Source organism: Corynebacterium sp. ACRPH, from assembly GCF_022347285.1.
GTDB lineage: Bacteria > Actinomycetota > Actinomycetes > Mycobacteriales > Mycobacteriaceae > Corynebacterium.
Map to the genome: position 1 here is coordinate 1 of NZ_JAKRND010000001.1, position 114,447 is coordinate 114,447.

Sequence of the window (114,447 nt, forward strand, 5' to 3'; positions counted from 1 at the left end):
GAGGTTCCCTATAGATTATGGGGTTGATAGGCCGGATCTGGAAGTCATGTGAGTGATGGAGGTGACCGGTACTAATTAGCCGATGTTCAACACAAAAAGCCACTTTTGTTGTGTGGTTGTTGCTGAGACGATTTCGGATTGTCGCAATAGTGTGTGCTCGCGTCTGTTATGCAGTGTCTGGAACGGCACGACACACCAGCTGAATCGGTGTTGGTTTGGTTGGGTGTGTGTTTTGTTCTGATTATTGGTTTGTCGGTGGTTGTTAGCGGTGGGGTCACGCCCGGTCCCTTTCCGAACCCGGAAGCTAAGCCTACCTGCGCTGATGGTACTGCACCTGGGAGGGTGTGGGAGAGTAAGTCACCGCCGGCACTAAAACTAAAGAAGAAGTGGGGTGTGGGTCGTTGTAACCTTTCAAAGGTTGCAGCAACCCACACCTCATTTTTTTTATGTCTTAACTCACTGCGGCGGAAAAGTAGGCGTCAATAGCAAAGAACAACAACATTGCGCCTCCGCAGCAAGCGAAACTAAGATTGATAAGGTTCACGGGACGGGCCTTACAACCCGAAAAGACGAAGACGACGGAAGGTAAACCCCCAAGAATGGCTGAAAACTCAAGCAACATTTGCGGACGCGGTGGCCGGCCCCAGGGGGAGGGCAAATTCCGCAACAAGGGCGGCTTCAAGCCCAACCGCGGCGGCCGCCCCAACCGCAACTCCAACAAAAAGCGCGGCTCCAACTGGGAAACCCAGCGCGGCCCACACAGCGGCCCGCAGCGAGCCGGCTACCGCGAGGAGCGCCTCAACAAGCGTCTCAACGAACCGGAAGTTTCCCAGGACCTCGACCCGAAGGAGCTCGACCCTTCCGTACGCCAGGAACTCCGCAGCCTCTCAAAGGACAACGCGGACATGGTGGCAAAACACCTGATCATGGCCGCCACGCTGCTGGACAACGAACCGGAGAAGGCGCTCGCCCACGCCCGCGCCGCCAAGGATCGCGCCGGTCGAGTCTCCGTCGCCCGTGAAACCTGCGGCATCGTCGCCTACCACGCAGGCGAATGGAAGGAAGCTATCTCCGAGCTGCGCGCTGCTCGCCGAATGGCCGGTGGCCCCGGTTTGCTGCCTGTTCTCGCCGACGCGGAACGCGGCCTCGGGCGACCCGAAAAGGCCCTGGAAGTAGCCAACGACCCGCAGGCTGACAAGCTGGATGCCGAGTCCAAGGCAGAGCTGGCCATCGTCGTCGCCGGCGCTCACCAAGATCTTGGCCAGTCCGACGAAGCCCTGCTGGCTCTGGAAGCTCAGCTGGACAACGCTGAAGCCCCAGACGTAACCCGCATGCGCCTGTACTACGCCTACGCTGACGCACTGGCCACGGCCAAGCGCACGGACGAGGCCATCGACTGGTTCACCCGTGCAGGCGAAATGGATACCGAAGAAGTCCTGGACGTCCTGGACCGCCTGGCCGAACTCGGCGTAGACCCTAACGGTGCAGATCAGAACAAGGATAAGTAGCCCATGGCCCACCCGCTGCTGGATAACTACGACGCACTACTAGCCGACCTCGACGGCACCGTGTTCTCTGGCCACACCCCAATTCCGGGCGCGGCAGAAGGCCTGGCGGGCCGCAAGGTCATGTACGTCACCAACAATGCCTCGCGCGCCCCGCAGCAGGTCGCCGAGCACCTGAATTCCATGGGCTTCCCCGCGAAGGCGGAAGACGTGGTTACCTCGGCCATGGCCGCCTGCGACCTGGGCAAGCGCTACATCGCCGAAGCCGGTATCGAGCAGCCGATCGCATACGTAATCGGCCACGACTCCTTCAAGCAGCTGGTGGCCGACGCTGGCTTTCAGGTCACAGAGACCGCCGACGACCAACCGCACGTGGTCTTCCACGGCCATAGCCCGGACAACAATTGGGCACGCCTCTCCGAAGGCGCCCTGGCCATCCAGCGCGGAGCCCGCTACTTCGCCTCTAACCTGGATACGACCCTGCCCTCCGAGCGCGGCTTCCTGGTCGGCAATGGCTCGATGGTCGCGGCCGTGACCTCCGCCACGGGAGTTACCCCCGAATCAGCTGGTAAGCCGGGCCCCGCCATGTTCGAGGTCGCCGCCCGCCGCATCGGCTCTACAAAGCCCCTGGCCGTCGGCGATCGCCTGGATACCGACATCGCCGGTGGCAACGCCGCGGGGATGGACACGCTCTGCACCGTGACTGGGGTGTCTACCCACACCGATATTATTGACGCCCCTTCGTCCCACCGACCAACGTTTATTGCAGGTAATCTACGCGACCACCTAACCGGATGGTCCGCGAGCGTGGACGAGGGAACTAACCGCATCCGCGTAGCTGCCGGCGAGCTGGGGGACGTGGAAGTCATGGCAGCTGAAGCGCTGGCCGTGGCCGCGCCGCTGGCGTGGCAGCTGATTGATGACCCGGAGATCCCGCAGATCACTAGGGCCGAGAACATCGACTTTGTAGGCGCAGACGCACAGGCCGTGGAGGCCTTGGGAGGTTGGAAGTAAGTGGGCGAGGGGCAACCGAAACCTTCGATGCTGTCGGGGGACAGTAGGCGTCAACAAGAAGAGCTGGCACAAGCCGTCGACGAGCTACTCGCGCGTGATGTTCACGGCGCCGAAGAAGCCGCCGTGTTGGAGGAAGCACACCGGGTAGTCAACGAGGCGCTAGGGGGCGAACGCTGATGGCTAGACGAGGTCCGAAGCTGCAGCGGCTGGATGCGGAGCTGGTGGCCCGGAAGATCGCCCGCAGCCGCGAGCATGCCCAGGAGATGATCAAGGCCGGGCGCGTGACCGTCAATGGCATGCTGGCGAAAAAGCCGGCCAGTGGCGTGGATGGAAACGTATCCATCAAGGTCGCAGAATCCGAGGACGACCGCTGGGCCAGCCGCGGCGCACACAAGCTCTTGGGAGCACTGGAGGCTTTCGAGCCCCAGGGCCTCAGCGTTGAGGGCAAGACCGTCCTGGATGCCGGAGCATCCACCGGCGGTTTTACGGATGTGTGCCTGGATCGTGGGGCGGCGAAGGTGAAGGCCGTGGACGTGGGCTATGGCCAGCTGATCTGGCGGCTACAGAACGATGACCGGGTGGACGTGATGGACCGAACGAACGTGCGCACCCTCACCCCCGAAGACCTCGGCGGCCAGGTGGACCTGATGGTCGGGGACCTGAGTTTTATTTCGATTCGCCTGGTACTGCCCGCGCTGGCCGCGTGCGTGAAGGATGGCGGGGATCTGCTGCCGATGGTGAAGCCGCAGTTTGAGGTCGGCAAGGATCGTCTGGGGCACGGCGGAGTAGTGCGCAGCCCCGAGTTGCGTGCGGAAGTGACCCGCGAAGTGGCTGTCGAGGCGATGAAGTATGGTTTGAGTACGAAGGCCGTTGTCGCCTCCCCGCTGCCGGGGCCGAGCGGCAATGTTGAGTATTTTCTCTGGTTGGTCAAGGACAGTGCTCCGGTTTCACCTAGCATGGTTGAAAAGGCTGACCACACCGGCCTGGACGAGATGATTGCAACCGCCATTAAGGAGGGCCCGCAGTGACCACACCGGGGACTGACCACACCGCGGATCAGGACGCAGAATCTGGTGACAAGGGCACCAAGGCTGCTTCGGAGGCAAACACCGAGCGTGAGGTTCTTCTGGTTGCACACACCGGTGTGCACGAGAACCTGGGCCTGGCGGCGGAGGCGGCGTCGCGCCTACAGAAGGGCGGCATCAACGTTCGCGTGATGGCTACCGCCGACCCGGCTCCAGTGGCCCGTCATGAAGTTCTGGGGCGCTTCAAGCGTTTCGGCCACACCAAGGAGGCCGCCACGGGCGTGGAGATGGTGATTGTTCTGGGCGGCGACGGTACCTTCCTACGCGCAGCCGACATCGCGCACTCGGCGGATGTTCCGGTGTTGGGCATCAACATGGGCCACATCGGCTTCCTTGCAGAGTGGGAGCAGGAATCTCTGCAGGAAGCGGTGGACCGCGTGATCAACCGCGATTACCGCATTGAAGACCGCATGACGCTATCGATCACCGCCCGCGACATGGACGGGCGCGTGCTGGGCACCGGCTGGGCGCTGAACGAATGCTCTGTGGAGAACCTGAACCGCCAAGGCGTGCTGGATACGATCCTGGAGGTCGACGAGCGCCCTGTTTCTTCGTTCGGTTGTGACGGTGTTTTGGTATCGACGCCCACAGGCTCCACCGCCTACGCCTTCAGCGCAGGTGGCCCGGTTCTGTGGCCGGAGTTGGATGCGATTCTGGTGGTAACCAGCAACGCGCACACGCTGTTCAGCCGCCCGCTGGTGGTCTCCCCGAACTCGATGGTGGCGGTGGAGACGAACCCGTCGACCTCGCCCGCGACGGTGGTGATGGATGGTTTCCGCCAGATTCATATGCCCCCGGGAGCGCGCGTGGAGATCCGCCGCGGCCCGCAGCCGGTGCGCTGGGTGCGCCTGGATTCCGCGCCGTTTACCGACCGACTGGTACACAAGTTCCGCCTGCCCGTGACGGGCTGGAGGGGTCCGCGCCACTAGTAATGCTGCACGAACTACACATTCGCAACCTCGGTGTGATCGAGGAAGCGACGGCGGAGTTTTCCACGGGCTTGAGTGTTGTCACCGGCGAGACCGGTGCGGGTAAGACGATGGTGGTTAGCTCCTTGCGTTTGCTTTCCGGGCATCGGGCTGATGCATCCCGCGTGCGCAATGGTGCGGACAAGGCCAGCGTGGAGGGGATTTTCTCCGCGGATTCCGCCGCCGTGGATGAGCTGGTTGAGCAGGTCGGCGGGTACGTCGACGACGGGGAAGTTATTGCTTCCCGCACGGTGAACGCCACCGGCCGTTCGCGTGCGCACCTGGCGGGCAAGACGGTGGCTGCGGGCGTGCTGGGGGAGTTCGCCGGGCACGTTATTACGATCCACGGACAGAACGACCAGCTGCGGCTTCTGGATCCGGTGCGTCAGCTCGGCGCTTTGGATGATTACGCGGGGCTGGGGGAGAAGGTAGCCACCTACCAGGCTCGCCGCGCTGAGTGGCTGCGCTTGGATAAGGACCTGCGCCGCCGCATGGAGGCGCGCCGCGACCTTGCCCTGGAGAGTGAAACCCTGCAGCGCGCGGTGGAGGCCATTGACGAGATAGACCCGCAGCCGGGCGAGGATGTGGAGGTCAAGGCGCAGATCAAGCGCCTGCAGGCCGCCGATGACATTCGTGCGGGCTTGCAACGGGCGCAGGCTGCGCTGGACGGCATGGATAGCCTGTCCGGGGATGATTTCGGCGATTCCGAAGGCGCCAGTGCTCTGGTCGGCCAGGCGACCAACGAGCTGACCAACCTGACGGATACCGAGGGGGAGGGCGGCAACCTTTCCGACTTGGCCGATCGGCTGGGCGAGGTGAGCGTGCTGCTGGCCGACATTTCCTCCGAGATCGGGCAGGCGCTGCTGGACGTTCCCGACCCCGACGAGCTGGATGGCCTGCTGCAGCGCCAGACCCAGCTCCGGGAGCTGCGGAAGTATGCCGTGGATGTGGATGGGGCGCTGGCGTGGCGCGATCAGGCGCGCGAGCGTCTGGAATCCATGGACGTTTCCGATGAGGCGTTGCAGAAGCTGCAGGACGATGTCGCGGCTGCGCGGGATGCGGCGCGCGCGGTGGCTGAGGAGTTGTCTTCGGCGCGCGTGAGGGCGTCCAAAAAATTTTCGAAGGCCGTCACCGAAGAGATCCGGGGCCTGCACATGTCGGCCGAGATCCGCGTCGACGTGCGGCAGCCCGGTGAGGAGCCGGGCGAGAAAGCGGGCGGCCTGGGGCCGCACGGCATCGACGAGGTGGAGTTCCAGCTGGTGCAGGGCGGCAATGTGAATCCGCTCGCGGGTTCGGCTTCCGGCGGTGAGCTGTCGCGCGTGATGCTGGCGCTGGAGGTCGTGCTGGCCGCAGGGACCAAGGGCGGCCGGACGATGGTTTTCGACGAGGTCGACGCGGGTGTTGGCGGCAAGGCTGCCGTGGAGATCGGGCGCCGTCTGGCGAAGTTGGCGGTTGATAATCAGGTCATCGTCGTGACCCACTTGCCCCAGGTTGCCGCGTTTGGTGACGCCCACGTCTACGTGGCTAAGGCGACCTCCGCGGACTCGGTGACTTCCTCGGTGCGCACGCTCAGCGAGGATGAGCGGGTGGAGGAGCTGTCGCGCATGCTGGCGGGCTTGGAGTCCGAGACGGGGCGGGCTCACGCCGAAGAGCTGATGGCGATGGCTACGGAAGCGAAAGCGGAGCTGTAGAAAATTTTTCTGCCAGCGGGCGCCGGGGTGTGATCGGCGCTACAGTGGTGCTGTGTTAAGAGTGGGGAGCGCGCACCCGCTGCGATCTGCGTGCAGTGTGAGGGGGACTAAAGCGGTGAAGCGTGTAGCGGCAAGTGTGTTTTTAATTTTTTTTGGATTCGTGTTGACTGCGTGCGGTAGCGAGGGGGAGGAACCTGCCGTGACCGGCGCGTTTGCTGAAACGGAGGGGCGATCGAATAGCGAAGGGCCTGTGGATAACTCGGGTTCAGGAGGGTCTGAGGGCGACGGCCGTGTGCTAAAACCTGAGGGGCACAAGGGGATGTGGTTCGAGACCGAGCCGACGGATCCGTGGGAACACTACGTGTGGGCATCACAGAAGTTCGTGGGGGATCCCATCGAACTTCCGAAGCTAGAGGGGAAGGGCCCCGACGATCCGCTGGCTGGTCTGCCGGATGTGTGCGACGAGAAGGTTATTGAGCGAATGAAGGAGGTGGGGTTTGATCATGAACATACCAATAGCGAGGGGTTGGTAAGGACCTGTTACTTCTTTGAAACTGAAGGTCTGAGGGGACCTTTCTCTGAAGAAATGTTCAATGTTTCTATTGATCCCACTCGAAATCTCGAGGAAAACAAGAAAAGCGTTGATTATCAGCTCGAGCGCAATGATGTTTCGCTTCTAGGGATTGATCCTGGTGAAAACGAAGATGATTGTGGAGTCGCTAAAGAAGAAGGATCTTCCGTAATCTACGCGAGATTTATCTCTGGTAATGATGCTGGAGATGTTCGCCTGGTGTGTAATTTGTCCGAGAAATTCTTTCAAATTCTTGATAATTTAGTAACATATTAATGAAATATATGGGGTGGGGAAATGCTTAAGTTTGATATACCTTCTTTGCGTGGAGTGAGGAAATCATTGATGGAAGCTAAAGCGGCGCTAGATGACTTTAATGTTCAGAGTAGAGCGGGGGTTACTTACACCGGCGTCCCTTCGCTGAAAGCCGCCTACACTCAGCACGGGACTTTCTGGAGTGGCCAGTCAGGATCCGCCAAAAATGTAGTAGATATTCTTACCTCTAATGTGAGTTGGCTGTTGGAAGTATTCTCCAACCAACTGGAAGGCTTCGACCTGCAGGAGTATTTCAGCAAGCAATCCTTCGACCAGGTGAATTCCCAGGTTTTGGTCGCCGATAACAGGATGCGGCAATTTTTTATCCCAACCCGCGATTCCCGGTCGATCGACAACCTGATGTACAACACGCCAGTGACTGTCGCGGAGGCCACCATGCCGCTCGCATCGCTCATCTCGGCGTTTCAGGGGGACGATTCCGCACCTCTTGCAGTCGCGGACTCTTGGGAGAACGCGGCCAAGGCGCTCAAAGACTCCATGGATAACCTCAAGAGCGCGTCCACTGGCCTGGCAAGCTCCTCCGAAGGTTATTCCTTCGATACAGCCCGCGAGGCTATCGACGATGTCCACAAGACCGGTCTCGTCGTTGCCTCCAACACCACCGCGATGGCCGGCTCCGTTCGCCAGTTCCCACTGGTCCGCAGCACCAACCTGCAAGCACTCGAAACAATCCAAGCCACAACCTCGCTGATCGCCGACCCCGCGGAGCGCCTACTCGCCGAGCAAGCTGCCGTCGCCAACTTCGTTTCCTCGCAGCTGCAGCCATCACTCGAGATGGTCCGCCCGCCCGTCTCCAACCTTGGGGTTCCGATCGTTGGGCACTCCGGCGGAGGAACTCTGGACGCCACTACCGTCTCCACCGCCTCCGCGCAACCGACGGTCACGCACATCAACGGCCACACAAATGCTGTTGCTCCCGCAAGCGCCACAGCTCACGGCGAGCAAGCTGCCACCGCCGCCACAAATGCCCCGAAACCCACCGCAGCTCCTGCAGCCGCCCACACGTCTCCCACACCAGGTGGCCTGCACACTCCGGCTAACACACCTGCCCCCGTCCAACCGGCGGCGGCCACGGCAGCACCCCAAGCGCCCGGATTTGCGCCCGGAGGCATCACGTCACCGGCACAGGCATCGACGATCACGCCGCACCAAGCAGCCGCAGCCGCTGCCGCTCCAACCGTTCCCGGCCAGGGCGGTACTTCCGTGCCCGGTACGGAGAACCTCATCAACGCACAGAATCGCTTCGGCGCCGGAGGTGGCGCAGCCAGGCGCCCCGGCGCGGTCAATGAACTGGGAGGCAGGGGGAGCGGCCCACAGCTTCGCAGCATCAGTGGAGGCGCCGGTTCCGGAAGCGGCGCAAGCTCCGCCGCCGGCACTCCGAAGGCGGACTTGCGCAACGTCTCCACCACGGCACCTCGCCCGAACCTCCCGGGCAGCCTGAAAGCAATGCACTCCGCCCCGCTTAACGCCCTGCACGGCGAGAACGCGCACGCGAACACTCCCAACTCCGGCAAGGGTGCAACCTCCGCAGTTCACGGCACCACTGGCGCTAAGGGCAGCGCTGGGGTCAAGAGCGGCGGGAACGTGGCGTCCACAGCAATGGGTAGAGGAACAAGCATTGGCCGGGCAGGCAAGGGCGCAAAGAGTGGTCTGCGCGGGTCGGCGGTGACATTCGGCAAGCAGGACCGCTCGTACTTCCGGCGTATTTTCCTCAGCGGAGAGGATCCGCTGATCTCCGGGAAGAAGGCACGCGACCGGAAGGGGCGGGATAAAGACCGAGCCACTGCGCAACAGACTGTGAAGAAGGTGATTCGCTAGAGGAAAACGGCCTTTCACCGGCGCGCCTAACGCAACACTGGTCACATGAACACCACAATGGTGGCTATGATTTTCTCCCGCAGCGACCAGCCCGGAATCAACGGCGCCACCCGTGACCTCACCGGACCCAAGGGATTTGCTAAGGCCAAGATCTCCGAGGGCGACATTGCCATCGTCGACGAACCCGACATCAGCCGTGCAAACTGTCAAAAGCTTATCGACGCGCGCGTAGCCGCCGTGGTGAACGCACAACAGTTCACTACCGGCCAGGTGCCGAACTTCGGCCCGCAGATGATGCTCGACGCAGACATCCTGCTGATCGAAAACGCCGGCGAAGAGCTGCTCTCAAAGGTCAAGAACGGCAAGAAGGGTCGCGTTGACGAGGGCAAGGTCTACTACGGCGACCGCTCCATCGGCGGCGGCGAAATCCTGGACATGGATACCGCCGCCACCCGCTTCGAGGACGCCCGCGAGGCGCTCGGCGACCACATGGAAGCCCTGTCCGGCAACATGTCCGAGTTCGTCCGCTCCGAGGCTCCGCTGCTGGTCGATGGCCTCGGCATCCCGGATGTCGACGTGGACATGGACGACCGCAAGGTGCTGGTGGCTAGCCCCGATACGCACATCGAGCAGAAGCTGAAGGACCTGCGCTACTTCATGCGTGAGTACTCGCCGATCATCGTCGCCGTGGAGAACGCAGCCGACAGCCTGATGCAGGAGGGCTACCGCCCGAACGTAATCATCGGCGACCCGGAGAAGATCTCCAACGAGGCGCTGCGCTGCGGCGCCACCGTCGTGCTGCCCGCAGACCCGGACGGCCACGCGGTCGGCCTGGAGCGCATCCAGGACCTAGGAGTGGGCGCAATGACCTTCCCTGCCGCCACCCAGGATCCGACGGATCTGGCGCTGATGCTGGTCAACTACCACGGCGCATCCATGGTGGTAAGCCTCGGCGAGGTGGAGGACCTGGACCGTGTGTTCCAGCGCGCCCAGTCGCCGGAAACACCGTCTGCCCTGATGTCCCGCCTGCGTGTCGGCCCCCGCCTGGTCGATTCCACCGCCGTGGCGGAGCTCTACCGCGTCTCCCGCTCCGGCGGCGGCTGGATCTGGGCGCTGCTGGGCATCCTGGTCGCCCTGGCCGTCATCGTTGTGATCATCGGCTTCTCCGGCGATGGATCCTTCGTGGACAACCTCGTGGACACCTGGAACAACTTCGCGCTGAGCGTGCAGGATCTGTTCAAGAATTAACGCAGTCATAGCAGGGAGACAAGAGGCATAAGCATGAGCAAGAACTCGAAGGGCTCCGTCGGCAGAGTGATCGCCGGCCTGGGCTTCGGCGTGGCCGTCGGCACTGCACTGGGCTTTTTCGCCCTTGCCCCGAACGTGCCGGGCGGTCCTGTGGCAAAGGATTCCTCCGCCGAGCAGGAGCTAAAGAGCGAGCAAGCCGCGCGCGAGAAGGCCGAGGGGCAGTCCACCGCCAGCGACAAGGTCTTGGGGTCGGTCGCGGGCCCGGCGGTGCGCAATCTGTTGCGTGGTTCGTCGGTAAACCTTTTTGTGCTTCCGGACGCCGACCAGGCCAACGTCGATAGCCTCCAGCGCCTGGTCAAAATGGCCGGTGGGGAAGTCCACGGTGTGGTCGAGGTGACGGAGAAGGCGCTGGACGCCAACAACGGAGACACCCTGAAATCCATCGCTGCGAACTCCCTGCCGGCCGGCGCGAAGCTCTCGGAGGACAAGCTGGACCCCGGTATGCACACCGGCCAACTGCTGGGTGCGGCCCTCGGCGCAGGCGACAAGGAAGCCAGCGAATCGGACCGGGGTGTGGCCCTGGGTGCACTGGCCAACGAGGACTTCATTGCCTACCAGGGCGAGGCGCCGAAGACCGCCGACCTGGCCCTGGTCGTAGGCGGGGATACCGCCGACGACAAGGACCGCGGCAACTACGGCACCAAGTTCGTCGCCGACTTCGCCGCTGGTCTGGATTCCCGCATGAAGGGCGCCGTTCTGGCCGCCCAGGCAGGCAGCGCGGAGGACGACGGCGCGGTGGGCCAGGTTCGTGCCGACCGGGCAGCCAAGGAGGCCGTATCCACGGTGGATAACGTGGACACCGTCGCAGGCCGCATCGCCACGATCCGCGCGCTGGGCAAGCAGAAGGACGGCAAGGCGGGGCACTACGGCGCTGCCGCGAACGCCTCGGATGCTACGCCGGAATAGGCTTGTGTTAGGCTGAAACCCCGTAGATAGCGAAGTTTAAGCGTCGTTGATTCGGGAGTTACCTTGGCCACTAATCGTGCAAAGAACAGCACTAAATTCATCTTCGTCACCGGCGGTGTGGCGTCCTCGCTGGGCAAGGGGCTCACGGCAGCAAGCCTAGGGCAGCTGCTGTCCTCCCGTGGCCTGCGCGTAACGATGCAGAAGCTGGATCCGTACCTCAACGTTGATCCGGGCACCATGAACCCCTTCGAGCACGGCGAAGTGTTCGTCACCGAGGACGGCGCGGAGACCGACCTGGACCTCGGCCACTACGAGCGTTTCCTGGATCGCAACCTCTCCGCTGCCGGCAATGTAACCACCGGCAAGGTGTACTCCAACGTCATCGCCAAGGAGCGCCGCGGCGAGTTCCTGGGCAAGACCGTCCAGGTAATCCCGCACATCACCGACGAGATCAAGGCCGCAGTGCTGGCCATGGGGCAGCCGGATAAGAACGGCCAGGCGCCGGACGTCGTCATCAGCGAGATCGGCGGCACCGTCGGCGACATCGAATCCCAGCCTTTCCTGGAGGCCATCCGCCAGGTCCGCCACGAGGCAGGCCGCGAGAATATTGCCTTCATCCATGTTTCCCTGGTGCCTTACCTGGCGCCGTCGGGCGAGTTGAAGACGAAGCCGACCCAGCACTCCGTCGCGGAGCTGCGCAGCATCGGTATCGTCCCGGACGCGATCGTCCTGCGCGCCGACCGCGAGGTTCCGCAGGCCATGAAGTCCAAGATCGCCCTGATGTGCGACGTGGACGAGGACGGCGTGGTTTCCTGCCCGGATGCCCCCTCCATCTACGACATCCCGAAGGTGCTGCACTCCCAGCACCTGGATAACTACATCATCCGCCGCCTGAACCTGCCGTTCCGCGACGTGGACTGGACGACCTGGGGCAACCTGCTGGAGAGCGTCCACAACCCGCAGGGTGAGGTCACTATCGGCATCGTCGGCAAGTACATCGACCTGCCGGATGCGTACCTCTCCGTCGCGGAAGCCATCCGCGCCGGCGGTTTCGGCGCGAACGTCCGCGCTAACGTGAAGTGGATCGCCTCCGACGAGTGTGAGACCGAAAAGGGTGCGGCCGAGGCTCTGAAGGACGTCGACGGTGTGGTCATCCCTGGTGGCTTCGGCAATCGCGGCATCGAGGGCAAGATCGGCGCCATCACCTACGCCCGCAAGAACAAGCTGCCGCTGCTGGGCATCTGCCTGGGCCTGCAGTGCATCGTGATCGAGGCCGCGCGCACCGCGGGGCTCACCGATGCTTCTTCTACCGAGTTTGACGCCAACGCCTCCACCCCTGTGATCTCCACCATGGAGGAGCAGAAGGCAGCTGTGTCGGGCGAGGCGGATCTGGGCGGAACCATGCGTCTGGGTGCCTACCCGGCGCGCCTGGCTGAAGGCTCTCTGGTCGCCGAGATGTACGGCGCCACCGACGTCTCGGAGCGCCACCGTCACCGCTACGAGGTGAACAACGCATACCGCGAGCAGATCACCGAGGGCTCCGGCCTCCAGTTCTCCGGCACCTCCCCGGACGGCACCCTGGTCGAGTTCGTGGAGTACCCGAAGGACGTGCACCCGTACTTCGTGGCCACCCAGGCACACCCGGAGTACAAGTCCCGCCCGACCCGCTCCCACCCGCTGTTCCAGGGTCTGGTGGACGCTGCGCTGAAGCACCAGGCTGAGCGCTCCTAAACCGGCGCTCTTAATCCAGCGCTCCTACACTAGGGAGTCATGAGCAACGACAGCACCCCGTACCGCGTTGTAGATAGCGAACTGCTGCTGGACGCGCCGATCATCGGCGTGCGGCGCGATACGATCACCACCGCCACCGGCGAAGCGAAGCGCGAGATCGTGGAGCACTTCTCCGCCGTCGCAGTCGCCGCCGTGCGCGATAACCACGTGATGATGATCCGCCAGTACCGCCACGGCGTGGGCCGCCACCTGTGGGAGATCCCCGCCGGCCTGCTGGACCTGGTGGGGGAGGATCCCCTGGAAGCCGCCCGCCGTGAGCTGGCCGAGGAAGCCGGCCTGCGGGCCCACACCTGGCACTTGCTGGGGGATGTCGTGACCTCCCCGGGCTTCAGCGAGGAAATGTGCCGCATCTACCTGGCCGAGGACTTGGACGATGACCTCTCCGGCTTCGACCTGCCGGAGGCCGAGTTCGAAGAGGCGGAGATCGAAACCCGCTGGGTGCCGATCTCCGAAGCCATTGAGTGGGTGCAGACGGGCAAGGTCGAAAACTCCATCGCCACCATCGCCCTGCTGCACCTGGCCGCAGGTACCCGCCGGGACGTTTCAGAGCCGTTCAACTACCACTCCGGCCTCGCCGATCGCCGCTCCGCCGGCGCGGAAGCCAAGCCCGGCACGGACATGAAGTTCATCCGTTGAGCGCAGAAGCCAACCGCAAACTCGTCACGGCCTACATCCGGCACCTAAAGACCGAGCGCGATGTCTCCGTCCACACCCTGTCGAACTACCAGCGCGACCTCGACCGCTACCTGGAGTGGCTAGGGTCCAAGGCACTACAGGACGTCACTGCCGCGGACATTGAGGACCACTTGGTTTATCTCCGCAAGGATCTGAACCTCGTGGCATCCTCCGCTGCCCGCGGGCTGGCGGCGATCCGCGGCTTGCACTCCTTCGCCCACGCCGACGGCCGCCTGCCTTTCGACGTTGCGGCGGACGTACCCACGCCCTCGCTGGGCGGTTCCATCCCGAAGGCCCTAAGCCTGGCACAGGTCGAGGCTTTGCTGAACGCGGTGCCGGCGGGCGACGGGGCGTCACTAATAAACATCCGCGACCGTGCGCTGCTCGAGATGCTCTACTCGACCGGCGCGCGCATCACCGAGCTACTAGACCTCGACGTCGACGACCTCGACCGGGAGCAGCGCGTGCTGCTGGTGCGTGGCAAGGGCGGCAAGGAGCGCATCGTGCCCCTCGGGCGCCCCGCGCTAGAGGCGGTGGAGCGCTACCTGGTGCGCGCGCGGCCGAGCCTGAACAAGAAAGGCAGCCCGGCGCTGTTTCTCAATAACCGCGGGGCGCGCCTGGGCCGCCAATCGGGTTTCAAGATCGTTTCGCAGGCCGCGGAGGCGGCGGGGTTGGAGCACGTCTCGCCGCACAGCCTCCGCCACAGCTTCGCCACGCACCTATTGGAGGGCGGCGCAGATATTCGCGTGGTACAGGAACTTCTCGGCCACGCTAGCGTGGCCACCACGCAGATTTACACCAAGGTCAGCCCTGAGCACTTGAGGGAAATTTGGGCCTCATCTCACCCCCGTACCTAGTGCGCCTGATAATCTCTAGGGTGTAATTAAAGGCTATTTATCACAATCAAGGGAAAGGGCTTGACGGGATCGCCGATGTCACGTTCACAGTCACACGCGGATGCGTTGTTTGATAAGCCCGATCAGCGCATCGGCCTGACCGGACGACCGATCAAGGAGCTGCCGGACCCCGAGCCGTTGGACCGCCACGGCCCGGCCTCCATCATCGCGATGTGCAACCAGAAGGGCGGGGTGGGCAAGACCACCTCGACGATCAACATCGGTGCTTCGCTGGCCGCGTTCGGCCGAAAGGTACTGCTGGTGGATCTGGATCCACAGGGCGCCCTGTCTGCAGGCCTGGGCATTAGCCACGACGAGTTGGACGTTACGGTCTACAACCTGTTGGTCGATTCTTCTGCTTCTATTCTGGACGCCATCCACTCCAGCCCCGTCGACGGTCTGGACGTCGTTCCGGCGAATATCGACCTGTCGGCTGCGGAGATCCAGTTGGTCAACGAGGTCGGCCGCGAGCAAGCCCTGGCCCGCGCGCTGCGGCCTGTGATGCGCGACTACGACTTCATCATCGTCGACTGCCAGCCTTCGTTGGGCCTGCTGACGGTCAACGCGCTGAGCTGTGCGGATTCGGTGATCATTCCGGTGGAGTCCGAGTACTTCTCGCTGCGCGGCCTGGCGCTGCTGATGGACACGGTGGATAAGGTTCGCGACCGCCTGAACTTCAAGCTCGAGGTGCTGGGCATCCTGGTGACGATGTTCGACCGCCGCACCCTGCACGCTCGCGAGGTGATGGAGCGGCTGGTGGAGGCGTTCGGAGACAAGGTCTTCGACTCCGTCATCACCCGCACCGTGCGCTTCCCGGAGACCTCGGTGGCCGGCGAGCCGATCAACACCTGGGCGCCGAGCTCATCCGGCGCGGTGCAGTACTCGAACCTGGCGAAGGAAGTCATTGAGCGCGTCGCTCAGCAAATCTAGCCAGCCCGTGCAGGAGCCAGCGCAGCCAGAGCAGGCCGAGCAGCCGGAGATCACTGGCTTCCGGGTGGCGCTGGCTAACTTCGACGGCCCCTTCGACCTGCTGCTGCAGCTAATTCACTCGCACAAGCTGGACATCACCGAGGTCGCCCTGGCGCAGGTCACCGACGAGTTCATCGCCTACACCAAGAACTTAAGCTCCAGCGCCGAGGACCTGGATGAGGTCACGGAGTTCCTGGTGGTCGCCTCCACCCTGCTGGACCTCAAAGCAGCCCGCCTGGTGCCGCGCGGCGAGGTGGATAGCGAGGAGGACCTCGCGCTGCTGGAAACCCGCGACCTGCTGTTCGCCCGCCTGCTGCAGTACCGCGCCTACAAGCAGGTGGCCGACCTTTTCGCCGACTGGCAGCGCGACGCCGCCCGTGCCTACCCGGCGATCCTGTCCCTGGAGGAACACCACGCGAACCTGCTGCCTGAGGTGAAGATCGGTAAGACCGCCGACGAGTTCGCCGAGCTGGCCGCCGCCGTGTTCCGCCCCAAGCCCGACCACGTGGACACCGGCCACATCCACCAGGTTGCGGTCTCCGTGCCCGAGCAGGCCGGCCGGATCCTCAATACCCTCAAGGTCGCCGGCGAGAACACCTGGGTGACCTTCGGGGCGCTCATCGCCGACGCGGAGCTGAACATGATCGTCGTCGGGCGCTTCCTGGCACTGTTGGAGCTGTACAAGGCTCGCGCCATCGGCATTGAACAGCCCGAGCCGCTGCAGGACATGTCGGTGGCGTGGACCGGGCTGGATGTCGACCCGGCGGTGGTGGCGGCCAGCAACTGGGAGTAGGCGTCACAAAGAAAGAACAGAAAGGCACACACCATGAGCGATCTAAACCCCAACACCGCGCCGCTGCCACAGGTGTCGGTGCTGCGCAGCCGCGTGGAATCGCTGCTGCTGGTAAGTGACGAGGCAGTGACGCCCACAGAGCTCGCCCGCGTGCTTTCCAACGAGGAGAACGCGGTGCCAGAAGCCGAGGTGGCGCGCACCCTCCACGAAATCGCGGCGGAGTACGAAGCCCGGGGAAACGGCTTTGAGCTGCGTGAACACGAGGGGGCCTTCCGGCTGTACACGCGACGCGCGAACTCGGACGTGGTGGAGGCGAAGCTGCTGGACGGGACCCAACAGCGCCTGAGCCGCGCGGCCCTGGAAACCCTCGCGGTGGTGGCCTACCGGCAGCCCGTCACCCGCAGCCAGGTGGCGGCGGTGCGCGGCGTGAACTGCGACGGCGTGATGCGCACCCTTTCCCTGCGTGGACTGATCGCTGAGACGGGGGAGCAGGGTGGAGCTCATCTGTACTCCACGACGGAGCTTTTCCTGGAACAGATTGGCATTGAATCGCTGGAGGAATTGCCGGATCTGGCGCCGTTGCTGCCGGAAGTAGACAGCATCGACAGCCTGGACAGTATCGACAATTAAGCAGGTTAAGGGGTACAATTCGGGCTGATAATTCAAGATTTTAGTTCGAAGGGCTAGAAACACCGTGGACACACCCGCTCGCCGAGACGGCACACCGGAGACCGCTCCGAAAGACATCTACCTATCCCAGGCCAAGCCCGCCAAGCGCCAGCACGTGACGGCGCAGGAGGCAGAGGCCGCACTCAACAAACCAGATTCGGAGAAAGCCCAGGTGCGCCTGCAGAAGGTGCTGGCCTCTGCGGGCGTGGCAAGCCGCCGCATGAGCGAGAAGCTCATCGCCGCCGGTCGCGTGGAAGTAAACGGCGAAGTCGTGGTGAAGATGGGCACCCGCATCGACCCGAGCGTGGACATCGTCCGCGTGGACGGCGAGCGCGTGCAGGTCAACGAAGAGATGGTCTACTTCGCACTGAACAAGCCCCGCGGTGTGCACTCCACGATGAGCGACGACCTGGGCCGCCCGTGCGTGGGCGACCTGGTCGGTACGCGCCTGAAGGAAGGCCAGGGGCTGTTCCACGTCGGCCGCCTGGATGCCCAGACCGAGGGACTGCTGCTGCTCACCAACGACGGCGAGCTGGCCAACCGCCTGATGCACCCCAAGTACGAGGTGAAGAAGACCTACATGGCCACCGTGCTGGGCGAGGCGAGCCGCAAGCTGATCCGCGAGCTGAAGGACGGCGTGGAGCTGGACGATGGCATTGCCCGCGCCGACAGCGTGCAGATCGTGGACGTGTGGCAGGGCAAGTCGCTGATCAAGGTGGAGCTGCACGAGGGGCGCAAGCACATCGTGCGCCGCATGCTGAAGGAGGCCGGCTTCCCGGTCCAGGCGCTGGTACGCACCAAGATCCACACCGTGCAGCTGGGCGAGCAGAAGCCGGGCACGATCCGCGCGCTGAACCAGGCGGAATTGCAGAGCATGTACAAGAAGGTCGGGCTGTAACCAGCCAGCAGCTAGAACAGCCGACATAAACACACAATTATTTAGGGGAACGACCTTTCTATGACGAATGCACCTTTCTACGAGCCCGGCTCCGCGCTGGATCAGCTCGCCAGCGCAAAGAACATTGAGGACGGCGGCCTGATCGTCGCCGTCGACGGCCCGAGCGGCACCGGCAAGTCCACCGTCTGCCGCCGCCTGGCCACCGCCGCGGACGCGAAGTACCTGGATACCGGCGCAATGTACCGCGTCGCCACGCTGCATGTTCTGCGCCAGGGCATCGACCCTTCCGAGGAGTCCGCACGCGAGGCGATCATTTCCGCCACCGCCGACCTGCCACTGGAGATCAACGAGGATCCTACCTCCACCGAGGTGCTGCTGGACGGCACCGACGTTTCCGGCGAGATCCGTGGCCCCGAGGTCACCGCGCATGTCTCCGCCGTCGCCGCCATCCCGGAGGTGCGCGAGAACCTGGTGGCGTTGCAGCGCTCTTTGGCTTTCGCTGCCGGTCGCTGCGTGGTCGAGGGCCGCGACATCGGAACTGTGGTTCTTGAGGACGCCCCAGTCAAGATTTTCATGACGGCCTCCGCCGAGGTGCGAGCTCAGCGCCGATACGATCAGGACCTGGAAGCTGGCCGGGAGGCAGACTACGAGGCTGTACTCGCGGATGTGCAGCGCCGTGACGAGGCCGATTCTTCCCGCAAGACCTCTCCGCTCCGCCCGGCAGAGGATGCCGTAATTGTGGACACCGGCGAGATGGACATCGATGAAGTGCTAGAGAAGCTGGCGCAGCTGACCTTGGCCAGCGCCAAGCCGGACAGCCTGGATTCCCCGGCGGAGCTGATCTTCCGCACCGCCGATGGCGAGGTGCTGGGGGAGTCCGACTTCTCCGTCGCCGAGTTTTCCGAGTACGACGATGACGAATTCGACGAGGGCAACGAGTCCGGCCCCGACGAATTCTTCATCACCGGTCCGGACGACTTCACCCTCGAGGGCGGCGGCAACATGCCGGAATCCGACGAGGACTGGGATGCCCTGGAGGAGGCCTTCGGCGTGCTCGGCGACGAGGAGGCCGAGCAGGAGGCCCTGTGCACCGTCGCCATTGTCGGCCGCCCGAACGTGGGCAAGTCCACCCTGGTGAACCGCTTCATCGGCCGCCGCGAGGCTGTGGTGGAGGACTTCCCGGGTGTCACCCGCGACCGCATTTCCTACCTGGGCGAGTGGTCCGGCCGCCGCTTCTGGGTGCAGGATACGGGCGGCTGGGATCCGGACGCGAAGGGCATCCACGCCGCCATCGCCCGCCAGGCGGAGACGGCCATGGAGACCGCCGACGTGATCGTCTTCGTAGTCGACTCGAAGGTCGGCATTACCTCCACCGACGAGGTCATCGCCCGCAAGCTGCAGCGCAGTAAGGTGCCCGTGATCGTGGTGGCCAACAAGTGCGATGCCGACGCGCAGCTGGGCGATGTCGCCGAGTTCTGGGCGCTGGGCCTGGATAACCCATACCCGGTGTCCGCGCAGCACGGCAAGGGCGCGGCGGACGTCATGGACGAGGTTCTGCGCGTATTCCCGGAGCACCCGCGCGAGCTCTCCGTCGTTTCCGGCCCGCGTCGCGTGGCTTTGGTCGGCCGCCCGAACGTGGGCAAGTCCTCCTTGCTGAACAAGATCACGGGCGAGGAGCGCTCCGTGGTTAATAACGTTGCCGGCACTACCGTGGACCCGGTTGACTCCATCGTGGAGCTGGAGGAAAAGACCTGGAAGTTCGTCGATACCGCCGGCATCCGCAAGAAGACGAAGCACGCGCGCGGCCACGAGTTCTACGCCTCGCTGCGCACCCGCTCCGCCATCGACGCGGCGGAGGTCGTTGTTTTTCTTGTTGACGCCAGCGAGCCCATCGCCGAGCAGGATCAGCGCGTGCTTCGCATGATCCTCGACTCGGGGCGTGCCCTGGTGGTGGCCTACAACAAGTGGGACCTGGTGGACGAGGACCGCCGCGAGCTGCTGGAGCGGGAGATCGAGCTGCAGCTTTCCCACGTCCCGTGGGCTCGCCGCGTGAACATCTCCGCCAAGACCGGCCGCGCGCTGCAGAAGCTGGAGCCCGCGATGATCGAGGCCCTGGAGAGCTGGGATCAGCGAATCTCCACCGGCCAGCTGAACACCTGGCTGCGTGCGGTGATCGCGGAGACCCCGCCGCCGATGCGCGGCGGCCGCCTGCCGCGCGTGCTGTTTGCCACTCAGGCCTCCACCAAGCCGCCGGTGATTGTGCTGTTCACCACGGGCTTCCTTGAGCACGGCTACCGCCGCTTCCTGGAGCGCAAGCTGCGCGAGGCCTTCGGCTTCGAGGGCTCGCCGGTGCGCATCGCGGTGCGTGTGCGCGAGAAGAAGCGCAAGAAGTAACCGTCGTCTAGAACAGCCCGGAGATCACACCTTGCGCATCCACGTCGATGCGTTCGGCTGCGGGCTTCTTCGGCAGGCCCGGCAGCGTCATCACGTCCCCGGTGAGCGCCACCACGAACCCGGCGCCGATGCGCGGCACAAGCTCGCGGACGTGCAGGGTGTGGCCGCTCGGCGCGCCCAGGGCCTTGGGGTCATCGCTGAAGGAGTACTGCGTCTTCGATACGCACACCGGCAGCTTGTCCCAGCCGTTGTCCTTCAGAAACGCCAGGTCCTTCACGGCCTGCGGGCCGAACTGCACGTCCGCCGCGCCGTATATCTCCGTAGCAAGCGTGTTCAGAGTGGCTTCCACGCCATCGACCGGCTGATAGATCTGGTGGCTGGAGCTAGGGGCGTCATCATCAGAAACACCATCGACGACCTCCAACACGGCAGAGGCCAGATCGGCCGCGCCGGCACCGCCCTCGGCCCACACGTTGCACTCCACCACGCGCACACCGAATTGCTCGCCCCAGTCGGCGACCAGAGTGCGTTCCGCGGCGGTATCAGAGCTAAACAGGTTCAGAGCCACCACGGGCTCCACGCCGAACTTGCGGATGTTGCTGACGTGGCGCTCCAGGTTGGCCAGGCCGGTCTTCAGCACGGAATCGCCGTTGTGCTTCAGCGAGCGGATAGTGGCAACCACGACCGTCGCGGCGACGTCGAGGTCGCCAGCGCGGGACTTGATGTCGAAGAACTTCTCCGCACCCAGGTCGCTGCCGAAGCCGGCCTCGGTCAGCACAACCTCCGACAGGTCCAACGCCGTGGTGGTGGCGATCAGCGAGTTGCAGCCGTGCGCGATGTTGGCGAAAGGCCCGCCGTGCACCAGTGCGGGGGTGCCGCCCAGGGTCTGCACCAGGTTCGGATTGATCGCATCGCGCAGCAGGGCAGTGATAGCGCCCGCGCACTTCAGGTCGCCCGCGGTGACAGGCTGGCGGTCATAAGTCTGGCCGACCACGATGCGCCCGATGCGCTTCTTCAGGTCCTCCAGGTCGGTGGCCAGGCACAGGATCGCCATGATCTCGCTGGCCGCCGTGATGTCGAACCCGCCCTCGCGCGGGGTGCCCTGGCCCGGCCCGCCGAGGCCGGTGACCACGTGGCGCAGCGAACGGTCGTTGACGTCCAGGCAGCGCCGCCACGTCACGCGCCGCGGGTCGATGCCCAGCGCGTTGCCGTGCTGCACGTGGTTGTCCACTATCGCCGCCAGGGTGTTCGTAGCGGCGGTGATGGCGTGCATGTCGCCGGTGAAGTGCAGGTTAATGTCCTCCATCGGCACGATCTGCGCATAGCCGCCGCCGGCCGCGCCGCCCTTGATGCCCATGACCGGCCCCTGGGAGGGCTCGCGGATCGCCACCATCGTCTGGCGCCCGGCCGCGCGCACGGCATCAGCCAGGCCGATCAGCACGGTGGACTTGCCCTCGCCCGCGGGGGTCGGGCTCATTGCGGTCACGAGCACGAGCTTGCCCTTCTTAGTGACGCCCTCACGTTCCGCCCGCAGAGCGGGAACGTCGATCTTGGCCTTTGTGCGGCCGTAGGGGATCAAAGCGGCCTCCGGGATGCCGGCGCGTTCCGCGATCGTGGTGATGGGCTCCAGGGTGTGGGCCTGAGCGATTTCGACGTCGCTGGGTTGGGGATTGCTGGTTGCAGAAGAGTTAGTCATATTCCCAGAATAAACGCCTACCCCTAATCGCCCCCGTAATAGCGGGTGTAGGGCTGGGGGCAACTAGACTTCAGGGGGTAAGAGGGTAACCCCCCGAATATTCGCAAAACAATTACTTCCAGTGAGGTAGTGAGGTATAGATGACCGACAACGCACACACCAAGAGCGCTCTGCACAGCGATTGGAACGAGCGGCTGGCCCTGGCGCAGGAGATGCTGCCGCTGATCAGCCGCCTGCACCGCGATAAGAACGTGGTGACTTCCATCTTCGGCCGGTTGCTTGTCAACGTCACCGATATTGACATCATCAAGTCCCACCGCTACGCCCGCCGTGTGGTGGAAAAGGAGCTGCCGCTGGAGCAGACCCTGCCGGTCCTACGCGAGCTGGTGGAGATGAACCTGGGCACTGCCTCCATCGATATTGGATCGCTGGCCAGCCGCTACAACAAGGACTCCGAGGGACTGACCCTGCGCGAGTACCTGGAGCGTGAGCTGGCGGAGGTCATCGGCGGCCCGGAGCAGGTCGAGCCTCGCGACATCGTCCTCTACGGCTTCGGCCGCATCGGTCGCCTGTTGGCCCGCATCCTGGTTGCCCGCGAGGCGACCTATGGCGGTGCGCGCCTGCGTGCCGTCGTCGTCCGATCCAAGGGCGAAGGCGACCTGATCAAGCGCGCCTCTCTGCTACGCCGCGACTCCGTCCACGGAGCCTTCGACGGCACTATCACCACGGACGAGGAAAACAACACGATCTGGGCGAACGGCACCCCGATCCGCATCATCTACGCCAACAACCCGGCGGAGATCGACTACACCGAATACGGCATCAACGATGCAATCGTGGTGGACAACACTGGCGTGTGGCGCGACCGTGATGGCCTGTCTCAGCACCTGGAGGCCAAGGGTGTCTCCAAGGTTCTGCTGACTGCCCCGGGCAAGGGTGACATTAAGAACATCGTCTACGGCATCAACCACGGTGACATCACTGAGGATGATCGCATTCTGTCTGCGGCGTCCTGTACTACCAACGGCATCACCCCGGTGCTGAAGGTCATCAACGACCGCTACGGCGTGGAGCACGGCCACGTGGAGACCGTGCACTCCTTCACCAACGACCAGAACCTGATCGATAACTTCCACAAGGGCGATCGTCGTGGTCGCGCCGCGGGCCTGAATATGGTGCTCACCGCAACGGGCGCGGCGAAGGCCGTTGCCAAGGCTCTGCCTGAGTTCGCAGGCAAGCTGACGGGTAACGCTATTCGCGTGCCCACCCCGGACGTCTCCATGGCAGTGCTGAACCTGACCCTGAACCAGGATGTTGAGGCCGACGAGGTAAACAACTTCCTGCGCCGCGTCTCCCTGCACTCGACCCTGCGCCAGCAGATCGACTTCATTAAGTCCCCGGAGGTCGTCTCCACCGACTTCGTCGGCACCACCCACGCGGGCATCGTCGACGGCCTGGCAACCATTGCGAACGGCAACCACCTGGTGCTGTACGTCTGGTACGACAACGAGTTCGGCTACTCCAACCAGGTGATCCGCATTGTCGAGGAGATCGCCGGCGTGCGCCCGCGCGTGCTGCCGCAGCGTGCCGCAGCGCTGGACCTGTAATAGGGGTTAGCGCTAGGGCTGGTGCTGGGTTATATCAGCATCAGCAGTAGCATCTGGCAGCCGATGATCTTGCCGATCATCGCTGCCGGATAGACGGTGGCGTAGCCGCGCATGGGCAGCTCCGTATCCGCCTGATCGTTGAGATAACTAATCACCGCGGGGTTGGTAGAGACGCCAGCGGCCATGCCCATTGCCTCGTCCCACTTCAGGCGCAGCAGCCACATCCCGCCCAGGCCACAGACGATGGCCGAGGTCACGGTAATGATGAAGCCTAGGGCGATATAGCTCAGAGATGTGATGTCCGTCAGTGCGTCGCGGAAGCCCGTGCCCGCAATGGTGCCTACACCCGCCAGGAAGATGGCCAAGCCCAGACTGCTGAGGGCCTTGTTGGCGTGGTAGGGGATTTGCCAGCCGATGGGGCCTGTGCGGGCGAGCGCTCCGAAGATGAGGCCCATGACGATGGGGCCGCCACCGAAGCCCAGGTTGAGCGTGGTGCCACCGGGCAGGGGGATGGGGATTGCACCGATGAGCAGACCGATAGCCAGGCCCAGGGTGAAGGGCAGCAGGTTCACGTCCGCCAGGGAGCGTTCGGAATCGCCCAGGAACTGAGAGACCTCGTCGATGCGGTGCTTGGGGGTGACCACTCGCACGCGGTCGGAGTAGTTCAGAACGTCGTCCGGGCCGGGCACTAGGTCTTCGTCGCCGCGACGGATGCGGGCGATGATGAAGCCGTGGCTGATCGGGTCGATGTCCTTGATGCTGCGCCCGGCGATGCTGGGGTTAGAAACAGTGATGCGGCGGTAGCCGATGTAGGAGCTATCCACGTCGATGTCGATCTGCTCGCCGAGGGCGGCCGTGGCCTTGTCCAGCGAGTCCGGTGTGCCGGTGATCACCACGATCATGCCGGGGTAGACTTCCGCATCCGGGTAGGCCAGCTTGTGATCCTTTTCCTGGACGTCCTCGGTAGCGTGGTGGGGGCGGACCAAGCGGGTGACGATAATTTTTGAATCCGCGATGGTGCGCAGGTCGCGTACGCAGCCTTCGATGCCCTCGCGCAGGCGCACGCCGCGGTGCTCCAGGGGCGCGTGCAGCACGCCCTCGTCGATGGCGTCCTGGCGGTGGTTCACCTTCAAGAGCTTGGTTCCAATGGCGGCTACGGCGATGGCGCCGAGCACGCCGCCGGGGTAGGCCAGGGAGTAGCCGACGACGGGATCGGCGGCCAGCTCCGGGTGGGTGCCTTCCAGCATGTCCACCACGGCCGCCATACCAGGGGTGGACGTCAACGCAGCGGCGAAGGTACCGGTGGCCGTGGCGGCCTCCACGCCGAAGAGCGGCACCAGCAGCCATGTCATGCCCATCAGGCCAACGAGTAGCACCATGACAAAGAGGATCATGCGCCAGCCGCGCTCTCGGAAGTCGGCGAAGAAGGCGTGCCCGGCTGTCAGGCCGATAGCGTAGACGAAGATTGCCAGGCCGAATTGGAAGATGATTGCGGGCAGCTGGATGTCGGGATTCGCCGTGGAGAATCCAATGGCGACGAAGAGAATCGCCGCGGTGCCCAGCGACATGCCGCCGAGGCGGATCTTGCCGATGGCAAAACCGAGGGCGAGGATAATGACTAGGGCGATCAGCGGATTTTCAGCAAGGAATGCCAGCATGATCTTGATCCTATAAAGAAATCCCCGCCCACACGAGGTGAGCGGGGATCCAAGAGAAACCTCAGATTAGGACTTTCTGAGTAGCCGGACCTTACTTGCCGGAGATCAGGCCAGCCAGGCCAGCGAGTGCGCCGCCGATCAGGCTGACGAGACCCTGGAAGAAGTTTGCAATCAGTTCAATCATGGGAGTGATCCTTTCAGTGTGTAGTGGCGGGCGCTAGGGATTTTGTGAGTTTGTTAGCGCCTTCACACTGACAATCGTTTGTCATCGCTAAGCGTTACGTCCTGAATACAATTTTCTTGAAGAAAGGGTGAAAAACATTCTTTTTCGCAGGTGGGAGCGCGAAAAAATTTTTCCCTACGCTGGGTTACATGGCACGAAACACTCTCTCGGAACTCTTCTCTCGCACAAAGAGCCTCGACGGCGCGGGCTACGGGTCCTACAAGAAGCTGACGGGAGCCTACAGCGAACCAGGCCTGTCGGTTTCCATCGACCGCGTGCAGGCCGATCCTTATGCGAGCCCTTCTAAAGTGCGGCTCATCCTTCCCATGAAGGCCGCGGGCATCCCACAACACCTCGTTGACGATGCCACTGGCAGGGTAGCGGTAGCCGACTTCCTGGCTCGGCGTATCCAGGCCGATCCCCACCGCCCGCGTAACGTACATATCGGTGACATCGGTCAGCAGGTCCTCGAGCGCACTCACGTGCTTGTCACCCCGGATCGCGTGGAGGCTCGGCTGCTCGTCGGTCTGCCTGCCAAAGGCCGCCGCATCCTCGGCCGCCAGGCCGCGCATTTGCTGGCCGATGATTTGCCGAACCTCTCCGACGACTGCCTGCGCCACGATCGCTTCGCCCCCGCCGATGTTCAGGCTCTCGAGGATCACGTAGCACTCCTGCGCGACCAGGAGGCTCTGCGCGCCCAGCTGAAACCTCGCAATCTCGTCGCTTTCGTCGGCAACGGCGCGATCCTTCCGCGCGCTGCGGGAGATAGCGACCGTCCACTTGGCGCCAACCAGGCCACGGCCTTCGAATCCCCGGAGTCCCTAGCCCAAACCTTTGAACTCCCCAGCGGGCGCATCGTCACGGGCATGGGCATCCCGGAGGGCCTCACCGTCATCGTCGGCGGCGGTTACCACGGCAAGTCCACGCTGCTGCGCGCCCTGGAGCGTGGCATTTACCCGCACGTTGCCGGCGATGGTCGCGAATGGGTGATCTCCCGCGTCGACGTCGCCAGCGTGCGCGCCGAGGATGGCCGCCCCATCACCGGCGACGACATCTCGCCGTTCATCACCAACCTGCCCACGGGCGCCGACACGCGCCACTTCACCACCACGAACGCCTCGGGTTCCACGTCCCAGGCCGCCAATGTCGTCGAAGCGCATGCCGCCAGCACTTCCGCGCTGCTCATCGACGAGGACACATCGGCCACCAACTTCATGATCCGCGACCGCCTCATGCAGCGCCTCGTACCAAACGACAAGGAGCCCATCACCCCGTTTGTGCAGCGTGTTCGTTCTTTATATGACGCCACCTCGGTCTCCACCGTCCTTATCGCTGGTGGCTCGGGCGCCTATCTGCGGCTGGCCGATACGGTCATTGCCATGGATTCCTACCGCCCCAGCGAGGTGACCGCACGTGCTCACCACATTGCACGGGAGGGGCAGGCCACGGAAGACATGAAAGAAGCGGAAGTCGCGGGGGAGTTCCGCCACATCACTGCCGGACGTGTATTGGCGCGCGGGACTCTATCTTCCCGCAAGCCGCCGAAGCCGCGCGGAGTATCCACCATCAGCGTGGACCGCTCCGACATTGACCTGAGCGCCGTCGGCCAGCTGGTTGCGCCGTCCCAGACGGCGGCGATTGCGGCGGCGCTGGCGTGGTTGTCCAAGAATGCCGACGGCCAGACCCCGCTGGTGGATCTGGTTGCTCGTCTGGAGCAGCAGATCACCGAGAAGGGTCTGGCCGTGCTGACGCCGGGGCGCGATCACCCCGGCCACTTGAGCCGCCCGCGCGGGGCGGAAATCCTGGCTGCGGCGAATCGCTACCGGGAGCTCAAACTCGCCTAGAGAACCTGGCGCTTGTTCTCCTTGAGAACCTCCATGCCGCGGGTCGGGTAGTCGGTGATCAGACCGTCGACCTTCGCGTCAACCATTGCCTGCATGTCGGGCTTCTCGTTGACGGTCCACGGCAGAACCTGCAGGCCTGCCTCGTGGGCGGAGGCCACGCTTTCCGGAGTGACCAGCTTGTAGTGCGGAGACAGGATCTCCGCGCCCAGCTGGGTCGCGGCCTTGCTTACATCGCCGCCAACCTTGTCGTAGTTAACGTCACCGATCCACTGGGAGCCGGACTTCCACGTGGTGGCGTCATAAAGAAGGGCCAGAGAAATGTCTGGCTGGGCCTTGCGTACCAGCGGCAACGAGCGCCAGTCGAAGGACTGGATGGTGGTGCGGGATGTGGCCTTGTTGGCGCGCACGACCGGCAGGATCGCGTCGACGAATTCCTGCGGCTCGGCGGACTTTTCGCGATCCTCTGCCTCGATCTTGGTTTCGATGTTGAAGCGCATCTGCGGGTCGGCAGCGGCGATGTCGAACACATCTTGCAGCTGCAGCAGCTTGTTTTCTTCCTCGGCCTTCGCATCCGGGAAGTCCTTCAGCACCTTGTTGCAGTTCAGAGTCTGCAGCTGCTTCCAGTTCAGCTCATGGATGAGCTTGCCTACGTAGGGGAACTCCGGGTCATTCTCGGTGGCGGGCTTGGTGTCGGTGCACTTGTCGGCCTGGATCTCTGGGTCGTGCCAAACAACGGGAGTGCCATCCTCGGCCAGGACGATATCCAGTTCCAGGGTAGATACCCCCATCTTCACGGACTCTTCGAATGCCTTGCGAGATTCCTCGGTGTACTCGCCACGTCCACCACGGTGGGACTGCAAGTCGAAGCCCTGCTCTTCTTCGGGCTGCGGCGTGGTAGACGAGCCAATGGTGAGGTTAAAGGAGGATCCAGCGATGGAGGAGCCAACGGAGGAGTTGGTGGCGGCAACAGCGGTGCCGGCGGAACCGAGGGAAACGATGGCGGCCACTGCTGCGGCAGCGGTCTTGCGCCAGGTGAGGGGTGTCTTCATACTTTCCTTACTGCGAGTTGTGAGTGCTGCGGTGGAGTCGTGAAGTAACTCACACAAACCTAACAGTCGCTCAGCTACTCGGCAGCGCGAGTTTGGTTGGCATCCCAGATTGCTGCTTCGGCGATGAGGAGGTCTGCAAGTCGCTCGTGGTGGAAGCGCGAGTACATGGTTGAGCCGCGGCGCATGAGGCGGACATTGAGCTCATAGGCGGCTGCCAAAAAATTTTTGTACTGAGGAAACTCGATTTGCTTGTCTATGAGTAATGCGAGGTTCTGGAGCGGGAATGCGAACCGAGTGACTTCCTCGACCTGGTACTGGCCATTTTCTACGAACCACCGTGAGAAAGCCTTAGCCTCGGGATAAAAAAGCTTTTCCGGTTCTTCGTCCAGACTCGTATTGATCACGACTTCTACGAAGTAGTCATCGCCTTCAACATCCAGTGTTCTGCTTGCGATGATGTACAAGACCTCGAGATTTCCGCAGGATAGCGTCAGGAGCCGTTGCTGTGTTTTAGTCCGACTGGTGGAGGGCATGCAACTGACAGTCCACAGTTGGCGCGCCGAGGCGGCCGGGTCGGGAATAGTCTCTGAGATATACCAGCCCAGCACGTACCGGATGAGGTCAATCTGAGGGTGGGAGAGAAGCTGCAAAAATTTTTTATCGGTGGCCTCTTCTAAGGACGCGGCCGCACCCTTCGCACGCTCCTTGTCCCAAGGTAACTTAATGGTCTTGCCTTCCACGGAGACGAACATCGCGTCACCCTCACCCCGTGGTCGCCCCGTCAGCATGACGTTTCGTAGCGAGGTATCCCGTTCCGATTCCGAGATCAGCGCTCTTTCAGCCTCATTCAGGTCCTTCTCTGACATCGGAAAGAACTCGACTGCGACAATATCGTCGTAGGTTCGGTGATGCTTGTTGAAGCGGGTGACCATGTCTTTCGTCTGGCCGCAATAAGCATCACCATTACTGAAACGGATGCGGTACACGCCGCATCTTGATTGCCCGCCAGCGAAGCACGACGCGAGGGAATCCATATCGCTTACGTCCAGCAGACGTCCCTGGGGAAGCTCCATATATGAGACTTTACTGGCTAGATCCACCCATTCGTTTTCGCCAGGTGCGCCGCCTCGTAGCGATTTCCCGCACCTGTCTTCGCCATGATGCTGGAGATGTGGTTACGCACAGTTCCCGGCGAGAGGTGCAGCGCCTTGGCGATGGAAGGGGAGCTCTTGCCCTCGAAGAGCTGCTGGCACACCTCGGTTTCCCTCTCGCTAAGGGGATTATCGGGCGTCAATAGGCTTTCCTGGGCGAGCGTCGGGTCGATAACGCGCAGACCGACATGGACTCGTCGGATAGCATCGGCGAGCTCCTCGGGAGGCGTGTCCTTAACGATGAACCCGTCCACGCCAACCTCCATGGCACGTTTCACGTACCCGGCCTTGCCGAATGTCGTCACGATCAGGCAGCGGCATCGATTACCGGCGAGCTCCTTTGCGGCATCGATGCCGTTCAGCCCCGGCATCTCGATGTCCAGCAGAGCCACGTCGATGGGCTGCTGCTGCGCGAGGGCCACGGCCTCGGTCCCGGTCGCGCATTCGGCAACGACCTCGATGTCCGGCTCCGCGTTCAGTAGCGCGATCAGTGCCCCGCGAACCAGTGATTGATCCTCGGCAAGTAGTACACGAATCGTCATCGGGCGGCCTCCTCTGCCACTGCGCTATCGTCGATCAGCTCGTCGTCGTCTTCCATGGCAATCAGCACGGTACTCAGGCCCTGTTCGCGGCGCACAATCAGCTTCCCACCGGCTTCCTCGACTCTTTGGCGCAGGCCGGCCAGACCGCCTGTACCCTGCGTGGCCTCGCCGTTAAATCCGCAGCCGTCATCGGTGACCTGCAGCTTGTCGGCTGTGACGCTCACCCAGCACGCACTCGCCCCGGAGTGCCGCACGACGTTCGTCGTTAGCTCGCGCAGACCCCAGGAAAACACTGTGTCGTGTGCGCCCGGTGCCTTCAGGAGTTCGGGTAGATGCGCGGTGACGCCCTTAGTTTCCAAAGCCCGGCGCGCCGCCTGCAGCTCACCGGCGAAGGTGGGTGTGCGCATTCGGGTGACCGTCGAACGCACCTCCGCCAAGGCTAGGCGGGAGAGGTCGCTGATTTCCTTGAGTTCCTGCTTAGCCTGCTCGGGGTTGTTGTCCATTGCCCGCCTGGCGACCTCGGACTTCAGGTTGATCACCGTCAGCGAGTGGCCCAGCAGATCGTGCACATCGGTGGCAATGTCCTCCCGTTGCTGCGCCAGGTCCAGGTCGTGTCGCAGCTTGTGGCGGGATTCATCGTATTGGCTGAAGATCCCAAGTGCGACGAGCATCAGCGGCATGCCGAAAAGGGTGAATGCAGCCCAGGTAAGGTCGTCCGGCGACCAGTTCCACACAGCGACAGTCCCGAGCACACCCGTTGCCACCACGATCGGCAGCGCCTTTCGTAGCGTCACCGTGAATCCCAACATCGCGGCCAGGTAGGGAGCAAAGGACACTGCGCCAGACTTCATCGCGGGCACGCTGGCCAACGCAATGGCTAGCAGTATGCCCCAGCGCAGCAGTGCCCGCGCAAGTGTTCCCCAGTCACGGGGGAAGTACTTCAGCGAGCCGAAGGCGTAGAAGTAGAACGCGCCGAAAGCCAGCAGGCATACTGTCATCCAGGCTTTCGCCGTAGTAGAGAATCCTTCCCCCATGTAAACCTGCAGAGCGACGGGCACCAGGAATACCAGCCATATTGAAGCGAAGATGGCGGAGTTCAGCCGGAACCCGTCGAAAGGGCGCATTAGCTGCGTTCCTTGTCGCGCTTGCCCATCAGCAGGCAGAAGCCTACGAAGATCGCCGTCCATACCGCGATGCTAACCCAGGCGTACCACATCGGGTCGTACATAAATCCATCATCAAGCAGTTGCGCACCTTCGGCCAGCGGCCAGCGAACCAGCGTCATCGCGCCGTACATCGGAGTGAAACGGCCCACCTGCAGAAGCGATCCGCTGAGTGGCATAAAAACGTTTCCGGCGAAGGCCAGGATCACGATGGAGGCAGTGGCGATGGCCACTGTGTTCTCCTTCGGAATAGTCAGCGTCCACGCCAAGCCGTAGAAGCCAAAGGGGATAGAACACAGCACACAGGCAATGAAGCTCAACGCCCACTGGTCGGCCTGCATGTGGGCCCGGGTCAGTCCGCCGACCATAAACACGGCCACGATCGGCAGCACCGCACGCACGGCGATGCTCAGCCCATTGGCGAAGGCTAGCTGCCACGGGCGCAGGGGAGTAAGGGCCAGCTGCCTGCCCCAACCACTGCGGTTATCTGTCACGGAAGTACCCGCTGCGCCGACCGCGCCTACCACGCCGGCGTAGAAGGCCATGCCCAGCATGACGAATGCGGAGACGTTACCGCCGTTCATTTCCTGATCGCCATATTCCTGCATTGCGCCGAAAACCAGGTAGAAGAAGATTGGCAGACCGACGCTGAAGAACAAGGTGGTCATGTCCCGGCGCAGGCGTAGCAGCTCGTAGCCGGCGAATTTTAGGGTGGTGCTCATTGCTCTAGGCCTCCTGGTTTTCGTTCGTCAGCGCAAGGAATGTGTCCTCCAGGCTGTGGCTGGTGATGTCGAGATCTCGGGCGTCAGTTTCCGTCAACAGGTACCGGGCAAGCGCGTCAGAGTCGTTGGTTGTTATACGAAGGCGACGGCCGTTTACTTCACTCTTTATGACGCCCCTAAGGCTCGATAGCTCGGGGAATCCACCCGGGAACTCGGCGCTAACCACGCGGTTGGCGCTCATGTTTCGCAGCTCGTCGGTGGTGCCGTCGGCAACAATTTCGCCTTCGTGCATAAGCACGATGCGTTGGGCGAAGTTGTCCGCTTCCTCTAGGTAGTGGGTCGCGAAGATGATCGTGCGGCCCAGCTGCGCCTGATGCTTCATGGAGTCCCAGAAGCGGTGGCGTGCGCCGGCGTCCATACCAGCGGTGGGCTCATCGAGGATGAGGATGTCCGGGTTGCCGAGGATTGCTAGGGCGAAGCGAAGACGCTGCTGCTCGCCGCCGGAGCACTTGCCTACGCGCCGCTTGTAGATGGGTTCCAGGTTGGCCTGCTCGATAACCTCTTCGAGCGGTAGGTGCTCGGGGAATGCGGCGGCGATCATCTCCACCGTGTCCTTCACGGTCAGTTCGTGGAGCAGGCCACCGGTCTGCATTAGTGCGCTGATGTTTTGGTCGTACACTGCCTGCTTGGGGGAGCGGCCCATGACTCTCACCGTCCCGGCGGTCGGGGAAGTGAGCCCCAAGATAAGGTCCACGAGGGTGGTCTTGCCCGCACCGTTGGTGCCGAGCAGTGCAATAATCTCGCCTGGGCGAACGCTGAGGCTAACGTTCTTCAGCGCATGCACCGGTTGGTTGGAACGTGGCTTGAAGGTCTTGCTGATTCCTCTTACTTCTATGGCGTGTGCCAGTTGTGTCGCACTCATGGTCTTAACGTTATTTCGGGGCTGAAAAGTGCACGCATAGGTTTCGTCACGGAATGCACCATGACGTTTGTCATGGGCTGTCTTGGGCGCTGTAGAAAATCTTTTTCTTCGTTGCTTGGTCGTGGTAACCAAAAAGCAACGATTTGCGTTTTAAAGTAAACGAGATGAGTGTTATAGCTTCCACCAGTTCGCGCGGCACCTCCAAGAGGCTGCCGGGCGCTTTCGGCGCGTTCGTGGCTTTCGCCCTGCTCGCCGCGTATGCGGTCTACCGGCTCACTCTGCCGGAAACTCGCGCTTCCTGGTTCACAAATCTCTTTAAGTGGCCGACGGACTTTAAGGTCTATTACAACGCGGCGGTGGCTCTGAACAGCGGGCAGGAGCTGTACTCCCAGCCTTTCGTAGGGGGCCTTCCTTTTACGTATCCGCCCTTTTCCGGCGCGATCTTCAGGGTGCTGCCCTTGGCCCCGTTCGAGGTTGCGGCGAGTATCTGGTTGGCGCTCACCGCGTTGGTGCTTTTCGCGGTGATTGTCGGTGTTTTCCGCGAGCGTGGTTATGCCTGGTCCCCGGGGCTAATCCTCGTTTCCCTGGCGGCGCTAGTCGCTTCCATCCACCTGGCCCCGGTTTTCGGCACCTTCTTCTGGGGCCAGATCAACATCTTCCTCATGGGCTTGGTTGCCCTGGATTTCCTGCGCAGGCGCACCGGCAACAAGGGCGGCGGCGTATTCAGTGGTGTGGCCGCCGGCATTAAGCTCACCCCGGTCTTCTTCTACCTGCCGTTGTTGCTGGGCAGGCGCTGGCGCGCGATGGTCTACATGACCCTCACGATCCTCGCGACCGTCGTCATTGGCTTCCTGTTCGTCCCGGACGCCAAGTCTTTCTGGCAGACCAAGATCTTCGAAACCCAGCGCATCGGCGGCGAGGACAATCCCGGCGCGCAGTCCCTCGGCGCAGTCTTGCACCGCCTCGGTTACGACAACACGGTGCTGTGGCTCGTCGGCGTTGTCGCCATCGTGGTGCTGTACAGCATCGTGGTCCTGGGCTGCTACCGTCGCGGTAACTACTCGATGATTATGGCCCTCGGCGGCGTTGTCGCCTGCATCATCTCGCCGTTTAGCTGGTATCACCACTGGGTGTTCTTGGTACCGCTCTTTGTCGTTTTTCTGGACGCCGGGTTCCGGCTGGTACAGGCGGTCTCAGACAAGGTGAAGGGAGTGCTGGGCTGGGTTGTTGAGCAGCTCCTGAGCTTCGCAGTGGTGGCGGTATTGACGGTGGTGTTCCTGCCTTTCGTCAGCAACGCCACGTCCCGCAGGTTCGGCTTCTTCGGCCAGGGCGTGGCTCACGATAACCCGCTGTGGCAGGGCGCCTTCACCTTCCTGGGCGTGGCCTTCGTCGTGGTGGCTGCGGCGTACTATGCGGTGCGGTATTTCACGGACCGCCGTGCTACTGGGACCGAGCGCGACGCTGCTGATTCTCTGTAAAGGTGCGTTCGGCGAGGGATTCGCCGGCACCGTCCTGCAGGTGGACAACAACGTTGATCCCAAGTTCTTCGAGTTCCTCGACATCCTCGCGGTACATGGCCACTGAACTGATGGTGCATTCCTCCGGATTGATGTTGGAGGCAAAAATCTCCTTTACTGCGTCTACGTTGGCGTGCTGGGCGGGCATGGCAAGCATGATCATGTCGATCTGGTGGCTGTCCTTCACGCGCTCCCAGAAGTCGATATCTGTGGCGTCGCCCTCCACAACGTTGTAACCGCGCTCCTGCAGGTGGCGCACTCGGGCGGGGTCGTGCTCCACGCCCAAGACCTTCGTGCCGTAGACCTCGGTGAGTTCGTTGTAGCAAGACACCCCCAGGCGGCCCACGCCGAGAACCAGGGCGTGGGCATCGCCGAGTTTGATGGGGCGATCCTCTGGGTGGATCTTGTGCGGCGGGCGCGTCGGGAGGCGCTTTGCCAGGCGTGTTGCCCGCGAGACACTCTGCGGGTTCAGAATTGCGGAAATGACGAAGCTGAGGGATACCGCGAGTACTAGGGAAAGCAGCCAGCGCTGGTTGAGCCAACCGTCACTTACTCCGAGAGCAGCGATAATGAGCGCGAACTCCGAGTAGTTCGCCAACAATAGTGAAGCGAGAACGGAGGTGCGATTGCGCAGTCCGAGTCCCCACAGGATCGCCCAGTAGGCGATGCCTTGGACGGGAAGCAGAATGAGCAACAGGGCAGCGTCGGCGAGGTTTTGCAGGTTTGGTAGACCCAGGAAGCCGATGTTGACGAAGAAGCCGACTAGCAGTAGTTCCTTGAGGGTGAACAGGGAGTGGCTGAGTTGTTCTGCGCCGGGGGAGCGGGAGAGAACAATGCCCATGATGAGGGCTCCGAGGCTGCCGGAGAGCCCCACCCATTCGAAGAGCGCGTAACCCGGCAGCAGGGCCATAACGATGCCGAACAGGGCACCGAGTTCACCGTGGCCGAGCTTGTACCAGCGGCGGGTGGTCAATGCCAGCAGCGGGACGATGGCGACCAGCAACAGAGAAGCCAGGCGTGGCGGTTCGCCCCGAAGGATGCTCATGAACGCGACGGCCAGAATGTCCTGCATGATCAGTACGCCGATGCAGATATTGCCGTAGAGGGCTTGCTCGTCGCCGCGGTCCTGCAGAATCTTGATGACGACGATGGTGCTGGAGAAGCTCAAGACCAGCGCGATGTTTACAGCCACGGAGAAATCGGTGGGGCCGAAGGCGCCAAGCGCGCCGAGGGCGGTGATGAAGCCCGCGCCAATCAGCGTCATCACAAGAACATGGGCACTAGCGGTGAGCCAGACTGCCTTATCCATCAACGCTCGAAGATCCAGGCGCAGGCCGATGGCGAAGAGCATGAGGGTCACACCGATATCGGCGAAAAGGTCCAGGGAATCAACGTGTTCCACACCGGCTGCGTGGAGTGCGAAGCCGGCGGCGAGGAAGCCAATGAGGGGTGGGAGCCGCACGGCCCAAGCGAGGAGGCCGCATACGAAGACCACACCGAGGTAAATCAGCAAGAGTTCCATGGATGTAGTCTGCCTCACAGGGGCTGGTAACTCGCCAATGGAGGCGATTTCTACCCCCGAGTGGGGCAGATAGTATTGAAGGCACACGACCTGCGGCGGTTTTCAGGACAGGAGGTGCGCTGTGAAGCCGATTAGCTATACCGAGTATGAATCACTGCGGGAAACTGCCTACCTTTTGCGCTCTCCCGAGAACGCTCGCCGCCTCCTCGGTTCCATCGAGAACCTGGAGCGGGGGCGCGGCGCCCACCACGCCCTCATTGAGGACTAATGATTCTCGTTTGAGATGAGTCTGCCTTGGGGGGACTATTTGTGGTGGCAGACGGCGGATCGCCGCTACCACTACGGGAGCTGACTTAGAACGGGTAGTCGGTGGCGTCGGGAGTCAAGAAAAGAACGCCGACGACCGTGCCCTCTCGGCTGACAGCGACCCGCGACATTAGTTCGCCGACTTCATGGTTGAGCGTCGAGACGACGACCGATGTGCCTGTGCTTTTTGTGGAGAGTGCTTCTGACGCCGGGGCCGCGTTGCGGTCTCCCTTTATAGGAACGATCGTCTGGTCGGTGATCTCCTGGAGCTCGCCGAAGTCGGTCAGGATTGAAGTCCACACGTCCACGATGACGGACCAGGGGAGGTCGTCACGGACGTGCGGATCGAGCATTTCAATGGTTTCTGCTTCTTCGCCCCTGGCAACGTGGCGAATGAGTGCGTCGGAAATCTCTGGGAGCTTGTCGGTTGATACTGGGGACATGGTTTCTCCTGTAAAGGGGTTTCGTACCGCACCGAATCGTTTGAAGGCTGCCTGGCGGGAAACGTTGAGCGCTTGCCCAATGTCCGCCCATGAATGTCCCGCGTTCCTTGCTTGCGAGACGGCATCCTCCAATTCGTGTTCGGCGAGGCTGACTGCTTGCAGTGTGTGTCGGATATTCGTCAATGGATCCATGACCGTAAGTCAACCATAGGTTGACGGTGGCGTCAACTAGTGGTTGACACTGGGGTGGGAGGTCGCTCTTAAACCTTGAAAGATTGAAGTTGTTCGGTATTTCGTTCGATGATGACAGCACGATGTCTATCGGGGGTGATGCACTAGAAGGCGAGACAGCGCGTGCGTGTCTCGAGAACGATTTTGGACAGTGCGTTTACCGTAGGGGCACTGAAACTTTTGGCTCAAGGAGGCATTCCCGGATGAGTACAGCGGAACTCAATCAGTCCGCCGTTTGGAACACAGCGGACAAGTTTCTGCGCTCCATCGTCGAGCCTGAAGATTACGGAGACTATATTCTGCCGATGACGGTGCTGCGTCGTCTCGAGTGCATTCTCGCTCCGACCAAAGACGAAGTGCTCGACCTGGTATGGAGTCTTCAGGAGGAGGGCTTCAGCGACGAGATGATCGATTGGGAGGTACAGGCCCGTTTTGGTCTTTCCTTCTACAACTCTTCTCGCCTGGACCTGACGCGGATCGCCCAGCTCGATGACCACGTATATGAGGCGCTAATGGATTACGTTGGCGCGTTCTCGGCCTCCGTCCGCGACGTGTGGGATGCTTTCGATTTCGCGGTGAAGATGAAGACCCTCGACAGTGCCTCGCGCCTGTGGCCGGTGGTCAAACACTTCGCCACCATCGACATGAGCATGGAGGCGCTGCCCGACGCCCAGATGGGTGACCTCTTCGAGCACGTCATGTACAAGGCATTCGACACCAAGGGCAAAGCCGCGGGTGCGTTCTACACTCCGCGTGACGCGATCCGGCTCATGGTGGATATTCTTTTCGCTTCCGACGACGTCGGGCTGACCGCAGACGGCGCTTCGCGTACCGTGTACGACCCAACTGCGGGCACGGGCGGCATGCTGCTCGTGGCTGCGCGTGCCCTCAAGGAGCTCAATCCGGATATCGAGGTGGTTTTGGCTGGCCAAGAGCTCATGTCCACTGGTTATGCTATCGGTAAGGCTGACCTGCTTATCCAGGGCGGCGAGCCGGACGCCATCCGTCACGGTGATACCTTGCTCAACGACCTCTACGAGGGCGAGCAGTTCGAGTACATCCTCTCCAACCCTCCGTTCGGCATGGACTGGGAGGTGCAGCAGCAGTCGGTGAAGCAGCAGGCTAAGGTGCCTGGCTCCCGGTTCAGCCACGGCCTGCCGGGCAAGGACGATGGCCAGATGCTTTTCCTGGCCCATGTCGCTTCGAAGCTCATGCCCGCAGGCCCCAATGGTGCGGGCGGTCGTGGGGCGGTGGTGTCCAATGGCTCGCCGCTGTTTACCGGTGCGCCCGAATCGGGGCCGGATAAGATCCGCGGCTGGCTGCTGGAAAGCGACCTGGTGGACGCGATCATCCAGCTGCCGACGAATATGTTCTACGGCACGGGGATCTCTACCTATGTGTGGATCTTGGACACGAACAAGGAGGAGCACCGCAAGGGCTTCGTCCAGCTGATCGATGCCTCCGAGTGCTGGTCGGTGCCGGATAAGGGGTTGGGGGAGAAGCGCCGGGAGATGAAGGAACCCGACCGCAAGCGCGTGCTCGAAGAGTACGCCGCCTTCGAGGACACCGAGATCTCGAAGGTGCTCACCCCAGCGGACCTGGGCTTCCGCGACGTGAAGGTCACCAAGCAGAAGCGCCTGTGTGTGGCAGTCACCCCGGAGGCTGTGGCGCAGGTGCTGGGGCATAAAACTGCCGTGCCCGAGCATGCTGACGTGCTTGCCGACGTGGCGGACGTGGAGTTCAATGACCTGCCGGAGGCGCTGAAGGCTGCGGCCAAGAAGCGTGGCGTGAAGATGCTCGCCGGGATGATTGACGAGGTGCTTGAGGCAGTCGGAGTACCGGACGAGAATGCTGACCCAAGTTTCGATCGCAAGGGTAACCCGATCCTTGATCCAGCCTTCTCCATGACGGAGCGGATCCCGCTTACGGAGGACGTTGGCGAGCACATGGCCCGCGAGGTCCTCCCATTCGCGCCGGACGTCACCTGGGACGAAGAAGCCTCCAAGGTGGGCTACGAGATCCCGTTCAAGCGGGTGTTCTACCGACCAACGCCAGTCCGGTCGCTGGAGGAAATCGACGCTGACGTGGCCGCGGTGATGGGCCGCCTGGCGGAGAAGTTTGCGGAGGTGCGAGAGTAATGTCTTTCACCACCTGGCTACGTAAAGTAAACCCAACCTGGGATGTGGTGCCTGCCAGCGTTCTCTTTGCGGAGCGTAGTGAAAAATCAAAATCTGACGACGTTCATTTAACGCCGTCGCAGAAACTCGGGGTTCTACCCCAAGATGAATATGTAGAGCGGACTGGTGCCCAGGTGGTACGGAACCGCCTCGGCGCCGGAAACATGAAGCACGTAGAGTCTGGGGACTTTATTAGCCACCTTCGTAGCTTCCAGGGTGGGCTCGAATTTTCTGCTCTTTCAGGAAAAGTAAGCAACGCTTATACCGTCCTTTCTCCTCGGAAACCGATCGTAGATCGGTACTATCGTTATCTTTTTAAGTCGTCGCTTTTTGTTGAAGGGCTTGGTAACCTCACAGACCAATTGCGGGATGGACAGACGATCAATTTCGCGCGCTTGGCTCAATTCGGGTTACCGCTACCTGACCTGGAAACCCAGCGCGCCATCGCGGATTACCTCGACCGCGAGACCACTGAAATTGACGCCATGACCGCCGACCTGGACGAGCTGGAGAAGCTCCTGACCGAGCGGCGTAAGGCCGCAGTGACCGCAGCCTTCAACAAATTCTCTACCACCGCACCCCTCTGGAAATTCGCCAAGGTTTCGCCTTCCACACCGGGAATTTACGATCTGGACAAGGGAGAAGACGTGACGTTTATTCCGCTGGAGGACGTCTGGACAAATCAGAAACCAGAGGTTTTCAAGGTCACTCCTTGGAAGGACAAACTTGCTTCATACACGCACTTCGAAAGCGGAGACGTCCTGCTCCCAAAGGTCACCCCGACAGTCACCCACGGCCGCGCGATGGTGGCAAACGTTACTACCAAGCTGGGTGTGGCAACCTCTGAGGTATACACCCTGCGACCTAATGAAAGGACGAACCCCGATTGGTTAGCGTTCTTCCTGACGTCGCAATCTTTCCTAGATGAGGCGGGCGTTTCCGTTTTAGGAACAGGGGGCTTAAAGCGAATAAGTACCCAGTTTGTCCAGTCCTTCCCTGTACCCGACATGAGTCGTTCGGAACAAGACGAGCTGGTCAGGGACATCGACTGCGAGACCGCCGAGATCGATGCCATGCTTGCCGACATCATGGAACTGCGCGACCTACTCGCCGAGCGCCGCGCCGCCGTCATCGCTGCGGCCGTGACCGGACAAATCGATATCCCCATCGCCGAGGAGCCCACCCATGCCTAGCTCAGACATCACCCGCGAAAAAGCGCACGAGAGCGCCATCTGCAACGCCCTCGCCGAGCGCGGTTGGGCCTACGAGGAAGGGAAGAACGACCAGGGTTGGGATCGGCGCCTCGCGCTCTACCCAGCCGATGTGCTGCAGTGGCTCTCCACCCAATACCCGGATGAATATGCCAAGGCCGTGCCTGCGGACGCCCCGGAGGCCACCCGCGAGGTCTCGCAGCGCAAACTCCTCGAGCGCGTCGCCGAGCAGCTGGAGTCCAAGACCCGGAAGGATCCACAATCCGGGCGCACCCTCGGCGGGCTGCTGGGCACCCTGCGGGAAGGCTTCAAATACGCCCAGGTCGGCGCCCGCTCCGCCACCTTCGGCCCCATGGTAGCCTTCCCGCCGGCGAACCCATTGCTGGAGAAAGTCGCCGAGCGCGCTGAAGAGAACATCCTGCGTGTCATCCGCCAGGTGCACTTTGACCCGAAAACCAACGAGACGATCGACCTCGTGCTCACCGTCAACGGCATCCCCATCGTGACGATGGAACTGAAGACGGACAGCACCCAGTCCGTGGCCCACGCTCGCAAGCAGTACCGCGAGGACCGCGTGCCAAGCCCAGCTCGTCGTCTGCTGCAGCCGGGTCGCGCGCTCGTCCACTTCGCCGTCTCCAATGCAGAGGTCTACATGACCACGGCACTTAAAGGTTCGGATACCTTCTTCCTTCCCTTTAACCGGGGCGTCGACGGCGGTGCCGGAAACCCACCCATCCCCGGCAAGTCCGAAACCTCCTACCTGTGGGAAGAAGTGCTGGAACGCGACATGTTCCTCCGCATCCTGCGCGACTTCGCAGTGTGGGAACCAGACGCCAAGCCAAAGCGCGGCACCCCGGGTGGCAAACTCATCTTCCCTCGCTACCACCAGCTCCGCGCGGTAGAGCGCGTCACACGGGACGTCACCCGGCGCGGTGCCGGCGGGCGCTACCTCATCGAACACTCCGCGGGTTCCGGCAAGACTAAGACCATTGCGTGGCTGGCCCACCGCCTCATTCGGCATGTCGACAGGGATGGACAGAAAACCTTCGACTCCGTCATCGTCGTTACCGACCGCACTGCCCTGGACACTAACGTCCGCCAGGACATGCAGATGATGGACGCCTCCATGGGATTGGTGGTTTCCGTTGGCGAGAATGCTGGGGCGAAGTCCCCGCAGCTGCGCCAGGCGATCGAGGAGGGCGACCACATCATCACCTGCACCCTCCAGACCTTCCCACACGTGCTCAAGCTGCTCGAGGACGAACAAGACCTCGCGGGCCGGCGCTGGTGCGTGATCGCCGACGAGGCGCACTCCTCCCAGACCGGCTCCAGCGCCTCCGCGCTACGCGAGCTACTCACGGATGTCGAACTCGACGAGGGGGAGGAGTACACCGCCGACGACCTGCTGGAACTACGGCAGGAAGCCATCGCCGACGCCGAAAACATGACCTTCGTGGCACTCACCGCGACGCCCAAGGGTAAGACTCTGCGCCTGTTCGGAACCGAAACCCCGGACGGTCACTTCGTCGCCTTCGACACCTACCCAATGGGCCAGGCTATCCAAGAGGGCTTCATTCTCGACGTGCTCGGCAATTACTCGACCTACCAAATGTGGGCCGAAGTCCGCGACGAACTGGGAAGAACCGAGGAAGTAGACGAGAATGCAGCAGTCACCGACATGGTGCGCTTCGTCCGCCTGCACCCAACCTCCATCGCGCAGAAAGTGGAGGTCGTCATCGAACACTTCCGCCGCAACGTCGCCCACCACCTGGGCGGCCAGGCCCGCGCGATGGTCGTCACCTCCTCCCGAAAGGCCGCAGTCCGCTGGTCGGAGGAGATGAACCGTTACATCCAGTCCAATGGCTACGACTTTTGCTCCCTGGTCGCCTTCTCAGACGCGGTGCGCGTTGACGAAAACTCCGAGCCGGTCACGGAAGTCCATCTCAACGGCGTCTCCGACGTCGAGCGTGCCTTCAAGGACGACGAGCAGGACTATCGCGTCATCATCGTCGCGAACAAGTTCCAGACCGGCTTCAACGAGCCCCGGCTCTGCGCGATGTACGTCGATAAGCAGCTATCCGGTGTCACCACCGTTCAGACACTCTCGCGGCTTAACCGCATCCACGAGAACAAGCCCACCCCGATGGTGGTGGATTTCGTCAACGACCCGGAGATGATCGTCAAGGACTTCCAGCGTTACTACGCCGGGGCCTCCATCAACACGGACATTGACCCAAACGCGCTGCACACCCTCGGCGAAGAGCTCGACACCTCCGGGTTCTACACTCCCGAGGAGATGGAGCAGGTCGCGCAGATCTACATGGACGGCACCGACTCGGAAGCGCTCCGCGGTGCGGCCGCACCGATCATCCGGCGCTGGCAGGTGCGACGCGATTCCGGCAAAGATGGGCGCGCCGATGCCCGCAACTTCAAGTCCAACGCCGAAAAATACCGTCACGCCTACGAGTTTCTCTCCCAGATCGTCGCCTACGCCGACGCGGAGGTCTCTAAGCGCGCGATGCTCGCCGCCGTGCTGGAGCGCAACCTCCACCTCTCGGAGTACGACGACGAGGATGAAGACTTCATCACCGGACTCTCACTGGCCGGTGTTGCGATCACCCAAAACGAGATCGAGGTCGATCGGTCATTGACCGACGGGGGAGGAGAAGCCCTAAAGGTGCCAACTTTCGACGTCACCGTCGGCGAGGAAGCCACCCCGCTACGCGCTGCATTCGACGAGGCAGTCGAAAAGGTCAACGACATCTTCTCGATGGCGGGTGTGGACGTAACCTCCGGCGCAACCGCGCATATGATCGTCGCCGCGTGGGGAACGCTCTCCGCTCAGCCCGAGGCGTTGAAGCTAGGACGAACCAATAACAAGGAGCAGCTGAAGCGCTCCAAGAGATTCCAAGGTGAGGCGACGAAGGCAATCTTCTCGGGAATCGCCGAGCGTCAGCAACGCGACGCGCTACTCTCCAGCGACCGAGACGTGTTGCACGGCGTGATTGGAGCACTCGCGGAGCTGATGGCTGCCGCTAAGGAGATGGGAAAGCTGGACGAATAGCCCTTAGTACTGAAATTTGTCGGACTGACAGGATTTGAACCTGCGACCCCTACACCCCCAGTGTAGTGCGCTACCAAGCTGCGCCACAGTCCGCCGAAGCCCTGTTAAAAGGACAACGGCGATAGGTTACCCCACTCCCATCGCCGTTAGGAAATCCCCTGCTTAGACCGGCTGCACAATCTCGTCGGAAACGATGATGCCGTCCGAATCGCAGTAGATGTACTCGCCGGGGATAAAGTCCACGCCGCCGAAGCTCACCGTCACGTCGCGCTCGCCCTCGCCGGTCTTCGTGGACTTGCGCGGGTTGGTGCCCAGCGCCTTGCAGCCGAACTCCATCTGGCCAATCACCTTGGAATCGCGGATCGGCCCGTTAACCACCACGCCAGCCCAGCCGTGATCCTTGCCCAGCCCCGCAATAATGTCGCCCACCAGCGCGGTGTGCATCGACGCATCACCGTCGATCACCAGCACGCCACCGGGGTTGTCCTCCTGCAGCACCTTTTTCAGCAGCGCATTGTCCTGGAAGCACTTCACCGTGGTGATCTTCCCGCAGAACTCCACCACGCCGCCCAGGTCGCGGAACTGCGTGTCACAGCTGCGCACGTCGCTACCAATGATGTCCACCAGGTCGGCGGTCGGAATAAAAGTCAGTTTCTCTTCAGCCATGCCACCTACTTTAGGCGCAAGCCCTCCCACGCCGCGATCAATTCGCCTACGCGCTGCCCGGATCCCCTCTGCAGAAGCAGGTGATCCATCCCCTCCAGGCTTACCCAGTCCGCGCGAGGCAGGGCTGCCCGCATCGCATGTGCCTCCGCCACGGGAACCACCAGGTCATCGGGGGAGTGCAGCACCAGAGACGTGGCGTCAATAGAAGAAACAGCGGCCACAGTATTGGCCGAATCGGCCGCGGCGAGCTCATCCAACAGCGCCTGGCCCAAAGAAAGCTCCCGCTGGCGCTCGAACATCTGCATAATCTCCGGCGCTCGCTTCGCGGTTTCCTGCAGCTCAAAGGGCGTGCCGACAGTCACAATGCTCTCCACCGAAGCGACCTCCGCCGCCGCCCGCTGCACCGCCGTGCCTCCCAGCGAATGGCCCACCAGCAGCTCCGCCCCGCCGAACCACTCGGCAGCCGCGCGCACGTCGGAAACATTCGTCGCCAGCGTGGTCTCCTCGAACTCGCCACCCGAGTCGCCCAGTCCAGCGAAGTCGAATCGCAAGCTCGCATAGCCCGCCCGCGCCAGCGCCTTGGAAATGCGCGTCACCCCAATCGCCCCGCGCGTACACGTAAAGCAGTGCGCGACGACCGCCCGCCGGGGCGCATCCTCCAACTTCACATCCCGCGGCATATCCACCGTTCCCGCCAGCTGCCAGCCACTTTCTGTGGGAATGGTCACGTGAACGGAGCGTATCGTGCGGGTCATGGATCGCCTCTCGCCTCAAGTCGATTAACGTGGTCTACATATTCTTACACCTCAAACTCGAAGGGCACATTCATGGCATTTGACTGGTTCTGGAAGGCGATGGGATCTTCCCCGAAGAAGAATCAGAAGAAAAGCCGGGCCGTGGTCGCTCAGGCCGACTCGTCGCGCTACTCGGGGCTAAGCGATGCGGAGCTTCGTGACGCCGCCTCGGACGTGGTGACCGAACAATCCACTAGCGAGGATGGCCACCACTTCGGTGGGCAGGTAGACGACGCTCCCGCGCTGCTGGCAATCCTGCGCGAAGCGGCAAGCCGCACCCTGAACATGGAGCCCTTCGACGTGCAGATGCAGGGCACCTACCGGCTGCTGCACGGCGACGTGGTGGAAATGGCCACCGGTGAGGGTAAGACCCTAGCCGGCGCGATGGCCGCCGTGGGCTTTGCTTTGCAGGGCAAGCGCGTCCACGTCATCACGGTCAACAGCTACTTGGCTGGGCGCGATAACGACTGGATGGGCCCGATGTTCGACTTCTTTGGGCTAACCCACGGCGCGATCCACGAGGACCTCACCGCGGACCAGCGCCGCGACATCTACTCCCGCGACGTCATCTTCGGAGCCATCAACGAGCTCGGCTTCGACGTCCTGCGCGACCAGCTGATCACCCGCCGCGCCGACCAGGTGCGCACCCCGGCGGACGTGGCCGTGATCGACGAGGCCGACTCGGTGATGGTCGACGAGGCCCTCGTGCCACTGGTGCTCGCCGGTTCCGAGCCCGGCCCCGCGCCCGCCGGCCGCATTACCGACCTGGTCAAGCGCATGGAGGAAGATAAGCACTTCCACGTCTCCGAGGACCACCGCAACGTCTTCCTCACCGACGAGGGCGCAGCGTTCGTAGAAAAGCAGCTGGGCGTGGAGTCTCTATACGAGGACGAAGGCGAGCTTCTGGTGCAGGTTAACGTCGCCCTGCACGCCGAGCACCTGCTGATCCGCGACGTCCACTACATCGTGCGCGACGGCAAGGTTGCTCTTATTGACGGCTCCCGCGGCCGCGTGGCCGAGCTGCAGCGTTGGCCCGACGGCCTGCAAGCGGCAGTGGAAGCCAAGGAGGGGCTGGACGTCACCGACGGCGGCCGCATCCTCGACCAGATCACCATCCAGGCGCTGGTCGGCATGTACCCGGAGGTCTGCGGCATGACGGGTACGGCCCTGGCGGCCGGGGATCAGCTGCGACAGTTCTACAACCTGCAGGTTTCCGTCATTGAACCGAACGTGCCGAACATCCGCTTCGACGAGGCCGACCGGGTGTACGTCTCCGCCGCCGAGCGCAACGACGCGGTGGTTAAGCACATCGTGGAGGTGCAGAAGACCGGCCAGCCGCAGCTGGTGGGCACCCAGGACGTCGCGGAATCCGAGGAACTGGCAGAAGCTCTGCTCTCCGCGGGTGTGGAATGCTCCGTACTGAACGCGAAGAACCACGAGGCCGAGGCGGCCGTCGTCGCCGAGGCCGGCCGCCCGGGCCGCGTGACCGTCTCCACGCAGATGGCCGGCCGCGGTACGGACATCAAGCTAGGCGGCACCGACGAGGCCGAACACGACGAGGTCGTGGAGACCGGCGGCCTGCACGTCGTGGGCGTGGGCCGCTTCCGCTCCCAGCGATTGGATAACCAGCTGCGCGGCCGCGCGGGCCGTCAGGGCGATCCAGGTAGCTCCCTGTTCTTCGTCTCCCTGGAAGACGACGTGGTCGCCGTGGGCGGCGCAGGGGAGGAGCTGCAAGCCCAGCCCAAGGACGACGGCCTGCTGCCACAGAAGAAGGTCCAGCAGTTCGTGGACCACTGCCAGCGCGTGACCGAGGGCCAGATGCTGGACATCCACGCCACCACCTGGAAGTACAACAAGATGATCAAGGACCAGCGCGACATCGTCAACGATCGCCGCGACACCCTGCTGGATACCGCCGCGGCCTGGGACGACCTGAGCTACCACAACGTCGACCGCGCCGCGGAGCTGAAGAAGCAGGGGATTAGCGAGGAAGTGCTGGAGCAGGCCGCCCGCGAAATCATGCTGTTCCACCTGGATAACGAGTGGTCGGAGCACCTGGCTTACCTGGATGACGTGCGCGAGTCCATCCACCTGCGCGCCATCGCCCGCGAATCGCCGATCGACGAGTTCCACCGCATGTCCATCGCCGCCTTCGGCGAGCTGGCCGAGCGTGCCGTCAACAAGGCCCGCGAGACGTTTGACGAGGTAGAGATCACTTCCGAGGGCGCCCAGCTGGGCGAGATGGGCCTGCACAAGCCCAGCGCTACGTGGACTTACATGGTGAACGACAACCCGCTATCCTCCTCCGGGGGATCTGTGATGGGGTCTATCGTTCAGATGTTCCGCTAGCTGCTTTAGGGTATTGTTAGACGTATTGTTATAGCCGAACCGATTAGTTCGAATGAGAGGACTTGAAAGCCATGAGCGATAACACCGGAGTGCCTGAGGCATCTGTCGAGACCACGTCAGTCTTTCGCGCAGACCTTCTAAAGGAGATGGAGTCTGGTTCGCAGCACGATGCCTCTCCCGCCGGTGTGGAGGGCCTTCCTGAAGGCTCTGCGCTGCTGGTTGTGAAGCGCGGCCCGAACGCTGGCTCCCGCTTCCTGCTGGACCAAGACACGACCGCCGCTGGCCGCCACCCGGACAGCGACATCTTCCTGGATGACGTCACCGTTTCCCGCCGCCACGCTGAGTTCCGCCGCAATGGCGACCAGTACGAGGTTGTGGACGTCGGATCCCTGAACGGCACCTACGTGAACCGCGAGCCGAAGAACTCCTCCGTTCTGTCCAATGGCGACGAGATCCAGATCGGCAAGTTCCGCCTGGTGTTCCTGAACGGTTCGAAGGAAGCCTAAGGAAAAGTGAGCGCACAGAGAAGCCACGCTAGCGCTCCTGCACCTGCCTCCTCACCAGCCGGAAGGGTTCTTCCCACTTCGTCCATTGGCGATGTGCTGAAGCAGCTGAAGCCGGACTTCCCGGACGTCACCGTCTCGAAGATCCGCTTCCTGGAATCCGAAGGTCTGGTTAGCCCGCGCCGTTCGCAGAGCGGTTACCGGCGCTTTTCCCCGGAGGATATTTCCAGGCTGCGCTACATTTTGACCCTTCAGCGGGATAACTACCTGCCGCTGAAGGTTATCCGCGAACGTCTGGAGGCAATGGACTCCGGCAAGGTCACCCCCGTGACCGCCGCCCGCAAGTCCGCCCCCGGTGCGATCTCCCCGGAGCAGATGCGGGCCACGCAGTCCCGCCGCCTGACCCGCGCGGACGTTACGGCGCGCGCCAACGTGCAGGATTCTTTCACCGGATCCCTGATCCGCATGGGGCTGATCTCCGCCGACTCGGCCGGTTTCTTCTCGGTCGATGACGTCGAGATCGTGCAGATCGCGCAGAACCTGACCGACCACGGCCTGGATAACCGCCACCTGAAGGCGCTGTTGACCATCGCGAACCGCCAGTTCGACATGGTTTCCCGCATCGCCGACCCGCTGGCTCACGGCCGCGACGAGAACGCCCAGCAGCGCTCCGCCGAGACCGCCCGCGAGATGTCCGCGCTGATCATTTCGCTCAACACCGCGCTGGTGAAGGGCAACCTTGGCTAAAGGCACCGAAGTCGTCTTCCTCGGCCGCGCTGTCGGTAGCTCTCTCGGTTGCGGCGCGCCCGTGCCCGACTGTCTTATTTTTATGACGCCCCAGCGCACCCACATCCTGCCGATCTGGGTGGAGCCAACGTTGGATCTGGGCGGGCGCCCCACGGATGCCGAGGTGCTGGCGAACATCCTGAAGCACGACGAGGCGCGCGACCCGTGGTTCGCCCGCATCGTCACCAACTCCCGCGGCCAAATGACCGCCGGTTTGGTGCTGGAGGAAGGGGAGTCCGAGCGTTTCATCGACATTCGCCCCTCCATCCTGGAGCCCTTGTGGCACGCGGGCGTGATCTTCGACGTGCGCGTTGAACCCGGGGTGGAAAGCTCGCTGATCCGCGTAAACCCCGCCTGGGTCGACGAACTCGAGGCGAAGCTCAAGCAGGTGGACGAAGACGGCGACCAGGTGGACTTCCTACTGGACTGGAGCCCGGAGGACATGGACTTCACCGCCAGCGATAACGCGGATTCCGACTTCCAGCAGATGTGGGAGGGCCTCGGCCTGTCGAGCGACCTCGACGACTGGTTAAAGGAATGACACGCCTGTTGTTACACGTGTGATTTTTGTGACTCGTGTTAAAGTAATGTTCGGCTAGCGGTTGACTGTGCCGCAAACCGGTCTAATCTTTAGAAGAGAATTGAAATTACACCAGGAGTGTTTCATGCAGGATGCCCTTTTCGACGTCCATGGCCCCGACGACGAGGTCGGCTACCGCGTGCCGATCGCCTGCCAAGTCGCCGGCATTACCTACCGTCAGCTGGACTACTGGGCCCGCACCAAGCTGGTTCAGCCCAGCATCCGTAATGCCGCCGGCTCCGGATCCCAGCGCCTGTACTCCTTCCGCGACATCCTGGTGCTGAAGATCGTGAAAGGCCTGCTGGATACCGGCATTTCCCTGCAGAACATCCGCAAGGCCGTGGAAAAGCTGGAGAACCTGGGCGTCGACGACCTCGCCGGCATCACCCTCGTCTCCGACGGCCACACCGTCTACGAGTGCCGCTCCTCCGAGGAAGTCATCGACCTCCTCAACGGCGGCCAGGGCGTATTCGGCATTGCCGTTCCGGGCCTGATGAAGGAACTGACCGGCACCATCACCGCCTTCCCCTCCGAGAAGGTCGTGCAGGACGCTGCCATCGACGAGCTGGCCGAGCGCCGCCGTCGCCGTATGGCCTAAAGCTGCCTCAGAAAAGCTCCCCGCGCCCGCTGGTTCAGCTCCGGCAGGGGACCATCCTGAAGCTGCGGGGCCAACACTCCACCATTCTCTTCTGCGACCTCCACCTTGGAGACCGCCAGCGCCTCATCGGCCATCTGCCGATCCGCTGGCTTCCACAGCTCTGCGCCCGGCTGGCCGCCCTCACCCCACGCCTTGTAAGCCTTAATCGCTTCCGCGTCCGGCTTACGCACAACCTCCGCCTTTAGGCAGTGGTCCAGCTCCACCTCGTTCGCATCGTTAAACTCCTGCACCGCATCCTTCAACTCCGCCTCATTCGCAGCCCACACCTGCACCACGAATTCCCCCTGCGGGCATTCCGGCGCGGCCAAGTCGTCCTGGTTATTCCGCGCCAGCGCCACCCACCCGGCCACTAGGAGCGCCACCACGATCACGGCCGCGAGCGCTGCCCAGACCCATCCGGCAACCCGATAGTTCTGCTTTCCGCTTGCGTGACGTGCCACGATTCTTCTTCCTCCCAGTAGTTTTCTACCCAGTGTAGGCCAGTAGCCGCTTGCGCAGCCCCTGTCCGCGCTCCATCAGCCCCTTTTGCCGGGCCACGTACTCCGCCCGTCCCGCCGGGGTCTCGATCCGCACCGGCTCGAAACCCCATTCGCGCAGGTCATAGGGCGAGGCCTCCATGTCCAGCCGGCGCACGTCGCACGCCAGCTCGAAGCAGTCCAGCCACAGCTCGCCGGGGATCAGCGGCCCCAGCTTCGTGGCCCACTTGTATAGATCCATGGTGGCGTGCAGGCAGCCCGGCTGCTCGAGCTGAGGCTGCGAGTCGCGTGTTGGGGTGTGGGCGTTGCGGGGCGCGGCGGCGTCCGTAAAAAAGCGAAAAGCGTCAAAGTGCGTGCACTTCAACTGCGACGCTTCCACCACCTCGTCGGTACCGGCCGCGCCCAGCCGCAAAGGCTCGGGGTGGCGGGGCGCATCCTTGTAGACCATCGCCCACTCGTGCAACCCAAAGCAGCCGAGCACGGGCGGATGCCGGTACGTGGCGTCCAATAGCCGCGCGATATAGCGCACCGTCTTGCCTCGCGTGGCCATAAACCGTTCCGCATCGAGGGTCCACACGTCGCCGCGGCGCACGTAGTGGTCCTTGTACTGCGGCAGGTCGCCGTCGCCATCCCACACCACACCCTTATTGACGCCCGGATGCCAGTGGCTCAGCTTCCCAGGGGTAGTGGGGTAGTAGGTGAACATGAAATCCCACACCGGGTGCCTTTCACCCTCCGCGCGGCGCCTGCGGTGCCCCTCGGTGAGGCGCTGCACGCGCTCCCGGTGGGCGGCTTGCCTATCGCGCCAGTTGTGCAGTACCTCAGTCATGGGTCCAGTCGCGGACGGTGCCGACGAGCTCCTCGATGATGTCCTCCAGCGTGATCATGCCGATGATCTGCCCATCCGCATCCACCACCGCGGCGATGTGGCTGGAGGTACGGCGCATGTTACGCATCGCTACGTCGAAGCTGGAACCCGTCTTGACCTCCAGCAGGGGGCGGATGTCCGTGGTATCCAGCTGGCCGTCGGGCTCCACCAGGTTGTCCAGCACATCCTTGACGTGGACGTAGCCGATCCACTTGCCCTTGGTATCGGTGACGGGGAAGCGGGAGTAGCCCGTCTCCTGCACAGCCTTCTCCACGGCCGCGACCTTCATACGCGGGCCATCCTGTCGGATGCAGTGCACGTCGGCCGCGGGGATCAGCACCTCGTCCAGCGTGCGGCGCGAGGAGCTCAAAGCCTTGTCCAGACGGTTGGCCTCCTCCGGGGCGATCAGCCCCTCGGAGCGGGAATCCTGGATCATGCTGGCCAGCTCGGCGGGGGAGACGGTGGAATCCAGCTCGTCCTTCTGCTCCACGCCCATCAGCTTGAGCGTATGGCGGGCGATCCAGTTCAGCAGCTGCATGATCGGGTTCGTGACCTTGACGAACAAAAGGTGCAGTGGCACCACGAACGTCGCGACGGTTTCCGGGCCGGCCAGGGCGATGTTCTTCGGCACCATCTCACCCAGGATGATGTGCAGCATCGTCACGACCAGCAGGGCAATCGCAAAGCTCACCGGGTGCAGCATCTCCGGTGGCAGCCCCAGTGCCTCGAACGGCGCCTCGATGAGGTGCGCGATCGCGGGCTCGCCGACCTTACCCAGCAGCAGCGAGGCGATCGTAATGCCGAACTGCGCGCCCGCCAGCATGATCGACAGGTGCTCGCTGGCGTAAAGCACCCGCTTGGCGCGCTTGTTGCCCGCGGCGATCATGGAATCCAGGCGATCCCTGCGCGAGGAAATCAGCGCGAACTCCACCGCCACGAAGAAGGCGTTGAGCGCCAGCAGGAAGACGGCAAAGACGATGGCCCAAATGTCACTCATTAGTTTGCCTCCTCCTTGGTCAGCGGTTGCAGCAGCACCTTGTCCACGCGCCGGTTATCCATCTCCTTGACGGTGGCCCGCCAGCGTCCGGACATGCCCGTTTCGAAGCTCTCCATCATCTCGTTGTCGCCGACGGGCAGCAACACCTCGTCCCCCTCGGCGGGGATGCGCCCCAGCGTGGCCATGATCAACCCGCCGAGCGTATCGTAGTCGCCCTCTGGCGCGGTGTAGCCCACGGCGTCCGGCAGCTCGTCGGTGCGCACCAGGCCGGAAACCTCCCAGTGGGTGCCCGTCTTGCGGACTTCCTTGTCCTCTTCCACGTCGTCGTGCTCGTCCCACACCTCGCCGAGGATCTCCTCGACCACGTCCTCGATCGTCACGATTCCGGCGGTGCCGCCGTACTCGTCCACGACCATCACCAGCTGCGAGCCCGCGGCCCGCACCTGATTCAGCACGTCATCGCCGCTCAAAGAATCCGGCACGGAGGGGACGTTCTTCATCAGCTTGTTCAAAGTGGTGGTGGGGCGCGAGTCGTGGGGGATGGTCAGTGCATCCTTCACGTGCACCACGCCCACGGTCTCGTCCAGGTCCCCACGGGTCACGGGGAAGCGCGAGTGCCCGGTTTCCAGCGCCAGCTCGATCAGATCCTGCGCGGTCTCCTCGACAGTCAGAGATTCGACGGTCGACCGGGGTGTCATCACATCCTCCGCTGAGGCGTCACTAAACCGCAGCGACAGATCCAGAATCCGCGCCTTAGACTCGGTGAACCCACCGCTGCCCGTCGAGTTTCTCACCAGCGCCGAGAGCTCCTCGGCCGATCGTGCGGACGCCAACTCGTCCGCCGGCTCAATGCCCAACTTCCGCACAACCGCGTTGGCCATGGAGTTCATCCCGTTGATGAACCACTTCAGCACCACGTTGAAGGTCCACGCCGGGCGGATCGTAGCGCGGGCCACCTCGATGGGGTGGGTGATTGCCAGGTTCTTCGGCACCAGCTCGCCGAACACCATCGACAGCACCGTTGCCACAATCAGCGACAGCACCAGGGCGATCGGCATGGCGGCGGCCTCGCTTAACCCCGCAGCTTCCAGCACCGGGTCGAAGAACTTCGCCAGGATCGGCTCCGCCAGATAACCCGTGGCCAGGGTGGTGATCGTAATGCCCAGCTGCGCGCCGGAAAGCAGAAAGGAGAGCTGCCCGTGCGCCTTTTGCACCAGCTTCGCCGTGCCGTCGCCCTTGGTGCGGGCGTGCTCGTCAATGGTGGAGCGTTCCAGCCCCGTCATCGCGAATTCCACAGCCACGAACAGGCCGGTAGCGGCCGTTAGCAGCACAAACAGGACTAGCCCGACTAGGGAAAGAACTATGTCCACTTGAGTATTCCGACTCCTAAATCTTCTTCAGCTCGGCGACCAATTTGGCGCCCGGCAGCACGGTTGGGTGCACCCCGGCCTTGGCCATCATTTTCTCGGTATCAGCTTGCTGGTCCGCGAAGGACAGCGTCACCACCGTGCCGCTTGCCCCGGCGCGGGCGGTGCGCCCGGCCCGGTGGACGTACGCCTTGTGCTCGGCCGGAGGGTCGATGTGCACGACCAGCTCCACGTCCTTCACATCGATCCCGCGGGCGGCAATGTCGGTGGCCACCAGCACGGTGCTCTTGCCTTCGGTAAAGCCATCCAGCGCCGCTTGGCGGGTGTTCTGCCCCTTGTTTCCGTGGATTCCCACGGCGGGCACTCCCGCGCGCACCAGCTTCTTGACCTGCCGGTCTACTGCGTACTTGGTGCGCATGAACATTACAGTACGCTTCCGCAGCTTTCCAATGGCCACGACCAGCTCGTTGCGCTCCTCGCGGCTGTCCACCACGCCCAGCAGGTGGCTCATCGTGTCCACGCTGGCGGTGGCCTCGCCGGTGGAGTGCGTCACGGGGTCGCGCATGTATTTATCCACCAGCACCTGCACGTCGCCGTCCAGCGTGGCGGAAAACAGCAGGTGCTGCGCCTGCTTTGGCATGCGGTCCAGCAGCTTGGTCACCTGCGGCAGAAAGCCCATGTCGGCCATCTGGTCTGCTTCGTCGATGGCCACGACCTTCACGTCGGAAAAGTCCAACATGCCTTGCCCCAGCAAATCCAGGGCGCGCCCCGGCGTGGCCACCAGAATGTCCACCGGCCTGGCCAGCGCCGTAATGTTGCGCTGGATCTTCACCCCGCCGACGACCTCCAGCAGCCGCTGACCGGCCGCGTTCGCAATCGGATCCAGCCGCGAGCGCACCTGTGTCGCCAGCTCTCTGGTCGGTACCAGCACCACGCCACGCGGCTTTTTTGGTTTTGACGCCCCCCGCCTCAGCAACTGAATCATCGGCAGCCCGAACGTGAATGTCTTGCCGGAACCTGTCGGTCCGCGGCCGAGAACATCCCGCCCCTCGACGGCCGCGGGGATGGCGGCCGCCTGGATGGGGAAGGGCTTGGTTATTCCCTCGGCGGAAAGCTCCTTGGTGATGCAATCATCTAGCCCGAGCTTTCCGAACTCTGATCGGGACAATTACGCTTCGACCTCACTACGATCCCCGGACCAGAGGGTGTGGAAAGAGCCCTCGCGGTCGGTACGGCGGTAGGTGTGGGCGCCGAAGTAGTCGCGCTGACCCTGAATCAGAGCCGCCGGCAGACGCTCGGCGCGCAGCGAGTCGTAGTAGGACAGGGAAGATGCGAACACCGGCACCGGCTGACCCAGCTGGGTGGCCAGAATGACCACGCGGCGCCAGGAGTCGATCAGGCCACCCAACTCGCCCTTGAAGTACGGGTCCAGCAGCAGGGAGGGCAGTTCCGCGTTCGCGTCGTAGGCCTCGCGGATGCGGTTCAGGAACTTCGCGCGGATGATGCAGCCGCCGCGCCAGATGGTGGCCAGGTCGCGGGGGTCCACGCCCCACTTGTGCTCCTCGGAGCCCGCCTTGATCTCGTCGAAGCCCTGCGCGTATGCCACCAGCTTGGAGGCGTACAGCGCGCGGCGGACATCCTCGATGAACTCTTCCTTCGGCACGTCCAGGGTGGACAGCTCCCCGCTGGGCAGGTTGCCGATGGTGGCGTCGCGCTGCTCGCGGGCGCCGGACAGCGCACGGGCGAACACGGCCTCGCCGATGCCGGTGGTCGGGATGCCCAAGTCCAGCGCCGCCTTCACGGTCCAGCGCCCGGTGCCCTTCTGGCCCGCGGAGTCCACAATCACGTCGATCAGCGGCTTGCCGGTCTTCTCGTCGGTCTGGGAAAGCACCTCGGCGGTGATCTCGATCAGGTAGGAATCCAGGTCGCCCTCGTTCCAGGTCTTGAACACCTCTGCGATCTCCGCCGGCTCCATGCCCGCGCCGTAGCGCAGCAGCTGGTAGGCCTCGCCGATGACCTGCATGTCGGCGTACTCGATGCCGTTGTGCACCATCTTCACGAAGTGTCCCGCGCCGTCGGGGCCGATGTGCGTCACGCACGGGGTGTCGTCGACCTTCGCGGCCACGGACTCCAGCAGCGGACCCAGGGCCTCCCAGGATTCCGCGGGGCCACCGGGCATGATCGCCGGACCGTTCAGCGCGCCTTCCTCACCGCCGGAGATGCCGGCGCCGACAAAGTTCAGGCCGCGCTCGGACATCTCGGCCTCGCGGCGGATCGTGTCGGTGTACAGAGCATTACCGCCGTCGATGATGATGTCGCCTTCGTCCATTTCCTCGGCGAGCTGGGAAATGACGGCGTCAGTACCAGCACCTGCCTGCACCATGATCAGGGCGCGACGGGGCCGCTCCAGCGACTTAACGAAATCGGCGATCGTCTCCGAGGGAACGAAGTTGCCGGTCTCGCCGAAGTCCTCCATGAACTTGTCGGTCTTCGCGGTGGTGCGGTTGTAGACGGCCACGGTGTGACCGTTGTTGGCAAAGTTCCGGGCGATGTTGGAGCCCATCACGGCCAGTCCAACAACACCAATCTGGGCGGTTCCTTCAGCAGTAGTCATGGTTTTACATCTTACAGGGCGATGGGTTGGTTAGGCTTAGGCACATGTCCAATATTTTCATTGAACTAAGTCGTGTTGCCACCGAGCGCGAACTCACCGAGCAGGAGATCGCCACCCTCAACGAACTACTGGCCATGCACCCCACTCTCGACCGCACTCTCGGCGTGCAGTACCGCGCCGTCGGCCCGGACAAGATGCAGCTGGCCCTCGAGATCACCGAAGATCACCTGCAGCCCTGGGGCGTGACCAACGGCGGCGTGTACGCCAGCCTGGGGGAGACCGCCGGCTCGATGGCCAGCTTCGTCGCCGCGGGCGCCGGTCCGGCCGTCGTGGGCACTTCTAATCAGACGCACTTCCTGCGCCCGTCCGTCAAGGGCGACGTCATCGTTTCCACCGTCCAGGCAGAGCACGTTGGGCGCACCACGCACCTGTTCCGCATTGAGCACAAAAACGAAAAAACCGGCAAGACCTGCGCCTTGACCTTCCTCAAGACGCAGGTAGTGCCGGATATGCCGAAGGCCTAGTCGGATACCGCGCGAGTGTCGCGACCCTCGCCGAAGCGGAGGTTGTCGCGCACCTCGATAGAGCGAATGCCTTCCTTGTCCTCCAAGTCGCGCAGCTTGCGGATCGCGTTGCGCGCGTGCAGCTGCTGGCGGGTTGCCACCAGCTGCCAGCGGCGACGGGACACGGAGTTCAAGCCCCAGCTGAAGGCTGCGACCGCACGGTTGCGGAAGCCCACCATGTACAGCAGGTGCAGCACCAGCCACATGACCCAGCCGAAGAAGCCGGAGACCTCGGCCTTGTTCATCTTCACGACCGCGTTGAAGCGGGAGACGATGGCCATGGAGCCCTTGTCGAAGTAGCTAAACGGAACGCGGCCTTCGGGGGAGGTGCCGTTGTTGACCTCATCCAGGATGGTGCTTGCCGCGTACTGGCCGCCCTGCATCGCCACCTGGGCCACGCCCGGCAGACGGTCCTTGCTCATCATGTCACCGACGATGAAGATGTTGCGGTGCTCGCCCAGGGTCAGGTCGTCGTTCACCGGCACGCGACCCGCACGGTCGACCTCGATGCCAGCCTGCTCGGCCACGTGCTTGCCCAGCGGAGAAGCGGCGACACCTGCGGACCAGATCTTGGCGTAGGAAGGCACAAAATGCTCTTCCTCGGTCTTCATGTCCTTGTAACGCACGCCCTCCTTGGATACGTCGGTGACCAGGGAGTTGAGGATGATATCCACGCCCAGATCCTCCAGGCGGCGGGCAGCCTTGCGGCCCAGGCGCTTGCCGAACGGCGCCAGCACCTGCGGGCCACCGTCGATCAGCAGGATGCGGGTGTCCTCGGTGTTGATCTCGCGGAACTCGTCGCGCAGGGTGCGGTGGGACATTTCTGCAAGCTGACCCGCCAGCTCCACGCCGGTTGGACCGGCGCCGACGACCACGAAGGTCAGCAGGCGCTTGCGTGCCTCCGGGTCGGTGGTGATCTCGGCGCGCTCGAACGCGCCGGTCACGCGAGCACGGATCTCCAGCGCGTCATCGACGGACTTCATGCCCGGCGCGAACTCAGCGAACTGCTCGTTGCCGAAGTAGGACTGGCCTGCGCCGGCCGCCAGGATCAGCGAGTCGTAGTTCAGTACGGCATCGGTGCCGCCCAGGTCGGCGGTGACGGTCTGCTCGTTGATGTCCACGTTGCGGACCTCGCCCTTGACCACGCGGACGTTGTCCTGGTCCGCCAGGATCTGGCGGATGGACGGGGCGATCTCGCCCTCGGAGAGGATGCCGGTCGCAACCTGGTAAAGCAGCGGCTGGAACAGGTGGTGGTTCGTCCGGTCGACGATCGTGACCTGGACGTTTTCGTTTTTGAACTTCTTCGCCGCAAACAGTCCGCCGAAGCCCGCGCCGATGATTACGACGTGGTGGCGGTTTGATGTGCTGGTCATCTAGTTGCTTCTCCTCAATGATGGTTGTAATCCGGCACCATCTTAATTGTTTCAGGCGTGCGCTTCACACCGAGATCCCCCGGTTTTCGAAAAATTCGGGCGCATTCGGTTGCGCCTCGGAAGTCGAAAGTTGTTTTCCTAGTAACTTCGGGGGGAGTTACAGCGCAAAAGGAAGGCAAGATGACGTCTCCGTACATTGACGAGGAACGCTGGCCGCGCCTGGTTGCCGCCCCGCAATCTCGTTTTATGGGCCGCCGGGCCGAGGCCGTCACCGCGCGGATGGAGGCGCTGCTTTCTTCTCACGGAATTGCTCTGGACGCCGGCACGGTGCCGCACATGGTCGTTCGGGATGGCCAGGTGATCGATCGGGTGGTCGCCGAGGGGTGGCTGGGGCTGGCAGAGGGATACATGGCCGGGGAGTGGTCCGCCGAACCCCTCCCGGAGGTCCTCGGAGCCTTGATGGATCAGCCCTTCGAGGGGAAGTTCGGAGAGTTCTTCGCCCGCCGCACTTCGAAGCGCCGCGGCCCCGCCCCGGGGGAGCTGCCGGAGGCGCTCGTGGAGCTCTACGCTGGCGCCACCCGCGCCACGGGATCCGCCCAGTTCAGCAGCGCCTCCCGTACCAGCGCCCACGAGGACGGCATCGACTTCACCTGGTTCGGCGAGCCGGATCCCGTGGAGCGCCTCGACCTGGACGACGCGCAGCGCCGCCGCATCACCACCATGCTCGACGAGGCCGAGGTCGGTCCCGGCGACCGCGTGCTGGAGATGCCTTCCTCCGGCGGCCAGCTGGCCGTGCAGGCCGCCAAGCGCGGTGCCCGCGTGGACGTTCTAACCAGCGACGAGGATCACGCGGACGCCGTGCGCGCCCGTGTCCACTCCGCCGGTGTCGGGGGAGCGGTGAACGTGGAGGTCATCGCCGGGCCGGTGCCCTCCCCGCGACAGTGGTCCGGCCGCTACGAGGCAATCTTTTCCGTCGAGCGCATGGAGACCCTGGGGCTCGGGGGGTTGAGCCACTACCTCAAGGCCGTCGACCGCATGCTCTCCGACGACGGGCTGGCCGTGATCCAGTCGATCATCGCCACCGACGAGATGCGTGAGACCGCCCGCGAGTCCCTAGACGTCATGCGTGCCTACGTCTGGCCCGCCCTGGAGTATCCCACCGTCCAGCAGGTCCGCGAGGCCGCGGCCGAGCACACCCAACTGACCGTTGTCGCGGAAAACAACCTAAGCGCCCACCTGCGCGCGTCGTTGCCGCTGTGGCGGGCGAACTTCCTCTCCCGCGAGCGCCAGGCCGCGGCCGCGGGCTTCGACCCGGTGTTCCGCCACCTCTGGGATTACCAGCTGGCCCTCCACGAGGCACTGGCCACCGCCGAGGACATCGGGTGCGTCCAATTCGTCCTTGCCCCGAAGTAGTTTTGCGATTTCCCCGCGGGGTTCGCCGGATAGTTTTAGCGTAATAATAACTATTCGCGCATAATCCCCGAGAGGAACTCTTTCCGTGACTACTCCCACGAATCCCGATGTCATTATCGTCGGCGCCGGCCTGGCCGGCCTCGTCGCCGCCTACGAGGCGCAGAAGTCGGGCCTGAAGGTCCTGATCCTGGACCAGGAAAACCGCAACAACCTGGGCGGACAGGCATTCTGGTCGCTCGGTGGCCTGTTTTATGTGGGAAGCCCCGAGCAGAAGCTGATGGGGGTCAAGGACTCCGAGGAGCTCGCCTGGCGCGACTGGGAGAACTCCGCGCAGTTCGACGATTCCCAGAACGACTACTGGCCGCGCCGCTGGGGCCGCGAGTACGTCCGCTTCGCCGCCACTGAAAAGCGCGACTATCTCAAGGCTCTTGGCCTCAACGTGCTGCCCACCGTCGGCTGGGCCGAGCGCGGTTCCGGAGACGCCAGCGGCCACGGCAACTCCGTGCCCCGCTTCCACCTGACCTGGGGCACCGGTCCCGAAGTCGTGCGCGTCTTCCGCGAGCCCATCGAGGCCGCGGAGGCGGAAGGCAAGGTCGAGTTCCGCTTCCGCCACCAGGTCGACGAGCTGATCGTAGAAAATGACGCCGTCGTCGGCGTGCGCGGCAGCGTGCTGGAACCGAGCGATCTGGACCGCGGCGTGGCGTCCTCAAGAAAGACCGTAGGGGAGTTTGAGCTGCGCGCGCGTGCCGTCGTCGTGACCTCCGGCGGCATCGGCGGCAACCTCGACCTGGTGCGTCGCGCGTGGCCGACCGACCAGTGGGGCCCGGTGCCGAACGACATGGTCACCGGCGTGCCCGCCCACGTCGATGGCCGTATGATCCAGATCTCCGAAACCGCCGGCGCGAACCTGGTAAACACCGACCGCATGTGGGCCTACACCGAGGGCATGAAGAACTGGAACTCCATTTGGCCCGGCCATGGTATCCGCATCATCCCTGGCCCGTCCTCCTTGTGGATCGACGCGACCGGCAAGCGTTTCCCCAGCAACATCATCCCAGGTGGCGACACGATTGCCACCATGAAGCACCTCGGCACCACGGGCCACAGCTACTCCTGGTTCATCCTGAACAAGACGATCGCCGACAAGGAGTTCATCTTCTCCGGCTCTGAGCAGAACCCGGACCTGACCATCAAGAAGGTCAAGAACCTGCTCTCCAAGGTGGGCCCCGGCACCCACCCCGCCGTGAAGGCATTCATGGATCATGGCGAGGACTGGGTGGTTGCCGACGACCTTGGCTCCCTGGTCGAGGGCATGAACGCTATCGCCGACGACGACGCCCCCGCCCTCGACGTCCACGACCTGCGTCGCATCATCGAGGATCGCGACTCGCAGGTGGACAACAACTTCAGCAAGGACGCGCAGATCAATTACATCCGCACTGCCCGCGGATACTTGGGCGACAAGATCGTCCGCTGTGCCGCCCCGCACCGCCTGCTTGACGAGTCGAAGGGACCGCTGATCGCCGTCAAGCTGCACGTGCTGACCCGCAAGACCCTCGGCGGCATCGAGACCGACCTTTCCGGCCGCTGCCTGCGCACCGACGGTTCGGTGCTCCCCGGCCTTTACGCCGCCGGCGAGGTCGCCGGCTTCGGAGGCGGCGGCATGCACGGCAAGAACGCCCTTGAGGGTACCTTCCTCGGCGGCTGTATCCACTCCGGCAAGCGGGTCGGCGAGAATCTGAAGGCTACCATTGCTCAGCTCTAGTGAATGGCGCGCCGAGGCGCTGGAAAACGGCGCTGTACCGCTCATTGAAAAGACCCTCCGCCGCATCCGCGCGCAGGACCGGCACTTCAATGCCATCTCGGTACTCCTGGACGATGAAGCGCTGGCAGCCGCCGCCGACCTAGATTCCAGCACCGACCCCGGCCCACTGCACGGCGTGCCGGTGCTCATCAAGGAGGAAGTCGCGGTCCGCGGAGTACCCACCACCTTCGGCACGAATGCGAACCCCACGCCCGCTGCCGCCGACGACGAAATCGTTCGCCGCTTGCGCAAAGCCGGGGCGATCATTCTAGGCAAGACCACCATGCCTGCGTTTGGCGCATTCCCGTTCACCGAGTCCGAGGCCCGTGGGATCACCCGCAACCCGCACAATCCGCGTTTTACCCCGGGCGGTTCCTCCGGAGGCTCTGCAGTCGCCGTTGCCGCTGGTTGGGTGCCTTTCGCCGTCGGCGGTGACGGCGGCGGGTCCATCCGCATTCCCTCCGCGCACTGTGGCCTTTACGGTCTTAAGCCCGCCCGTGGCACATTGCCGGGGGAGGATCTGTGGTGCCGTCTCGGCACCGCCGGCCCCATCGCTCGTTCTGCAAGCGACTGTGCCCTTCTTTTTGACGCCCTATCTGATTCCGTCGCTACCGAACCCGAGGGGGCGTCACTAAGAATCGGTGTGAGCCTGCAACCCTCAACGCCGCTAACCCCACCGCACCGAGACCACGTCCGTGCTGTGCGCGCGATGGCTGACCGGCTGCGCGGAATGGGCCACGAGGTGCGCGACTACACGCTGCGGCATAAGGATCCGACGGCGGCGTTCGTCACTCAGTTCTTCGCGGGGATTCGCAAGGAAATTGCCGAGCTCGAACATCCCGACCGCATCGAAAGGCGCCACAAGGTCACCCGCGCGGCAGGTATGTGGGCGCAAGGTCCCGTGCTGCGCTGGGCCGAAGATTTTTCGGATCGGCTGGGGGAACAGCTGGATCGGGTGTTCGACGACATCGACGTGCTGCTGACCCCAACCGTCGCTTTCCGCCCCGCGCGCGCCGGTGTGCTGGCGGGCAAGGGCATGCTGGCTGCGCAGATCGCTAGCCTGCCGTCGGTCGCTTACACCGCCTTGTGGAATGTTTCCGGACACCCCGCGATGAGCATTCCTGCAGGTAAGGGGAGTGATGGCCTGCCTGTCGGCGTGCAGCTAGTCGCCCGCGATGAGCGGCTTCTGCTGGAGTTAGCTAGCGCTTCATCACCCGCGCCATAATCTCCGTCATGGCGCGCCGTGGCATGCGCTGTGACACGCTCATCAGTACCTTGTTGAGCGTGCCCGCGACCACGGACGGCGGCGGAGACTTTCGCAGTAGGGCTTCGATGCCGGCAGCTACAACGTCGCGGCTGCTCATGCGTTTCAGGCCGCCGTCGGCGCGGTCGCTGCCGGCTACGTGGAAGAATTCGGTCTCCGTCGGCCCAGGGCACAACGCCATAATCCGCACGCCGGAGCCCTTCCGCTCGGCGTACAGACCCTCCGTAAACGACAGAACAAACGACTTCGTCGCGCCGTAAACGACCATGCCGGGGGAGGGCTGGAACCCCGCGATAGACGCCACATTCAGAATGAATCCATTCCCGCGCTCCTCGAACCGCGGCAGGAACATGTGCGTCAGCTCCACCAGCGCGTGCACGTTAACCGCGATTTCCGCGCGGAGGCGGTCGGTCGGGACGTCGGTAAAGGATTCGTAGTTGGCGAAGCCCGCGTTGTTGATTAGCGAGGTCACCGTAATCCCGCGCGTCGAAAGCTCCCACGAGATCTCGCCCGCCACGCCGTGCTCGGATAGGTCTTTGGCTATTACCTCGACCTTTACTTTATGACGCCTCTTAATCTCCGCCGCAATCTTGTTCAGCCGATCCTGGCGGCGCGCGACCAGTACAAGGTTTGCGCCCTTGGCTGCCAGTTGGGTGGCGAATTCCTTGCCGAGGCCCGAGCTGGCGCCGGTGATGAGGACGGTTTCTTGGGAGAGATCCAAAGTGCTCATGGTGTCTTTTTTACACGAAATGTGGGGATTGGGTAATGAAAGAAGAATAGTTCGCACGTTCTAGTAAAGGTTGAGTCTTAGCACTTAATTTGCTGGAAGTATTGACATACTTCGATTGTGTGTTCTAAACTAGTGTTAGTTCACGAAGGGGATCGTATGAACAGCACTGCACTCACCACAAACTCCACCGAACCGCCACCCGATACCGCCGAGCCGTATTACCGACTTGCGCGTTCCGACGACCCGCTGACGGCAACGTCCCGTGCCCTCAATCTGACTCACCTCGCCATGGTCGAGCAGTCTACTCCGGCGCCGGACGACCTTGTTCCCGATCATGCTTCCAAGCTCGCCGTGCGTTTCGGTATCAGCAAGGTAGTGGCGGCCAACTATGCCGACGCTGGGCTGATGCTCCAAGTCTTCCCACAACTCCATCAGTTGTTCCGCAGCGGCGCTTTCACTATTCGCCATATCCAGCAGGTCACGGAGGCGGTTCAGGCTGTAGCCCCGGACAAGCGCGCCGAGGTGGAGCAGGAGATCCTAAAGGCCCTCAAACCCACCGTGCCGAACCAGCAGGTTCCCACCCCGCGGGCGGCGTATAACAAGGTCAAGGCGATTGTGGGGGACCGGGACAAGCTGGCGGCTCCATTGGACGATACTCCGCCCATGGATACGAATTCGCCGGAGCTGGTGATCGACCGCAGTCAGTACGAGACCACTGCGTTTACCCTCACAGTTCCACGCCTGCGGGGCGTGGAACTGCACAAGGCGGTGAAGGCGGCCACCCTGAAGCGCGGATGCTCCATGGGAGAGGCTTTCCTGGCGATGCTCGAGCAGAACATCACCACCGAGGTCACCTTGAACCTGTATAAGGCCGTCGGGTCGCAACCCCGCGGAGTCTTCGCCGAAGACCACTGGCTGTCCGAGGCCGCTAGCTGCGAGTGGCTCGCGAAAGTCACCCACCTGGCAGCCCCCGGTTGCACCGCGACGGAAGGATACCGGCCGACGGAGTTGCTGCGGGCGTCAGTAATAGGGCGCGATGGGCACTGCCGTTTCCCGGGCTGCGATGCGCCGGGGTACACATGCGACATCGACCATGTGCACCGCCACGCCGACGGCGGACCGACGTCGACGGCGAATATGCATCTGCTTTGTCGTACCCATCACCGCCTGAAAACGGCTGGTACCTGGGACGTCGCACTGCACGCCGATGGCACCGAAGTGTGGACCTCACACGGTGATGGCCACGAGGTTGTGACCGTGCCCGACGGGCCGCTAGCACGCGAAAACTTCGCGGAGCGTGGGGTGCGCAAGGCGAGGGTGGTGCGGAAACTCAACGAGGAGAAGCTCAACGCCGATCCGATGATGCCTCGCGGGCTGTCTATCACCCGCGAGGAGCTGCAGAAGATGCTGAACTGTGCCTCCGTGGAGGAAATCAAGGAAGAGCTACAGCGACGGATCAACAGTGAAATCACGATTGCCAACGCCATTGCCGAATTGGCGCGAGAGGAACTAAACAGCCAAATCGAGCAGCTCGAACAGCTAAAAAAGGACGAAGAGGAGCCGCCGTTCTAGCCACTACTTTGAGGAGGTGACGGGCAGAACCAGCAGTGCACCGAAAACGCAGATGATACTGCACATCAGGAACATGCCGGGGTAATCGAAGTGCCTCAGCGCGAGGGCTGCCAGGCCACCACAGAACATATTGCTGACCCCTTGGGTGAGCGACATAAGTGACACGTCGCGCGCACGGTTCTTCTTGCTGGGCAGCGACTCGTTAACCATGGCCTGATCCACGCTGCTGAACACTCCCCAGCTCAACCCCAACAGCATCGCCGCGGCATAAACCAAACCCATGCCGGTGGCGATAGTCATCATGCCCGTAGCGCCCGCGACTCCAAGCGCCGAAACGACCACCAGAATCTTCCGCCGGCCCAACCGGTCCGACACGCCACCGCTGATAAACGCAGTGATGATGGTGAAGACCGCATACAGCAGGGTCAGCATCAGCACGCCCGCATCCGGATCCGGTATTCCAATGTGATCCCGCAGGTAATACAGCAAGTAGAACAGGCTGGTGTAGTTGGCTAGGTGGATCACGAAACGGCTGGTGAAGACAAGCCAATAATTGCGGTACGAGCCCTCGTCGCCGACCGTCACGGACAGCGAATCGTACGGGCGCACGTGCACGTCCACGTGACCACGACCGAAAGCGAATTGGAAGATAAAGAGAAGGGAAATGACGCCCACAACCCAGTACGCCTGCTGAATCGGCAAAGCCGCGGCAACGGCGGTCCCGCCGACGATTCCGAAGGTGTAGGTCGCGCCGACGATTCCAGACACCAACCCGAACTTCTCCTGCGGGACAACATCTGCGGTGACCGTCATCAGGTTATTCGTTACGAACGCAACGAAGACCTGCACCAAGCACCACAGCCCAGTGAGTACCCAAAAGTCGGGGGTGAAAGACATCAGCAGCAACCCCAGCGTGGCCAGGGGAGCAGCCAACAGAACCCACGGCAGGCGCTTGCCCCAACGCCCCACCCAGAACCAGCTGCGGTCGGCGATATAGCCGGTCAGTAGGCTCGTTACTACGGCGGTCGCGCCGCCGAGCATCATCATCAGGGCGAGGGAATCCTCTTTGGTATCGGGCCGCAGCTCGATCATCTGTAATCCCAGCAGCAGCTGCGTGGGGCCGGCCCAGGCGAAGACGGAGCCGAAGAAGGCCACGCCGAACTTCCAATAGAACCATTTCGGCTCGCGCTCGGCGGCGGTGAGAGTCTGCAACATCAGTGGCCCTTCTCCCTGAACTCGGCATCAATCTCCTGGGTGATGGCGCCCTCGCGGATCAGCGCCTGCAGTAGACGTCCAGCGGGTTTGACCTGCCGATCAACGTCCACCACGCCAAACTTCTGCGCCATGCCCTCGGACCACTCCCAGTTGTCCACGAAGCACCAGTGGTAGTAGCGCTCGACCTCCGGAACGCGGGAAAGCTCCGCCAGGTGGTCCAGGATGAACGCGCAACGGAAGCGCTCGGCGGCGTCGGCAGTGCCGTTCTCCGTGATCCACACCGGCAGTTGGTAGCGGTTCGCGAGCTCGGCGGAGACCTTCGCAATTCCCGGCGGGTAGATCTCCCAACCGAGGTCATTGGTTGGGGTGGCGGGGAAGGTGGCGTCAGAAAAACCGCGCACCGCCGTGCGCGAGTAGTAGTTAATGGCCACAGCATCGGCGAAGACCCCGCCGCTGGGCAGCTCCAGGCTTGGGCGACCGAGCACGGGGTGAAAGCGACCCTCGAAGAATGCGGGCTCGATTGCACCCTGGAAAAGCCACTCGACCAGGGGAGTAAGCAGCCGGTGGACGGGGTTGCGCGGGTTCATGGGTGCGAAGACTCGGCGGTGGTGGGCGAAGGTAACTCGCGGATTGTCCAAGCGTGAGTGGATGCGCTGGTAGGCCAGTAGGTGCGCAGCCGCCATGTTCCGCAGGCACGGGCGCACCTTGGGCAGACCCCCGCGGCCGGGTGGGGTGGAGCCGAAGAGGTACGCCTCGGTGGCGAAGACGTTCGGCTCGTTGATGGTGATCCAGTCGGTGACAATGTCGCCCAGGTGGTCGAGTACGACGTCGACGTAGCGCAGGAAAATCTCCACGTTCGACTCGCGGGTGAACGCGCCGTTGGCTTCAAACCAGGCGGGGTGACCGAAGTGATGCAGCGTAACCAGCGGCTCGATTCCGCGTTCGCGCAGGTCAAGGAACTCTTCCCGGTAGCGTTGGAGTGCGTCGTGGTCGTAGCGACCAGGCTCGGGTTCCACGCGCGACCACTCCACGCCGACGCGCGAGATCTGCAGACCAAGGTCGCTCATGAGCTGGTTGTCTTCGCGCCAGCGGCGCCAGTGGTCGGTGGTGGGGTGCGGGGTGGTGCCGTCCTTGGCGACCCACTCGCTCCAGTTGTTGGGGCGCGGCGATCCTTCGATCTGTAGCCCGGCCGATGCGGTGCCGATGCGGATGTTGCTGAGGTCCATGCACTTAACTTATTGACGCCCTTAGTTTCCGTTGGCTAAGTTTTCGGTTTTTACCCCATCGGGGGTAATTGGTTTGCTACAACAAAGTAATGCTCAAGAAAACAGCAGCGCTCGCATGCGCAACAGCCATTGCATTTGCCGGATTCGCGTCGCCCGCCGAGGCGGCGCAAGTGACGAAGAGGGAGAAGGTCGCATATTCCAATGTGTTTGGCGATCTGCACATGAGGCTGCCGAAGACGGTGGACCGAATCGAAAACACGACGACCACGTCGGAGGGGAAGGAAACCCAGGTCAGCGGCTACATTGTGGAACCTATCGTTGAGTGGAAAGGCAAGGGGCCGCGCCCGACCGTGGTGATTGGCCGCGGAACGGTCGGGCAGGGCGATCAGTGTGCACCGAGTAAGAATTGGCCACTGGACGGGCAGCCGGATCCGATCAAGGCGAAGCGAGCGGTGAACCTGGAGGGCATCTACGACTGGGTGTTTGCTTCCAAGGGTGTGCGCGTGGTGGTGACCGACTACATCGGTATGGGAACCCCGGGGATTCATACGTACATGAACCGCGACGATCAGGCGCACGCGATGCTGGATGCGGCGCGCGCAGCGGGCGTGGGCGACGGGCCGGTGGCGTTCTACGGGCATTCGCAGGGCGGCGGTGCGTCGGCTGCGGCGGTCGAGGCGGCGGTTGAGTACGCTCCGGAGCTCAACGTGGTGGGCGCCTATGCCTCGGCGCCGCCTGCGGATCTGGAGGCGGTGCAGCGGAACATCGACGGTTCGGATCTTATGGGAGCGATCGGCTTCACGATCAACGGCTTGCTGGAGCGATATCCGCATCTGCAGCCGCTGCTGGATAAGCACCTCAATGATGAGGGCAAGCAGGCGCTGAAGGATCTATCCACGATGTGTACCGGGGAGATCACGGACAAGTACGGGCACAAGAAGACGAGTGAGTGGACAAAGTCGGGCAAGACGCTCGATGAGTTGTTGAAGGAGATGCCTGAGGCGCGGGAAGCTATGGAAGATCAGCGAATTGGGCTTAAGCGTCCGGTGGCGCCGGTGATGGTGATATCTGGGCGTCACGACAAGAACGTCGAGTACAACCAGGCGAAGGAACTGGCGCGCACGTGGTGCGAGAAGGGCGCGCAGGTCGAGTACCGCGACGACATTATGCCGCCGGTGGGCGAATACAATCACTTCATCCAGGCGGTGACGGGCGGAGCGTGCGGCATCGACTTCATCTTGAAGCGTTTCCGCGGCGAGCCGCTGGGGCGCACGTGTGAGGCGCCGGTGGGGCAGCTGCAGGGATCCGTGGAAGGCAGCGCAGCGCTACCCAACGTGGCAGGAAGCTAAAGTGTCATAATGTATATTATCGGCTAATCCCTGGACTGCCACAGCTGATAGCAGGTGGCGGCCAGGAACAGCGCGCAGACCGCGGCGAAGAAATACGTCAGGCCCGTGCCCTGCCACAGCAGGTAGCCGATAAAGAACAACAGCACCACGATGCGCATGATGCGCGAGTACTTGAGCATCTCCGGAGACATGTGACCGCCGCCTACTTATCCTGCTCGAGAACCAGCAGCAGATCGATGGTGCCTTCGTCGGCGATCGTCGCGGCGACGAACTGCGGGGTCTGGATGTCGAAGTCGCTGCGCTTGAACGGGATGTTGCCCTGCAGGATCACGTGCTCGCCGGTGCGCAGAACCTTCAGCTCGGCGGTCACCGGATTCTTCTTGCCGCGCAGCTCGAGGTCGCCGGTGACCTTTACCTTCTCGGTCGTGCCATCGTCCGGCAGATTGGAGACGTTGGCGGGCTCTGTCAGCGTAAACGTGGCCTTCGGGAACTTATCGGTGTGCAGGATGCTCTTGCGCACGTTGATGTCGCGCTTTTCCACGTCACTGCTGATGCTGGCAACGTCGACCGTGATCTTGCCCTCGGTGAGCTTCTTATCCTCAACCTTAACGTCGCCCTCAACGTCCTCGGTGCGGCCCGAGGTGGTCTTGGAGCCGGCGGGCAGCTTCTCGTCGAAGGTGTAGCCAGCCTGCGAAACGTTGTCACCGGCTCCCCTTACCACGTGCCAGGAGCCGTCCATTCCCACGCTGGCAGGCTCGCCACCTGCGGTTATGTCGGCGGTTCGCAAGCCTCGGTCGCTAAAGTAATTCGCCACCAGCGGCCCGAAAGCCATCAGCACACCGACAATCATGCCAATTACGGCGAGAGTGATGATTCCCTTACGCATGCCCTATAGCATAGCCCCTCCTACCTGCGACCCCTAAGTTGCTCGATGCGGCGGGCCATGCTCTCTAGTTCTGACGCCAACTCCTCCACCACCTCGGCGGACTCCCCTTCCTTTGCGGCGGTGCACAGGTCCTCGGCGGCGCAGCGCAGCTCGAAGAGGTCATCGTGGAACTTCTCGGCCGCGCTGGCAGACATAATGACGGAATCCGCCGGGATTGAGGTGCCCGCCAACTGGGCGCGCTGCTCGTAGGCGCGCTGGCGGCACGACTGATTGCAAAACTTGCGGGGCCGGTTCGTCGGGCCGGGTTCAACTACCCTGCCGCACCAGGCGCAGTGCTTTGGTCGAGGCATGGAACAATTCTTAACGAAACTTCGTTGTTATGATGGATTAGTTCGAACTGATTTAGGAGTGATGAAGAATGGCCGATCGCGTACTGCGTGGAAGTCGCATGGGTGCCGTTTCTTATGAGACGGACCGCGACCACGACCTAGCTCCCCGCCGCATGGTGAAATACCGCACCGAGGCTGGGGAAATCTACGAGGTTCCCTTCGCCGACGATGCGGAGGTTCCACAGGAGTGGATGTGCAAGAACGGCCAGATGGGCACGCTGGTCGAGGGCGAAGGCCAGGAATCCAAGCCGGTGAAGCCCCCGCGCACTCACTGGGACATGCTGCGCGAGCGCCGCAGCCTCGAGGAGCTCGACGAGCTGCTCGACGAGCGCATCGAGCTACTCCGTAAGCGCCGCCGCACTGCGGTGAAGCTCATGAAGGAGCAGCAGGAAGCGAATCAGAAGTAGCTACGCACGGTGCCGGCACCGATGCGCCAAGACTCCTGAGCCAGGTTCTTGAACTGGTTAAAGCGGTGCGCGGCACCCCACTTCGTCACCTGCAGCAGAGCCTCGGAGACGATGTTGCCGCTCATCTTGGAGTCGCCGATCTCTCGCTCGGTGAAGGTGATCGGAACCTCGCGCACGTCGAAGCCGGCCTCGACGGCGCGCCAAGCCAGATCCACCTGGAAGACATAGCCGGCGGAATCGACGGCATCCAGGTCGATCTCCTCCAACACCTCGCGGCGGTATGCACGGTAGCCGCCGGTGATGTCGGACAGGCCCGCGCCCAACGCCAGAGAGGCGTAAAAGTTGCCGCCGCGGGAGAGAACCTCGCGGCTGACCGGCCAGTTCACGGTCTTGCCGCCCTTGACGTAACGGGAACCCAGGACCATCTCCGCGCCAGAGTCGATGCGGTCCAGCAGCAGGTACAGCTGCTCGGGAGCGTGGGAGCCGTCGGCATCCATCTCGCACAGGATCTCGTAGTCGCGCTCCAGACCCCAGCGGAAGCCGGCGATATAAGCGCCACCGAGGCCGCCCTTGCCGCCGCGGTGCATCACGTGGATCTTCGAGTTCTCAGCGGCCATCTCGTCGGCCAGATCTCCGGTGCCGTCCGGGCTGGAATCATCGACGACGAGGACGTCCACGCGCTCGGGCTCGGCCTTTAGCAGTCGACCGATGATCAGAGGAAGGTTTTCCCTCTCGTTGTAGGTCGGGATGATGACCAGTGTTTTATCGCTCAGCTTAGTCATGAAAAGCTTTCTTACCTCTCCTATAAGTAAATGCCACGGACAGCAGACCCAGAATAGCTAGAATCCATTCCACCCATGGGCCGACGCGGGCTGACAGTGTCATTGTATCGCTTAGGGGCAACTCGGCCTCGAGGGCGTCAGAAGTAAAAATGGCAGTGCGCTGCTCCACCGAGCCATCGGGCGCGACGATCGCCGACACACCCGAGGTCGCGGCGACCACCACGGCGCGATCATACTCCTTGGCGCGCATGCGAGACATGGCGAGTTGCTGATACGTCATGTCTGTAAACCCGAAGGTCGCGTTGTTCGTCGGGCTGGTGAGAATCTGCGCGCCGCCCTGCACAGCCATGCGGAACGCGCCGTCGAAGCTGACCTCGTAGCAGGTGGCCACGCCGACGGGGACGCCGTTCATGTGGACCACTCCGTTGTCGTCGCCAGGCTGGAAGTTGCCGGCGCGGTCGACATGCTCGCTGAAGTTGCGCAAGAAATCGCGGAAGGGCATGTACTCGCCGAAGGGCTGCAGGAAGCGCTTGACGTGGCTCTCCCCTGGGCCGTCGCTATCCCACACCACCATCGTGTTGTGCTCCGGGCTGACGGTGCCGACGAGGATCGGCGCGTCGACGGAGCGCTGGGCGCGCTCGATTTGCTGGCGGGCGGCGGGGTCGGTGAAAGGATTGACGTCGGAGGAGTTCTCCGGCCAAATGACGATGTCCGGATCTGACTCCAACTGCTCTGTCCGCCGCACGTGGTTATCCAGCACGGCGCGGCGCTGGGCATTGAAGTCCAGGCCCAGGCGCGGAACGTTGCCCTGCACGGCGACGACGTCCACGGTGCGGTCGGTGGGCGTGGCGGGAATCAGCAACGCGTAGGCGGCGATCAGGGCCACCACTCCAGCCAAGGAATACGCGGGCGCGCGGTGCTTGCGGATGCTCAAAGCCAGGAGCAGGCCGATCAGCACCACGGCGAAGGTGACCAGCGCGGGGCCACCGAGGCGGATCAGCCAGCTAATCGGGCCGCTGGCCTGGCCCCATGCGATGCGCCCCCATGGAAAGCCCCCGAAGGGAAAGGAAGAGCGCAGCCACTCAGTCGCGACGAACCAGGTCGGAATGCCGATGATCTGGGCCGCGAGGGGGCGTCGAACCAAAAGCTTCAGGCCTGCGCCGAATAGCAGGCTGTAGAGGGACTGGATCAGCGCCAACGCGATCCAGGCGGCCGGGCCGACGAACTCCCCGACCCACGGCAGCAACAGGCCGTAGATGGTGAGGCCCTGCACCCAGGCCATCAGCATGGCGTGACGGTGGTCGGCGAAGTAAAACAGCAGCGCGAACCCGAGCGGTGCGGCCCACCACAGGCCGGTCGGCTCGAAGGCGGCAAAGACCATCACGCCGCTAAAGGCAGCGGCGAGGAGCCTTAAAATCATCCGTTCTCGCCCGCGCGGTGGTCGATGACGTCTCCCCAACCGCCCGAGTTCTGGATGTGGCTAACGCGCGAATAGGTGGTCACGCCGAAGCGTTCCAGGGAACGGCGCGCGGCCTGGCCCAGCATCTTGCGGATCAGGGACCGGGTCGGCGGAATCAGGAAGAAGATGCCGAAGAAGCTCGTAACGATGCCGGGAACGGCCACGCCCACTGCACCCACCATGGATAGCGCCATGTCGGCCGTGAGTTCGCCGGGGTGATCCTTCTGCTGCAGTGCGCGGACGGTGAGCTCGCGCATCTGCCAGGTGGCCAGGGCGATACCCAGCACAAACAGGCCCAACAGAAACAGCAGTGCCCAGCCCCAGCCGATCCACACTCCCAAGAGAATGAAGGCGATGATTTCCACGACGAGATACACGGCGGGTAAGAATTGCATGGCTGTAAGGAAACTCCTAAAGTATCCGTCTGAAAAATTGTTATGAAAACGCGATCTTTGTAACGAAAGCGTGCTTACATAACGATAACGAAAGTGTGGGAAGAATAGTTCCTACACGCGATAGCTTAACTACGTTTTAGGGAGTACTTCGATGCGTCTACGCCGCTCTATCCTCGCTGCAGTTCTGGCACCCACGGTTGCCCTGGCATCCGTCACCCCGGCAGTGGCAGAAACCGACACCCAGAGCACGAGCTCCAGCTCCAGCACCAGCTCGAGCGACTCCGACGAGTGGTGGGACGGCCTGCACCCGGTTGCAAAGGTTGCGATCGGCATCGCTGCGGCCACCGGCATCTCCGTGGCCTTCGGGATCCTGCGGACGATCTTCTACAGCATCTTCCACGTCTAGCGTGGCGCGCGCCGCCACAGCCAACGCGGGACCACCTGCATGGCGGCGGCCAGCAGCTTCAGGGAGCGCGGGATCCACACGGATTCCGCGCTTTCGTCGTTGATGGCGCGAACCGTGGCCTCGGCGACCACGTCCGGCGTGGTGGACAGCGGCGCCGGATCCATGCCGCGGGTCATCCGGCCGATCACGAAACCCGGGCGCACGATCACCAGGCGCACTCCGGTGCCCTGCAGCGCGTCCTGCATGCCCTGGCAGAAACCATCCAGGCCGGCCTTCGCCGAGCCGTAGACATAGTTCGGGCGGCGCACGCGAGCCCCGGCGATGGAGGAATAGGCCACCAGCACTCCCCTGTCGCGGGACTTCATCACCCGGGACAGCTCCGTCAGCAGCACCGCCTGGGCGGTGAAGTCCGTGTGCAGCACGCGGTAGACCTCGGAGGAATCGCGCTCCGCGAGCTTCTGGTCGCCCAGCACGCCGAACATCGCCAGCGCCACGTCCAGCGGGCCGGTGGCCTCGATCTCCGCGATGAGGTCTGCGTGGGAATCCACGTCGGTGGCGTCAAAAAAGAAGGAATCGACCTGCGTGGCGCCGAGTCGGTACAGCTCATCGGCCAGATCCGTGGTGCGGCGGGCGGCGAGCACCAAGTGGTTGCCGGGGGCGAGCAGGCGGGCGATCTCGCCGCCGATCTCGCTGGTCGCGCCGAAGATTGCAATTTTCTTAGCCATCGAGGGCCACAACTCCTCGTCTCATCGCGGCGACCGCCTTGCGGGAGGCCGCCTTCACTTCATTGGAATAGCCAGTCAGCTTGATCTGATCCAGCAGGTCGATCACGCGGCGGCACCAGCGCACGAAATCGCCGGGGGTCAGGGTGGCGCCGCTGGCCTCGGCCGCGCGCAGGCAGTACTCCAGCGGGGCGCCGGCGGTCCACTGGTGCACCGCGGTGGCAAAGCCCAGCTCTGGCTCGCGGGTCACGGCGAGGCGGTGGCGCTGCTCGTCGGTGGAAAGCTCCTGGTAGATGCGCCACGTCTGGCTGATCGCCTCGGCCAGCGGCTCGGTGGGCACGCCATCGTCCTTGGCGCCGGAGTCGCGACGGTTCTCGAATACGCAAGTGCTGGCCACGGCCGCCAGCTCCGCCGGGTCCAGCTCGTCCCAGATCCCGCGGCGTAGGCACTGGGCGACCAGCAGATCGGACTCGTGGTGGATCTTGGAAAGGCGCTCGCCCTCCATGGTGATGCGGGCGGTGTTACCCTCGAGCTCCACGTAGTCCAGCTCCGCCAGCAGCGCAAGAATGCGGTTGAATTGGGCGGAGAGGGAATCGGACTCCTGGGGCTGCTCCTTCTGCTCGAACTCCAGGCGGCGGGCGGCCTTCAGGTACTGTTCGGCGGCACGGCAGAGCTCCTCGCGGCCTTCCCAGGCATGCACTGGGTGAGCGTGCACTTGCTCGCGCAGCTCGACGGCGCGCAGGGAGCGGCGGCGCGCCCGGGGCTTAAGCTTCTTCGGCTTATCCAGCTGCAGGCGGCGAAGGTTGGCGGCCACTCCCCTGGCTTGACGCTTCGGGTTGCGCGCCACGCCCTTGTGCAGACGCATGTGGCCGATGTGTACCGGAGTGTTGCCGAACATGTCGGGGTTGATGCGCTCCACCCAGCCGTCGTCGGTGATGATCGTCGGCCGGCCGCGGTGGTCGGCACGGGCAATCACGGCGGTGGTGGGGTTCTTGCCAGTGGGCAGCGCGATCACGTCGCCGGGCTGCAGGGACTGTAGAAGGGCCGTGGTCTCCGCCGAGGCCTCGTCGATGACCATGCGCTTGGCGCGACGCTCCTCCTGCGAGAGCTCGCGGCGCAGCTGGCCGTATTCGGTGACCAGCTGGAAGTCCTCGTTGAGGCTGTTGGACGGGCGGCGCACCTCGCGGATGGTGGCCTTGAGCTGCTTTTCCTGCTGGGCCAGCTCACGGCGGCGCTTTTCAATCTGCTCGGCGCTTTCCACCACCGCGCCGTTGGTCTGGTACTGCGCAAAGGAACGCAGCAGCAGCCGGTGGGCCTCGTCCAGCCCCATCGTGCCGATGAGGTTCACGGCCATGTTGTAGCCGGGACGGAAGGTGGAATCCAGCGGATAGGTTCTTGTTGACGCCAAGTCTGCAACCCCATAAGGGTCCAGCCCCTGGCTCCACAGCACCACCGCGTTACCCTTCGTGTCTATGCCACGGCGGCCGGCGCGACCGGTGAGCTGCGTGTATTGGCCGGGGGTGAGGTCGGCGTGCGTCTCGCCGTTGAACTTCACCAGCTTCTCCAGCACCACCGAGCGGGCGGGCATGTTGATGCCCAGCGCCAGGGTCTCCGTGGCGAAGCAGACCTTCAGCAGGCCACGGGCGAACAGGTCCTCCACGATGTGGCGGAAGGCCGGCAGCATGCCGGCGTGGTGAGCGGCGAAACCGCGCGACAGGGCGCGCCGCCACTGGCGGAAGCCCAGGACGTTCAGGTCTTCCTCCGTCAGGTCGGAAACGCCTGCGTCGATCGTGCGCAGGATCTCCTCCCTTTCCGACGGAGACGAGTAGTCCACGCGATCGATCAGCAGGGCGCGGACGGCGGCGTCACAACCAACGCGCGAGAAGATAAAGTAAATCGCAGGCAACATGCCCGCGGTGGCCATGTGCTGCACCACGTCGCCGCGCTTCGGCCCGCGGCGCTTGCCAGTTTCCTCGGCCTTCGCAGCAGCGGCGACGACCTTGCGGTTGATGGCGCCGAGGTGCTGCTCCGAGCCTTCGAAAAGGGGCAGGATCTGGCGGCCGACCATCATGAACTGGGTCAGCGGCACCGGCCGCTTCTCGGTGACGATAATCTCGGTATCGCCACGGACGGCGGATAGCCAGCCGCCGAACTCCTCGACGTTGGAGACGGTGGCCGACAGGGATACGAGGATTACGCGGGGGTCCAGGTTGAGAATGGCCTCCTCCCAGACCGGACCGCGGGAACGGTCGGCCAGGAAGTGCACCTCGTCCATGACGACGTGCGTGAGGGTTTCCAGCCGTTCGGAGTCGGCGTAGATCATGTTGCGCAGGACTTCGGTGGTCATCACAACGATGGGTGCGTCGCCGTTGATGGTGACGTCGCCGGTGAGCAGGCCAACGTTGGCCTCCCCGTAGCGCTCCACCAGATCGTGGAACTTCTGGTTGCTCAAGGCCTTGATGGGCGTGGTGTAGAAACAGGTGCCGTCACCGTGGAAGGCGGCGAACACGGCAAACTCGCCGACGATGGTCTTGCCCGCGCCTGTCGGGGCGGCTACGAGCACCCCCTTGCCCCGGGCGATAGCTTCGGCCGCTTGGACCTGGAAGTCGTCCAGCAGGAAGTCGTACTGGGCGCAGAAGCGCTCTACCTGGGGGCTAGAGAATGTCATCGAAATCGCTGCGGGTGAAGTCTTGAGCCTTTGGATCTTGGCGCTTCGGCGAGTCAATTGGGCGAGCCGCGCTGGTGGACTGCGGTGCCGGGGTTGCCGTCACCGGGGCAATGGGCTCCGGGGCGGCGATGTCGGTGGACTCGTCGTCTTCGACCTCCAGCCAGTCCGCCTGGTTCTTTTGGCGGCGCTTGTCGTTCAGGCGGGCGATCTGCGTGGCGATCTCCATCATCGCGCACAGCGAGATCGCCAGGATCACCATCGAGATCGGGTCCTGGCCCGGGGTGACGAACGCGGCGAAGAGGAACAGGAAAGCCCAGATGAAGCGGCGCTTATCCTTCAGCTGCTGGTAGGTGACCACGTGTGCCAGGTTCAGCAGCACGGTAATGAGCGGCACCTCGAAGCTCACGCCAAAAATTAGCAGCAGCGCCATGGCAAAGCTGAAGTATTTCTCGCCGTTCAGGGCAGCAATCTGCGCCTCATCGCCGATGGTCAGCAGGAACTCCAAGCCGAAGGCAAGCACGAAGTAAGCCAGCACCGCGCCGACGGTGAACAGTAGGCCTGCGGAAATACCCACGCCTAATGTCCAGCGCTTCTCGTTCTTGTGCAGGCCCGGGGTGATGTACGCCCAGATCTGGCCTAACCAAATTGGCGAGGAAAAGACCATGCCTGCCAACGCGCCAACCTTAAGACGCAGCATAAACATCTCAAAAGGACTGGTAGCCAGCAGGCGGCACTCCCCCGCCTCGGAGCCAAAGCGGGCCTCCGGCGGCAGGTTACAGTACGGTCCGCGCAGCACCTCGCCTAGTGAAGGGATCGGACCGACTTCGACGTTGTACCAGATGTAGCCGATAATCGTGCCGATGAAGATGGCAACCAGGGAAATGAATACGCGCTTGCGCAGCTCATTGATGTGCTCGACGATGGTCATCGAACCATCGGCGGGCTTCTTTAGCTTCTTAGCCACTTAATTTTTAAGCGTTGTGCTCGTTCGGCTGTTCGGACTTGGGCTGAGCCAGGTCTTGGGCCTGCTGCTGCTCGGCGGTCGGAGCCTGCTTCTTTGCCAGCTCCTTCTGGTCGCCGTCAGTCTTCATCTCGTCCATTTCGGACTTGAAGATGCGCATCGAACGGCCCAGGGAACGCGCTGCGTTGGGCAGGCGGGTCGCTCCGAACAGCAGGAAAATGACCAGAGCGATGATGAGTAGTTCAGGAACGCCAAGGTTCGGCATTATCTACGAGCTTTCTGTCGTTGGGATTGGTCTTACTATCCTAGCTCGCGAGCCTCGTAGGCATCGAGGCCACGCCGGGCTAGGGCTTTTAAGTTCTCGGCCAATGGTAGCGGTTCTACATTGCGAATACCGGATGAAAAACCTAGCAGGAACCTTAAAAACCATTCACCGGTGTCGGGCACGTCGACGACCAGCCGGGTTTCGTCTTCGACTACCCACATGGGGAAGTACTCCAACATCCACCGCAGCGACTCGTCTAGCTCCAGGCGTGCCCAGTTGTCGCTGAGACCGAAATCGAAGGGATCCTCCGGGTCGATCTCGGGTACCTGTTGGGCACTGGCCGAACCTTCCTCCCCCAGGTCGAGCCCGTCGATGCGCGCAAGCGCAAAGGTTTTTGTGGTGACGCCACGTTCCCGCGCCCACAGGTAATACTCGCCGTCCACGAGAGCCACATGGTCGGGGTCTACCGTGCGGGTGCTGAAGCTATCGCTGGATATCGACTGGTAGTTGAACGTGACCTGGCGGCGGGATTGGATGGCCTCCGAGAGCTGACGGCGCAGCTGCACATAGGCGGGGGTTGAGGGCGCCGATTCGGGGGTGAAGGAATCCGTGTACTCACGCCGGGAGCGCAAGAGAGCCTGAATCTTCTCACTAGCGGAGTCGATGTCCGCCTGTGCCTCCGCCGGCGCGGTGGAGCGCAGTGCCTGCAAGTTCAGCAGCAGCACACCGGCCTCCATCGCGGTCAGGGCGAGCGGGCGGTCCAGGCCGGCGGAGAACTCCACGGAGGCACGCATGCGATCCACCGTGACCTCCACCGGCATGTCGAGGATGCTGGCGGGCACGCGGCACTGAGAAACCTGACCGAGCTCGTGGGCGATCTGCGCGGTGGATAGGTCCAACGCGCGAGAGGCCGCCATCAGGCTGCTATCCGGGTGAGACCGGAACCAGGCGAGGACGGACAGGGTACGGAGGAATTGTTCGGCATTGGAACGAGGGGGCGTCATGAAGCAGCCTCCTTTAAAACGGCAACAACATCGGCGACGACATCCGGCGGCGAGGTAACCACCACATGGGGCGCGTAGGCCGCGGCGGTGCGGACAAACCAGTCGCGTTCCACGGGGCCGATCTGGCCGTTCTCGTCGGCCAATCGGCGTAGCTCCCAGGCGCCGGGCTCGGGGAACTCGACGGTTGCGGTGACCATCTGGCGGCTGCTTAACAGCCCCTGCTGGATCAGCTGCTGCGGGGTGCCCTCCGGGCGCGGGTGCTGGGCGAACTCCGGCAGGGCCGTGACGGAATCGATGCGCGCTAAGCGGAACGTGCGCTGGGCCTCGCGGTCCGGGTCGAAACCAGTGACGTAGACCAGGCCATCCTTGGCTCCATAAGCCCAGGGCTCCAGTCGACGCTGCTGGGGAGTATCGACCAGCGAAGGATAGTAGTTGAACTCCAAGACCAGGCCGTTGTCGAGGGCGCGGAAGATCGCGTCGAGGGAATCGCCGTCCAGGGCGGTGTGGTCCGGGACGCTCGGGACGGCGACCTCGCCGGTGGAAACGCGGTGCTGCATGCCCGCTGCGGCCAGCTTGGTGTAGGCGGAGCGGGCGGCGTGCTGCATCTCCCCCGACTGGGCCCACCGGCTGGCGGCGGCGAGGACAGTGGCCTCGCCGTCGGTGAACTCGATGTCCGGCAGGAAGGTCTGGGCGGGGTCGAGGGTGAGCATGTCCTCGCCCGTGATGCGCACGCCCAGCTCGGCAAGGTCCTGGCGGTCGCGGCCGAGCTGCTTGCGGGCGGAGCCGTCCTTGGCGTGCTGGTAGCCCTCGACGTTGGCGAGCACCCACTCGATGGAGCGCGGGCCGTCGGAGTTCAGCAGCGCGATCACTAGGTTAAACAGGCGCGTGGCGCCCGGAATCCAGTGAGTCTCGACGGGGCGGTTGCGGTTCATCGGGCTCCCAGGGTCTCGATAATGCGGTCGACGTCCTCGCTGGTGTTGGCAAAGGGGTCGGCCAGCAGGGCCTCTGCCCCGTCCTCGCCGTTGACCTTCACGCGCATCCAATCCACTGTGTAGGACAGCTCCGGGTGGGCCCGGACCGCCGCGATGAAACGGCCGCGCACCGCCGCGCGGGTTGTCGGCGGGGCCTGGCGGAAAGCCTGCTCGATCGTCTCCGGGGCTAGCAGCGTGCGCGCCAGGCCGCGGCGGGCCAGCACGTTAAACAGGCCGCGAGTGGGGTGAATGTCGTGATACATCAGGTCGATCTGCGCCAGGCGCGGGTCGATGGGATCCAGGCCACGGGCAGCGGCCATTCGATCGAGCAGGGATTTCTTAATGACCCAGTCGATCTCCGTGGAGACCGGCGAGAAGTCGCCCGTGTCGAAGCAGTCTAGGACGCGACCCCACAGATCCACCACGGGGGTTAGCTCCGCGTTGGGGGTGCCCCGCTCCGGGTCTTCACGCGAGGCGAGGTAGGCGCAGGCGGCGTCATAAAAAGCGCGCTGGATTTCCAGCGGCGTGGCAGTCGACCCGCTGCGCAGAGCGATGTCCACCTGGCCGGTGAAGTCGCGGGAAATCTCGCGGATAGAGCGGATCTCGTTGGCCATCTCGAAGTCCGGGAGGGCCACGCCGGCCTCGATCATCTCCAGCACCAGCAGCGTGGAGCCGATCTTCAGGGCCGTGGTGACCTCCGACATGTTCGAATCGCCGACGATGACGTGCAGGCGGCGATACTTGGAAGAATCGGCGTGCGGCTCGTCGCGGGTGTTGATGATGGGGCGCGAGCGGGTCGTCGCGCTGGACACGCCCTCCCAGACGTGGTCGGCGCGCTGGCTCATGGTGTAGCCCGGGCCGAAGTTCTCGTTCGGCGCGCCGGGATAAGGGATCGCGAGCTTGCCCGCGCCGCAGATCAGCTGGCGGGTAACCAGGAAAGGCAGCAGCTGCTTGCTGAGGCCCTTCAGGGGAATATCGCGGCTGACCAGGTAGTTCTCGTGGCATCCATAGGAGTTGCCCAAGGAATCCGTGTTGTTCTTCAACAGATAGACCTTGCCACCGACGGCCTGCTCGGCGCGGTCGGCCAGCTCGTGAAACAACAGGTCGCCAGAGCGGTCATAGGCGATCAGCTGGTGCAGGCTATCGCACTCCGCGGTAGCGAACTCCGGGTGCGCGCCAACGTCTAGGTAGAGGCGCGAGGCGTTCTCGGTGTAGATGTTCGAGCTGCGGTGCTCCTCCACCACGGGGGCGAAGAGCTTGCGGGCAATCTCGTCGGGACCGAGGCGCCGGGAGGAATCCTGCATGTTGGCGATTCCATACTCGGTCTCCAGGCCCATGATGCGGCGGCGGATGGCGGTCACTGGCCGCCCTTTTGTACGTAGGAGCGGACGAACTCCTCCGCGTTGTTCTCCAGCAGGCCGTCGATCTCGTCCAGCAGATCGTCGGTACCGGTGACGTTCACCTGCTGGGTGCCCGCGCCGGAGGTCTGCTCGATGGGTTCGTCGTCGTCGCGCCGACCGCCGCCGGCGCTGACCTGTCCGCCCTGTGCCATGATTAATCTTCCTTTCTGCCAACCCCGGAGATCTTGTCCGGGTTGATTTCCTTCAAGCCTGCCACGAGCTCGCCGATGCCGGGGCGCGGTTGCGCTTCCAGCAGCGCGCGTAGCTCCAACTGGTTGAACCCGCGGGGGTCGTCCATGGTGATCTGTGCTGCGCCGTCCGGGGTGTCCACGATGACGCTATCCCAGTTCGCCGAGAGGATGTCGGCGGAGTAGTTCGCCACCAGGTGCCCGCGCAGCCACGCGCGCGTGGCCTGTGGCGGGGTGTCCACCGCGGCCTCGATCTCCGCCGGGTCCAGCAGGGTTTGCATCCGGCCCTTCCGCACCAGCGCGTGGTAGAGCCCGCGTCGCGGGTCGATGTCCGAGTACTGCAGGTCCACCAAAGCCAGGCGCGGGTCGGTCCACTCCAGGCCGCGCGCCCGGTAGGCGTTCATCAGCTGCAGCTTGGCCGTCCAGTCCAGCCGGTCGGCGGTGGACAGCGGATCGGCCTCGAGGTCGTCGAGGATCTTGCCCCACAGCTCGAAGACCTCCAGGTCGTCGCCGCGCAGCTCCATGATCTCCCCCACGCGCTTGCGGATCTCCCGCTGCGTCTCGATGGCGGTGCGCTCCGCCTGTCCGTAGAAGCGCAGCCGGTAGGTGCAGTCCAGATCCCGGGAGACGCGCTGGACGTCCGCCACCGGCTCCAGCAGGAGCAGGTCGCCGAAGTACGCGCCCTCGGCTACCGCCGCCAGCACCAGCGCGGTGGTGCCGAACTTCAGGTAGTTGGAGAACTCGCTCAAGTTCGCATCCCCGATGATCACGTGTAGGCGGCGCCACTTGTCGGCCTCCGCGTGCGGCTCGTCGCGGGTGTTCACGATGCCGCGGTTCAGCGTGGTCTCTAGTGAGACTTCCGTCTCGATGTAGTCGGCGCGCTGGCTGATCTGGAAGCCAGGCTGCTCCCCTTGCTGCCCCAGCCCGATGCGTCCAGCACCGCAGAAAACCTGCCGGGTGACGAAGTGCGGGATCAAAGCCGCCTGTACGTCCTCGACGTCCAGGTCGCGCGGGTACAAGTAGTTCTCGTGCGAGCCGTAGCTAGCGCCCTTGCCGTCCACGTTGTTCTTGTAGATCTTCAGCTCCGGCTCGGCGGCCTCGGCGGCGCGGTGCATGATGATGTCCCCGGCCTTGTCCCACACCACCGCGTCGCGGGCGGTCGTGGTTTCCGGGGAGGAATACTCCGGGTGCGCGTGATCAACATAGAAGCGCGCGCCGTTGGCGGTGATGACGTTCGCCGCGCCGAGGGCATTCGGATCCAGCACCGGGGCGGATCCCCGGCGGTAGCGGCGCAGGTCGAAGCCGCGGATGTCGCGCAGGGGGGATTCGTTCTCGTAGTCCCACCGGGTGCGGCGGTTCACCCCCTGGCCGCTGTGTTCCGCATAAGCCACGACGGCTTGGGTGGAGGTGTGAATCGGGCTGGCCGACGGGTCGTCTACGGCGACGATGCCGTACTCCGTCTCCGAGCCAATGATGTGCGGGCCAAACAAACTTGTATCCTCCCTAGACCTTGTGCACGTCGATGTCCACGACGCGCTTCGTGCCGTGGCCGTAGATGCGCGCCCACTCCGCGGGGTTGGTGGTATCCGGCAGATCCTCGGAATCCCCCACCTCGGCCAGAACGGCCGCGTGCACGTGCTCCGGGCGCAGCCCGTCTGTGCCGTTGTGCAGCGCGTCCTTGATGGCCAGGGTCTTCGCCCGGTCCACGATATTCGCCAGCATCGCGCCGGAAACGAAGTCCGCCCAGTACAGATCCTCACGGCAGCCGTCGGCGTAGTGGAGCGTGACATAGCGGTGCGCCTCGTCCCGGGTAAACAGCTCGTCGACGATGCTCTGCCGCAGGGCTGCCGCTGCAGCCTCGTTGGAACCGGCGGCGGCGGAGAAGTCGGCGTCAATAGGAAGAGAAGCATCGAGGTGCTTCGACAGGATGGCAGCTGCACCGAAGGCGTCGGGCCGGGCGATACGAATCTTCACGTCCAGGCGGCCGGGGCGCAGGATGGCCGGGTCGATGAGCTCCTCGCGGTTCGAGGCGCCGATGACGATGACGTTGCCCGCGGCCTCCACGCCATCGAGCTCGGCGAGCAGCTGTGGGACGACGGTGGACTCCATGTCGGAGCTCACACCCGTACCGCGCGTGCGGAACAGCGCCTCCATCTCGTCGAAGAAGACGATGACGGGGCGGCCGGAGCTGGCCACGCGGCGGGCCTGCTCGAAGATCGCGCGGATCTGGCGCTCGGTCTCGCCCACGAACTTGTTCAGCAGCTCAGGGCCCTTGATGTTCAGGAAGTACGGGGAATCCGACTGCGCCAGGGAGTTCGCCACGGCCTTCGCAATCAGGGTCTTACCGTTGCCGGGCGGGCCGTAGAGCAGCACACCCTTCGGCGGGCGCAGGCCATAGCGGGTGTAGATCTCGGGGTGCAGAAACGGCAGCTCGACCGCGTCGCGGATCTGCGTGATCTGCTGGCCCAGGCCGCCGATGTCGTCGTAGGTGACGTCCGGGACCTCCTCCAGGATCAGGTTGTTCGTCTCCGCGCGGGGCACGGCCTCGAAGGCCCAGCCGGATTTGCGGTCCACGATCACGGAATCCCCGGTGACCACATCGCCTGCCAGGTCGCCGGCGGCCTTAACCACGTACTCCTCGCCCACCTTGTCGGCGATGATCAGCCGGTCGCCAGTGACCTCCACGACCTGGGCGATGTCACCGAAGTCTGGCTGGCCGGTAACCTCCACGACCTGCTGGCCCTCCCCCAGGCGCACCATCGCGCCGGGCACCAGCTCGTGCTGCGGGACGTTCGGCGAGACCATCAGGCGCATCCGGCGGCCGGCCGTGAAGACCTCGGCGGTGAAGTCCCGGTTGGCCTGCAGCAGCGTGCCGTAGGTGCTCGGCGGTTCGGCCAGTGCTTCCAGCCGACCGTTGATCTCCTCCAGCTTCGTGCGGCTGGCCTGCAGCAGCTCCACGAGCTTCGCGTTGCGCGCGCCGAGTTGTCGGTTCGCGATCTGCAGCTCGCGCAGAGTCTGTGGCCCTTCCGCTGATGTGTTCTCGGTCATACTGACCAGTCTACTAACGGCGCGCGCGGCGTTGCGGTCGAGGTGCGGTGACGCCATCAGCCAGCCTGCGCGCCAGGATCAGAAATGCCGTGTGCGCGTTCATACGGTGCTCGGGGCGGGTGGCCAGGCCATCGACCTTCCACTCACGCACCAGGGATTCCCAGGCCTTCGGTTCGGTGAAGCAGCCGGTCTCGCGGATGCCCTCCATGACCTTCATCAGCTGCGGGACAGTGGCGACGTACGTCATGAACACCCCGCCGGGGATCAGCACGTCCTTGACGGTGTCCAGCATCTCCCAAGGCTCCAACATGTCCAGCAGCACGCGGTCGACGTCGCCGACATCCTCCTTGGTGACGGTCTTCAGGTCGCCCAAGCGCAGGTCCCAGTTCTCCGGGTGGCCGTCGAAGTAGTCCTCCACGTTTTCCTTGGCGTAGGCCAGGTGATCCTCGCGGATCTCGTAGCTGATGACCTTGCCCTTAGGCCCTACGGCCCGCAGCAGCCAGGTGCTCATGGCGCCGGAGCCCGCGCCGGCCTCCAGCACCGTGGCGCCCGGGAAGATGTCGCCTTCCACGAGGATCTGGGCGGCATCCTTCGGGTAGATCACCGCCGCGCCGCGGGGCATGGAGAGCACGTGATCGACCAGCAGGTGGCGGAAGCACAGGTATTCGGCAGCCCCGGAGGACTTGACCACGGTGCCCTCGTGTTGGCCGATGATGTCGTCGTGGCGGATTTCGCCCTTGTGGGTGAAGAAGCTCTCGCCCTTGGCCAGGGTGATGGTGAAGTGGCGACGCTTGGCGTCTGTGAGCTGCACACGGTCGCCTTCGGTGAAACGGCCGGAATATGCCATGTGGTCTTCCTTCCTGCTTTAAGAGATCCGGTTCATTTTACTAGGGTGGGTCGGGTGACTACGAAACTAGCTCTCTCCCCTTCCCACGCCAACGACTACAAGCAGTGCCCGCTGCTGTATCGCTTTCGGGCGATCGACAAGTTGGAGGAGCCGAACACGATCGCCCAGGTGAAGGGCACGCTCGTGCATGCGGTGTTGGAGAACCTGCACCAGCTGCCCCGTGGCAGTCGCACCTACCCGGCGGCGGTGAAGATGATTCGCCCGGAGTGGGAGAAGATGCTGGTCAAGGACCCGGAGCTTTCGGAGCTGGTGCCCGAGCAGTCCACCGTGGAGTTCTGGGAGGAGTGCCGCGAGCTGGTGAAGGGCTACTTCCAGATGGAGAACCCGGATGGTTTTGACGCCCACGAGTGCGAGCAATTCGTGAATCTAACGCTGCCCAACGATGTGCCGGTGCGCGGTTTCATCGACCGCGTGGACATCGCGGAGACCGGCCAGGTGCGCGTGGTGGACTACAAGACGGGCAAGAAGCCCGCGCCCCGCTTTGCGGATTCGGCCCGCTTCCAGATGATGTTCTACGCCCTGGTGTGGTGGCGCATGACGGGCGAGCTGCCCACCCAGTTGCGCCTGATGTATCTGAAGGTCAGCGACGACATGGTGCTGCGCCCCACCGCCACCGAGCTGGCTGCCTTCGAGCGCGAGCTGGGCGAGCTATGGGCGCGCATCCTGGCGGACGTGCGCAGCGGAAACTTCCAGCCGCGCACCACCAAGTTGTGCGGGTGGTGCCACTTCCAGGACCTCTGCCCCGCCTTCGGTGGCACCCCGCCGGACTATCCCTTGGAGGTTTCCTCTTCGTAGTCCGTGTAGAGCTTGCCCTGGAACGTCGGGTTCAGCAGGTTCTCCGGGCTCAAGACCTCGTCGAGGGTTTCCTCGTCCAGCAGGCCCTTTTCCAGAACCAGGTCGCGCACGGGCTTGCCGGTGCGGGCGGCCTCCTTGCCCACCAGGTCACCGTTGTGGTGGCCGATCAGCGGGTTCAGGTAGGTGATGATGCCGATGGAGTTCTCTACGTAGCGGCGGCACACGTCGGCGTTGGCCGTGATGTCCACGACGCACAGGGTGCGCAGCGTGGTGCAGGCGCGGGCCAGGAAACGCACGGACTCGAACACGCACTGGGCGATGACCGGTTCCATGACATTGAGCTGCAGCTGGCCGGCCTCGGCGGCCATGGAGACCGTCTGGTCGTTGCCGAAGACCTTGAAGCAGATCTGGTTCACGACCTCGGGGATGACCGGGTTCACCTTGGCCGGCATGATCGACGAACCGGCCTGGCGCTCCGGCAGGTTGATCTCGTTCAGGCCGGCGCGCGGGCCGGAGGAAAGCAGGCGCAGATCGTTACAGATCTTCGACAGCTTCATGGCCACGCGCTTCACGGCGGCGTGGGCGTTGACGTACGCGCCGGTATCGCTGGTGGCCTCGATGAGGTCGCGGGAGGGCTCGATCTTCAGACCACTGACCTCGCTGAGCGCGCGGATAACTGCGTTCTGGTAGCCGGGCGGGGTGTTCACGCCGGTGCCGATGGCGGTGGCGCCGAGGTTCACCTCGCGCAGCTGCGCCTGGGAACGCTCCAGCTGCAGGCGCTCCTCGGCGATGTTGTAGCCGAAGGCGCGGAACTCCTGGCCCAGAGACATGGGCACGGCGTCCTGGAGCTGGGTGCGTCCCATCTTTAGGATGTTGCGGAATTCGTGGCCCTTGGCCAGGAACGCGCGCTCGAGCGCGTCGAGGTGCTTGATCAGCTGGTCAATTGCGAAATGCAGGCCCAGGCGGAAGCCGGTGGGGTAAGCGTCGTTGGTGGACTGGGACATGTTGACGTCATCGTTGGGGTTGATGATGTCGTAGGAGCCCTTCGGGTGCCCCAGGTATTCCAAGGCGAGGTTGGCGATCACCTCATTGGTGTTCATGTTGACACTGGTGCCCGCGCCGCCCTGGAAGACGTCGATCGGGAACTGATCCATGCAGCGGTACTCTTCCAGCACCTGGTCGCAGGCCCAGATGATGGCCTTGGCCTTCTCATCGGGCAGGGCGAAGACCTCGTTGTTGGCGATGGCGGTGGCCTTCTTGACCATCACCATGCCGCGGATGAACTCCGGGATCTGGTTGATCGTGGTGCGCGAGACCTGGAAGTTGTCCACCGCGCGGAGGGTGTGTACGCCGTAGTAGGCGTGGTCGGGCACCTCCATGGTGCCCAGCAGATCCTCTTCGGCACGGAAACTCTTTGCAGCACGCGCCAGCTGGGAGTGTGTTTCAGCCGACGTGATGATGTCAGTGGAGCTCACGACTGCATCGCCGTGAACCTCTGCCGCTGCCTTTGACGGAATTGGTTTATCGGTCACGATTCGTCCTCTGGTTGGGGAACAACTTTCTGTTCCCCCACCCTAACGAAATTGGACCTAGATGCGCGCGATCCTTATGTCAGTAGCCAGAATTGCCTCCGCGCCGAGGGCGGAAAGCTCGTCCATCAGGGAGTTGGCCTGGGTCTTTGGCACCATCGCGCGGACGGCCACCCAGCTGTCGTTGGCCAGCGGGGAGACGGTCGGGGCGGACAGCCCCGGCGTGATCGCGGCGACCTTGTCCAGGTTCTCGCGGGCCACGTTGTAGTCCAGCATCACGTAGTTGTGGGCGTGCAGGATGCCCTGGATGCGCTTGATGAGCACCCGCTGCTCGGCGGTCACCTCCGCGCCCTTGCGGCCGACGATCACGGCCTCGGAGACGCACAGCGGCTCGCCAAACGGCTTCAGCCCCTGCTGACGCAGCGTCCGCCCGGTGGAGACCACGTCGGCGATGACGTCGGCCACGCCCAGGCGGATGGAGATCTCCACGGCGCCGTCCAAGCGAATCACCTGTGCCTCCAGACCCCGGTTGGCGAGGTCCTTGCGCACCAGGTTCGGGTAGCTGGTGGCGATGCGCTTGCCGGCGAGCTGCTCTACCGTCCAGGCCTCGTCCTTCGGAGCGGCATAGCGGAAGGTGGAGGCGCCGAAGCCCAGGGGTAGCAGCTCGTCGACCTCCTCGCGCGTGTCCGCGGCCAGGTCGCGGCCGGTGATGCCGATGTCCAGGTGGCCGGAGGCGATGTAAATCGCGATGTCCTTGGGGCGCAGAAAGTAGAACTCTACCCCGTTGTCCTCGTCGGCGATAGTCAGAGACTTCGAATCGCCGCGGGTGGCGTAGCCGGCCTCCTTCAGGATCGAGGTGGCCGTCTCGGACAGGGAACCCTTGTTGGGGACTGCGACGCGCAGCATGATCGTGGTGGCTGCCTTTCTCGGGTTTGCTTTATGTGGTCTAGAGGTACTTGTAAACGTCAGCGGGGGTCAGGCCACGGCCAACCATCACGACTTGCAGCCAGTACAGCAGCTGGGAGATCTCCTCGGCCAGCTCCTCGTCAGACTCGTACTCCGCGGCCAGCCACACCTCGCCGGCCTCTTCGACGATCTTCTTGCCCTGGAAATGCACCCCGGCGTCCAGAGCCTTGACCGTGCCGGAGCCCTCGGGGCGCTCCTTGGCGCGGGAAGACAACTCGGCGAAAAGGGAATCGAAGGTCTTGAGTTCTTGTTCGTTCACGCCTTCCATTGTGGCAGATCGCACATCGGCCGGCGCAGTGCGCCCCAGCTCTGCGTAAATTCGGCGCAGATCCTCCAATGCGTAGCCTCTCAAGTCCTGGGCTCCCTCGCGCAGCTCGGCCAGGGTGCGCACCCCCTCCGGGATCGCGGTCTCCGGGTCGGTGGGAGCGCCCAGCACGCGGCAGCCCGCGTCACGGGCGGCAGTCATGCCCGTGGTGGAATCCTCCACCACCAGGCACTCGTCGGGGGCGAAACCAAAGCGCGCGGCGGCGGTGGCGTAGATATCCGGGGCGGGCTTGCCATTGGGTACTTCGTCGCCGCACAGGGTGAAGTCGAAGAACTCGCGGCCAATGGAGTTCAGCGAAACCTCCGTCAGGGCGCGGTTCGTGTTTGTCACCAGCGCCATCGGGAACCCGGCGGCCTTGGCCTCGCTAAGAATCTTCCTGATACCGGGGCGGAACTCCAGCTGCCCCGCAAGGAGCTCCTCGACGCGCGTGTACATGAAGTTAAGCCAGTCGGCCTTGGCGGCGTCATCAAGCACCAACCCCGCATGAGCCGCGCAGATCTCGACGGTGGTGGGGGTGGTCGCGCCGACCGTCTTCTCGCGTACCTCCGCGGTCAGCGGGCGCCCCATCTTCTCGCCCATCTCGAAGGTTGCGATGCCCCACAGCGGTTCGGTATCGACCAGGGTGCCGTCCATGTCCCAAAGTATTGCTTTCATGATGCCGTTCAGTTTAGGTCAATTGCGCTTCCCACCGGCGCCCCTGTGCCATAGTTAGTGACGTAGGACACACCCCAGGAGTAAGGAGCACGATGAGCGAGCAGTCGGCATACTTCGTCCCCGGCAAGGTCACGGAGGAAGAAGGCCAGATCTACCGCAACTACCACCCCACCCAGCACACGGAAAGCCCCTGGGGGCCGGGCTTCCAGCACGGCTCCCCGCCCGCCGCGCTGGTAGCCACGGTGCTGGAAGACGGCGCGCGCGATGCCGGGCTGTCCCTGGAAGAGGGCCGTTTTAGCCGCATGACCGTGGAGATCCTGGGCGCGGTGCCGCTCAGCGAGCTGCGCACCCACGCGCGGGTGGTGCGCCCCGGAAAGCGCATCAGCTTCCTGGAGGCCATCGTCACCGACGAATCCGGCCGCGAGTTTATCCGCGGCTCCGGCTGGTGGATCCGCCGCGGGGATACAAAGGAGATCGAGCGCACCGTCGGCGAGCCGATGCCTGGCCCGGCCGGCGCCGGGGATGGCAGCGACTTCCTCGAACGCTGGGCCAGTGGTTACATCAACTCCATCGAGGCCCGCCGTGCCGACCTGGACGAGCGCCACCTGAACGTCGACGAATCCCGCAACCCCGCAATCTACTGGTCGCGCACCGACCTGCCCGCCGTCGAGGGTAAGGAAGATTCCACGTGGGTGCGCCTGATGAAGACGGTGGACATCGCCAACGGCCTGAATAACCTGCTGGATACGGACAAGTGGACGTACATGAACGTCGACACCACCGTCTACCTGCACCACGAGATGCGCGGAGAGTGGCTGGGCCTATCCGCGGAGGCCAACTACGGCACCGACGGCATCGGCACCACCGTCACGCGGATCTACGACGAGCAGGGGCTCATCGGCACCTGCAACCAGGGGATCATGCTGGCCCCGCGCTAGGCCTCGCAGACGGCCTCGGCCTGAGTGGTCACGAACATCTCGTCGGCATCCAGGTCTACGGCCAGTTTCTCCACCAGGGCGAGCAGGTCCTTGATCTCCTCGTCCTCCAACAGCGCCTCCTCGTGGCGGGCGGAGAGCGCCTTGAGCTTCTCGATGTGCTGGTTGATCACGGCTGCGATAGCCAGGGTGGTTGCGGTGGGCTGCTCGTCCGCGCTTTCCTCCGTGTTCTGCAGGTGCAGGGAGGCGGCGATTTTTGTCAGCTCTGCTTCGCTGCTGGCGGCCACGGACTGCGCGGCCTGCAGCATGCCGTCGACGATGGCCTGGGCGTCGTCCACCGCGGACTCTGGGTACGGAGCCTCCCAAAACTCGCGATCCTCGTCGCGCAGGTAGCTGCCTGTCGCCATTTGGCGCAGGTTGTCGAGGAACTCCTCGCGGGCGGATGTGGTGGCTGTGCTCAGCTGTGTGGTGCTCATAAGAGACAGTTTGCCCTGTGCGAGCTAGAGTCGCACGCCCAGCAGCGCATAGATTGCGGTTTTTATTTCTGACGCCGCAGCCTCGTCCCCTGCCACCCCAGCCTTGGTGGCGGCGGCCCAGTCGTCGAGCGCCTCCAGGGCCGCCGCCGTGTCGAGGTCGTTGGCCAGGTGGCCGCGGACGGTGGCTACCAGCTCGCGGGCCTCGTCGGTCGTGGTGGAGCCTGCGGCCAGGGCCGCCCGCCAGGTGGCCAGGCGATGCTCGGCGTGAGCCAGCACTTCCTTGGTCCAGTCGCGGTCCTGGCGATAGTGGCCCGCGTACACGCCCAGGCGGATGGCCGCGGGCTCGTGGCCGGCGGCGGTGAGCTTGGAGACGAACACGAGGTTGCCCAGCGACTTGCTCATCTTGGTGCCGTCCAGGCCGATCATGCCGGTGTGGACGTAGTGGTGGGCCATGCGATCTACTCCGTGGGCGGCCTCGGCGTGGGTGGCGGAGAACTCGTGGTGCGGGAAGCGCAGGTCGCTGCCGCCACCTTGGATTGCGAAGGGGGCGCCTAGACGGTTGACGGCAATGGCTGAGCATTCGATGTGCCAGCCGGGGCGACCGGCGCCAAAGGGAGACTCCCACTTCGGCTCGCCGTCGCGGTGGGCGCGCCACAGTAGCGCGTCCATCGGGTGCCGCTTGCCGGGGCGCTCCGGGTCTCCCCCACGCTCGGCGAAGAACTCCGCCATCTGCTCTTCGCTGTAGCGGGACTCATAGCCGAACTGCGGCAGGAAGGTGTAGTCGGCGTAGATGTCCGGGTATTTGTCGCCCTCCAGCTGGTAGGCGGCGCCGACTTCCAGGAGCTTGGCCACCATCTCGATGACCTCGTCGATGGATTCCATCGCGCCGATGTAGTCGCGCGGCGGGATGACCGCCAGGTCCTCCATGTCGGAGCGGAACAGGTCGATCTGGCTGGTGCCCAGATCCTGCCAATCCACCCCGTCCCGCTCGGCGCGCTCGAACAGCGGATCGTCCACGTCGGTGATGTTCTGCACGTAGTGCACGCCGTGCCCGCCCGCGCGCAGGTAGCGGTGGATCAGGTCGAAGGTCAGATAGGTGGCTGCGTGGCCCAGGTGGGTGGAGTCGTACGGAGTAATGCCGCAGACGTACATCCCCACCTCCCCGGCGGGAATCTCGACGGGTTTCACCACGTCGTCGGCGGTGTCGTACAGGCGAAGCTGCGGGGCTTCACCCGGCAGCTGTGGGACTTCCGGTTCGGGCCAAGAGTGCATGGGTTCCGATTCTAGGCTGGCAGTACCCCGAATGCGAGCAGGGCCATGACCGCCAGGCCCAGCGGGATGCGCCACAGCGCGAACCAGGCAAAGGAGTGGTTGGCCACGAACTTCAGCAGCCAGGCGATAGACGCATAGCCCACGGCAAAGGCAATTGCGGTGCCCACGAACAACTGGGCGCCTGAGGCGGCCTGTCCGGCGTCGGGGCTAAAGGCGTCAGGAAGCGAGAAAAGCCCCGAGGCCAGCACAGCAGGGATGGCGAGCAGGAAAGAGTAACGGGTGGCGACCTCGCGATCCAGGTTCAAGAACAGGCCAGCCGAGACCGTGCCGCCGGAGCGGGACACACCCGGGATGAGCGCCAGGCACTGCGCGAAGCCCATGATCACCGAATCGCGCATGGTCAGCTGGTCGAAGCTGCGCTCGCGGCGGCCCATGCGCTCGGCGAGGATGAAGACGAAGGAGAACAGCACCAGCATCGTGGCGGTGATCCAGAGATTGCGCAGGTTATCGCGGATCAGGTCCTTGCCCAGGTAGCCCAGTACGGCCACGGGCAGGGTACCGACGATGACCATCCAGCCCATCCGGTAGTCGAAGGTCTGGCGGTGAACGCGGCGGCCGTGCTTTCCGGTGAGGTCGGTGAGCCACTCCCACACGCCCTTGCACCAGGCGCTGGCGATGTTCCAGATGTCCTTGGCGAAGAACACCAGCACTGCCAGTTCTGTGCCCAACTGGATAACGGCCGTGAATGACGCGCCGGCATCTTCGCCCCACAACAGGGTGGAAAAGATGCGCAGGTGGCCGGACGAAGACACAGGTAGGAACTCCGTGAGGCCTTGGATAAGCGACAGAATGATCGTCTGCGCCCAAGTCATATCTGTAGTCATGGGGATTGAGCCTAGTCCTTCTCCCCCGCCTTGAAAGAGTGACGTGGCCGGACTGGTAGCGTTAGAACTTGTGAATGTGCACGTCAATCGCTTTAGCCGAACCCTCTGTGTGACCGCCACTGCCGCCCTGGCTCTGGGGGCACTTACTGCCTGTGGATCCGACGATCCGGTAGACAACGCGCCCGTTGCCGGTGAGCCCGCGCAGCCACAGGACTCCCCTGATAGCTCCTCCGGCCTGGGCGAGCAGATCAAGCTGGATGCGCCTACCCTCGGGGCCGCGCGCATCGGCCTTTCTGCCGACGAGAACGCGCCGGGGGCGAACCAGGTTGCGATACTTACGAAGGGCAAGGTGCACTTTATTGACGCCACCAGCCCCAAGGACGAGCCGCGTCAGGTAGATGTGGATGATTCCTGCGACAACATTTCCACCACCGCGACTGGCGTGGCGGTGGCTTGTCAGGACAAGGCAATTGAGCTGGGTCCGGACGGTAAGGAAATTCGCAGTCTGGATGTGGACGGCAAGGTGACCACCGTGACCTTCCTGGATAACGGCAAGGCTGTGCTGGGCAAAGCTGGCGAGGATAAGGCCCGCTTCTACGACAAGGACGGCAACGAGACCGGCGATGCGATCGTAAGTCGTAGCCTGGACGAGGCCGTGTTAGTCAATCCTCACGGACGCGGGCAGCGCGTGGCGCTAATTGACCGGGGGCAGACCAGCATTAACGATGTGGACGTGGACGATGGCTCGCTGAATGCTTCCCTGCGCATTGGCCAGGGCGTGGGGCAGGTGGCCACTGGACGCGGTGACGACGGGGTGCTAGTCGCCAGTGACGCGCGCCAAAACCAGATGCTGATTTACACCATGAACGACGTTGTGCGCCTCCACCAGGCGATCCCCACGAAGGCTTCCCCGTGGGGCGTGGCGTGGGACGCGAAGCGCCAGCTGGCCTGGGTCGGCTCGACAGAAGAAAATAAGCTTACGTCCTTCCGCATTGATAGCGGTGCGCCCATGAAGGTTGCCGAGATAGAGGCACCGAGCAAGGTGCGCGAAGTTATGGACGTCGCCAGCGGCGCGTTGGTGCTGGTCACAGAGGACGGCAAGGTCAATGTGTACAGCGCACAGAGTGTGGATGACGCGGTGAAGGATAAGCAGACGACGCCGGATGAAGAGTATCCGGTGAAGAAGGGATAAAAGGGGATCAGAAATGCTGAAGAAGTTTCGCCACGGCGCCTATCAGATGGCGCTGAAGGGGATGTTTACCCTGCGCCCAGAGCGCATCCACGGACTAATGTCCCGCGGCTTGCAGCAGGTGGCGGGATCCAGGGCTGCCCTCTCCGCTATGGATGGCGCGCTGGCCGTGCACGATGAGGCGCTGAGCCAGCAGATCGCCGGGATCACCTTCCCGCGTCCGCTCGGCCTAGCCGCGGGATTCGACAAGGACGCCAAAGAGGTCGACGCCTGGGGCCCGCTGGGCTTCGGCTTCGCGGAGATCGGCACCGTAACTGCCCTGGCACAGCCAGGAAACCCCACCCCGCGACTGTTCCGCCTACCGGAGGACAAGGCCATCCTCAACCGCATGGGGTTCAACAACGAGGGCTCCCGCGCAGCCGCTATGCGCTTGCAGAAGCGCAGCACGGACATCCCGGTGGGCGCGAACCTGGGCAAGTCCAAGCTGGTGGCTGCCGAGATTGCGGATCGCGACTACCGCGAGTCAGCCAAGGCAATCGGCGGGGTGGCCGACTACCTGGTGATCAACGTCTCCTCCCCCAACACCCCGGGGCTGCGCGACCTGCAGGCGGTGGAGTCCCTGCGCCCGATCATCCGTGCAGTGCAGGAGGAAAGCAGCCGCCCACTGTTCGTGAAGATCGCCCCGGACCTGAGCGATGAGGACATCGACAAGGTCTGCGACCTGGCCATCGAGATGGGCGTGACGGGGCTGATCGCCACGAACACCACCATCAGCCGCGAGGGGCTGAAGACCCCGGCACACGAGATGGAGGCGATGGGTGCGGGCGGAATTTCCGGCGCTCCGGTGGCGGCCCGCGCGCTGGAGGTGCTGCGCCGCCTGGCGGCCCGCGCCGACGGGAAGCTGGTTTTGATCGGCGTGGGCGGAATCGACTCCCCGCGTGCAGCGTGGGAGCGCATCGCCGCTGGTGCCAGCCTGATCCAGGGCTACACACCGTTCATCTACGGCGGCCCGGATTGGATCCGCGAGATCCACCAGGGTCTGTCCGCACAGCTGAAAGCCCACGGCCTGGAGAACATCTCGCAGGCCGTGGGCAGCGGGTTGCCGTGGGTGGAGGCCTAAACTAGTTTTCTGCCCATCCCCAGATGATGCCGCGGGCGGTCGCCTTGAAGTTCAGGTTAAAGCCCAGGACGGTCGGGGTTTGGCGGTCATCGATGTCCAGCTCCTCGCCCACCGCATGGACGGCGAACAAGTAGCGGTGTGGGCCGTGGCCGGCCGGCGGGTTGGCGCCGTAGTAGCCCCAGGAACGGCTGTCGCCGCGTAGCGCCACCGCCCCCTCGGGCAGGCCGCTTAGGTCCTCGTTGCCAGCACCGAGAGGCAGGGAGGTTACATCCGCCGGAATGTTAAAGACTGCCCAGTGCCAGAAGCCGCTGGCCGTAGGGGCGTCCGGATCAAAACAGGTAACCGCGTAAGTCTTCGTGCCCTCCGGGCCTTTAGACCAGCTCAGCTGGGGCGAGACGTCGTTGCCTCCCAGCTGGTCCTCGGGTAGACGATCGCCGTCGGCGAAGGTCTCGCTGGTGACCTCCAGTGCGGGCAGGTCCGTCAGCGGCGCGTACGGATCCGGGCCGGGGAAACGGTCGTCGATATAAGTGGGCTGGTGCTGTGCGTTGTTATCGGACATAGCACCACGCTAGTCAAAGCTTTCGACGAGCGCACTAAAGTGCTTATCCATATACAAGTAACTCGTCCTGACCTGTGTATTTGTGTAAATCACTGGCTTGGCATTAAAGTGACGGGAGTTGCCACCACTTCTCGTGGTGTGCGCAACCCAAGTCCGGGTGGCGGAATGGCAGACGCGCTAGCTTGAGGTGCTAGTGTCCTATTAACGGACGTGGGGGTTCAAGTCCCCCTCCGGACACAACATGAAAATCCCCCGCTTTGTAGGCCACGCCTTTAGCGCGTGGTGGGGGCTAAAGCTGCGGTACCGCTTCCTAAGCGTCCTCGTGTCCATCCTGCTGGTCGCTTTCGTCTACTTCGTCCCGAAACCCGCGGTGGAGGATATTCGCACCTGGGTGGCCTCCTCGGGCGCGTGGGCGCCGTTGACTTTTGTGGTGCTGTTGGTCGCCTTTACCCAGCTGCCGCTCCCCCGCACCATCTGGACCATTGCCGCAGGAGTGATGTTCGGGTCCCTGTGGGGTTCAGTGCTGGCGCTGGTGGGCGTGGGCGCCTCTGCCGCGCTGTCGCTGGTTTTGGTGCATGCCGTCGGTGGCAAGTGGGTGGAAAAGAAGACCCGCGATGCCCAGCGCATCCAGTTTCTGCAGGAAAGGATCGCCGAGCGCGGCTGGATTGCCGTGCTGGGGCTGCGCATGGTTCCGGCCATACCCTTCTCGCTGCTGAACTACGCCTGTGGGCTGAGCCGCATCCCGTTTGTGCCCTATGTGCTGGCCACAATCGTGGGTTCTGCGCCGAACACCATCGCCACGGCCATGGCCTCCGACGCGCTCGCAACGGGCGGTCAGCCGTGGATTCTGCTCCTCAGCGTTGTGGTGGTGTGCGCCGGTTTCGCGCTCGCCGCGAACGAGATTCGACTCTGGCGCCAGCTGCGCAAAGCCAATGAAGTAGGTTTATAAACATGTTTGCCGTGTATGCCGCCTATCGGGGCCGTTCGCAACGCCGTGGAGAGTACGTCCGCGACGTCGCGGCGGCGCTGGAGCGATCCTCGATGGTCGAGTCCGTGGAGATGAAGGGCATCGAGGACTTCGTCTGCATCGCGCCAGGCCCCGACGAGGCCGGCGGTCTGGTGATGTCTTTGCTGCAGGCGGGTGACTTCGCGCTCGGCATTGGCTCGGTGGTTGCGGAGGTTGATGGGGACGCCCCGTCGTCCGTGGAAGAGACCATCGGTGCAGCCACCCGCGCGGTGACCCGCTCGCAGCGTGCGGGTGCGGTATCGGTGCGGATTGAGAAGCCAGGCCCGGGCGGTGTGATCGCCCCGGGGCGGGCGGCCGAAGTCGCCCAGGACATCGCGGCGGCCTTCACCCTGCTGGCCCACGTGCTGGCGCGGCGCACAAAGGAGGGCCGCGAGGCCACTGCCCTGCTGCGCGCTGGGCACTTGCAGGCCGAGGCGGCGGAAATTGTGGGCATCAGCAAGCAGGCGATGAGTCAGCGGCTGGCCGCAGCGGGCTGGCATGCGGAGCAGGCCGGCTGGACCCTGGCCGTGCACATGCTGGCCAGGGCAGACGAGCTAAAGAACTAGCGTTCGTTGTAGGGATTATCAAGCGCCGCTTCGTCGACGGGCTTGTTTGCCACGGCGTTGGCGGCGGCAACTGCCTCGGCGATCTCGGGTGAGGAGGCGGTGTTGAACCAATCCTCGGAGCTCGACTCGTTGGCCTGCTCGCGAGTGGCATCGTCCACCGGCTTCGGCTCGTAACGGAAAACGCCCTCGTCGTCCTTCTTGGCCAGGGCCTTGGCGAACTGCTCCAGGGAGTCGCCGAACTGCATTGGGATCATCCAGGTCTTGTTGGCAGAGCCCTTCGCCATCTCCGGCAGCTTCTCCAGGTACTGGTAGGCCAGCACCTCCGGCGTGACCTGGGCGGACTTGATGGCGGCGTTGACCTTCTGGATGGCCTTGGCCTCACCCTGGGCCTCCAGGTAGCGGGCCGCGCGGGTACCCTCCGCGCGCAGGATGGCTGCCTGGCGCTCGGCCTCTGCGGCCAGGATGTGCGCGTGCTTTTCACCCTCGGCGGCCAGGATGCGGGCCTGCTTCTCACCCTCGGCGGTCTTGATGTCCGACTCGCGGCGACCCTCGGCGGTAAGAATCATGGCGCGCTTCTCGCGGTCCGCCTTCATCTGCATCTCCATCGACTGCTGGATGGATGCCGGCGGGTCGATGGCCTTCAGCTCCACGCGGGAGATGCGCAGGCCCCACTTGGTGGTGGCCGCATCCAGCTCGCCGCGCAGGCGGCGGTTGATGACCTCACGGGAAGTCAGGGTCTCCTCCAGCGTCATGCCACCAACCACATCGCGCAGCGTGGCGACGGAGATCTGCTCCACGCCGACGATGTAGTTGTTCACGCCGTAGATGGCGCGGGCCGGATCGTTGATCTGGAAGGTAACCACGGTGTCGATGGCGACGGTCAGGTTATCCTGCGTGATCACGGCCTGGGGCGGGAAGCTCACTACCTGCTCACGGGTATCGACCTTGTCGCGGATTCGGTCGACGAACGGAACGAGGATCGTCAGACCGCCAGAAACAGTGCGGGTGTACGTACCCAAGCGTTCGATGACTGCCGCCTCACCCTGCGGGATGAGGGCGACCATCTTGATGATGATCGTCGCAATGATGACCAGTAAGATCACCAAGAAAATTGTGAAGCTCATGCCTTAAGCCCTTCTAATTGTTTCGCCACACGACCGCCGTCGTGCCGTCGATGTCTATCACTTGCACGGACTCTCCTTGGGGGTAAGTATCCCCCACGTTCGCCGAGCGGGCTGACCACAGCTCGCCGGCGATGCGCACCATGCCACCGCTTTGCACATCGTCGGTGACAGCCTCTACTACCTCAGCGGTCTTGCCGGTCAGCTCGGCGTAGTCAAACGTGCGCGTCGGAGTCGTCTGCAGGAAGCGTTTGCGTAGGATGGGCCGGATCGCCAGGGTGGTCGCTAGCGAAGCCACGCCGAAAACCACAATCTCCGCCCACACCGGAATATCCGCCAGCGAAACTCCGGCGGTGATCAACGCGGCCGCGCTGAGCATGAGCAAGGACATGTCCGCTACCAGGAGCTCGCCGAGAGCCAGCACTCCTGCCGCGATTAACCAAATGATCGGACCCATAGTCAGGATCCTAGTTGGTGGTTCAGTATTCCGGTGGGACAGTAACGAAATCGATCAACCTTTCCACCGCACCAATCAAAGTGGAGTCCAGATCGCGGAAGGTCTTAGCCGCAGCTGCCACCCGGCGCCAGCCGTCCTGCGGGGTACCCCATCCGAGTTCTTGGCACACGCCGGTCTTCCAGTCGGTGCCGCGTGGGATCTTCGGCCACGCGCGGATGCCCACGCTTTGCGGCTTCACGGCCTCCCAGATGTCGATGTACGGGTGGCCGGTGACCATCACGTGCGGGCCTAAGGATTCGGTCAGCCGCGCCTCCTTCGTTCCCTCGACGAGGTGGTCCGCGAGCACGCCGACGCGGCGGGTGGCTGAAGGCTGGAATTCGGCGAGCCGCTCCGGCAGATTGTCGAGGCCCTCCAGGTACTCGACGACCACGCCTTCCACGCGCAAGTCATGCCCCCAGACTTGTTCGACGATCGCCGCATCGTGAATGCCCTCCACCCAAATGCGCGAGGGCGCCGCGACCTTGGCTTGCACGTTCTCTACGCGCCGCGAACCGGAGTTGGAGATGCGCTGCTTCGGTGGCAGAATCTTGGGATCTACGTAGCGAGTCAAGGTAATAGGCTTGCCTTCAAGTAGGAATGCGCCCTCGCGTAGCTTGAACAGGCGCGTCTTACCGTAGCGATCTTCCAGGCGAATGAAGTCGCCGTCGGCAGTCTTCTCCCCGCCCACCACGGCGCCGACGAAGTCGTCGGCAATGACCTCCACCACCATGCCCAGCTCCGGCGCGACGCGCGGAATGCTGGGTTTCTGGTTGCGGGAATGACCCTTCATGATGTCACCGTAATTGAAGCTCATGGGCAACCAGCTTAGGCTAGGAAAAATGACTGATCCGGTACCGACGTGGCTTGGGGCGCAACTCTGGTCGCCCGTGCAGAACACCTCCCTGTGGCTGGCCTGGTGGCTGCACGGGATTATCGGGGCGGATGAAGTAATCGACGCCTTCCACGCCACCCAGGGCAAGCACCACCGCCTGGAGCCCGACGGCGGCGGACTCGTGGAGATGCTCGGCCAGATCCGCTCCGTGGCGGACGAGGCGCCAGTCGGGTTGGACGAACGTCCCCTGATCCAGCTGGCACTCTCCGGCCCCGGCGACGCGACCGTGCTGCCGGTCGGCCCGGAGGGGGCGTCACTAATCCTTGCCGACCGCGACCCCTTGGTCAGTCACGTGCTTAGCCCTCGTGTTATTGACGCCCACCTGGTCAGCTGGTCCTGGGATCAGGTGGAGGGCCCGGTTCCGCCGCTGCCGGTCTATTCGCCGGGCGAGGCGGATCAGCTGCTGCGTGAGGCTGCGGATCATGCAACGAGGATGGTGCGGAACGCGGGGCACGTGCCGAGCGGTGGCGCGGCGTTTCAGCGCGCCGAGCTGGCGGTGGGCGCCTTGAACGATGCCTTCGGGCTCCCCGGAATGCCGCCGGGAGTGCCCAGTCGCGCCGCCAAGCTGATGGCCAGGGCCGATCAAGTGGCGGCGATTGTGGAGGTCACGAAGCGCTCCGAGGTGGGTGCGAGCTTGGACCCCCATCTAATGCCAATGCTCCGGGCGGTGAGGACCGCCCGGATGGTGGCTGTGGATTATGCGCAGCGGGAGCTACTGCGTTAAATCATCACTCGATCATGCGGACTGCCATGGGCTGCATGCCGCCCCAGCGCACGTCGGAGATCTTGACGACATCGCCGGACTGCGGAGCCTCGATCATCTTGCCATCGCCCAGGTACAGGGCGACGTGGCCCGGCCAGAACAGCATGTCGCCGCGCTTGGCCTGCGAGGAAGGGACCTGCTTGCCGGCCGTGTACTGGTAGCCAGAGTAGTGCTGTAGCTCGATGCCCACGCCGTAGAAGGCGTACATCATCAGACCGGAGCAGTCGAAGCCGACCTTGTTGTAGTCGCCGTGCGCGTCGGCTACGCCGCCGTCGCGGATACCCTTGGTCGGGCCGTGGAAGTTACCGCCGCCCCATGCGTAGGGCAGGCCCAGCTGGCTTTCAGCGCGCTTAATGACGCGCTCGATCTTCTCCTCGGCGGTGCCGGAGGTGTCCGGGCTGCTCGGATCCAGGGCGTCAGCGATGGCCTCAGCCGGGTTTTCCGGAGCCTCCGGAGTCTCCGGGGTAGCAGCTGCGTCGGGAGCCTCCGGGGTCTCAGGTGTCTCTGCAGCCCCCGGCGTCTCCGGAGCCTCAGGAGTCTCTGGGGCCTCTGCAGCCCCCGGGGTCTCCTGCGCCGCCGGCGCGGTGCTTGTACCGGCGCCCATGGCGCGGTCATACTCCTGGCCTGCGGTCTCGCGGCCTGCGCGGGCAGCGGCGCCCACGGCACCATCCGGGTTTCCGGACAATGCGGTGGTGAAGCCGGCCATCAGCGCGGATTCGCCGGCCTTGCGCAGACCGTCGAGGGCAGCCTGGCGCTCGTCATCGCCACTGGGGTTCAGGTCGTAGGAGGACTGCAGCTCCGCCGGGAGCTCCGGCAGACCCGCCGGGTTGCCAAGGGAACCCTGTGCCGGGGACTCGTCGGACTGGTCAGATTCAGTGGTCTCGTTAGCCTCAGCCGGCTGAGCGTCCTCAGTGGACTGAGTCTCCTCCGCCTTTTCATCGGCCTTCTCGACCTTGGCACCCGCGTTCTCGGCTGCCTTCTCGGCGACCTTGCGCTTGTCCCAGCTAGAAGCCTCCGGGTGGGTGTTGGTGAAGGTCTCCACGGCGGCACGAGCCTCGCGGAGCGCCTTTTCCGCCTTCGACTTCTCATCGAGCAGGCGCTTGTATTCCTTCTGCTTCTCGGTGAGGGTCTTCTGGGAGTTGTTCAAGGTGTCGCGCGCGGTGTTGTACTTGCTTACCGCGTCGTCGACGGCGGAGTTCGCCTTATCGCGGGAGTCGCGCAGCGAGGACTCCTCGTTGGCGTTCTGGGTACGCGCCAGGTCGAGGCGGTCGACTTCGTCCTTCTGCTTCTTGGAGGCTGCGTCGATGTAGGAGGAGCGATCGAGCGTGTCACCAACCGCGTCACTGCCGCCGGCAGCCAGGTTCACGGCGGAGGCGTCGCCGCCCTGGGCGTAGGCGGAACGCGCGATGTCGTTCAGCTTCGACTGTGCCTTGGTTACCTCGGTGTCGGAATCCTTGAGGCGTCCGCGTGCGTCCACGACCTTGTCCTGGGCCGTTTGGGCGGCGGACTGGCTGTTGACGAGGTCGACGCGGGCCTTGTTGGCATCTTCTCGCAGCGAGCCCATGAGCGTCTCCATCTCGGAGACCTGGGACTTGGCGCGAGAAACCTGGCCGACGAGGTCGGCCAGGAAGCTTTCAACGGTACGCTTGTCGTCGGCCTGGGCGACCATAGTCGTCGACTGGAGCGTCACTCCAGCGGTCACTGCGACGGCCAACACCGTTCGCTTACGGCTTTGTGGTCGTGGTGTCACGATCGATTCTCCTGGTGTTTATACAACTGGCTTTGAAGCGAGCGAAACCCTCGGTCCAGCTGGCCGCACTTCCCCATGCGACCAGTACAGGTCCCGTCGGGTGACTCTCAAAAATCACTTCGAGATCAACTCGTTTCAAAAGTTGACACTGGGAACCCTAGAGCACACGAGTCAAGGCCGTAAACTTTTTCACCATGAATCCCATGAATCGCACTAGTCACATAAGTAACGGCAATTGCCTTGACCTGCGAATAGTAACGGAAAAGTTACAAGTGTGATTTATGGCACATTTATGAGCGCGTAGGCGTGTCGCATTGCGTCACCTGTAGAAAGCCCCCGTTTTTCTAGATTTACCCTTAAGGTTAGTCAAGCCCCCAGGATTGACTATTTTAAACCGTTACCTACTTCTGCTTGGTCCATGGCTTTGATAACGAAGCGATTACGGCTGCGACTGCCACTGCCAGGACCACTCCCACGTTGGCCAGGCCTGTGGGAGTTTCGTACCCCGCCGCCTGGTTGAGGAACTCCTGAGTCGCCTCTGGATGGCTGTTAGCGCTAGAGAGAACCGTGTAGTTCGATTCGATGGCATAGCGCGACAGATTCTCCGATACAGCCGTCGCCTGACTTGGCGACTTCAGGATCACCGTGTCCGCGCCCGTACCGTCCAGCACTTTCTGCGCCATGTCGCGAAGATTGTTGTGGCGCTCCCCGTCCTGGTTGATGTAGCCGATCTTTAGGGTGCCTATTTTGGACGCCGACTCTCCCCTCCCGGTGGCCTCAACCACCTCGTTGAGGCTCTTGGATAGGCCGGCCGATCCAGACTCCACCTCAGTCGGGAAACCCTCGGCGACGAAGACTGGGGCGTCATTAAGAGAGGCAATGAGCTGCGCAACGTCGTCCGAAGGGGCGGGGTTAGGCGTATCGGTCATGGGACGTTTTTAGCACCAAAAGAGGGGTGGGGGTATCGGCGACACGCTTAAACCTGCAGGATTCGCAGCAGGACAATCGTACTGTTAAAATTTCTAGTGACGTCGCGGCAAGAATGCTGCCACAATGGTAAGCAGAGCCTCCGCCGCGGGCGGCTGTCCCGTGCGTGGCGGCGACCACAACGACGACGACATTTCGACTAAGAGAAGAGATTAAAGGAGCTCACTGTGGCTGAAAGCATCAACTCCTTCGATTCCAAGAGCACTCTGCAGGTCGGCGAGAAGTCCTATGACTACTTCGCGCTGGACGCTGTGCCGGGAATGGAGAAGCTTCCCTACTCCCTGAAGGTTCTCGGCGAGAACCTGCTGCGCAACGAGGATGGCAAGAACATCACTCGCGAGCACATTGAGGCCATCGCCAACTGGGATCCTTCCGCAGAGCCCAACTTCGAGATCCAGTTCACCCCGGCCCGCGTTATCATGCAGGACTTCACCGGCGTGGCCTGCATCGTTGACCTGGCTACCATTCGTGACGCCGTTGTTGCCCTGGGCGGCAACGCAGACGACGTTAACCCGCTGAACCCGGCTGAGATGGTCATCGACCACTCCGTGATCATCGAGGCATTCGGTAACGCCGACGCTCTGGAGAAGAACGTCGAGATCGAGTACCAGCGCAACGACGAGCGCTACAAGTTCCTGCGTTGGGGCACGGGCGCCTTCGAGAACTTCCGCGTTGTTCCTCCGGGAACCGGCATCGTCCACCAGGTGAACATCGAGTACCTGGCCCGCTCTGTCTTTGACAACAACGGCCTGGCATACCCGGACACCTGTGTTGGTACTGACTCCCACACCACCATGGAAAACGGCCTGGGCATCCTGGGCTGGGGTGTCGGCGGCATCGAGGCTGAGGCTGCAATGCTCGGCCAGCCGATCTCCATGCTGATCCCGCGCGTCGTTGGCTTCAAGCTGACCGGCGAGATCCCGGCTGGCGTTACCGCCACCGACGTCGTTCTGACCATCACCGACATGCTGCGCCAGCACGGCGTGGTCGGCAAGTTCGTCGAGTTCTACGGCAAGGGCGTTGGCGAGCTGCCGCTGGCTAACCGCGCAACCATCGGCAACATGTCCCCGGAGTTCGGCTCCACCGCGGCTATGTTCCCGATCGACGAAGAGACCGTGAAGTACCTGGAGCTGACCGGCCGCGACCAGGAGACCCTGGACCGCGTCGAGGCTTACGCCAAGGCACAGGGCATGTGGCTGGACCCGGAGAAGGAAGTCGAGTACTCCGAGTACCTCGAGCTGGACCTGTCCACCGTCGTTCCTTCCATCGCTGGCCCGAAGCGTCCGCAGGACCGCATCGAGCTGAACGACTCCAAGGCACAGTTCCGCAAGGATCTGCACAACTACATCGACGCCGATGCTTCTGCCGCTACCCCGGACTTCGACGCAGAGGGTCCGGCAACCGAGAACACTTCTGCCCAGGCTGCCGGCACCCCGGCATCCGCTGCGGACGCCAAGGGCAACATTCCTTCCGCAGCTGCAGGCGCAGAGGGCCGTCCGTCCAACCCGGTCACCGTCAACTACAACGGCGAGGACATCGAGCTGGACCACGGTATGGTTGCCATCGCTTCCATCACCTCCTGCACCAACACCTCCAACCCGTCCGTCATGGTCGGCGCTGGCCTGCTGGCACGCAACGCTGCTGCCAAGGGTCTGAAGTCCGCACCGTGGGTTAAGACCTCCATGGCACCGGGCTCCCAGGTTGTTAACGGCTACTACGAGAAGGCGGGCCTGTGGAAGGACCTGGAGGCCATGGGCTTCTACCTGGTCGGCTACGGCTGCACCACCTGTATCGGTAACTCCGGCCCGCTGCCGGAGGAGATCTCCGCGGGCATCAACGAGGGCGACCTGGCCGCCACCGCTGTCCTGTCCGGTAACCGTAACTTCGAGGGTCGCATCAACCCGGACGTCAAGATGAACTACCTGGCGTCCCCGATCCTGGTTATCGCCTACGCGATCGCCGGCACGATGGACTTCGACTTCGAGACCCAGCCGCTGGGCCAGGACCAGGATGGCAACGATGTCTTCCTGAAGGACATCTGGCCGTCCACCGAGGACATCGAGGAAGTTATCGCTTCCTCCATCACCAAGGACCTGTACGCCGAGGACTACGCAAACGTCTTCGAGGGCGACGAGCGCTGGCGCTCCCTGGAGGTTCCGTCCGGCAAGACCTTCGACTGGGATCCCAAGTCCACCTACATCCGCAAGGCTCCGTACTTCGACGGCATGAGCAAGGAGCCGGAGGACGTCAACGACGTCAAGGGCGCTCGCGTCCTGGCTCTGCTGGGCGACTCCGTGACCACCGACCACATCTCCCCTGCTTCCACCATTAAGCCGGGCACCCCGGCTGCTCAGTACCTGGATGCAAACGGTGTGGAGCGCAAGGACTACAACTCCCTGGGCGCACGTCGTGGTAACCACGAGGTCATGGTTCGCGGTACCTTCGCTAACATCCGCCTGCAGAACCAGCTGCTCGACGGTGTTTCCGGCGGCTACACCCGCGACTTCACCCAGGAGGGCGGCCCGCAGTCCTTCATCTACGACGCCGCTATGAACTACCAGAAGGAGAACACTCCGCTGGTCGTTCTGGGTGGTAAGGAGTACGGCACCGGCTCCTCCCGCGACTGGGCTGCTAAGGGCACCCTGCTGCTGGGCGTGAAGGCCGTCATCGCCGAGTCCTTCGAGCGTATCCACCGCTCCAACCTGATCGGCATGGGCGTTGTCCCGCTGCAGTTCCCGGAGGGTGAGTCCTGGAAGTCCCTGGGCATCGAGGGCACCGAGACCTTCGACATCGAGGGCATCGAGGAGCTCAACAACGGCTCCACCCCGAAGACCGTCAAGGTAACTGCCACCAAGGAGAACGGCGAGAAGATTGAGTTCGACGCCGTGACCCGCATCGATACCCCCGGTGAGGCAGACTACTACCGCAACGGCGGCATCCTGCAGTTCGTTCTGCGCAACATGATGTCCGGCAAGTAAGGAATAACTCCTTATAGGCCTGGCATGAGGCGGTGACCGGCGCCCTCTTCCCCTAAGGGGAGAGAAGCGCGGGTCACCGCCTTTGTGCTCTTAGACAACTCAACGAGGTTTAAGCAGATGCCCAAAGTAAGCGACACGGACCTGGCAGAGCGGAAGGTCGAGATCCTGTCCGGCGCGCGCCACTGCTTCGCTACCTACGGCTACGACGGCGCGACCGTCGCCCGGTTGGAAGAAACCATCGGCAAGTCCCGCGGGGCGATTTTCCACCATTACGGCAACAAGGATCAGCTGTTTCTCGAGGTTGCCCACGAGGACATGCGCAAGATGGCCGAACTAGCGGCCGACGAGGGTCTTATCGGCGCCATTCGTGCGCTCGTCAAGTCAAATGACTTGACAGATTGGTGGGGTATGCGTGTGGAGATCACCCGCCGGGTGAACATCGACCCCTGCTTCGCGGCCAAGTGGGAGTTGGATCAGCTGGCGCTGCGCGAAACCGTGCGCACCCGCCTGCGGGAGCAGCGCGCCAGCGGGCGAATCCGCAGGGACGTGGAGGTAGAGACGATCGCCCAAACCCTGGAGTTGGTGCTCGAGGGTGTGCTTGGGCGGCTTGCCCAGCGGCAGGGTACCGAGGGGCTGTCCGACGCGCTGGACTTCGTAGAAAGCGCGCTGCGTTCCCCCGGACAGTAGGCTGTCCAACCCGGTGAGTAGCATGTAGTGCATGATCGCAATCATGACCGTCACCGGGCTGGACCACACCGGAATCATCGCTGCCGTGTCCACCGCCCTGGCCGAGCTAGACGTCAACATCCTCAACGTCTCCCAGACCATCATGGACGACTACTTCACCATGATCCTGCACGTTCGTATCGACGACTCCCAGCACGGGATCGCCGACGTGCAGGACCGCATGGCGGAGGTCGAAAAACAGGAGAAGCTCGTCATCCGAGTGCAGTCGGAGGCCATTTTCTCCGCCATGCACGACGTGTAAGGGTTCTGGAGGGTTAAAGAATGAATCCACGTCGTGGCGTCACAAACCAAAGCAACAACATCCTAGAAACCATCGAGATGATCGAGAAGTACCGTCTCGACATCCGAACGGTAACGATGGGCATCAACCTCATGCCCTGCATCCGCGAAACGATGGAGGCCACCGCCGAGGCGGTGTTCGAGCGCGTGGTGGACTACGCGCGGAACCTCGTGCCGGTGGCTCAGGAGATCGAGCGGGAGCTGGGCATCCCCATCGTGAACAAGCGCATCTCCGTGACCCCGGTTGGCGTCCTCGCCTCCGCGGTAGAGGGCAACCCGGTGCGGATTGCCGAAGCGCTGGATCGCGCGGCCACCGAGGTGGGTGTGAACTTCATCGGCGGCTACTCGGCCCTGGTGGACAAGGGGGCCACGCGCGGCGAGCTGGACCTGATCCGCTCGCTGCCCGAGGCGCTGAACGAAACTAATGTCGTCTGCGCGTCCGTGAACGTCGGCACCTCGAAGGCCGGCATCAACATGAATGCGGTCCGCGAGATGGGGCACGTCATCAAGGATGCCTCCACTTATGGGCCGGGCGGCACGCTGGCCTGCGCGAAGCTGGTCGTGTTTGCCAACTCCGTCTCCGACAACCCGTTTATGGCTGGCGCCTACCACGGGGTGGAAGAGCAGGACTGTGTGATCAACGTGGGCGTATCCGGCCCCGGCGTGGTCGACCGCGCGGTTGCCGGAATGGAAGGTGCAACGCTCAACGAGGTCTCCGAGGAGATCAAGCGCGCGGCGTTTAAGATCACCCGCACCGGCCAGCTGGTCGGCGTGATGGCCGCCCAAAGGTTGGGCGTGCCCTTCGGCATCGTGGACCTGTCCCTGGCGCCCACCGCGGAGCTCGGCGATTCCGTGGCGCACATTCTGGAGCACATGGGGCTCGGTCAGGTGGGCACCCACGGCACCACCGCTGCCCTGGCGCTGCTGAACGATGCGGTGAAGAAGGGCGGCATGATGGCCTGCTCGCGCGTCGGCGGCCTCTCGGGTTCGTTTATCCCGGTCTCTGAGGACAAGGGCATGATTGACGCTGTGCGCAGCGGAGCCATCAGCATCGACAAACTGGAGGCCATGACGGCCATCTGTTCCGTCGGTCTGGACATGATCGCCATCCCGGGCGACACCCCCGCGGAGTCGATTGCTGGAATGATCGCCGACGAGGCCGCCATCGGCGTGATGAACCATAAGACCACCGCCGTGCGCGTGATCCCCGCCGTCGGTACAAAGGTTGGCGACGACGTGGACTTCGGTGGCCTGCTGGGCTACGCACCGGTGATCGGCGTGAACCGTGCAAGCAGTGCCGAGTTCATCAACCGCGGTGGCTTCATCCCCGCCCCGCTGCACGGCTACCGCAACTAGGAAGGATTACTCGCTCGCATGGTGCAGGTCTTCAAGTACGGTCGCTCCTCGGTTGTCATCGACGATCCGCTCGACGGGCTCGTGCGGGGCGACCAGTCGGGCACATTCGATCAGCGGTGCACCCTCCCCGCCGGGTCGGTCGCGCTGAACGCAGCGCTGTCGAACAACGGCCGCATGCCCGTTGCCGGCAACACTGCGGGCTTTAGCGTGGTGCAGACGGTGGTGCTGACAATCGGCGTGGTGCTGTTTGGCCTGGGTGGCTTCCTGGCCGCCCGCGGAGGCACCCAGACTCTGGTCATTGGTCTGGTGATCGGGGCCATTGGCCTGCTGATGGCGGGCGTTGCCCTCTATAGCGCCTCCAAGCGTCGCGGTCAGCTGCGGATCCTGGGCAAGGCCTGGGGAAATGGCTGGTTGCGCTTTGCGCCCGCCCGCGTGGGCGGCGTGTGGATAACGCGGGTGTCTACCCACAACGACAACGGGGAGCGCATGAACACAGAGCGCCGCTACTACTACAAGGCCATGGTGCAGGCCTACCCCACCGACGGCACCGAGCCGTTCACGTTCCGCACCAGCGAGTTCAACGCCCCGGCCAACTGGGAGGGGCGCCCCTATAACCTGCACATGGCCGACGGCCCCATGGACGTGCTGGAGCCCGAGTTCACCAACGGCTGGACCATCTGCCGGTACATCGCGGGCCAGCCGGAAACGGCCACTATTTCTACTGACCTGTCGGCCAAGCAGGTCAAGGCGGCGCTAGAGGTTTCGCAGATCCGCTAACGCCCGCAGCAGCTGGCCGTGGCGGGCGGGGATGCGGGAACGCAGGATGATTTCCGTCCGCGTGCGCTGCACGCCTTCGACCTCCTGCAGTTTGAGGGTGATCTGCTCCAGGTGCTCGTGGTCGCGCGCCACCACCCGGCACGATAGGTCGTAAGGCCCGGCGATAGAATGCGCCTCCGTGATCCACGGGATTTTCAGGATCGCCGCCGTCGCCTGGTCGAGCGCCCGCTGGTCCAGCGTGACGTGCACGAAGGCGCCCAGCGGGAAGCCTAGCGCACCCGGGTCGAAGTGCGGGGCGAAGCTGCCGATCACTCCCCTTTCCACGAGCTTGTCTATGCGGCTGCTCACCGTCGCTCGCGCCACCCCGAGCACCCGCGCGTACTCGCGCACCCCGGCCTTGGGCCTTTCGTTGAGTAGCATGCAGAGTTCGATGTCTGTCCGGTCGAGATCCCTCATTCTTCTGACCTTTCTTTGTGACGCCCCTTCGCGGCCTGTTGGCAAGAAACATCTACTTTTGTGTGCAAATCTGTTGTCGCTTGGGTGGGATTTTAGGCCATTGGCTTAGTTTTTAGGGTTGGAACCCAAAAAATCTTTGCTAAGTGAACTATTTTTCCGTAGGCGCTATCGAGTGCGGTTCGCTGTCGCTTAATGTGATTCAAACCACAAACTGACAGCTCGCACGAAAGGGTGAACAGCGATGACCTCCACCTTCATCCCCGACTCAATCTCCCCCGTCCAGGATCTCCCCGACTACACCCAGTCGCGCTACCGGGAGAAGACCGGGCACATCCACTTAACCGGCATCCAGGCGCTCGTGCGCACCGTGCTGGATCGGGCGGAGGCGGACCGCGAGATTGGGCTGCAGACCTCCAGCTTCGTCTCCGGCTACGAGGGGTCCCCGCTGGGCGGGTACGACCTCGAGCTGGGGCGCCGCAGGTCGCTACTCGGCCAGTTTGATGTGCAGCACTTCCCTGCCGTCAACGAGGAGTTGGGCGTCACGGCCGTAGCGGGATCGCAGATGACGGATCGGGCGACGGTCAAGGAAGGCATCGACGGCGTGGTCGGCTACTGGTACGGCAAGGCGCCGGGGTTGGATAGGGCGGCCGATGCGCTGCGGCACGCGAATATGACCGGCACCAGCGGCACGGGCGGTGCGGTGGCCTTCGTGGGCGACGACCCGACGGCGAAGTCTTCGACGATCCCGTCTGCCTCCGGGCGGATCCTGGCGGACCTGGGGTTGCCGACCCTCGTGCCGGCGGACGCGGGCGACGTGCTGCGCCTCGGCACGCACGCGGTGTGGATGTCGCGCTACAGCGGCCTGTGGACGGCGCTGCGCATCACCACTCCCGTGGCCGACGGCTCCGCCAGCGTGGACCTGGAGGCCATCCGCACGGCCACGACGGCCCGCGGCCTGGAGCGCGGCGGCGAGCACGTGCCGGAGGCCCGCCTGCTGGGCAAGCGACTGCTCGACCTGGAGGATACCCGCGTCGGCGAGCGCATCCAGCGCGCCCTGGAATACGCCCGCGAGCACCAGCTGAACCGCTGGTGGGGCACGTGGGACGGCGACCACGTGGGCGTGATCTGCGCGGGCAACACATCCCTGGAGGTCGCGGAGGTCGTGGGCGAGGCGCGCGTGCGCATTCTGCAGCTGGCGATGACCTACCCGCTGGACCCGCAGGAGCTGGAGCGCTTCTGTGAGGGGCTGGATACGCTCGTGGTCGCCGAGGAGCTCGGTACTCACCTGCTGGAATCCGTCCGCGCGTGCCTCTACGACCTCCCGGTACGCCCCGCTATCGAGCATGTGAATGATCCGCTGAAGCAGCTGCCCAAGCTGCTGCGCAACGAGGGCATCGAGGTGGCCGGAGTGACAAGCGGCCCCACCCGGATCTCCCTGCCGCTGGCGGTCCCCAACCGCGTGCCCCACTTCTGCTCCGGCTGCCCGCACAACCTCTCCACCCGCGCGGACGAGGACACGCTGGTCGGCGCTGGAATCGGCTGCCACGCCATGGTGATGCTGATGGACGACAAGCGCGTGGGCAAGATCATGGGCACCGCGCAGATGGGCGGCGAGGGCGCACACTGGATCGGAATGCACAGCTTCGTGTCCGAGGAGCACTTCGTGCAGAACATGGGCGACGGAACGTTCCTGCATTCGGGATCGCTGGCGCTGCGGGCAATGGTGGCGTCCAAGGTAAACGCAACCCTGAAGCTGCTGCACAACGGCACGGTGGCGATGACGGGCGGGCAGGATCCCGTGGGGCAGCCGAGCCTGGCGGGGTTGGTCGACATGGTGCGGGCCGAAAACCCGGCCAGGATCGTTGTGACCAGTGACGATGTGCGGCGCACGCGGCGCGCCCTGCGGGGTTCCGGCGTGCAGGTGCGCCCGCGCGAGGATCTGGCCAAGGTGCAGAAGGAGCTGGAGGCCCTACAGGGTGTCTCCGTGCTCATCCACGACCAGGAGTGCGCCGCCGAGAAGCGCCGCGCCCGCAACCGCAACCAGCGGGCCCAGGCGACCGAGAAGATCGTGATCAACGAGCGCATCTGCGAAGGCTGCGGCGACTGTGGCGAAAAGTCCGGCTGCCTGTCCCTGCAGCCGGTGGACACGCAGTTCGGCCGCAAGACCCGCGTGGATCAGACCAGCTGCAACACCGACCGCTCGTGCCTGTCCGGTGACTGCCCGGCCTTCACGACCGTCGTTGCGGTCGAGGAGAAGCGCGAGGTGCCGCCTATTGACGCCACCGCGCTCGACCCGGTGCCGGAGAGCACACTGGACAGCAAGCACCCGTGGAACATACGCATTTCGGGTGTGGGCGGCACGGGAGTGATGACGGCCTCTGCAGTGATCGCCACCGCCGCGCACCTGGATGGACTTGCGGTGCGGGGCACGGACATGACGGGCCTGGCGCAAAAGGGCGGCTCGGTGGTCTCTGACCTGCGCATCTCTAGGAGCATTGGCCAGCACACGGGCACGGTGCCGCGCGGCAGCGCGGACCTGCTGATCGCGTTGGACGGCGTGACGGGTGCAGAAGACGCCAGCACCTCGGTACTCAACGCGGCGCGGACGGTTGCCGTGCTGTCGAATTCCGAGACTCCCACAGGGCAGATGTGCACCGACGTTAAGGCCACCCGCCCCGACGGCGTGCAGATCACCGGTGCGCTGGGGCATGCGGCGAAGCGGGCGATCATCACCGACGCGATCCGCGTATCCACCAAGCTCTTCGGCGAATCCACCTTCCAAATCATGCTGCTGATCGGCGCTGCGGTGCAGGCCGGTGCCCTGCCGGTGACCCCGGAGTCGATGGAGAAGGCGCTGCGGATCAACGGCAAGAAGGCCGAGGCCAACATCCAGGCCTTCCGCCGCGGCCGTCAGTTAGTCAGCCGCCCGGAGGCGCTGATCGAGCTGATGGGCGTGGAGCCCGACTACGCCCAGTACCAGGAGGTTCAGCCTCTGGATCGCACCCGCCAAAAGATCGAGGAGGCGCTGGAGCCGAGCCTGGTGGACGAGGTTGCGGTGTACTTCGACGAGATGCGCCGCTGGGGTTCCGAGCAGGACGCCCAGGATTACCTGACCGACGTGCGCGCGGTCTACGCCCACGAGCGGCGCGTGAACCCGGATGGCCCCGCAGAACTGACCCGCAGCTTCGCAGCCGGACTGCATAAGCTATCCGCCTACAAGGACGAGTACGAGGTCGCCCGCCTGGCGCTGGACCCCGGATTCGCGGAGGCCCAGAAGGGCGGCAAGGTCACGGTGCAGTTCCAGCCGCCGCTGCTGCGCTCCCTGGGGCTGAACCGCAAGATCGGCCTTGGCCCGCGGATGCGCCCAGTGCTCAGTGCGCTGGCAAAGGCCAAGGGGCTGCGTGGCACGCGCCTGGACATCTTCGGCTACGCGGAGGTGCGCAAGTTGGAGCGCAAGCTTGTCAATGCCTACCGGGAGGAGATCCTGAGCCGGGCGCGGAACCTGCACTCACCCGAGCAGGTGGCGGAGCTGGCCTCCCTGGCCGCTGCAGCCGACGGGGTCCGGGGATTCGAGCAGCAAAAGATCGACAGTGCGCACGAGTTGCTGCAGAAATTGGGGCGCGCGGGCGTCAAAAAAATAGTAGATAGACCAAGCGGTCTGTTACAGTAACGAATGTGACTTTCGTACTGCTATGCCCCCGCAGCGGCGCCGAGGTGCTCGCCGCGGAATACGCCGACTTCCTCAGCTACAGCGGCCTCACACCCGCCGAGCTCGAACAGCGACCGCTGGATAACCCCAGCGCCGACCTGGGAAGCTTCGATGGCGTGGAGGGCGTGTTCATCGGCGGCTCGCCGTTTACAATCACCCGCCCGGTCGACGTGGAGTGGCAGGAAGCGATCTCGCAAAAGCTGGTGGATTTCATCGAGATCGAATCCGAACGGCAGCGCTTCGGCATCTTCTCCACCTGCTACGGCACCTCCATGCTGGCGCACTACCTGGACGGCGAGGTCAACAGTAAGTACTCGGAATCAGCGGGCACCAGCGAGGTTTCTCTTACTGACGCCGGGCGCGTCGACCCCATCACCGGTGCGCTCCCCGACCGCTTCACCGCGCTGACGGGTCACAAGGATTCCGTGGTGCGCGTGCCCGAGGAAGCCACGCTGCTGGCCACCGGCGAGACCTGCCCGGTGCAGATCTACCGCTACCGC

The 114,447-nt window shown here is 63.6% G+C and carries 104 protein-coding genes, 2 tRNA genes and 2 rRNA genes (1 of these 108 only partly in view); 55 read left to right on the plus strand and 53 right to left on the minus strand.

Annotated features, from left to right (window positions below; all coding sequences use genetic code 11):
* The 20 genes from MHX66_RS00005 to der all read left to right on the plus strand — a co-directional run.
* Positions 1-96: ribosomal RNA gene (locus tag MHX66_RS00005) — 23S ribosomal RNA — on the plus strand; the annotation flags it as partial.
* Between the two features lie 155 nt (positions 97-251).
* Positions 252-369: ribosomal RNA gene (gene rrf, locus MHX66_RS00010) — 5S ribosomal RNA — on the plus strand.
* A 230-nt stretch (positions 370-599) separates the two neighbouring features.
* A complete protein-coding gene (locus tag MHX66_RS00015) occupies positions 600-1,508 on the plus strand; it encodes a lipopolysaccharide assembly protein LapB (RefSeq protein ID WP_239198195.1) in 909 nt (302 codons plus the stop codon).
* Between the two features lie 3 nt (positions 1,509-1,511).
* Positions 1,512-2,519 (plus strand): HAD-IIA family hydrolase, encoded by a 1,008-nt coding sequence (locus MHX66_RS00020; RefSeq protein ID WP_239198198.1) that lies wholly within the window; start codon positions 1,512-1,514, stop codon positions 2,517-2,519.
* Positions 2,520-2,696 (plus strand): hypothetical protein, encoded by a 177-nt coding sequence (locus MHX66_RS00025; protein ID WP_005294519.1) that lies wholly within the window; start codon positions 2,520-2,522, stop codon positions 2,694-2,696.
* Positions 2,696-3,547 (plus strand): TlyA family RNA methyltransferase, encoded by an 852-nt coding sequence (locus MHX66_RS00030; RefSeq protein ID WP_239198201.1) that lies wholly within the window; start codon positions 2,696-2,698, stop codon positions 3,545-3,547. Before MHX66_RS00025 ends, MHX66_RS00030 begins: the two co-directional genes overlap by 1 nt.
* The gene (locus MHX66_RS00035) at positions 3,544-4,533 is read left to right on the plus strand and encodes an NAD kinase (protein ID WP_239198204.1); all 990 of its coding nucleotides are present in this window, start codon (positions 3,544-3,546) and stop codon (positions 4,531-4,533) included. The genes MHX66_RS00030 and MHX66_RS00035 overlap by 4 nt, the downstream gene beginning before the upstream one ends.
* A gap of 2 nt (positions 4,534-4,535) precedes the next feature.
* The gene (recN, locus tag MHX66_RS00040) at positions 4,536-6,263 is read left to right on the plus strand and encodes a DNA repair protein RecN (protein ID WP_239198207.1); all 1,728 of its coding nucleotides are present in this window, start codon (positions 4,536-4,538) and stop codon (positions 6,261-6,263) included.
* Positions 6,264-6,462: 199 nt separating this feature from the next.
* Complete coding sequence (locus MHX66_RS00045; protein ID WP_239198210.1) at positions 6,463-7,110, plus strand: hypothetical protein; 648 nt, start codon at positions 6,463-6,465, stop codon at positions 7,108-7,110.
* Between the two features lie 231 nt (positions 7,111-7,341).
* Positions 7,342-8,988 carry a hypothetical protein gene (locus tag MHX66_RS00050; RefSeq protein ID WP_239198213.1) on the plus strand — a complete coding sequence of 549 codons (1,647 nt, stop codon included), beginning with the start codon at positions 7,342-7,344 and terminating at the stop codon, positions 8,986-8,988.
* Positions 8,989-9,033: 45 nt separating this feature from the next.
* Positions 9,034-10,236: a putative cytokinetic ring protein SteA gene (steA, locus tag MHX66_RS00055; RefSeq protein ID WP_239198216.1), complete on the plus strand. Its 1,203-nt coding sequence runs from the start codon at positions 9,034-9,036 to the stop codon at positions 10,234-10,236.
* A 33-nt stretch (positions 10,237-10,269) separates the two neighbouring features.
* Complete coding sequence (locus tag MHX66_RS00060) at positions 10,270-11,202, plus strand: copper transporter (protein WP_239198219.1); 933 nt, start codon at positions 10,270-10,272, stop codon at positions 11,200-11,202.
* Positions 11,203-11,265: 63 nt separating this feature from the next.
* Entirely contained in the window at positions 11,266-12,933 is a 1,668-nt protein-coding gene (locus tag MHX66_RS00065) for a CTP synthase (protein WP_239198222.1), read from the plus strand.
* Positions 12,934-12,972: 39 nt separating this feature from the next.
* Positions 12,973-13,629 carry an NUDIX domain-containing protein gene (locus tag MHX66_RS00070; protein ID WP_239198225.1) on the plus strand — a complete coding sequence of 219 codons (657 nt, stop codon included), beginning with the start codon at positions 12,973-12,975 and terminating at the stop codon, positions 13,627-13,629.
* Entirely contained in the window at positions 13,626-14,525 is a 900-nt protein-coding gene (locus MHX66_RS00075) for a site-specific tyrosine recombinase XerD (RefSeq protein WP_239198228.1), read from the plus strand. The genes MHX66_RS00070 and MHX66_RS00075 overlap by 4 nt, the downstream gene beginning before the upstream one ends.
* Positions 14,526-14,600: 75 nt before the next feature.
* Positions 14,601-15,494: a ParA family protein gene (locus tag MHX66_RS00080; RefSeq protein WP_005294544.1), complete on the plus strand. Its 894-nt coding sequence runs from the start codon at positions 14,601-14,603 to the stop codon at positions 15,492-15,494.
* Positions 15,495-15,501: 7 nt separating this feature from the next.
* Positions 15,502-16,326 (plus strand): ScpA family protein, encoded by an 825-nt coding sequence (locus tag MHX66_RS00085; protein WP_239198231.1) that lies wholly within the window; start codon positions 15,502-15,504, stop codon positions 16,324-16,326.
* A gap of 33 nt (positions 16,327-16,359) precedes the next feature.
* Positions 16,360-16,956 carry an SMC-Scp complex subunit ScpB gene (gene scpB, locus MHX66_RS00090; protein WP_239198234.1) on the plus strand — a complete coding sequence of 199 codons (597 nt, stop codon included), beginning with the start codon at positions 16,360-16,362 and terminating at the stop codon, positions 16,954-16,956.
* A gap of 64 nt (positions 16,957-17,020) precedes the next feature.
* Positions 17,021-17,893, plus strand: coding sequence for a pseudouridine synthase (locus MHX66_RS00095; protein ID WP_035004079.1), 873 nt, complete (start codon positions 17,021-17,023; stop codon positions 17,891-17,893).
* 60 nt (positions 17,894-17,953) lie between these two features.
* Positions 17,954-20,287, plus strand: coding sequence for a bifunctional cytidylate kinase/GTPase Der (gene der / locus MHX66_RS00100; protein WP_239198237.1), 2,334 nt, complete (start codon positions 17,954-17,956; stop codon positions 20,285-20,287).
* Between the two features lie 7 nt (positions 20,288-20,294).
* Here the strand turns inward: der and MHX66_RS00105 are convergent, their stop codons facing one another.
* Complete coding sequence (locus MHX66_RS00105; protein WP_239198240.1) at positions 20,295-21,983, minus strand: formate--tetrahydrofolate ligase; 1,689 nt, start codon at positions 21,981-21,983, stop codon at positions 20,295-20,297.
* 140 nt (positions 21,984-22,123) lie between these two features.
* On the opposite strand from MHX66_RS00105, the gene MHX66_RS00110 reads away from it, so the two are divergent.
* Positions 22,124-23,590 carry a glyceraldehyde-3-phosphate dehydrogenase gene (locus tag MHX66_RS00110; RefSeq protein ID WP_035004071.1) on the plus strand — a complete coding sequence of 489 codons (1,467 nt, stop codon included), beginning with the start codon at positions 22,124-22,126 and terminating at the stop codon, positions 23,588-23,590.
* A 29-nt stretch (positions 23,591-23,619) separates the two neighbouring features.
* Here the strand turns inward: MHX66_RS00110 and MHX66_RS00115 are convergent, their stop codons facing one another.
* Positions 23,620-25,248, minus strand: a complete 1,629-nt coding sequence (locus MHX66_RS00115) for an aspartate:alanine exchanger family transporter (RefSeq protein ID WP_239198243.1) — start codon at positions 25,246-25,248, stop codon at positions 23,620-23,622.
* 372 nt (positions 25,249-25,620) lie between these two features.
* Here MHX66_RS00115 and MHX66_RS00120 point away from each other — a divergent pair, with 372 nt between their 5' ends.
* On the plus strand, positions 25,621-27,315 hold the full coding sequence (locus MHX66_RS00120) for an ABC-ATPase domain-containing protein (RefSeq protein ID WP_239198246.1): 1,695 nt from the start codon (positions 25,621-25,623) through the stop codon (positions 27,313-27,315).
* Here MHX66_RS00120 and MHX66_RS00125 read toward each other — a convergent pair.
* From MHX66_RS00125 to MHX66_RS00150, 6 genes are all read right to left on the minus strand, one after another.
* On the minus strand, positions 27,312-28,364 hold the full coding sequence (locus MHX66_RS00125) for a glycerophosphodiester phosphodiesterase family protein (protein ID WP_239198249.1): 1,053 nt from the start codon (positions 28,362-28,364) through the stop codon (positions 27,312-27,314). The genes MHX66_RS00120 and MHX66_RS00125 overlap by 4 nt on opposite strands.
* A 74-nt stretch (positions 28,365-28,438) precedes the next feature.
* The gene (locus tag MHX66_RS00130; RefSeq protein WP_239198252.1) at positions 28,439-29,437 is read right to left on the minus strand and encodes a GIY-YIG nuclease family protein; all 999 of its coding nucleotides are present in this window, start codon (positions 29,435-29,437) and stop codon (positions 28,439-28,441) included.
* A gap of 17 nt (positions 29,438-29,454) precedes the next feature.
* Positions 29,455-30,057: a response regulator transcription factor gene (locus MHX66_RS00135; RefSeq protein ID WP_071056447.1), complete on the minus strand. Its 603-nt coding sequence runs from the start codon at positions 30,055-30,057 to the stop codon at positions 29,455-29,457.
* Positions 30,054-31,181, minus strand: coding sequence for a sensor histidine kinase (locus tag MHX66_RS00140; RefSeq protein ID WP_071056448.1), 1,128 nt, complete (start codon positions 31,179-31,181; stop codon positions 30,054-30,056). Before MHX66_RS00140 ends, MHX66_RS00135 begins: the two co-directional genes overlap by 4 nt.
* Positions 31,181-31,942: an ABC transporter permease gene (locus MHX66_RS00145; protein ID WP_239198255.1), complete on the minus strand. Its 762-nt coding sequence runs from the start codon at positions 31,940-31,942 to the stop codon at positions 31,181-31,183. Before MHX66_RS00145 ends, MHX66_RS00140 begins: the two co-directional genes overlap by 1 nt.
* 4 nt (positions 31,943-31,946) lie before the next feature.
* Positions 31,947-32,864 (minus strand): ABC transporter ATP-binding protein, encoded by a 918-nt coding sequence (locus MHX66_RS00150; protein ID WP_239198258.1) that lies wholly within the window; start codon positions 32,862-32,864, stop codon positions 31,947-31,949.
* Positions 32,865-33,028: 164 nt separating this feature from the next.
* Here MHX66_RS00150 and MHX66_RS00155 point away from each other — a divergent pair, with 164 nt between their 5' ends.
* Complete coding sequence (locus MHX66_RS00155) at positions 33,029-34,342, plus strand: glycosyltransferase family 87 protein (RefSeq protein ID WP_239198261.1); 1,314 nt, start codon at positions 33,029-33,031, stop codon at positions 34,340-34,342.
* On the opposite strand, the gene MHX66_RS00160 is transcribed toward MHX66_RS00155, so the two are convergent.
* A complete protein-coding gene (locus MHX66_RS00160; RefSeq protein ID WP_239198264.1) occupies positions 34,305-35,903 on the minus strand; it encodes a cation:proton antiporter family protein in 1,599 nt (532 codons plus the stop codon). The genes MHX66_RS00155 and MHX66_RS00160 overlap by 38 nt on opposite strands.
* A gap of 121 nt (positions 35,904-36,024) precedes the next feature.
* Here MHX66_RS00160 and MHX66_RS00165 point away from each other — a divergent pair, with 121 nt between their 5' ends.
* A complete protein-coding gene (locus MHX66_RS00165; RefSeq protein WP_141747035.1) occupies positions 36,025-36,171 on the plus strand; it encodes a hypothetical protein in 147 nt (48 codons plus the stop codon).
* 85 nt (positions 36,172-36,256) lie between these two features.
* On the opposite strand, the gene MHX66_RS00170 is transcribed toward MHX66_RS00165, so the two are convergent.
* On the minus strand, positions 36,257-36,652 hold the full coding sequence (locus tag MHX66_RS00170) for a hypothetical protein (protein ID WP_239198267.1): 396 nt from the start codon (positions 36,650-36,652) through the stop codon (positions 36,257-36,259).
* Between the two features lie 434 nt (positions 36,653-37,086).
* Here MHX66_RS00170 and MHX66_RS00175 point away from each other — a divergent pair, with 434 nt between their 5' ends.
* The 3 genes from MHX66_RS00175 to MHX66_RS00185 are packed head-to-tail and all read left to right on the plus strand — an operon-like array spanning position 37,087 to position 43,335.
* Positions 37,087-39,021, plus strand: coding sequence for a class I SAM-dependent DNA methyltransferase (locus MHX66_RS00175; protein WP_239198270.1), 1,935 nt, complete (start codon positions 37,087-37,089; stop codon positions 39,019-39,021).
* Positions 39,021-40,253 (plus strand): restriction endonuclease subunit S, encoded by a 1,233-nt coding sequence (locus tag MHX66_RS00180; RefSeq protein WP_239198273.1) that lies wholly within the window; start codon positions 39,021-39,023, stop codon positions 40,251-40,253. The genes MHX66_RS00175 and MHX66_RS00180 overlap by 1 nt, the downstream gene beginning before the upstream one ends.
* Entirely contained in the window at positions 40,246-43,335 is a 3,090-nt protein-coding gene (locus MHX66_RS00185; RefSeq protein WP_239198276.1) for a type I restriction endonuclease subunit R, read from the plus strand. Before MHX66_RS00180 ends, MHX66_RS00185 begins: the two co-directional genes overlap by 8 nt.
* A 19-nt stretch (positions 43,336-43,354) precedes the next feature.
* On the opposite strand, the gene MHX66_RS00190 is transcribed toward MHX66_RS00185, so the two are convergent.
* The 3 genes from MHX66_RS00190 to MHX66_RS00200 all read right to left on the minus strand — a co-directional run bounded on the left by MHX66_RS00190 (position 43,355) and on the right by MHX66_RS00200 (position 44,756).
* A tRNA-Pro gene (locus MHX66_RS00190) sits at positions 43,355-43,428 on the minus strand.
* 69 nt (positions 43,429-43,497) lie between these two features.
* On the minus strand, positions 43,498-44,001 hold the full coding sequence (gene rraA / locus MHX66_RS00195; protein ID WP_239198279.1) for a ribonuclease E activity regulator RraA: 504 nt from the start codon (positions 43,999-44,001) through the stop codon (positions 43,498-43,500).
* Between the two features lie 5 nt (positions 44,002-44,006).
* A complete protein-coding gene (locus MHX66_RS00200; protein ID WP_239198282.1) occupies positions 44,007-44,756 on the minus strand; it encodes a S9 family peptidase in 750 nt (249 codons plus the stop codon).
* Positions 44,757-44,828: 72 nt separating this feature from the next.
* Between MHX66_RS00200 and secA2 the strand changes: the two genes are divergently transcribed.
* The 5 genes from secA2 (at position 44,829) to MHX66_RS00225 (ending at position 49,611) form a co-directional block, all read left to right on the plus strand.
* Positions 44,829-47,144, plus strand: a complete 2,316-nt coding sequence (gene secA2 / locus MHX66_RS00205) for an accessory Sec system translocase SecA2 (protein WP_239198285.1) — start codon at positions 44,829-44,831, stop codon at positions 47,142-47,144.
* 71 nt (positions 47,145-47,215) lie between these two features.
* The gene (gene odhI / locus MHX66_RS00210) at positions 47,216-47,650 is read left to right on the plus strand and encodes an oxoglutarate dehydrogenase inhibitor Odhl (RefSeq protein WP_034987504.1); all 435 of its coding nucleotides are present in this window, start codon (positions 47,216-47,218) and stop codon (positions 47,648-47,650) included.
* A gap of 6 nt (positions 47,651-47,656) precedes the next feature.
* Positions 47,657-48,394: a MerR family transcriptional regulator gene (locus MHX66_RS00215; protein ID WP_035004027.1), complete on the plus strand. Its 738-nt coding sequence runs from the start codon at positions 47,657-47,659 to the stop codon at positions 48,392-48,394.
* Positions 48,387-48,974, plus strand: coding sequence for a hypothetical protein (locus MHX66_RS00220; protein ID WP_035004025.1), 588 nt, complete (start codon positions 48,387-48,389; stop codon positions 48,972-48,974). The genes MHX66_RS00215 and MHX66_RS00220 overlap by 8 nt, the downstream gene beginning before the upstream one ends.
* Positions 48,975-49,098: 124 nt before the next feature.
* Positions 49,099-49,611, plus strand: a complete 513-nt coding sequence (locus tag MHX66_RS00225; protein ID WP_005294601.1) for a MerR family transcriptional regulator — start codon at positions 49,099-49,101, stop codon at positions 49,609-49,611.
* Here MHX66_RS00225 and MHX66_RS00230 read toward each other — a convergent pair.
* The 6 genes from MHX66_RS00230 to gndA are packed head-to-tail and all read right to left on the minus strand — an operon-like array spanning position 49,608 to position 55,993.
* Positions 49,608-50,111 (minus strand): hypothetical protein, encoded by a 504-nt coding sequence (locus MHX66_RS00230; protein ID WP_035004023.1) that lies wholly within the window; start codon positions 50,109-50,111, stop codon positions 49,608-49,610. The genes MHX66_RS00225 and MHX66_RS00230 overlap by 4 nt on opposite strands.
* A gap of 25 nt (positions 50,112-50,136) precedes the next feature.
* A complete protein-coding gene (locus MHX66_RS00235; protein WP_239198288.1) occupies positions 50,137-50,976 on the minus strand; it encodes a 3-methyladenine DNA glycosylase in 840 nt (279 codons plus the stop codon).
* The gene (locus MHX66_RS00240; RefSeq protein ID WP_239198291.1) at positions 50,969-52,012 is read right to left on the minus strand and encodes a hemolysin family protein; all 1,044 of its coding nucleotides are present in this window, start codon (positions 52,010-52,012) and stop codon (positions 50,969-50,971) included. The genes MHX66_RS00235 and MHX66_RS00240 overlap by 8 nt, the downstream gene beginning before the upstream one ends.
* The gene (locus MHX66_RS00245) at positions 52,012-53,382 is read right to left on the minus strand and encodes a hemolysin family protein (protein ID WP_035004016.1); all 1,371 of its coding nucleotides are present in this window, start codon (positions 53,380-53,382) and stop codon (positions 52,012-52,014) included. The genes MHX66_RS00240 and MHX66_RS00245 overlap by 1 nt, the downstream gene beginning before the upstream one ends.
* A gap of 16 nt (positions 53,383-53,398) precedes the next feature.
* A complete protein-coding gene (locus MHX66_RS00250) occupies positions 53,399-54,547 on the minus strand; it encodes a DEAD/DEAH box helicase (RefSeq protein WP_239198294.1) in 1,149 nt (382 codons plus the stop codon).
* A complete protein-coding gene (gene gndA, locus MHX66_RS00255) occupies positions 54,548-55,993 on the minus strand; it encodes an NADP-dependent phosphogluconate dehydrogenase (RefSeq protein WP_239198297.1) in 1,446 nt (481 codons plus the stop codon).
* A 44-nt stretch (positions 55,994-56,037) separates the two neighbouring features.
* On the opposite strand from gndA, the gene MHX66_RS00260 reads away from it, so the two are divergent.
* Entirely contained in the window at positions 56,038-56,517 is a 480-nt protein-coding gene (locus tag MHX66_RS00260; protein ID WP_239198300.1) for a PaaI family thioesterase, read from the plus strand.
* Here the strand turns inward: MHX66_RS00260 and MHX66_RS00265 are convergent.
* Positions 56,514-57,929 (minus strand): NAD(P)/FAD-dependent oxidoreductase, encoded by a 1,416-nt coding sequence (locus tag MHX66_RS00265; protein WP_239198303.1) that lies wholly within the window; start codon positions 57,927-57,929, stop codon positions 56,514-56,516. The genes MHX66_RS00260 and MHX66_RS00265 overlap by 4 nt on opposite strands.
* A 180-nt stretch (positions 57,930-58,109) precedes the next feature.
* On the opposite strand from MHX66_RS00265, the gene MHX66_RS00270 reads away from it, so the two are divergent.
* From MHX66_RS00270 to MHX66_RS00280, 3 genes are all read left to right on the plus strand, one after another.
* Positions 58,110-59,342, plus strand: a complete 1,233-nt coding sequence (locus tag MHX66_RS00270) for a class I SAM-dependent methyltransferase (protein ID WP_239198306.1) — start codon at positions 58,110-58,112, stop codon at positions 59,340-59,342.
* An 85-nt stretch (positions 59,343-59,427) separates the two neighbouring features.
* Positions 59,428-61,107, plus strand: coding sequence for an FAD-binding dehydrogenase (locus MHX66_RS00275; protein WP_035004006.1), 1,680 nt, complete (start codon positions 59,428-59,430; stop codon positions 61,105-61,107).
* Complete coding sequence (locus MHX66_RS00280) at positions 61,094-62,371, plus strand: amidase family protein (protein ID WP_239198309.1); 1,278 nt, start codon at positions 61,094-61,096, stop codon at positions 62,369-62,371. Before MHX66_RS00275 ends, MHX66_RS00280 begins: the two co-directional genes overlap by 14 nt.
* Here MHX66_RS00280 and MHX66_RS00285 read toward each other — a convergent pair.
* Complete coding sequence (locus tag MHX66_RS00285) at positions 62,346-63,140, minus strand: SDR family oxidoreductase (protein ID WP_239198312.1); 795 nt, start codon at positions 63,138-63,140, stop codon at positions 62,346-62,348. The genes MHX66_RS00280 and MHX66_RS00285 overlap by 26 nt on opposite strands.
* A gap of 156 nt (positions 63,141-63,296) precedes the next feature.
* On the opposite strand from MHX66_RS00285, the gene MHX66_RS00290 reads away from it, so the two are divergent.
* Positions 63,297-64,712, plus strand: a complete 1,416-nt coding sequence (locus tag MHX66_RS00290) for an HNH endonuclease (protein ID WP_239198315.1) — start codon at positions 63,297-63,299, stop codon at positions 64,710-64,712.
* A 3-nt stretch (positions 64,713-64,715) separates the two neighbouring features.
* Here MHX66_RS00290 and MHX66_RS00295 read toward each other — a convergent pair whose 3' ends face one another.
* Both MHX66_RS00295 and MHX66_RS00300 read right to left on the minus strand, forming a co-directional pair.
* Complete coding sequence (locus MHX66_RS00295) at positions 64,716-65,927, minus strand: MFS transporter (RefSeq protein ID WP_239198318.1); 1,212 nt, start codon at positions 65,925-65,927, stop codon at positions 64,716-64,718.
* The gene (locus MHX66_RS00300; RefSeq protein ID WP_239198321.1) at positions 65,927-67,153 is read right to left on the minus strand and encodes a glycoside hydrolase family 1 protein; all 1,227 of its coding nucleotides are present in this window, start codon (positions 67,151-67,153) and stop codon (positions 65,927-65,929) included. The genes MHX66_RS00295 and MHX66_RS00300 overlap by 1 nt, the downstream gene beginning before the upstream one ends.
* A gap of 170 nt (positions 67,154-67,323) precedes the next feature.
* Here MHX66_RS00300 and MHX66_RS00305 point away from each other — a divergent pair, with 170 nt between their 5' ends.
* On the plus strand, positions 67,324-68,502 hold the full coding sequence (locus MHX66_RS00305) for an alpha/beta fold hydrolase (protein WP_370646235.1): 1,179 nt from the start codon (positions 67,324-67,326) through the stop codon (positions 68,500-68,502).
* Between the two features lie 23 nt (positions 68,503-68,525).
* Here the strand turns inward: MHX66_RS00305 and MHX66_RS00310 are convergent, their stop codons facing one another.
* Genes MHX66_RS00310 through MHX66_RS00320 form a run of 3 tightly spaced genes read right to left on the minus strand, consistent with a single transcriptional unit; the run spans position 68,526 to position 69,738 of the window.
* Positions 68,526-68,693, minus strand: a complete 168-nt coding sequence (locus tag MHX66_RS00310) for a hypothetical protein (RefSeq protein ID WP_005294641.1) — start codon at positions 68,691-68,693, stop codon at positions 68,526-68,528.
* An 11-nt stretch (positions 68,694-68,704) separates the two neighbouring features.
* Complete coding sequence (locus MHX66_RS00315) at positions 68,705-69,388, minus strand: YceI family protein (protein WP_035003994.1); 684 nt, start codon at positions 69,386-69,388, stop codon at positions 68,705-68,707.
* A 20-nt stretch (positions 69,389-69,408) separates the two neighbouring features.
* Positions 69,409-69,738: a hypothetical protein gene (locus tag MHX66_RS00320; RefSeq protein WP_070487460.1), complete on the minus strand. Its 330-nt coding sequence runs from the start codon at positions 69,736-69,738 to the stop codon at positions 69,409-69,411.
* 68 nt (positions 69,739-69,806) lie between these two features.
* Between MHX66_RS00320 and MHX66_RS00325 the strand changes: the two genes are divergently transcribed.
* A complete protein-coding gene (locus tag MHX66_RS00325; protein WP_011273522.1) occupies positions 69,807-70,184 on the plus strand; it encodes an RNA polymerase-binding protein RbpA in 378 nt (125 codons plus the stop codon).
* On the opposite strand, the gene MHX66_RS00330 is transcribed toward MHX66_RS00325, so the two are convergent.
* From MHX66_RS00330 to MHX66_RS00340, 3 genes are read right to left on the minus strand one after another with little or no spacing between them, the layout of a single operon-like run.
* Entirely contained in the window at positions 70,175-70,966 is a 792-nt protein-coding gene (locus MHX66_RS00330; protein WP_239198327.1) for a polyprenol monophosphomannose synthase, read from the minus strand. The genes MHX66_RS00325 and MHX66_RS00330 overlap by 10 nt on opposite strands.
* Positions 70,959-72,386, minus strand: coding sequence for an apolipoprotein N-acyltransferase (lnt, locus tag MHX66_RS00335; RefSeq protein WP_239198329.1), 1,428 nt, complete (start codon positions 72,384-72,386; stop codon positions 70,959-70,961). The genes MHX66_RS00330 and lnt overlap by 8 nt, the downstream gene beginning before the upstream one ends.
* Complete coding sequence (locus tag MHX66_RS00340) at positions 72,383-72,820, minus strand: FxsA family protein (protein ID WP_035003986.1); 438 nt, start codon at positions 72,818-72,820, stop codon at positions 72,383-72,385. The genes lnt and MHX66_RS00340 overlap by 4 nt, the downstream gene beginning before the upstream one ends.
* 151 nt (positions 72,821-72,971) lie before the next feature.
* On the opposite strand from MHX66_RS00340, the gene MHX66_RS00345 reads away from it, so the two are divergent.
* Positions 72,972-73,226, plus strand: a complete 255-nt coding sequence (locus MHX66_RS00345; protein ID WP_239198332.1) for a hypothetical protein — start codon at positions 72,972-72,974, stop codon at positions 73,224-73,226.
* Here MHX66_RS00345 and MHX66_RS00350 read toward each other — a convergent pair.
* The 11 genes from MHX66_RS00350 to MHX66_RS00400 are packed head-to-tail and all read right to left on the minus strand — an operon-like array spanning position 73,223 to position 85,300.
* Positions 73,223-73,951 carry an SDR family NAD(P)-dependent oxidoreductase gene (locus MHX66_RS00350; RefSeq protein WP_239198335.1) on the minus strand — a complete coding sequence of 243 codons (729 nt, stop codon included), beginning with the start codon at positions 73,949-73,951 and terminating at the stop codon, positions 73,223-73,225. The genes MHX66_RS00345 and MHX66_RS00350 overlap by 4 nt on opposite strands.
* Positions 73,944-76,616: an RNA helicase gene (locus MHX66_RS00355; protein WP_239198338.1), complete on the minus strand. Its 2,673-nt coding sequence runs from the start codon at positions 76,614-76,616 to the stop codon at positions 73,944-73,946. Before MHX66_RS00355 ends, MHX66_RS00350 begins: the two co-directional genes overlap by 8 nt.
* Positions 76,603-77,580 (minus strand): twin-arginine translocase subunit TatC, encoded by a 978-nt coding sequence (gene tatC, locus MHX66_RS00360; RefSeq protein ID WP_239198341.1) that lies wholly within the window; start codon positions 77,578-77,580, stop codon positions 76,603-76,605. The genes MHX66_RS00355 and tatC overlap by 14 nt, the downstream gene beginning before the upstream one ends.
* A gap of 7 nt (positions 77,581-77,587) precedes the next feature.
* Positions 77,588-77,842: a Sec-independent protein translocase subunit TatA gene (gene tatA / locus MHX66_RS00365; protein ID WP_034987575.1), complete on the minus strand. Its 255-nt coding sequence runs from the start codon at positions 77,840-77,842 to the stop codon at positions 77,588-77,590.
* Between the two features lie 35 nt (positions 77,843-77,877).
* Complete coding sequence (locus tag MHX66_RS00370; protein WP_239198344.1) at positions 77,878-78,846, minus strand: WYL domain-containing protein; 969 nt, start codon at positions 78,844-78,846, stop codon at positions 77,878-77,880.
* A complete protein-coding gene (locus MHX66_RS00375; protein WP_049049986.1) occupies positions 78,843-79,778 on the minus strand; it encodes a YafY family protein in 936 nt (311 codons plus the stop codon). The genes MHX66_RS00370 and MHX66_RS00375 overlap by 4 nt, the downstream gene beginning before the upstream one ends.
* Positions 79,775-81,178 (minus strand): Pup--protein ligase, encoded by a 1,404-nt coding sequence (pafA, locus tag MHX66_RS00380; protein WP_239198347.1) that lies wholly within the window; start codon positions 81,176-81,178, stop codon positions 79,775-79,777. Before pafA ends, MHX66_RS00375 begins: the two co-directional genes overlap by 4 nt.
* On the minus strand, positions 81,175-81,369 hold the full coding sequence (locus MHX66_RS00385) for a ubiquitin-like protein Pup (protein ID WP_005294680.1): 195 nt from the start codon (positions 81,367-81,369) through the stop codon (positions 81,175-81,177). Before MHX66_RS00385 ends, pafA begins: the two co-directional genes overlap by 4 nt.
* 2 nt (positions 81,370-81,371) lie before the next feature.
* Positions 81,372-82,895 (minus strand): depupylase/deamidase Dop, encoded by a 1,524-nt coding sequence (dop, locus tag MHX66_RS00390; protein WP_239198350.1) that lies wholly within the window; start codon positions 82,893-82,895, stop codon positions 81,372-81,374.
* Between the two features lie 13 nt (positions 82,896-82,908).
* Positions 82,909-84,453, minus strand: a complete 1,545-nt coding sequence (arc, locus tag MHX66_RS00395; RefSeq protein WP_239198353.1) for a proteasome ATPase — start codon at positions 84,451-84,453, stop codon at positions 82,909-82,911.
* A gap of 13 nt (positions 84,454-84,466) precedes the next feature.
* Entirely contained in the window at positions 84,467-85,300 is an 834-nt protein-coding gene (locus tag MHX66_RS00400) for a tRNA (adenine-N1)-methyltransferase (protein WP_239198356.1), read from the minus strand.
* Between the two features lie 54 nt (positions 85,301-85,354).
* Here MHX66_RS00400 and MHX66_RS00405 point away from each other — a divergent pair, with 54 nt between their 5' ends.
* Positions 85,355-86,155 carry a RecB family exonuclease gene (locus MHX66_RS00405; RefSeq protein WP_239198359.1) on the plus strand — a complete coding sequence of 267 codons (801 nt, stop codon included), beginning with the start codon at positions 85,355-85,357 and terminating at the stop codon, positions 86,153-86,155.
* Here MHX66_RS00405 and aspA read toward each other — a convergent pair.
* Genes aspA through MHX66_RS00420 form a run of 3 tightly spaced genes read right to left on the minus strand, consistent with a single transcriptional unit; the run spans position 86,128 to position 89,629 of the window.
* Positions 86,128-87,687, minus strand: coding sequence for an aspartate ammonia-lyase (gene aspA / locus MHX66_RS00410; protein ID WP_370646236.1), 1,560 nt, complete (start codon positions 87,685-87,687; stop codon positions 86,128-86,130). The genes MHX66_RS00405 and aspA overlap by 28 nt on opposite strands.
* Before the next feature lie 57 nt (positions 87,688-87,744).
* Positions 87,745-88,590, minus strand: coding sequence for an ATP phosphoribosyltransferase (hisG, locus tag MHX66_RS00415; RefSeq protein WP_239198362.1), 846 nt, complete (start codon positions 88,588-88,590; stop codon positions 87,745-87,747).
* A gap of 40 nt (positions 88,591-88,630) precedes the next feature.
* Positions 88,631-89,629, minus strand: coding sequence for a phosphoribosyl-ATP diphosphatase (locus MHX66_RS00420; RefSeq protein WP_239198365.1), 999 nt, complete (start codon positions 89,627-89,629; stop codon positions 88,631-88,633).
* A 92-nt stretch (positions 89,630-89,721) separates the two neighbouring features.
* Here MHX66_RS00420 and MHX66_RS00425 point away from each other — a divergent pair, with 92 nt between their 5' ends.
* Complete coding sequence (locus MHX66_RS00425) at positions 89,722-90,567, plus strand: thioesterase family protein (RefSeq protein WP_035003951.1); 846 nt, start codon at positions 89,722-89,724, stop codon at positions 90,565-90,567.
* Here MHX66_RS00425 and MHX66_RS00430 read toward each other — a convergent pair.
* From MHX66_RS00430 to MHX66_RS00440, 3 genes are read right to left on the minus strand one after another with little or no spacing between them, the layout of a single operon-like run.
* Entirely contained in the window at positions 90,564-91,040 is a 477-nt protein-coding gene (locus tag MHX66_RS00430; protein ID WP_239198368.1) for a hypothetical protein, read from the minus strand. The two genes, MHX66_RS00425 and MHX66_RS00430, sit on opposite strands and share 4 nt — an antisense overlap.
* Before the next feature lie 24 nt (positions 91,041-91,064).
* Complete coding sequence (mshC, locus tag MHX66_RS00435; RefSeq protein ID WP_239198371.1) at positions 91,065-92,312, minus strand: cysteine--1-D-myo-inosityl 2-amino-2-deoxy-alpha-D-glucopyranoside ligase; 1,248 nt, start codon at positions 92,310-92,312, stop codon at positions 91,065-91,067.
* An 11-nt stretch (positions 92,313-92,323) separates the two neighbouring features.
* Entirely contained in the window at positions 92,324-93,196 is an 873-nt protein-coding gene (locus tag MHX66_RS00440; protein WP_239198374.1) for an undecaprenyl-diphosphate phosphatase, read from the minus strand.
* 109 nt (positions 93,197-93,305) lie between these two features.
* On the opposite strand from MHX66_RS00440, the gene MHX66_RS00445 reads away from it, so the two are divergent.
* Both MHX66_RS00445 and MHX66_RS00450 read left to right on the plus strand, forming a co-directional pair.
* The gene (locus MHX66_RS00445; RefSeq protein ID WP_239198377.1) at positions 93,306-94,388 is read left to right on the plus strand and encodes a hypothetical protein; all 1,083 of its coding nucleotides are present in this window, start codon (positions 93,306-93,308) and stop codon (positions 94,386-94,388) included.
* A 13-nt stretch (positions 94,389-94,401) separates the two neighbouring features.
* Positions 94,402-95,505, plus strand: a complete 1,104-nt coding sequence (locus tag MHX66_RS00450) for a quinone-dependent dihydroorotate dehydrogenase (RefSeq protein ID WP_239198380.1) — start codon at positions 94,402-94,404, stop codon at positions 95,503-95,505.
* 1 nt (position 95,506) lies between these two features.
* Here the strand turns inward: MHX66_RS00450 and MHX66_RS00455 are convergent, their stop codons facing one another.
* Positions 95,507-96,064: a YbhB/YbcL family Raf kinase inhibitor-like protein gene (locus tag MHX66_RS00455; protein ID WP_239198384.1), complete on the minus strand. Its 558-nt coding sequence runs from the start codon at positions 96,062-96,064 to the stop codon at positions 95,507-95,509.
* Positions 96,065-96,215: 151 nt separating this feature from the next.
* Between MHX66_RS00455 and MHX66_RS00460 the strand changes: the two genes are divergently transcribed.
* The 3 genes from MHX66_RS00460 (at position 96,216) to MHX66_RS00470 (ending at position 97,636) form a co-directional block, all read left to right on the plus strand.
* Positions 96,216-96,301: transfer RNA gene (locus MHX66_RS00460), tRNA-Leu, on the plus strand.
* An 85-nt stretch (positions 96,302-96,386) separates the two neighbouring features.
* The gene (locus MHX66_RS00465; RefSeq protein WP_239198387.1) at positions 96,387-97,013 is read left to right on the plus strand and encodes a TVP38/TMEM64 family protein; all 627 of its coding nucleotides are present in this window, start codon (positions 96,387-96,389) and stop codon (positions 97,011-97,013) included.
* A 2-nt stretch (positions 97,014-97,015) separates the two neighbouring features.
* Positions 97,016-97,636: a hypothetical protein gene (locus MHX66_RS00470; RefSeq protein WP_005294724.1), complete on the plus strand. Its 621-nt coding sequence runs from the start codon at positions 97,016-97,018 to the stop codon at positions 97,634-97,636.
* Here the strand turns inward: MHX66_RS00470 and MHX66_RS00475 are convergent.
* From MHX66_RS00475 to MHX66_RS00485, 3 genes are read right to left on the minus strand one after another with little or no spacing between them, the layout of a single operon-like run.
* Entirely contained in the window at positions 97,633-98,760 is a 1,128-nt protein-coding gene (locus MHX66_RS00475) for an SPFH domain-containing protein (protein WP_239198390.1), read from the minus strand. The genes MHX66_RS00470 and MHX66_RS00475 overlap by 4 nt on opposite strands.
* A gap of 13 nt (positions 98,761-98,773) precedes the next feature.
* A complete protein-coding gene (locus MHX66_RS00480) occupies positions 98,774-99,214 on the minus strand; it encodes an NfeD family protein (RefSeq protein WP_239198393.1) in 441 nt (146 codons plus the stop codon).
* 22 nt (positions 99,215-99,236) lie between these two features.
* Positions 99,237-100,067 carry a DUF3097 domain-containing protein gene (locus MHX66_RS00485; protein ID WP_239198396.1) on the minus strand — a complete coding sequence of 277 codons (831 nt, stop codon included), beginning with the start codon at positions 100,065-100,067 and terminating at the stop codon, positions 99,237-99,239.
* Positions 100,068-100,092: 25 nt separating this feature from the next.
* On the opposite strand from MHX66_RS00485, the gene MHX66_RS00490 reads away from it, so the two are divergent.
* Positions 100,093-100,869, plus strand: coding sequence for a hypothetical protein (locus MHX66_RS00490; RefSeq protein ID WP_239198399.1), 777 nt, complete (start codon positions 100,093-100,095; stop codon positions 100,867-100,869).
* 4 nt (positions 100,870-100,873) lie between these two features.
* Here the strand turns inward: MHX66_RS00490 and MHX66_RS00495 are convergent, their stop codons facing one another.
* Together MHX66_RS00495 and MHX66_RS00500 are read right to left on the minus strand one after the other, a co-directional pair.
* Positions 100,874-102,658, minus strand: coding sequence for a DIP1281 family NlpC/P60 protein (locus tag MHX66_RS00495; protein ID WP_239198402.1), 1,785 nt, complete (start codon positions 102,656-102,658; stop codon positions 100,874-100,876).
* Between the two features lie 401 nt (positions 102,659-103,059).
* The gene (locus MHX66_RS00500; RefSeq protein WP_239198405.1) at positions 103,060-103,587 is read right to left on the minus strand and encodes a DUF6676 family protein; all 528 of its coding nucleotides are present in this window, start codon (positions 103,585-103,587) and stop codon (positions 103,060-103,062) included.
* 225 nt (positions 103,588-103,812) lie between these two features.
* On the opposite strand from MHX66_RS00500, the gene MHX66_RS00505 reads away from it, so the two are divergent.
* From MHX66_RS00505 to MHX66_RS00525, 5 genes are all read left to right on the plus strand, one after another.
* Positions 103,813-106,623 carry an aconitate hydratase gene (locus tag MHX66_RS00505; RefSeq protein ID WP_239198408.1) on the plus strand — a complete coding sequence of 937 codons (2,811 nt, stop codon included), beginning with the start codon at positions 103,813-103,815 and terminating at the stop codon, positions 106,621-106,623.
* Between the two features lie 117 nt (positions 106,624-106,740).
* Positions 106,741-107,310, plus strand: a complete 570-nt coding sequence (locus MHX66_RS00510; protein ID WP_239198411.1) for a TetR/AcrR family transcriptional regulator — start codon at positions 106,741-106,743, stop codon at positions 107,308-107,310.
* A gap of 31 nt (positions 107,311-107,341) precedes the next feature.
* The gene (locus tag MHX66_RS00515; RefSeq protein ID WP_005294749.1) at positions 107,342-107,611 is read left to right on the plus strand and encodes an ACT domain-containing protein; all 270 of its coding nucleotides are present in this window, start codon (positions 107,342-107,344) and stop codon (positions 107,609-107,611) included.
* A gap of 20 nt (positions 107,612-107,631) precedes the next feature.
* Positions 107,632-109,005, plus strand: coding sequence for a PFL family protein (locus MHX66_RS00520; protein WP_239198414.1), 1,374 nt, complete (start codon positions 107,632-107,634; stop codon positions 109,003-109,005).
* An 18-nt stretch (positions 109,006-109,023) separates the two neighbouring features.
* On the plus strand, positions 109,024-109,782 hold the full coding sequence (locus MHX66_RS00525) for a hypothetical protein (RefSeq protein WP_239198417.1): 759 nt from the start codon (positions 109,024-109,026) through the stop codon (positions 109,780-109,782).
* Here the strand turns inward: MHX66_RS00525 and MHX66_RS00530 are convergent.
* Entirely contained in the window at positions 109,759-110,238 is a 480-nt protein-coding gene (locus MHX66_RS00530) for an Lrp/AsnC family transcriptional regulator (RefSeq protein ID WP_239198420.1), read from the minus strand. The genes MHX66_RS00525 and MHX66_RS00530 overlap by 24 nt on opposite strands.
* Positions 110,239-110,479: 241 nt before the next feature.
* On the opposite strand from MHX66_RS00530, the gene MHX66_RS00535 reads away from it, so the two are divergent.
* Together MHX66_RS00535 and MHX66_RS00540 are read left to right on the plus strand one after the other, a co-directional pair.
* Positions 110,480-113,908 (plus strand): DUF6537 domain-containing protein, encoded by a 3,429-nt coding sequence (locus tag MHX66_RS00535; RefSeq protein WP_239198423.1) that lies wholly within the window; start codon positions 110,480-110,482, stop codon positions 113,906-113,908.
* A 5-nt stretch (positions 113,909-113,913) separates the two neighbouring features.
* A protein-coding gene (locus MHX66_RS00540; RefSeq protein ID WP_239198426.1) for a glutamine amidotransferase crosses the window boundary here: on the plus strand, positions 113,914-114,447 show its 5' portion. It continues 210 nt past the right edge of the window; only the first 534 of its 744 coding nucleotides appear in the window; its start codon is at positions 113,914-113,916; its stop codon lies beyond the right edge, outside the window.

Bases quoted from the DNA above. Each gene is read 5' to 3' on its own strand.
- MHX66_RS00015 (WP_239198195.1), top strand. From the start codon at position 600: ATGGCTGAAAACTCAAGCAACATTTGCGGACGCGGTGGCCGGCCCCAG.
- MHX66_RS00020 (WP_239198198.1), top strand. From the start codon at position 1,512: ATGGCCCACCCGCTGCTGGATAACTACGACGCACTACTAGCCGACCTC.
- MHX66_RS00030 (WP_239198201.1), top strand. From the start codon at position 2,696: ATGGCTAGACGAGGTCCGAAGCTGCAGCGGCTGGATGCGGAGCTGGTG.
- recN (WP_239198207.1), top strand. From the start codon at position 4,536: ATGCTGCACGAACTACACATTCGCAACCTCGGTGTGATCGAGGAAGCG.
- steA (WP_239198216.1), top strand. From the start codon at position 9,034: ATGAACACCACAATGGTGGCTATGATTTTCTCCCGCAGCGACCAGCCC.
- MHX66_RS00060 (WP_239198219.1), top strand. From the start codon at position 10,270: ATGAGCAAGAACTCGAAGGGCTCCGTCGGCAGAGTGATCGCCGGCCTG.
- MHX66_RS00070 (WP_239198225.1), top strand. From the start codon at position 12,973: ATGAGCAACGACAGCACCCCGTACCGCGTTGTAGATAGCGAACTGCTG.
- MHX66_RS00080 (WP_005294544.1), top strand. From the start codon at position 14,601: ATGTCACGTTCACAGTCACACGCGGATGCGTTGTTTGATAAGCCCGAT.
- scpB (WP_239198234.1), top strand. From the start codon at position 16,360: ATGAGCGATCTAAACCCCAACACCGCGCCGCTGCCACAGGTGTCGGTG.
- der (WP_239198237.1), top strand. From the start codon at position 17,954: ATGACGAATGCACCTTTCTACGAGCCCGGCTCCGCGCTGGATCAGCTC.
- MHX66_RS00105 (WP_239198240.1), bottom strand. From the start codon at position 21,983: ATGACTAACTCTTCTGCAACCAGCAATCCCCAACCCAGCGACGTCGAA.
- MHX66_RS00110 (WP_035004071.1), top strand. From the start codon at position 22,124: ATGACCGACAACGCACACACCAAGAGCGCTCTGCACAGCGATTGGAAC.
- MHX66_RS00115 (WP_239198243.1), bottom strand. From the start codon at position 25,248: ATGCTGGCATTCCTTGCTGAAAATCCGCTGATCGCCCTAGTCATTATC.
- MHX66_RS00120 (WP_239198246.1), top strand. From the start codon at position 25,621: ATGGCACGAAACACTCTCTCGGAACTCTTCTCTCGCACAAAGAGCCTC.
- MHX66_RS00125 (WP_239198249.1), bottom strand. From the start codon at position 28,364: ATGAAGACACCCCTCACCTGGCGCAAGACCGCTGCCGCAGCAGTGGCC.
- MHX66_RS00130 (WP_239198252.1), bottom strand. From the start codon at position 29,437: ATGGAGCTTCCCCAGGGACGTCTGCTGGACGTAAGCGATATGGATTCC.
- MHX66_RS00135 (WP_071056447.1), bottom strand. From the start codon at position 30,057: ATGACGATTCGTGTACTACTTGCCGAGGATCAATCACTGGTTCGCGGG.
- MHX66_RS00140 (WP_071056448.1), bottom strand. From the start codon at position 31,181: ATGCGCCCTTTCGACGGGTTCCGGCTGAACTCCGCCATCTTCGCTTCA.
- MHX66_RS00145 (WP_239198255.1), bottom strand. From the start codon at position 31,942: ATGAGCACCACCCTAAAATTCGCCGGCTACGAGCTGCTACGCCTGCGC.
- MHX66_RS00150 (WP_239198258.1), bottom strand. From the start codon at position 32,864: ATGAGTGCGACACAACTGGCACACGCCATAGAAGTAAGAGGAATCAGC.
- MHX66_RS00155 (WP_239198261.1), top strand. From the start codon at position 33,029: ATGAGTGTTATAGCTTCCACCAGTTCGCGCGGCACCTCCAAGAGGCTG.
- MHX66_RS00160 (WP_239198264.1), bottom strand. From the start codon at position 35,903: ATGGAACTCTTGCTGATTTACCTCGGTGTGGTCTTCGTATGCGGCCTC.
- MHX66_RS00170 (WP_239198267.1), bottom strand. From the start codon at position 36,652: ATGTCCCCAGTATCAACCGACAAGCTCCCAGAGATTTCCGACGCACTC.
- MHX66_RS00175 (WP_239198270.1), top strand. From the start codon at position 37,087: ATGAGTACAGCGGAACTCAATCAGTCCGCCGTTTGGAACACAGCGGAC.
- MHX66_RS00180 (WP_239198273.1), top strand. From the start codon at position 39,021: ATGTCTTTCACCACCTGGCTACGTAAAGTAAACCCAACCTGGGATGTG.
- MHX66_RS00185 (WP_239198276.1), top strand. From the start codon at position 40,246: ATGCCTAGCTCAGACATCACCCGCGAAAAAGCGCACGAGAGCGCCATC.
- rraA (WP_239198279.1), bottom strand. From the start codon at position 44,001: ATGGCTGAAGAGAAACTGACTTTTATTCCGACCGCCGACCTGGTGGAC.
- MHX66_RS00200 (WP_239198282.1), bottom strand. From the start codon at position 44,756: ATGACCCGCACGATACGCTCCGTTCACGTGACCATTCCCACAGAAAGT.
- secA2 (WP_239198285.1), top strand. From the start codon at position 44,829: ATGGCATTTGACTGGTTCTGGAAGGCGATGGGATCTTCCCCGAAGAAG.
- odhI (WP_034987504.1), top strand. From the start codon at position 47,216: ATGAGCGATAACACCGGAGTGCCTGAGGCATCTGTCGAGACCACGTCA.
- MHX66_RS00225 (WP_005294601.1), top strand. From the start codon at position 49,099: ATGCAGGATGCCCTTTTCGACGTCCATGGCCCCGACGACGAGGTCGGC.
- MHX66_RS00235 (WP_239198288.1), bottom strand. From the start codon at position 50,976: ATGACTGAGGTACTGCACAACTGGCGCGATAGGCAAGCCGCCCACCGG.
- MHX66_RS00240 (WP_239198291.1), bottom strand. From the start codon at position 52,012: ATGAGTGACATTTGGGCCATCGTCTTTGCCGTCTTCCTGCTGGCGCTC.
- gndA (WP_239198297.1), bottom strand. From the start codon at position 55,993: ATGACTACTGCTGAAGGAACCGCCCAGATTGGTGTTGTTGGACTGGCC.
- MHX66_RS00260 (WP_239198300.1), top strand. From the start codon at position 56,038: ATGTCCAATATTTTCATTGAACTAAGTCGTGTTGCCACCGAGCGCGAA.
- MHX66_RS00265 (WP_239198303.1), bottom strand. From the start codon at position 57,929: ATGACCAGCACATCAAACCGCCACCACGTCGTAATCATCGGCGCGGGC.
- MHX66_RS00270 (WP_239198306.1), top strand. From the start codon at position 58,110: ATGACGTCTCCGTACATTGACGAGGAACGCTGGCCGCGCCTGGTTGCC.
- MHX66_RS00285 (WP_239198312.1), bottom strand. From the start codon at position 63,140: ATGAGCACTTTGGATCTCTCCCAAGAAACCGTCCTCATCACCGGCGCC.
- MHX66_RS00290 (WP_239198315.1), top strand. From the start codon at position 63,297: ATGAACAGCACTGCACTCACCACAAACTCCACCGAACCGCCACCCGAT.
- MHX66_RS00295 (WP_239198318.1), bottom strand. From the start codon at position 65,927: ATGTTGCAGACTCTCACCGCCGCCGAGCGCGAGCCGAAATGGTTCTAT.
- MHX66_RS00300 (WP_239198321.1), bottom strand. From the start codon at position 67,153: ATGGACCTCAGCAACATCCGCATCGGCACCGCATCGGCCGGGCTACAG.
- MHX66_RS00310 (WP_005294641.1), bottom strand. From the start codon at position 68,693: ATGTCTCCGGAGATGCTCAAGTACTCGCGCATCATGCGCATCGTGGTG.
- MHX66_RS00315 (WP_035003994.1), bottom strand. From the start codon at position 69,388: ATGCGTAAGGGAATCATCACTCTCGCCGTAATTGGCATGATTGTCGGT.
- MHX66_RS00320 (WP_070487460.1), bottom strand. From the start codon at position 69,738: ATGCCTCGACCAAAGCACTGCGCCTGGTGCGGCAGGGTAGTTGAACCC.
- MHX66_RS00325 (WP_011273522.1), top strand. From the start codon at position 69,807: ATGGCCGATCGCGTACTGCGTGGAAGTCGCATGGGTGCCGTTTCTTAT.
- MHX66_RS00330 (WP_239198327.1), bottom strand. From the start codon at position 70,966: ATGACTAAGCTGAGCGATAAAACACTGGTCATCATCCCGACCTACAAC.
- lnt (WP_239198329.1), bottom strand. From the start codon at position 72,386: ATGATTTTAAGGCTCCTCGCCGCTGCCTTTAGCGGCGTGATGGTCTTT.
- MHX66_RS00340 (WP_035003986.1), bottom strand. From the start codon at position 72,820: ATGCAATTCTTACCCGCCGTGTATCTCGTCGTGGAAATCATCGCCTTC.
- MHX66_RS00345 (WP_239198332.1), top strand. From the start codon at position 72,972: ATGCGTCTACGCCGCTCTATCCTCGCTGCAGTTCTGGCACCCACGGTT.
- MHX66_RS00350 (WP_239198335.1), bottom strand. From the start codon at position 73,951: ATGGCTAAGAAAATTGCAATCTTCGGCGCGACCAGCGAGATCGGCGGC.
- MHX66_RS00355 (WP_239198338.1), bottom strand. From the start codon at position 76,616: ATGACATTCTCTAGCCCCCAGGTAGAGCGCTTCTGCGCCCAGTACGAC.
- tatA (WP_034987575.1), bottom strand. From the start codon at position 77,842: ATGCCGAACCTTGGCGTTCCTGAACTACTCATCATCGCTCTGGTCATT.
- MHX66_RS00370 (WP_239198344.1), bottom strand. From the start codon at position 78,846: ATGACGCCCCCTCGTTCCAATGCCGAACAATTCCTCCGTACCCTGTCC.
- MHX66_RS00375 (WP_049049986.1), bottom strand. From the start codon at position 79,778: ATGAACCGCAACCGCCCCGTCGAGACTCACTGGATTCCGGGCGCCACG.
- MHX66_RS00385 (WP_005294680.1), bottom strand. From the start codon at position 81,369: ATGGCACAGGGCGGACAGGTCAGCGCCGGCGGCGGTCGGCGCGACGAC.
- arc (WP_239198353.1), bottom strand. From the start codon at position 84,453: ATGACCGAGAACACATCAGCGGAAGGGCCACAGACTCTGCGCGAGCTG.
- MHX66_RS00400 (WP_239198356.1), bottom strand. From the start codon at position 85,300: ATGGCATATTCCGGCCGTTTCACCGAAGGCGACCGTGTGCAGCTCACA.
- hisG (WP_239198362.1), bottom strand. From the start codon at position 88,590: ATGCTGCGCGTCGCAGTCCCCAACAAGGGTTCCCTGTCCGAGACGGCC.
- MHX66_RS00420 (WP_239198365.1), bottom strand. From the start codon at position 89,629: ATGAAAGCAATACTTTGGGACATGGACGGCACCCTGGTCGATACCGAA.
- MHX66_RS00425 (WP_035003951.1), top strand. From the start codon at position 89,722: ATGAGCGAGCAGTCGGCATACTTCGTCCCCGGCAAGGTCACGGAGGAA.
- MHX66_RS00430 (WP_239198368.1), bottom strand. From the start codon at position 91,040: ATGAGCACCACACAGCTGAGCACAGCCACCACATCCGCCCGCGAGGAG.
- mshC (WP_239198371.1), bottom strand. From the start codon at position 92,312: ATGCACTCTTGGCCCGAACCGGAAGTCCCACAGCTGCCGGGTGAAGCC.
- MHX66_RS00440 (WP_239198374.1), bottom strand. From the start codon at position 93,196: ATGACTACAGATATGACTTGGGCGCAGACGATCATTCTGTCGCTTATC.
- MHX66_RS00450 (WP_239198380.1), top strand. From the start codon at position 94,402: ATGCTGAAGAAGTTTCGCCACGGCGCCTATCAGATGGCGCTGAAGGGG.
- MHX66_RS00455 (WP_239198384.1), bottom strand. From the start codon at position 96,064: ATGTCCGATAACAACGCACAGCACCAGCCCACTTATATCGACGACCGT.
- MHX66_RS00470 (WP_005294724.1), top strand. From the start codon at position 97,016: ATGTTTGCCGTGTATGCCGCCTATCGGGGCCGTTCGCAACGCCGTGGA.
- MHX66_RS00475 (WP_239198390.1), bottom strand. From the start codon at position 98,760: ATGAGCTTCACAATTTTCTTGGTGATCTTACTGGTCATCATTGCGACG.
- MHX66_RS00480 (WP_239198393.1), bottom strand. From the start codon at position 99,214: ATGGGTCCGATCATTTGGTTAATCGCGGCAGGAGTGCTGGCTCTCGGC.
- MHX66_RS00485 (WP_239198396.1), bottom strand. From the start codon at position 100,067: ATGAGCTTCAATTACGGTGACATCATGAAGGGTCATTCCCGCAACCAG.
- MHX66_RS00490 (WP_239198399.1), top strand. From the start codon at position 100,093: ATGACTGATCCGGTACCGACGTGGCTTGGGGCGCAACTCTGGTCGCCC.
- MHX66_RS00500 (WP_239198405.1), bottom strand. From the start codon at position 103,587: ATGACCGATACGCCTAACCCCGCCCCTTCGGACGACGTTGCGCAGCTC.
- MHX66_RS00510 (WP_239198411.1), top strand. From the start codon at position 106,741: ATGCCCAAAGTAAGCGACACGGACCTGGCAGAGCGGAAGGTCGAGATC.
- MHX66_RS00515 (WP_005294749.1), top strand. From the start codon at position 107,342: ATGATCGCAATCATGACCGTCACCGGGCTGGACCACACCGGAATCATC.
- MHX66_RS00520 (WP_239198414.1), top strand. From the start codon at position 107,632: ATGAATCCACGTCGTGGCGTCACAAACCAAAGCAACAACATCCTAGAA.
- MHX66_RS00525 (WP_239198417.1), top strand. From the start codon at position 109,024: ATGGTGCAGGTCTTCAAGTACGGTCGCTCCTCGGTTGTCATCGACGAT.
- MHX66_RS00530 (WP_239198420.1), bottom strand. From the start codon at position 110,238: ATGAGGGATCTCGACCGGACAGACATCGAACTCTGCATGCTACTCAAC.
- MHX66_RS00535 (WP_239198423.1), top strand. From the start codon at position 110,480: ATGACCTCCACCTTCATCCCCGACTCAATCTCCCCCGTCCAGGATCTC.